This is a genomic window from Blastococcus sp. OS1-29 (genome assembly GCF_057628075.1).
In genome coordinates this window covers 1-95,742 of the sequence record NZ_JBXXJK010000011.1, presented here as the reverse complement: position 1 = coordinate 95,742, position 95,742 = coordinate 1, and the positions used below count along the sequence as shown (strand labels likewise).

Below are 95,742 nucleotides of genomic sequence, written 5' to 3'. Positions count from 1 at the left end.
GTCGGCAGCCCCTCAGCGATCAGCCTCCAGAACCTGCGCTCGATCTCCTTCGGCAGCCGCAGACGCGCCATCGACACCACCCCAAATCACCGGGGTGTTGCATCGACCCCTTGAACCCGAGCGGCTGATCACCACGAGTTCGTATGACTCGGGGATCCGGTTCGGCCGGTGGGTCGTCGTCCGGTGGGTCGTCCTCCTCCGGTGAGCTGTCGTCGGAGTCCGGGTCGTCGGGCGCGGCGTGGGCGGGCTCCCGGTCGTCGTCGGCCGGGTCGGCAGTCCGGTCGTCGTCGTCGCGCTTCGCGTGCCGGCCGCGCTCGTGCTCACCCGCATTCGGTTCGGTCGTCGTCACCGGATCCGTCCCTGGGCCGTATGTGGAACTTCGGGACACAGGATGCCCGGTCGCGGGGCACATTGGCTGGCCGGGCGGGCGCCGGGACCGCCGTGTACGAATGCAGGAATGCGTTACCGGAAGCTGGGCCGCACCGGCCTCGACGTCTCACCCGTGTGCCTGGGCTGCATGAGCTTCGGCGACCCTAACCGGGGCAACCACCCGTGGTCGCTGGACGAGGAGGCGAGCCGGCCGCTGATCCGCCGGGCGCTGGAGGCCGGGATCAACTTCTTCGACACGGCGAACGTGTACTCGGCCGGGTCGAGCGAGGAGATCGTCGGCCGGGCGCTGAAGGAGTTCGCCGACCGCGACGGGGTGGTCATCGCGACGAAGGTGCACGGGCAGATGCGGCCCGGCGCGAACGGCCGCGGGCTGTCGCGCAAGGCGATCATGACCGAGATCGATCACAGCCTGCGGCGGCTGGGCACCGACTACGTCGACCTGTACCAGATCCACCGGTGGGACCCGCACACGCCGATCGAGGAGACGCTCGAGGCGCTCCACGACGTGGTGAAGGCGGGCAAGGCGCGCTACATCGGGGCGTCGTCCATGTACGCGTGGCAGTTCAGCAAGGCGCTACACACCTCCGAGCGCAACGGCTGGACGCGGTTCGTGAGCATGCAGGACCACTACAACCTGCTCAACCGCGAGGAGGAGCGGGAGATGCTGCCGCTCTGCGCCGACCAGTCGATCGCGGTGCTGCCGTGGAGTCCGCTGGCGCGCGGCCGGCTCACGCGCGACTGGGACGAGACGACGTCGCGGTCGGAGACCGACGAGTTCGGCAAGAGCCTGTACGACCCGGCGTCGGACAGGACGATCGTCGAGCGGGTGGCGTCGATCGCCGAGTCGCGCGGCGCGCCGCGGGCGCAGGTCGCGCTGGCCTGGCTGCTGTCGAAGTCGGTCGTGACCTCGCCGATCGTGGGGGTCACGAAGATGACGCACCTGGACGACGCGATCGCCGCCGTGGACGTCGCGCTCACCGCGGACGAGATCGCGTCCCTGGAGGAGCCGTACACCCCGCACCCGGTGGTCGGCTTCTGAGGTCCACGGCCCGGCGGGTCAGGCCGTCTCGGGCACCCGCAGCTCGGACACGACGAGCTCGAACTCCGCGACCTCGGTGATGGTGCGGTGCATGTTCTCCATGAAAGCGGTCCGGAACTCGGCGGCCCGGTCGCGCGCCGCGCGCATGTCCTGCGGGCTGTCGTAGGTGACGGTGACCGCGCTGCCGCCGCTGCTGCGGTCGATCAGGACGCTGACGCTGCAGCAGCCGGGCAGTTCCTCCAGCTGGGGCAGCACCGTCATCCGGAACGTGTCGATCATCCGGTCGAGGTCCGCCGGGTCGCCGTCATGCCAGATGACCCGGTCGCAGGCGCCGTGGTGGGCGGCGTGCAGCCGGTGCATGAGCGCGATTTCCCACTCGTGCACGTCCGCCGGGCCACCCATGAGCTCGGCGGCGCGCTGCTGCATGGCAGTCGCCTCCGCGGCGCTGTTCTCGATCGACTGGCGGTCGGCCCAGGAGGTCGTGACGATGCCGCGACCCGTCGCACGCTCCGCGAGCATCGACAGGCCGATGCAGCCGTCCGTGCGCTGGACCGCGGGCATGACCTCGGTACGGACGTAGGCGATTCCCGCGTCCATGCCCTCAGGGGTGCCTCGGACGGTGGTGGAACGGGCGTACATGCCACCACTCCTCTCGTGCGCCGGCGAGCCCCTGGCGGCGTCGCCGCTTCCTCCAAGATCCTCGCCGCGACCGTCGAAGGCAACGGTCGGATCGCGTCCGCACACGCTGAGTGCGCGCGTGACGACTCGGCGGCGGAGTACGTCCGGTGGGGCTTCGTCGTCGCGCCAGGGCTTCCGCTCGGCTGACGAACCCGACCGGGAGCGCACCGTGGACCGTGCGTCGAGGCGGCTGCCCGGGCGCGCGTTACGTTGGCCGCCATGAGACGGATCGCCCTGCTCGGAACGCTCCTCGTCATGCTCGCGGGATGTGCAGGTCCGGCCGCCAATTCGACTGAAGCCGCATCGCAGACGTCCGAGTCGGCCGCCCCGCCCGCCGAGCCGACCGAGGCCGACGCCAAGAAGTCCGAGAACCCGGGCGTCCTGACGGTCGAGAAGAACCCGGAACTGGCCGCTCTCCTGGGCGGCCCCGCCATCGGCGACACCGTGAACGCCTTCTCCGAGAAGTACCGCCTCAAGGTCGTCCAGTTCGACGGCTTCGTGGCAGACGTCTACACCAACCCGCGCGAGCACAACGGCAAGTCGACGATCAACGTCATGGCCGGTGATGCGGGTGCCCCCACGCACGACGGGCCCGTGTTCCAGCTGAGTTGGTACGGCCACGAGAGCCCCCTCGAGGACTTCTCCACGGGAGACAACGTTCGTGTGAACGCCATGGTCGGCGAGGTCTACGGGTACGACGCGCATCAGTTCTTCCTGGTGGCTGACGAAGGAGAGCCCGCCCTGACACGGAGGTAGCACCGGGCGAAGAACGCCGACAGCCGCCTTCAGCCCGTCCGGCTGCGTACGGGCTAGATCGAGCCGCCTGCCTGCACGAACCCGGTCTCGTAGGCGAAGACCACCGCTTGGGCCCGATCGCGCAGGTCGAGTTTCGTGAGCACACGGGTGACGTGCGTCTTCACCGTCGAATGGCCGATCACGAGCCGGTCGGCGATCTCCGCATTCGACAGTCCCGCCGCCAGCAGCCGCAGCACCTCGGCCTCGCGGTCGGTGAGCACGCCCGGCGGCGGTTGCGGCCGCCCCACCGGCCGCCGGGCGACGAACTGCTCGATCAGCCGCCGGGTGATCGACGGAGCCAGCAGGGCCTCGCCGGCGGCGACCGTGCGGATGGCGTCGGTGAGCTGCCCGGCGCGCACGTCCTTCAGGAGGAAGCCGCTCGCCCCGGCCCGCAGAGCGTCGTAGACCCATTCGTTGCGGTCGAACGTGGTGAGCACCAGGACACGTGGCGGCTGGGGGAGCGCGAGCACCCGCGCCGTCGCGGTCAGGCCGTCGATGTGCGGCATGCGGATGTCCATGAGGACGACGTCCGGTCGGTGCCGGCGGGTCAGCGCGATGGCCTCCACGCCGTCGGGCGCCTCCGCGACCACCCGCATGTCGGGCTCGCGGTCGATCAGTGCGCGAAAGCCGTCGCGGACGAGGGTCTGGTCGTCGGCCAGCAGGACGTCGATGACGCCGTCCTCGCTCAGCACCGCGGCACCGCGGAGGCCGGCACGTCGTCCAGGGGGAACGTCGCGGTGACGCGGAACCCGCCGTCCGTGCGCCCTGCGGTGAAGTGACCGCCGTAGAGCTCCGCGCGCTGGCGCATGCCGATCAGGCCGTGGCCGGCGCCGGGCGCTGGGCCAGGACGGCGGCTGTCGTCGTCGTTGGTCACCGTGACCGAGGCTTCGGCGCCGTCGATCCGGACGGCGAGGGCGACGTCCGACCCGGGAGCGTGCTTCACGACGTTGGTCAGCGCCTCCTGGACGACGCGGTAGACCGACAACCCCCGGCCGCCGGGCAGGTCGGCGTCCTGCGGCAGCTCGACGGAGACGAAGTGCAGGCCGGCCGCGGCGGCCCGGTCCACGAGCTGGGTGAGGGAGTGCACCCCGGGGCTGGGTTCGGCCGGTTCGGCCAGGTCGTCGCCGTGCAGCAGGCCGAGCATCCGGCGCATCTCACCCAGAGCCTCGCGGGCGGTCGATTCGACGGCGTCCAGATGCCGGTCGACGTCCGCGGGATCGCCGGTGTCGGCGAGCGCGGCGCGGGCGGCGAGCGTCTGGAGGACGACGACGGAGAGCCCGTGGCTGACGATGTCGTGCAACTCGCGGGCGATGTGCGCGCGCTCGTCCTCGACCGCGCGCCGGGCCTGCTCCTGCCGGTCGCGCTCGGCCAGTTCCGCGCGCAGCTCCGCGGCAGTCGCGGCACGGGTGCGCCGGGAGACCAGCAGCCCAGCACCCCACATCGCGGTGCCGAAGGCGAGGGAGAGCACGAAATCGCCCGCGCCGCCGCCGAAGGGGTCGACCCAGGAGGCGTAGGCGAGCATCCCGGCGCCGGCGAGCCAGCCGACGACAGCCTCGCGCTCCCGGTTGACCGCGCCGGTGAGCGCGAAGGTGGCGAGGGTGCCGAAGAACTGGGCGGTCGTCGAGTGCGGCATGACGGCGACCGACAGTGTCAGCGCGGCGAAGGCGGTGATGCTCGCGGCCAGTGGCTGCCACCGCCGGCCGAGGAAGACCAGCGCCGACAGCGCCGACAGTGCCGCTGCGGCCGTCCGGTTCGGGCCGTGGCCGCCCAGCACGGTGGCGACCTCGACGCCTGCGAGCAGGACGAGAAAGACGTCCACCCACGGTGCGCGCAGCCGGTTCATGGCGCAGACAGTAGGGATTCCGGCGTCCCGTGCGCGTCCATCGCGCGATGGATCCCGTCGGGTGAAGACCCATCCGGCGGTGGATGGAATGCGCCCGCGCCGTTCCTACGGTCGGCGGCACCTCGACGACCCGCCGGGGTCTCCCGATCGCGAAGGACGACCCATGTCCACCACCGCACGCCTCGCCCCGCTGTCCGGTCTCGCCGGCATCGTCCTGTTCGATGTCGGCTGGTTCTGGGATCCCGCGGCCCCGTTCGACTCCGACAGCCGCATCGCCGCCTGGTACTCGACTCACCCCGACGGGCCCTGGCTCGCCGCGGGCGCGCTCACGATGCTCGCCGCGCCGTTCTTCCTCGTCTTCGCCGGCGCGGTGCGGGACCGCCTGGCTGCCGGGGGTGCCTCCCTCCGGGTCCAGTGCCTGGTGCACGGCGCCGGCAGGGGCTTCGGGATCGCCGTGCTGGTGTTCGGGGCCGTCTACATGGCGATTCCCGCCGCCCGGACGTTCACCTCGGTCGGCGCGCCGAGCGGCGACGTCAGCCGGTTCGCGGGGAGCGCGGAGTTCAGCGTGTGGATGTTGCTGAGCACCGCGCTGATGGGCACCTTCGCGGTGGGTCTCGCGGCATCGGCCTTCGCCTCGCGGGCGGTGCCCCGCTGGCTCGGCGTCGCTGTCCTCGTGCTGCTGGTGCCGGTGCTGGGCAACCCGGTGCTGCCCATGGCCGGCATCACGCTGCTGGTCGTGCTGGTGAGCATCACGCTGACGGTGCGTCCACTCCGGAGCGTCGAGGTCGGCGAGCGCGTCGCCTCACGGGACCCGGTCGCGGTCGGCTGACGCTCCTCCCGCTGTCGGGGTCTCGGGAACCGGGACCCTGACAGCGGCATGATCGGGGCATGAGCGCCGACAGCCACGGGCACACCCATCGCCTGGATCTGGCCGATTCCACCGTGCGCGAGTGGGACGCCACCGTGATCGCGGCCGACCCGGAGCAGGGGATCGTCCTCGACCGCTCGGCCTTCTACCCCGGCGGGGGCGGCCAGCCGCCGGACGAGGGCGTGCTGCTGTGGGGCGGAGTCCGCACCCGCATCGCCGGGACGCGCAAGGGCGACGAGCTGTACCTGATCCCGGTGGAGGGCGACCCGGTTCCACCGCCGGGGACGGCGGTGCGCGGTGCGCTGGACGACGACCGGCGGACGGCGCTGATGCGCACGCACTCCGGACTGCACGTGCTGACCGGCGTGGTGTTCCGGGACTTCGGCGCACTGGTGACCGGCGGCAACATGGAGCCGCTCACCGCGCGGATGGACTTCGACCTGGCCGAGGTGCCGGCCGACTTCAAGGAGCGGGTCGCGTCTGCGGTCAACGACGAGATCGCGGCGGACCGGCCGATCGAGATCAAGACCCTGCCGGCCGCCGAGGCGTTCGCGATTCCCGACATCATCCGGACGGCGACCAACCTGCTGCCGCCGGACATCGAGCAGGTGCGGATCGTCGACATCGTCGGACTGGACACGCAAGCGGACGGCGGCACGCACGTCGCGTCGACCTCGATGGTCGGGCGGGTCGAGGTCGTGAAGATGGAGAACAAGGGCCGCGGGTTCCGCCGGCTGCGCATCCGGATCGTCTGATGCGCGGTGCGTTCGCGGGCCGGCTGCTGGCGGGACTCTCGGCGGTCGTCGTCCTCGCGGGGTGCACGTCGGCCAGCGGGTCGGCTGCCGACGCGCCCCACAGTTCGGCCACGGCCGCACCGACCAGCTCTGCGGCTCGCGGTAGTTATCTGGCGCTGGGGGACTCGGTGCCGTTCGGCTTCCGCGGCAACTCGTCGACCGAGTACCGGGATGCGACCAACTTCGTGGGCTATCCCGAGCTGGTCGGCAAGGACCTCGGCCTCGACGTCATCAACGCGAGCTGCCCGGGCGAGACGACGGCGAGCTTCCTGGATGCGAACGCCGACAGCAACGGCTGTGAGAACCGGCCGGATTCGGACACCGGGTTCCGCGACAGCTTCCCCCTGCATGTCACCTACGACTCGCCGGACCAGTCGCAGCTGCAGTTCGCGCTGGAGACGCTGCGACGTAGCCGGGACATCCGGCTGATCACTGTGCAGGTCGGCGCGAACGACGGGTTCATCTGCAAGTCGGCGACGGCCGACCGCTGCCAGGACCCGGCGGAGATCCAGGCGGTGGGGCAGACGATCCGGACGAACCTCGCCCAGATCCTGTCGCGGCTCCGGGGCGAGGGGCACTACGGCGGCCAGATCGTGGTCGTGAACTACTACGCCCTCGACTACAGCTCACCGCTGGCGACGGCCTCGAACCTGATGAACGGGGTGATCGCGGCCGTCGCGGCGGCCAACGAGGCGACCGTCGCCGATGCGTTCGCGGCCTTCCAGAAGGCGGCGGCCGCCTCGAACGGCGATGCCGTCACGGCCGGCTTGGTGCTGCCGCACGACGTGCACCCGACGGGCAAGGGCCAACGACTGCTCGCCGACACCGTGGAGTCGGTCGCTGGCTGATTCAGTCGTACGGGTTCGTGAGGACGGCGCGCGCCTGGAGGACGTCGAAGGTGACCGGCGGGCCGTCGGTGGTCGTCGTGCCGGCGACGTCATCGGGCGGCCCGCCGTTGACGGTGAACGTCGCGCCCCAGGTGACCGTGAGAAAGGCCGTGTAGGTGCCCGACCTGTACGGGTGCTCGATCGTCTGGTGCGGGTAGGCGTGGCCGGGCTCGGTGCTGGTGACCACCGGAATGCGTGGGTCGCCGGTGTGCCAGGTGTAGCGCTGCGCGACCGCCTTGATGACGACGGAGAAGCCGCGGATGTCGACCGTGAAGGTCTGCGTGGTGGGGGAGTCGGTGTAGAAGATCACCGGTAGTCCGCTCAGCCCGTTGCCGGGCGGCTGGTGCTGCGTGGCCAGCGTCGGGAGCGGCAGCCGCTGGAAGTAGCTGAACACCTCCGCCGGCGACGGCGGCGGGTTCAGGGGCGTGATGTCGAAACAGCCTTCGCTGGCGCGGCTCCAGTTACCGATCGGCTGCCCAGGCTCGAAACCGGCGGGAGCAGGGGCGGTTTCCTCGGTTCCCGGCTCGACCCTCACCCTGAGGTCCGGTCGCACGACGGGCCGGTACTGAGCCACTAGGTAGGTGATGACGCGGTTCGGTACCTGGGGGCATTGGCGTATGTCCGTGGGTGAGCAGTAGTCACGTGTCTCGGCAGAGCTCAGGCAGTTGTCGATCAGCCGCCACGCAAACTCGGTTACTTGCGAGCCCTTAGCCCCGGCGATCTCAGCGACCTCGGCGCCTTCATGGCTGACGGTTGCCGCTCCATCGCCGAGCTGGGCAGTAGGGGTGCAGCCCTCGATGCGTGGGCACGCCGCGGCAACGGTAGTGGCGAACAAGACCGCGCCTGAACTGAGGACAAGCACCGCAGACAGGCGTCCAAGCAACTTGGTCATCCGATGGTCATGCCGATCACGAGCCAGGTGTTGACGTCCGCGGACCATCTCAGCGTTATGCCGGACCCGGCATTGCGATTGAGGTCTCCAACACCGTCCGGGACCGGGGTGCCGGCGGAATCGCGAACGACGACGGGCTCGACACGAGTCCCGAAGTTGATAGAAGCCGAGTCGTCAACGAGCCGAGGATCCGTCACGTCGTTGAGGCTCAGTTGTCCACCTTCGTACGTCTCGCCCGCCGCCGCCGCATCGTCGAACGCCTTCGCAATGCGAAGGCACTCCTGGCAGTCCGGGCCGAGGTCACGAATAGGTCCCCCGTCGGGAACCGCTTGCTGCCGGTTCAGCAAGTCGATCCAGTAGCGCAGAAAGGCCTCGGCGCCCGCCGCGTCCTTGGTGCGGGCCTCGGCCGGGACCGGGAAGTCGGCCGGTCCCATCGGCGGGAGCGCGTCGGTCGTCTCCGCGGCGCTGGTCGAAGGCAGCGTGTCGTTGGCCTCGACCTTGTCCGCGCAGCCGCTGAGCAGCGTCGTCCCGACGATCAAACCGGCAACTGCCCAACGAAGATCACGCACAGCGGCAGGGTACGCAAAGGCGAGGCGCCGCCGTCCCGGAACTGTGGGCAACTGGTCCCCCTTCGCCGCATCGAGTGACCCGAGGCGAAGGTCAGTCGAGGAAGCCATGTCCCAAGCTCAGACCGCCGTCGCAGACCCGGATCTGGTTGTTCTTCATGAGAAGAGGCACCTCACCGCTGAGGGACCAGCCTCGCCGCTCGGATGACGTGACGGTGGCGGTCACCGAGACGAACGAGTCGAACCCCTCTGCGGGGTGGATGTCGCCGGAAATCGCCACCGCGACGTGCGGGGGAAGTGCCAAGTATTCGTCCCAGGTGGCGGCACCCTCGGCAAACCGCGATTGATTCCCGATCAGCAAGTGGGTCGTGGCGCACTGCATGGCCCAGGCCGTGTCCCAGTCGCCTGCGTATCGCGCCTCGAGGTAGGTCGTGGCCACCTCGGCGGGCGTGTCCAGGGAATGCAGGGTGGAAAGAGCCACCGCCGACCCGGCCGCGACACAGGCACTCGTGACGAGCGCGCCGAGCACGATGGACGGCCGCCGTGGGCCGCGCACCACGGGCGCCGGCGGGGGCACGGGATCGAGGGTCACGACCGGAGTCCAACGAGGGGAATGACGGAACCACCGGCAGCGAGATGCAGGCTCCAGGTGCCGTCGATCTGGCCGTCGTCCAGGCGGTCGTGCAGCGCCTCGGCCCACTCGTCGTCGTCCTCGGTGATGGCCGCAGGCCCAGGTCGGCACAGTGCCATCGCGAGGTGTCCCTCGCCGGCCAGGTGCTCGGCGGCGACGACGTCGTGCAGGTCGAGCAAGCCGCCCAGCATGTCGCGGTCAGGGACCGGCCGGATGCCGTCGACCGGAATCACCAACGGCAGCATCAGGCCGTCGTCGTCGATCCACATCAGCCACAGACTTCGTGCGCCGAACACGGGCGGGTCGAGCAACACCGTCCAGCGGGTGGTCAACTCGTCGGCGGAACGAATGGGGACCTCGGCGAGGGATGGCGTCGTCATGCCGCTCACCGAATCAAATTCGGCCGTCCGACGACGGAGTTGTCCACAGGCCGGTCAGCGGTGCGGAATGCCTCCTGCTCCGTGATCAGGCGCCACTTCCTCGCCAGGAGCCACCGGCCCGGGCGGCGTCCCGTCACCGAACGGCGACCCGCCGAGCTCCTCGCGGCCGTGCGGCGTCAGCCAGACAGAGGTGTCCGGACCGTCCGGGATGATCTGCGTCGGATTGATGTCCTTGTGGACGACGTAGTAGTGCTCCTTGATCTGCGGGAAGTCGATCGTGTCGCCGAACCCGGGTGTCTGGAACAGGTCGCGTGCATACGCCCACAGCGCCCGGAACTCGGTCAGCTTCTGCCGGTTGCACTTGAAGTGGCCGTGGTAGACGGCGTCGAAGCGGGCCAGCGTCGTGAACAGCCGGACGTCGGCCTCGGTGATCGTCTCGCCCACGAGATAGCGCTGCGACGACAGCCGATCCTCGAGCCAGTCCATCGCGGTGAACAGCCGCTCGAACGACTTGTCGTACGCCCGCTGCGAGCCGGAGAAGCCGCACCGGTACACGCCGTTGTTGACCTCGACGTAGACCCGCTGCATCACCTCGTCCATCTCGTCGCGCAGCTTCTCCGGATACAGGTCGGGCGCACCGGGACGGTGGTACTCCGTCCATTCGGTCGAGAAGTCCAGCGTGATCTGCGGGAAGTCGTTCGTGACGACGGCCTTCGTCGGGACGTCGACCATCGCCGGCACCGTGATGCCCTTCGGGTACTCCGGATCGCGGGCGAAGTATGCCTCCTGCAGCCGCTCGTACCCGAGCACCGGGTCGCGGCCGTCGGGGTCGAGGTCGAAGGTCCAGCTGCGCTCGTCGTGGGTCGGCCCGCACAACCCCATCGAGATCACCGACTCCAGCCCGAGCAGCCGGCGCACGATGATCGCCCGGTTCGCCCACGGGCACGCCCGCGCCGCGATCAGCCGGTAGCGGCCGGGCTCGACCGGCCACCCGTCGCGGCCGTCGGCGGTGATCCGGTCCGGGATGTAACTGGAGTCGCGCTTGAACTCCTTCTCGACATAACCCTGGTCGCTCACGGACCCCACTCTTCCCGAGCACCGCCCGCGGCGCCCACCCGAGGGGCGAGCGCAGAATGCGGAACGTGCACAGCCCCTTCGACAGCAGCGGCATCGAGACCGGCGCGGACGGCGTCAAGCGGTACGCCGGGCTCCCGCGCAACGTCGTCCGCATGCTCCGGGCGACCGTCGAGCAGCACGGCGAGCGGACGGCGGTCGTCGAGCTCGGTGGGCCTTCGGCGACGTACGCCGAGCTGTGGGAGCGCGCCGGACGGGTGGCCGGGGGGCTGCGGGCACAGGGCGTCCACCCGGGCGATCGGGTCGCGCTGCAGATCGGCAACGGGCTCGACTGGGCGCTGGCCTTCTGGGGCGCGCACCTCGCCGGCGCCGTCGTCGTCCCCCTGAACACGCGGTTGTCCCAGGTCGAGGCCGACTACGTGCTGAGCGATTGCGCGGCGGAGTACGTCGTCCGTCCCGGCGAGCCGCTGCCCGACGGTGAGCCGGTCGACCTGCCCGACCCCGAGCACTCCGACGTCGCCGCGCTCTTCTACACGAGCGGCACCACCGGCCGGCCCAAGGGCGCGATGGTCACGCACGAGAACTTCCTGTCCTCGCTGGAGGGAGCGATCCGCTGCCGGGAGCTGCCGCGCGAGCCCGGGCAGGCGACGCTGATCTCGGTGCCGCTGTTCCACGTCACCGGCTGCTGCTCGCAGTTCATGACCCAGGCGTCGCTCGGCGGGACGTCGGTGATCATGCCGCGGTTCGCCCCGGCCGATTTTCTCGCCGCGATCCCGCGGTACGGCATCACCCAGCTCACCAGCGTGCCGACGATCTACGAGCTGGTGCTGCGGCACCCCGACTTCGCGACGACGGACGTCTCGAGCGTGCGCACGCTGAGCTACGGCGGCGCCCCGATCGCGCCCGAGCTCGTGCACCGGCTGATGGCGGCGTTCCCGACCGCGCGCCTCGGCAACGGCTTCGGCCTGTCCGAGACCACCGCGCTGGCCACCTTCCTCCCGCACGAGTACGCCGCCGAGCACGCCGACGCGGTCGGCTTCCCGACGCCGGTCAACGACGTGCGCATCGACGCTCCCGACCTCGGCGAGCTGCTGATCCGCGGGCCGAACGTGGTGGCCGGCTACTGGGGCGACCCGGAGCGGACGGCGGAGACGTTCGTTGACGGGTGGCTGCACACCGGTGACGTCGCCCGCATCGACGACGGCATCGTGCGGATCGTCGACCGTGCTAAGGACATGATCAACCGCGGCGGGGAGAACGTGTACTCCGTCGAGGTCGAGAACGCGCTGTGCGCCCACCCGGACGTGATCGAGGTGGCCGTGGTCGGCGTCCCGGACCCGGTGATGGGGGAGAAGGTGGGCGCCGTCGTCCTGCCGCAGCCGGGGGTGACCGCGGAGACGCTGGTGCCCTCGCTGATCGCCTACGCCCGCGAGCAGCTGGCCGACTTCAAGGTGCCGCAGTTCGTGCGGGTGCTCGACGGGCCGCTGCCGCGCAACGCCGGCGGCAAGGTGCTCAAGGCGCCGCTGCGCGGGTCGGACGACTGGATCGCCGTCCCGCGGCGCTGAGGCCGACGGTGGGTGGGGCAGCGACAAAAGGGACGCGTCTCTACGGCCGAGGTCAGCTGCGCGACAGGCTCTCAGTCCCGGTGCCTGATCTTCGCTCGGTCAGTCCACCTCACCCACCGTCGACGGAGGAACGCTAGGGCCGACGGAGGCCTGGAGGGAAGTGCTTCCCGAATCAGGCCGCCGGAGGAGCGCCGCGCAGCCGGACGACGGCCGCGTGGAAGTCGCGCCGTCCGAAGACCCGCCAGGCCGTGCGCGCCGCCGGGGACAGGCCGGCGAGCAGGCGGGCCCGGTCGATCGCCGAGGCGTCCTCCAGCGCGAGGCCGAGCACCAACATCTGCTCCCGCCCGGACAGCGCCGTGCACGCGGCGCGGGTGATCGCCGTCCACTCGCTGTCCGGCAGGTACGCCGACAGCAGCGGCAGCAGGTCGCGCTCCTCGGCCGCGGTGGCCGCGTCGACGTCGTCCGCCAGCCGGGTGCAGGCGCGAACGAACGCGTCGCGCGCGGGCGCGGTCTGTGCGACCGCCCACTGCCGCGCCACCGTCGACAGGTCGCGCAGGTGGTGGTCGAGCAGCGCGGTGCGCGACGTCCACCCGGTGACGGCGTCCCGGGAGGCCTCGGGGTCAGGGAGGCTCCGGAACAGCGCCGGCCAGAGCAGCTCGCGCTCGGTGGCGTGGTGCTGCAGCAGGACGCGGGCGATCAGGTCGGCGTGCCGGGTGATCTCGGCCGTCCGGACGGCGTCGTCGACCGGCGCCCACGAGGCCAGGCCGGCCAGCAGGCGGAACTCGCGGCGCACGGTCTGGTGCAGCACCCGCTGGTAGGCGACCGCGGGCGTGCTGCGGGTGACCGGTTCGAGGGGCAGCCGCGGCGTCGGGATGCGCAGCTGGGTCGGTCGCGGGAGCACGGCGGTCATCGGGCACCTCGTCCAGATCGGTTGCACGGCACGCTGGGTAGAGGCGCGTCCCGGCGGATAGGTACAGCTGTCCCGGACAACCGGGACATTCTTCCGGATCGCAGACTTACACCGTCTCGGGAACCCTCAGGTGCGCGATCACGAGATCGAACTCGGCGACCTCGTCGATCTCCCACCCCAAGACGTCGATCGACTCCCGGCGTAGCGCAGCCGCGCGATCGTTGGCCTGCCGCATGGCGTCCGCGCTGTCGTAGGTGACGGCCAATGCCATGGCGCCGCTGCCGCGGTTGACCATCAGGTTGCTGCTCGCGGAGCCGGGCACCTCGTCCATCTTGGGCATCATCGTCATGCGGAAGGTGCTGAGGAGGTCGTCCAGGTGGCCGGGGTCGGTGTGGCTCCAGATGACCCGGGTCCGCGCGCCCTCGCCGGTGTCGTGCAGCCGGTGCATGACCGCGATCTCCCACTCGGCCACCTCGGGCTGCGCGCCGAAGATCTGCCCCGCTCGTTGCCGGCTGGCCCGGACTCCTTCCGCACTCGCGTGCATCGCCTCCTCGGTTCGCCAGGCCGTCGTCGCGATGCACCGGCCGGAGCTGCGGTCGGCGAGCATCGACATCCCGATGAACCCCTCCATCCCCTGGACCAGAGGCATCACCTCGTCGCGGACGTTCGCGATGCCGGCGTCGATCGCCTGCGGGTCGGCCATGAATGTGTTGGTCCGGGCGTACATGCCACCACTCCTTCGACGGGAGGGCGTGGCCCCAGCGGCCACGCCGCCGTAGCTCACGCTCGTCGCCCATGCGGCCCGGCGCAAGGGCCCCATGTCGTGCGCTCACCGCTCGCCCAGGAAGGCCAGCACCGCCGCGACCCGCCGGTGGTGCGTGCGCTCCTCGGTCAGGCCGAGCTTGGTGAAGATCGCGGTGATGTTCTTCTCGACGGCCGAGACACTGAGGAACAGGGTCTCCCCGATCGCCGGGTTCGAGCGGCCGGTCGCCATCTGCTCCAGCACGTCGCGCTCGCGGGGGGTGAGCCGGTCCAGCACCGAGGAGTCCTTCGACCGGCGGCGCAGCATCGTCTCCACGACCAGCGGATCGATGACGCTCTCGCCCGCGGCCACCGCCCGGATGGCACGCAGCAGCTCCGACCGGTCGCCGACGCGGTCCTTCAGCAGGTACGCCAGCCCCGCGGTGCCGTCGCGGAACAGCTCGAGCGCGTAGGCCTCCTCGGCATGCGCGGACAGGACGACGACACCCACCCCCGGGTACTGGGCGCGCACCTCGTGGGCCGCCTCGATGCCCTCCAGGTGATGGCCCGGCGGCATCCGGATGTCGGTGAGGACGACGTCGACCGGCTGCTTCCCGACGGCGTCGAGCAGCTCCACCGCCGTCCCCACGCCGGCCACGACCGAGACCTCGCCGCCCAGCTCCAGCAGCTGCCGGACGCCCTCGCGCACGAGGTAGTGATCGTCGGCCACGATCACCCGCAGCGGCCGCTCAGCCATGCAGCACCGCCGCGTGGTCGACCGGGAACTCCGCGACGACCGTCGTCCCGACGTCGGGGACGGCGACCAGCCGGAACGCGCCGCCCAGGGCCTCCACCCGATCCCGCAGCCCGGCGAGGCCGCTGCCGGCGGAGTTCGCGGCGCCGCTGCCCTCGTCGCTGACGGCCACCCGCAGCCCGTGCGGGGGCAGTGGCGACAGCACCACCCGGGCCGTGTTCGACCCCGAGTGCTTCAGCACGTTCGCCAGCGCCTCGCAGACGACGAAGAAGGCGGCGCTCTCGATCTCGGCGGGGAACCGGCCGTCGGCCACCCGCGGGTCCGCGTCGACGGTCACTGCGATCGGCAGCAGGTCGGCGCGTGCGCCCACCGCCGCGGTGAGTCCCTTGTCGCCGAGCAGCGCGGGGTGCAGGCCGGCGACCAGTGCCCGGAGGTCCCGCAGGCACCGGCCGGCCAGCTCGTGCGCGGTCTCCAGCGCGGCGAGCGTCGGCGGGTCGGACACCGACGCCCGCGCGATCGCCAGCCGGGCGAGCAGGGCGACGAGCAGCTGCTGGGCGCCGTCGTGCAGGTCTCGCTCGACCTGCCGGCGCACGGCCTGCTCCACCTGCACCAGCCGCGCGCGGGAGGCGGTCAGCTCGTCGACCCGCCCGGCCAGCTCGCGGGACAGCTCCCGCTCGTGCAGCGCCAGCGCCGCGGGGGTGGCCAGCGACTCCAGCCGGGCCAGCTCCGACCGCCCCCAGCCGCCCCGGCGAGGTCCGCACTCGAGCGCGCCGACGTCCGTCGCCCCGACCCGGAGGGGGACGACGACCTCTGCCGCGCCGTCCGGACCCGCCCGCACCGCACCGTGCACCACCACCCGGGTCCAGGCGACGTCGAGGCCCCCGGACACCATCCGGCAGATCCGCTCGGCCAGGTCGTCGGCACTGCCCGGCAGGGCCGCGACCAGCTGGTCGAGCAGGCCGCGGCGGGCGACGCGACCGCCGGTCAGCCAGCGGTCGGCCACCGACTCCACCCGCCGCAGCACCGGGCCGCCGGTCAGCGCCGCGAGCACGGTCAGCCCGACGGCGGCCGCGACGAACCCGGCCTCGCCGAGCAGCGCGGTGGCCCCGGCGTAGGCGGCGAGCACGACCAGCGCCACGGCTCCGCGGCCGACCGTGCGCACGAGGTAGAGGTCGACCTGCAGCAGCCGGTAGCGCACCAGCCCGCCGAGCAGCACGAACGGGACGGCGCTGACCACGGTCACGAAGGCGACCGACCAGACCGTGTCGGGCAGGACGACGGCCGCGAGCGGGGTGGCCGCCAGCATCAGGGCCATCACGCCCCCGGCGAGCGACGCCCAGCCCAGCGCGCCGCGCTCGTCGCCGGACAACCGCCGGGCCCGGACGACGAGGACGACGACGCCGGCGACCACCAGCGCCGGCACCGCGCCGACCAGCGAGAGCCCGACGTCGGCGAGGGGCAGCGGCGGGGGAGCGGGGACGGCGGCCAGACCCGCGTCGACCGCCAGCCCGAGGCGCGGGTGCAGCAGCGCCTCGACGAGCAGGGCGACCGTCGCGGTCACCACGCAGACGGCCGCGAACCACCGCAGCCCGCGGCTCGACAGCCGGCCGGTCGGATAGGTGGCCACCAGCAGCGCCAGCAGCACGAACCCGGCGAGATAGAGGCCGTCGCCGAGCAGCGCGACCAGCCACGGGACCCAGCCGGTCGGCCGGGTGACACCGAGCAGCAGCGTGAGCGCGAAGGCTGCGAGGTGGGCGGTCCCGACGGCGAGCAGCAGTTGCAGGCCGCGGTGATCGGGACGCGCCCGCGCACCGACCGCCCCGGCGACCAGGAACGCGGCCGCCAGCGCGGAGGGCAGCAGCGGATCGGGGTCGCCGGTGCGCGCCACCAGTGTCAGCAGTCCGACGACCGACAGCCCGCCGAGCACGGTGAGCACCGCGGCGATTCGGCGTCCGGCGCTGGTCATGACGGCATTCTGGGGTCCGGAAGGGCCGCGCAGGGTGGGGTTGACCGCACATTCCATCGGAGGAGTACCCGCCGGTTCCGGTGGCCGGCTCGACAGCCGGTGCGCCCCGCCCGTTCCTAGCGTCGCCGTGCCGGGCTGCTCGACGGGAGCCGCCCGCCGGACACGAGGAGACGAACATGGTCGAGACGCTGGACACCGAGGCGCGAGTGCGGCTGGCCGGCAGCGCCGTGGAGCGGAAAGGGTGGGTGCTGGTCGCCCTGCTGGCCGCGGTGATGGTGGTCTTCGGTTTCCAGGCGTACTTCTCCGCCGAGAGCCCGAGCACGCCGATCGTCGGCTCGCTGTGCTGCACCGGGCAGCGGTTCAGCGAGGCACCGGGATGGACCTTCGACTACGCGGGCGAACTGGCGAAGTACATGGCCACCTACATGGTCGGCACCGGGCTGTTCGCGCTCGCGGTGCTGATCGGCGGCGTCCGCACGGGCCGGCGGGGCGCCTGGTACGTGGCGTGGGTCGTGCCCGCCATCTTCGCCGTGCACGCGTTCGCGCTGGGCGCGATGCCCTTCGACCTGATCACCTGCCTGATCGCCGTCGCCGGGCAGCTGCTGATGATCCGCCCGGTGTTCGGGGCGCGCTCACAGGCGTGACGTCGTCCCGGCCGGTGCCCGGACGCCCCGGGGCGCCGGCCGGATCGCGTCTCAGACGGTCTCGGGGACCCTCAGGTGCGCGAGAACGAGATCGAACTCGGCGACCTCGTCGAGCTCCATCCCCATCGCGGCGGACGCCTCGCGACGCAGGGCCGTCGCGCGGTCGTTGGCCTGCTGCATGGTCGCCGGCCGGTCGTAGTTGACGGCCAGCGCCATCTGGCCGGTGCCCCGGTTGATCATCAGATTGCAGCTGGCGAAGCCGGGCAGCTCTTCCATCTGTGGCATGACGCTGGTACGGAAGACGGTCAGCAGATCGTCCAGGTGGCCGGGCGCGGTGTGCCCCCAGATGACCCGCGTCCGGGCTCCGTCACCGGTCTCGTGCATCCGGTGCATGACGGCGATCTCCCACTCGGCGACTGCCGGCATCTCGCCGAACACCTGCGCGGCCCGCTCGCGGCTGGCGCGGATGCCTTCCTCGCTCGCGTGCATCGCTTCCTCGGTCCGCCAGGCCGTCGTCACGATGCACCGGCCGGAGTCCAGGTCGGCGAGCATCGACAGCCCGATGCAGCCGTCCATCCCCATCACCAGGGGCATCACCTCGTCGCGGACGTTCGCGATGCCCTCGTCGATGGTCTGCGGGTCTGTCTGAACGGTGTTGGTGCGGGCGTACATGGCACCTCCCTCGGGAGCGGCGACGCCGGGGCGGCCTCGCCGCCCGGCCCACGCTCCTCGCCCCGGGGTGGTGGAGGCAACCGTCCCGGGCGCGCTCAGAGACGGCTCGTCGTCCCCACGTCCTCGGCGCCGTCGAAGTAGTGGTCGAGCACCTGCCGGAACACCGGCTCGTCCGGCACGGCGCGGGCGAACAGGGTCATCGACGACTGGAGCTTCTGGGCGTCGACCGAGCCGAAGACGGCGACCGGGTCGGCGGTGTCGAGGTCGGTGAGCGCCCGGGCCGACTCGACCAGCCGCCGGCCCAGCGTCGGGTGCGCGGCGTAGGCGCGGGCCTCGGCCAGGCCGGAGATCGCGAACCGCTGCGTCATGCCGCTGCGGCCCAGCCCGGCGATCTGCGGGAAGACGAACCACATCCAGTGGGTGCGCTTCGCGCCGGCGCGCAGCTCGGACAGCGCCTGCTCGTACGTCTGGGCCTGGGCGTCGACGAACCGCTGGAGGTCGAAGGGATCGCTCATCCGGGAAGTATCTGATGAGCTGGAGCCCCGCACCGGGAGGACCGATGACGACCGACCTTGCACCCACCGCCGCCGCGGTCGCGGAGGTGATCAGTGCCGTGCGCGACGACCAGCTCGCCGGTCCGACGCCGTGCACCGGCACCTCGGTCGCCGGGATGCTCGACCATTTCGTGGGGCTGACGGTGGCGTTCCGGCTGGGTGCGGAGAAGCAACCGCAGCAGGGGGCGCCGCGGGCGGACGCCGACCAGCTGCCGGCCGACTGGCGGGAGCGGCTGCCCCGGCAGCTCGACGCACTGGTAGCCGCGTGGCGGCAGCCCGCCGCGTGGGAGGGGATCACCGAGGTCGGCGGGGCGAAGCTGCCGGCCGCCGCGATGGGCGTGATCGCGCTCAACGAGGTGCTGGTGCACGGGTGGGATCTCGCGGTCGCCACCGGCCGGCGCTACGAGGTCGACGATGCCGCTGCGCAGCGGTGTCTCGAGTTCGCGCGCGAGCTCGCCGCCGGCGCGCCGGAGGTGCGCAACGGGATGTACGGCCCCGAGGTGCCGGTCGGCGACGACGCGAGCGCCTTCGATCGGCTGCTCGGTGCCACCGGCCGCGACCCGGGGTGGCGGCCTTAGACCGTCTCGGGCACCCGCAGGTGCGCGAGGACGACCTCGAACTCGGCGACCTCGGTGATCTCACCGCCCACCGAGCGGGTGAACTCCTCGCGCAGCGGCACCGCCGTGGCGGCCGCCGAGGCCATGGCGTCGCGGCTCTCGTACACCGACGACGACACGGAGCGGCCGGACTCGGGGTCGACCAGCATGCTCACGCTGCAGAAGCCGGGCAGCTCCGCGAGGCGGGGGAGCACCGCGAGCCGGAAGGTGTCGAGCGCCGTCTGCCGGTTGGCGGACCCGCCGCGGGTCCACACGACGCGGGCGCAGGCGCCGGGCGGGGTGTGCCGGGCGCGGTGCACCACGGCGATCTCCCACTCCTGCACCTCCGGGCGCCCGCCGAGGATCTCGCCGAACCGCCCGCGCAGCGCGTGCAACGGCGACTCGCTGTCGTGCATGGCCTCCTCGGTCGCCCAGGACGTCGTCGCGATGCAGCGGCCGCTGCCGCGGTCGGCCAGCATCGACAGGCCCACGTAGCCGTCCAGGCCCTGCACGGCGGGCATCACCTTGTCGCGCAGGTAGGCGGCGGCCCGGTCGATGGTCTGCGGGCCGCCCTGCACGGTGGCGGATCGGGCGTACATGGCACGACTCCTGTCCGGATTCCCCCGTCGCGGGTGCCCACTGTGCCCGAGGCGAGCGTCGGGTGGAACGGGTTCGTGCGTTACCGCGCGGCGACGGATTCCCGACCCAGCGTCACCGCGTGCGTCAGTCGCAGCGTGCTGCTGAGCCACAACAGCACGTCGTGCACACGCAGCGCGCTCAGCTCGATGCCGCTGTCGGCCAGCGCGGCGCAGAGCACCGAGAACGCGTCGGCGTTGGCGCGCAGCTCGCGGTGGACGACCGCCTCGACCCCGCTGTCGCCCTCGCGGACGTGGGGGAGCAGCTGCCAGCGGGTGGCGCGCACGGTCAGCGGCACCAGCTCGGGACGGCGGTGGTGCAGCGCGGCGGTCACGTGCTTGTCGGTGCCGATCGCCCGCAGCAGCGCGCCGACCGTCCCAGGTTCGGCGAGCACGGAGAACTCGTCGTCCGCAAGGTCCGCGAACCGCCGTCCGTCCGCCCGGTCGACCAGCGCCTCGAACAGGGGCCGGACGTCGTCCAGGCGGTGCTTCGTCGCAGCCCAGGCGGCGGGGTCGAGCCGGCCGTGCAGGCCCTCGGCGACCAGGATGTCGGCCTCGCCGAGCGGGCCGTCCGCCCGCGCGCGGACGTCGAACCGCTCGTAGCCGAAGGCAGGGATCTGCACCCAGCGGCCGGCCGGGGCGCTGGGGGAGCGGAAGTACAGCGGGCGCCGGCCGTGCGCGTAGCCGAGGACGGCGGCCAGCGCGGTGTCGGCCGGGATCGGCTCCGGGCCGACACTCGGCAGCACGATCGCGTCGCTCACCGCCTCATCCTCCCCATCCCTCTCAGGGGTGCGCAGGCCTCGCACATCGGGGCCCCGACGGCCTATGTTGCGCGCCATGGACGTCGAGCCCGTCGGATCCGTGCCCGCCCCGCGCGTCGCCGTGCCGACCGGGATCACCGCGGACATCGCCGCCGCCCGCAAACGAGTCCGCGAGGTCGCGCCGGCCGACTCGTGGGAGGGCGTGCTCGCCGAGGTGCAGCGCCTGCAGACCATCGAGCACATGTCGCCGCTGGAGGCGCTGCAGGCGGTCTACGCCAAGCTCGCCTCCGGCTGGCTGCCGCCGGTCTCCCGCCGTCCCTAGTCGCGCGAGAGCGCCGGGCGGGTCTTGGCCCAGGCGAGGAACTGCGTCGCGTGCTGCAGGTCGGGGATGTCGTTGCCGACCAGTGAGCGCAGCAGGTCGTTGCTCCAGACGACCAGCCGGCCGATCGTCCAGGCCACCTTCTCGGCGTGCGGCAGATCGAGGTCGAAGACCAGCTTGACGATCACCTTCTTGCCGTCGGTCGGCGCCGAGTAGCGCAGCACCGGCAGGAACCGCTCCGGCTCGACGACGCACAGCACCTTGGTGAGCAGCGGCTCCTTGTTGAACGACGGGAAGCCGACCTTCTTGCCGTCGATCAGCTGGGTCAGCCGGTCCTCGAGGCGGATGCTGTCCGGGCCGCGCAGCAGGTACTCGATCGTTTCGCGGACCTTCTGCCCGCCCTTGTCCGGCCCCTGCGTCTTCCACGCCCGGTTGAAGCCGGACATGTTGCCCGCGCTCGCGATCGTGTCGGAGTTCGCAAACTCGTAGAGCTGCTCGGGCGGCGCGGCGGCCAGGCCGTCGGCGCTGAAGAGCTCCTGGTACCGGGTGCGGAACTTCTCGGCCTCGGCGTCGGGCTCGCGACGCTCGAGCAGGAAGTCGGCCTTCAGCGCGTCCACCCGCTCGCGGACGTCGGGGCGGACGTCGTGCGGCGTCGGGAACGAGGAGTGCAGCGACTCGAAGGTCTGGACCGCAGGTCGGGCCGGGTCGCGGCGGGCCTCGCCGCGCAGCCACTCGTGGCCGCAGTCGTTGCAGTGGATCAGCAGCCGGCTGTCCGGCTGCGCGGTGCCGTTGATGTCTTCGCTGTTGCAGGTGGGGCAGGCGATCAAAGGCATGTGGTTTCCCCGTCCGTCGGTGGATCCGTGCACGGCCGGGACGGCGAGCCAGCCTCGTCGGCGTCGGTCAGATGCGTCCAGCTTCCCACGCCGGTGCGCGGGCGATGTCGCTCACGGTCGGACGGTCCGCCGGTCCTGCCGATAAGGACACGTGAGGACGGCGGCTCATCCACGACCCCCGTCGTTCGGGGGTGCACTGCATGAGGTTCCGACGAGGGCGGATCGGCAACGGCATGGCCGTCCTGGCGGGAGCCCGCCCCGACGTGCTGGCCGCGGCGCCGGGCGCCCGCGCGAAGTTCGTGGCGCTGGGCGGCGTGCTGCTCAGCACCGGTGGGCTCGCCGCCGTCTCGGCCGCGTTCGCGGTGCACATGGCGCTGGGCGTGTGGTGGCCGTTCGCGCTGCTGATCGGCCTCGGCTGGGGTGCGGTGATCGTCAACCTCGACCGGATGGTGCTGGTCGGGATGGGCCACGACGCGTCGTGGAAGCGGAATCTGGTCCTCGCCGTCCCGCGGGTCGGGCTGGCGCTGATCCTCGGCATCGTCGTGGCGACGCCGCTGACGCTGCAGGTCTTCCACAAGGAGATCGACGCCGAGATCGTGCAGATGCAGACCGAGCGCTCCGACGCCTACCGGACCGGGCTGGATTCCGACGCCCGCTTCGCCGATCTCCCGGCGCTTCGCTCGAGGATTTCCACGGCCGAGTCGGTGGTGGCCTCCGGCGGGCAGACCGACGCCGGCCTCGCGGTGGTGCAGGGTTCGGTGGCCGCTCGCCAGGCGGAGCTGGACGCGGCGCTGGCCACGGCGCAGACGCTCGAGGCGAAGGCGCAGTGCGAGCTGGACGGCACGTGTGGGACCGGGGAGCGCGGAGCGGGGACGGCCTACCAGCAGGCGCGGGCGGCGGCCGACGCGCAGGGCGCGGTGGTCTCTGCGGCCCGCTCGGCCCTCGCTGATGCGACGTCTGCCGCCTCGGCGGCCCAGTCGCGGAGTGCGCAGCTGGCCGGCTCGTCGCTGGCCGACGACCAGGCCACGCTCACCCGGCTGACCGCGGAGCAGGACCGGCTGCAGGCCGCGTTCGACGCGACCAACGACGGCTCCGGCGGCATCCTGATGCGCCTGGAGGCGCTGGACCGGCTGGGCAACGAGAACGGGACGCTCGCCGCCGCGCAGTTCATGCTCTCGCTGCTGTTCATGAGCGTGGAGATCCTGCCGGTGCTGATGAAGCTGCTGCTGAACTTCAGCCCGCCGTCGGCCTACGACCGGCTCGCGCAGCTCCGCGACACCGGCGACGTCGAGATCGAGGAGCTGGCGCAGGAGTCGCGGCTGACCGTGGCCAAGGCCAAGGAAGAGCTGCTGGTGATGGCCGAGCAGGAGCGGGTCGACCGGCAGAAGCAGGCCGTCATGGCTCGTCGTCGCGCGGCGCTGGCGGACGTCGTCGCGGGCCGTCCGGTGGCCGCGGAGGAGCCGGCGTCCGAGCCGTCGCGGATGTGGGACACCGGGCCGATCCGCGAGCTGGCCCGCAACGCCGCCGTCCGGACGGTGCGTTCGGTCCGCCGCCGCCCGGCCGACCGCGAAGCCGCCGCCGTCTGAGAGCGCGACGGCTCCGCGAGGCGGTCGACGGCCCGTGGCGAGTTGCTTTGCGTTGCGCACGGTAGCCGTCAGTCGATGCTGCCTACCGCGGCGGCCTTCACCGAGACGGTAGGTATATGGAATGGACAGCGATGTTGACGAAGTCGTTCGGCTCGCTGCCTACTGCCGCGAGACGCTGGGGGACCCGGCTGCCTGGAAGGCCATGGCGGGCTACCCGGAGAGCCTCGCCCTGTGCGTGATCGACAGCCTGCAGTCGACCGGGCCGCACTATTCGAGCGTCGTCAACGTCGTGCAGAGGTACCGCAGGTACCGGCGCGATCAGGGGGCAAGGGCTGACGCTGATGGGGTGCGAGCCTTGCTCGCTTCGTTCGAAGAGCTTGGTGGAGCCGTCGGATGGGCCGAGCGCATCGGTAACCTGAACCGGACCTACGCCAGAAAGCACGCGCCTCTGAAGGCGCAGGCCATCCTGCAGGCCGCCGAGCGACTGGAAGCGCTTCACATCGACTCTGTGAGCGACCTGCGCACCGCCCTGGCTGACGGACGGGCGGCGGAGGTCGAACGCGCTTGGCGCGGAGTGGTCAGCCAGTCATCGGGGATCACCTGGTCGTACTTCCTCATGCTGGCCGGCCACGACGGGGTCAAGGTCGACCGCATGATCCTTCGGTACGTGTCGAGGGCGGTCGGCGCGGACGGGGCGACGTTGTCCCCGGAGCGGGCCCGAGCCCTGGTTACAGATGTCGCGGCACAGTTCGCCATCCGGGCAAGCACTCTGGACCACGCGGTTTGGCGCTTTGAGTCCGGACGGGACCAGTGAGGAGCTCGAGTGCCGGACCTCGCTCCCGAACGTCCCACCGAGCCAGGAAGTCATGACGACATGGCACTGACCGCGCATGACCAGTTGCGCCAGTGGCTTGTCGCTGCCCTGGGCGACATGGGGGGAGCGGCGACACGGCAGCAGGCGCTCACGAAGATTCGGGACGACTTCGGCGACCTGTTCACCGCGGAAGACCGGCGCTCGCCTCCGACACGTCCATTCGAGGAGAAATGGAAGAACCGTGTGTCGTTCGAGCGGCAGTACATGGTCGATGAAGGTCTACTCGAGCCGTTTGTCCAACGAGGAGATCCCTGGACGCTGACGCCGGCGGGCTGGGCCGCGTATCGCGACCTGGTCCGCGAGGACGGCGGAGACCTTCTGGCCAACTTCAAGCCCAAGGACAGCAGTGACTACCGGGCCCACGAGGAGGGCCGGTCCCTGCTCAAGACACGATCGCACGAAGCGCTGATCGCCGAATTCGGTCTCTGGGCGGCCACTCGAGGTTTCACGCCAGTCACCACAGTGCACCCGCGCGATCTCGTGCTGCGCTCGGGGGGCGAGGAGTGGCTCGTCGAAGCGAAGGTGCTCTACAACGGGAACGCGACGGACGCCGTTCGAGAAGCTGTGGGGCAACTGTTCTCGTATGCGCATTTCCTCTACCGGAAGCGACCAACGCTTCTCGCTCTCTTCTCCGAGTCGATCGGCGATGCGTACGTCGATTTCCTCGAATCCCTTCACATTCACGTGGTGTGGCGCGCCGAGTCCGGATGGAAGGGGTCGGCTTCGGCCACCACCGCCGGGCTGCTGTAGTCACCCACCCGAGGACGACGGGAAATACCGCTGCAGCTCGCCACCCGGTGTGACAAGGGCACCGTGGAGGCGACAGCCATTGAGTTCAGGCGTCGCCGTCCGGCTTCGTCCTGGAGCGACAGACGCACAAGCAGTTTCAACGCGCCCCTCCTGCACGTAGCGCCCCGTGCATGGCACGGTCGCTGTCATGTCGACGCCTGTCACCCCGCCCAGCTCCACGCTCACCGCCGGCGCCCGTGCCGGACTCGCATCGCGTCCTGAGATCGCGCAGGTCCACCCCGGATCCCTAGCCGCCCGTGCGGTCCCGCCGCTGCTCGAGGACGTCTGGGTGGAGGCACCGTGACGTCCCCGCTTGGCCCGACCCTCGAGCACCGGGTGAGCCGCGCGACCCGATACATCGAGCAGCAGCTGGACAGCGTGGGTACCGCCGATTGGGAGGACTCCCGGGAGCACCTCGCGAAGACCCTCAACATCGCGCAGTCGCTCACCATCGAGCCCGTCCTGCGGGCCGTGATCGACCTCGAGTCGACTGGCGCGCTCGCGCACGACCTTGCAACAGGGAGATACCGGCGCCCTCAACCGACCGACCCGCAGGCGGCGCCGCTCGCCGAGGTCGCCGAGGCCGTGCTTGCCCTCGGCTGGCCGACCAAGGCCGACGGTGGGCACCGGACGATCCATCAGACCTTCCTGGCGCTCGGCGGCAGTTATCGGCACGCCGACGTCTACCGGGCGATGCATGAGCGGCTCAAGGGGCGCGAGCTCGAGCTGTACGCCATGAAGTGCTGGCGCGCCCGCGGCGAACTGGCGCTGGCAGCCACACGGCTCGCGGACCCGAGCACCACGGTTGCGCAAGCGCTCGCCGACGAGAAAAAGCTCGAGGCCCACCTCGTCGCCTCCTACGTCGCGACGCTCGGCTACAAGCCGAGGCTCGAGCACCCGATCGGGAGGGATGGGAGCACGGACCTCTTCGCGGACATCTACGACGAGCGTCGCCGCCTCATCGTCGAGGCGAAGGCCACCGTCAACGGACTGTTCCCGGCAATCGGGCAGGTGCACCGGTACCGCTACCTCGTGAACCTCGCCGCCGACCGGACTCTCGTCGACCGGGTAGCCGTACTGCTACCGGGCCAACCGAGCCGAGATGACCTCTCGTGCGCCGCGTCGATGTACCTAGACCTCGACGTGATCTGGCAGGACGGCGAAGGCTTCGAGCACCGAGTGCTCACGTGACGGACGGCGGCACGGTCATCGTTGCCGGGTGGAACCTCGGGGACGACTGCTGACCGAGGTTCCACCCGGCTTTTCTTGCCCGGCTGCCGGACCACCGAGCTGCGGCAGCCGCGGCAAGCCGACGGCCAACATGAACGACTACTCCGAGCGCCACGACGCCTCGTACTGCTCTCCCATCACTTCCTCCCGGTGCTGGGGCTGAGAGCGCCGAGGTGACGACTGGCTTGACCCCATCCACTCGCGCCGAGGCCCGCGGGGACTGGTGAGGCAGCTGGTATCAGCATTCCGCAGGGCGAATGCGGAGGCGGTCACAGCTCAGTGCGCGGCGCGTTCCTGGCCCTCCCAGTACGGCTTGCGCAGCTCCCGCTTGAGCACCTTGCCGGCGGCCGACAACGGCAGGGCCTCGACGATCTCCATCGACCGTGGCGTCTTGTAGCCGGCGATGCGCTCGCGGCAGAACGTGGTCAGCTCCTCGATGGTGAGTACGCCACCCGCCACCGGGACGACGACGGCGTGCACCCGCTCGCCCCACGTCTCGTCCGGGACGCCGATGACCGCGCAGGTGGCCACAGCCGGGTGCTGGGCGAGGGTGTTCTCGACCTCGACGGAGTACACGTTCTCGCCGCCGGTGATGATCATGTCCTTGATGCGGTCGGCGATGTAGACGTAGCCGTCGTCGGACATGTAGCCGCCGTCGCCGGTGTGCATCCAGCCGCCGCGCAGCGCCTGCGCGGTCTCGTCGGGGCGGTTCCAGTAGCCGAGCATGACGTGGCCGCCGCTGGCGCAGATCTCGCCGACCGTGCCGCGGGGCACCTCGACGTCGTCCGGACCGAGGATCCGCACCTCGCCGTGCAGCACCGCGCGCCCGGCGGACCGGCGGTGCACCGGGTGCTCGTGGTCCTCGGGTAGCAGCAGCGTGGCGCAGGGGGAGAGCTCGGTCATGCCGTAGGCCTGGGTGAACGTGGCGTTGGGCAGCGCCTTGACCGCGCGGTTCAGCACGCCCTCGGACATGGGGGAGGCGCCGTAGATGATCCGCCGCAGGCTGCTGAGGTCGAACTCGTCGATGCGCGGGTGGTCGACCAGCAGCTGGATCATGGTCGGCACGAGGAGCACGTCGGTGATGCCCTGCTCGGCGATCGCGGTCATGACGGCGATCGGCTCGAACATCGGGATCATGACGTGGGTGCCGCCGCGGACGAGCTGGCCGGTCCAGGCGGCGAGGTCGGCGAGGTGGAACATCGGCGCGGCGTGCAGGTAGGTGCCGTCGGGGGTGAGCCAGTGCTCGCTGGCCAGGGTGCCGAGCGCCGAGGTGAGCAGGTTGGCGTGGCTGAGCATGACGCCCTTGGACCGGCCGGTCGTGCCGCCGGTGTAGAAGACGGCGGCCAGCTCGTCACCGCCGCGGCGGACGTCGTCCATCGGCTCGGTGTCGGCGATCAGCTGCTCGAAGGCGACGGCGCGGTCGGGGGTCGGGCCGTCGCCGGCGTGGATCACCTGCTCGAGCCGCGGGTGGGCCTCGAAGATGCCCGGGACGTGGCCGGCGAAGGCGTCGTCGACCACGAGGACGCGGGCGTCGACCTCCGACAGCGACTCGGCGATCTCGGCGACGCTCCAGCGCAGGTTCACCGGGACGACGACGCCGCCCGCCCACAGCGTCGCCGCGAGGAACTCGTGGTACCGGTCGGAGTTGAGGCTCAGGATCGCGGCGCGCTCGCCGTCCTCGATGCCGCAGTTGGTGAGCGCCGCCGCCAGGCGGGCGATGCGGTCGACCGACTCGGCGTGGGTCCGCGTGCGGCCCGCGCAGACCGTGGCGATGCCGTCGGGATTCTGCTGCACGGCGCGGTGCAGGCCCTGGGTGAGATTCACGCTCGCGTCCTCCGGCGGAACGAGCGCGGTCCCTGCGTCCCCCGGACCGCGGCGGTGGATGTGATGACCGTCACCTGATCGCAGGGCTGTCGGCGCGCGCAAGGGTGTCGTGCGCGGTGCGAGTGGTTCCGACCAGCGCCAACGGTTAGACAGTGCTCATGACCGAGCTGACGACGGCGACAGGCGGGGGCATGCTCTCCCGCGAGGAGATGGACGCGGCGCGGGAGCGGCTGCCCATCGTCTACGTCGACGTGGTGCCGGTGCGGGTGGATGGGCAGGGCACGGTGATCGCCGTCGGGCTGCTGCTGCGGGCCGGCGAGGACGGGCAGATCAAGCGGGCGCTCGTGTCGGGCCGTGTGCTGTACCACGAGCGAGTGCGTGCGGCGCTGCTCCGGCACATCGAGAAGGACCTCGGCCCGCTGGCGCTGCCGCGGATCCCGCCCGCGCCGCAGCCGTTCACCGTCGCCGAGTACTTCCCGACGCCGGGGGTGACGCCCTTCCATGACCCGCGGCAGCACGCGGTGTCGCTGGCCTACGTCGTGCCGGTCGAGGGCGACTGCGCGCCGCAGCAGGACGCGCTCGAGCTGACCTGGTTCACGCCGCTCGAGGCGCGGGACCCGGCCGTGCTCGCCGAGTTCGAGCACGGGCAGAGCACGCTGCTGCTCCAGGCCTTGGCGCACCTCGGCGTCTGAGAGAAGCCGTAGGTCTCCGCGCTCCTGAAAGGCGGCAGTAGACGGACATGTCAGCGCTCAAAGTGGCGCAAGTGACGCGTTAGCTCATCGGTGCGTGGCGCTACCGGACGTCCGAGCGGATACACGGCGGATCGTTACTGTCGGGCATCCGATGAATTGAGCAAAGGAAGCAACCCGGGATGCCCGAAGAGAGTTGGCACGAGGCGCGACTAATTCCCACGTCGGGCATCAACGGAGCCGAAGAGCAAGAGCGGCGGGCTACCTCTGCGCTTCTCGCGGTGGTGACCGCTGTGCGCGAGTTTGGCCGCGGATTGACCCAGCCGCTCGGCGCTCCGACGGGCAACATTCAGGCCTTCATTGAGGTGCCCTTCATGCTCGGGGAGAAGCGGTGTTACCCCGACGGCCTCATCAGGGTGTCGCGGGGCCAGCGCAGTTGGACGGCCCTCGTCGAGGTGAAGACCGGCACGAACGAGCTGGCCGCGGAGCAGCTAGAGAACTATCTCGACATCGCCCGGGAGAACGGCTTCGATGCGCTGATCACGATCAGCAACGAGATCCCTCCGTCCGCTGGCCAGCATCCGACCAAGGTCGACAAGCGCAAGCTGCGCAAGGTCGCCATGCACCACCTTCCGTGGAGTCAGATCTTGGCGGAAGCGGTTGTGCAAAAGGAGCATCGTGGCGTCGCCGACCCGGATCAGGCCTGGATCCTCGGGGAACTCATTCGGTACTTGGAGCATCCCCGGTCAGGCGCACTCGAGTTCGAGGACATGGGGCCGTCGTGGGTTCCGGTTCGCGATGCAGTGACCGCTGGAACGCTCCGCGCTTCCGATAAGGGCGTAGCCGATGTCGCGGCCCGCTTCGATGCTCTGCTGCGGTATGCGTCCCTGCGGCTCGGACGTGCGCTCGGCACGGAGGTTGTGCCGGCGGTAAGTCGCCGGGAAGCAGCCGAGCCGGCACTCCGGACTGCAGCGCTCGTTGACGGGTTAGTAAAGGAGGGGCGCCTTACGGGTGCCATCCGTATTCCTCACGCGGTCGCTCCGCTGAACGTCGAGCTTGACCTGCGCGCTAACCGCGTCACTCTTCACGTAGACGTCGACGCGCCGCGGGAGGGTCGTCCCACCACCCGCGTCAACTGGCTGGTGCGTCAGCTGAAGGCAGCGCCGGACTCATTGCGGCTTGAGGCGTTCGCGATGCACACCCGCGGACCCGGGGCGGCTGACCTGCTCAAGTCAATTCGTGAGGACGCCGGGCTCCTGATTCAGGACCCGAAGAAGGAGCTTCGTTCGTTCCGGATCGCCTCGACGAGCCCCTTGGGGAGTAAGAGAGGCCGCGGCCGGGGCGCCGCCATCGATTCCGTGCTGGACGCAATCGACGCCTTCTATGGAGACGTCTTGCAGCACCTCAAAGCGTGGACGGCGGCCCCGCCGAGAATGCGTGAGGTCGCCGAGGCGTCTGAGGCTTCGAGGGGGCCCCTCGCAAGCACCGCGCTGTCCTCACAGGACGGCGTAGAGCAGGTGGAGGACTTCGACGCCATCGAGTCTCTTCCCGAGGAGCCAGCCGATTCCCCGTCGCTCGAGGAGGCGGCGCTGCCCTGACTGGAGCCAAGGCCGAGCTCGTGACTGCCCGTGAGACCAAGCTGCAGCACGCTGAACATCGCGGTCACAAGGCGAGTGGCCAAGTTTCTCCAGCAGGAGCGCTGCCTATCGCGGGACCGTTCGCCGCTGCTCCGGCACCAGGAAGGACTCCGGCCCGCTGTCGCTGCCGCGGATCCCGCCCGCGTCGCAGCCGTTCACCGTGGCTGACGTACCTGGGGGTCTGACGACGGCCCGCCCGATGTTCGTCAGACGTCGTCCTCTGCCTCCAACTGCTGGACGGCCGCGAGGAAGTCACCGGAGACCTTGTCGACGGCGGCCAGCGCGGCGGCGGTGAGCACCGGCTGCAAACCGCGCTCCGCGTGCCCGTAGCGGATCAGGTCACGGAGCAGGTCGGGCGCCCGGTCGAGAGACGGCGTGAGGTAGCCCAGGAATGGAAGCCGAGGATCGAGCAGCTTGCGGACGTTGTCCGGGCTCCAGACGAGCGGATCGCCGATGCCATTGCTGCTGCCGGCCGCGACTACCTCGTCGACCAGCGGCCGGAGTGTGAAGCCCGTCCACGCCGGACCGAAGGGGCTCGCGAGGAAGCGTTCGGCGATCTCGTCGAGGTCGTCGTCGGACAAATCGTTCAGCACGTCGCCGTCACCACCCTCGGGCAGCAGCGTGAGCATCCATTCGACCAGCGGTCGGGAGGCGGCCCAGCTCTCGTAGCCACCGCTTCCCGGGCCGAGATCCAGCTCGCGGAGCGCTACTTCGATACGAGCACGCCCGTCGGCGGTCGAAATGTCCCGTACGCGCACGGCTGGGTCGGCGTCCTCCACGAGCAGCGGGATCGCGTCCTCGATCGGCGTCTGCAGGACGAAGCCCTCGGCGGCGAAACCGCCCGGCTCGTTGTCCACGAGGACGACCGCGGTGAGCGGGTGGCCGCCGGGCACCATGACGCCCACGAGCAGCTGATCGGCGTCCCGGTACACCGTGCTGATCTCGACGGCGCGGTCCACACGTTCGGTGCGGTCCAGCTCGGCCAGCCACCGGGGCAGCACCTGTCCGCGTTCGCCGAACTCGCGGCGGACCCGCCGCCGCAGCTCGGCATCGCCGGTGAGGGCCGCGATCGCGAGGACGGCGGCCGACGCCTCTGGCCGATCCTGGCCGGACAGACCTTCCACCAGCTCCACAAGAGTTTCGGCGGGGTCGTCGGCGCCTGCGGTGATGCCGAGAATCATGCCGGCGACGGCGAGCATCGCGCCCGGAGTCTCGCTGTCGAACCCCTCGCGGAGAGCAGCTGCGAACTCCGCATGGGGCAGGCTGCGCCGCTGATCCGGACGACGCCGCTGAGGGCGCCTCTTCTTGTTCTTCGGCATGGTCGGCAGACCGTACTGCTCCCCGCTGACGACACACCTCGGCTGTGCACAGGCACCGATGCCGCCCTCGAATCGCGCCGCCCGCGCTTCTTCTGCTGGCGTACCTCCGCGTCTGACCACGGGGCGGGCGTCGGCTGTCAGCGCTCCCAGCGACCCGATTCCGCGTGGTGGCCCGCGAGGTCCCGGCCGATCGTGCGCAGCAGCGGCTCGGCCCCCGCGATGCAGAGCTCCAGGTCGGGCTCGCGTTCGCGAAGCGTGCGGACGTCGAGCAGCCCCGCCTTGCCGATCTCCGCAGGGCTGAGGTCGCACGACCCGGTGACCCCGATGACCGGCACCCCGTGCCGGAGCGCGGCTTCCAGGACGCCGGCGGGCGCCTTTCCGCTGAGCGTCTGCGCGTCGAGCCGCCCCTCGCCGGTGATCACAAGATCCGCCCGCGCCAGGACGGCGTCCGCCCCGACGAGTTCCAGCACCAGCTCGATGCCGGGCCGGCGGGTGGCCCCCAGCACCGTCAGGGCGGCGAACCCGACGCCGCCGGCCGCCCCCGCGCCGGGGGCGTCGGCGTGTTCGAGGACGACGTCCCCGAGGACGGCGGCCAGCACCGACGTCAGCTGCCGGAGGCCGGCGTCGAGCTGATCAACCTGCGCGGGGTCGGCGCCCTTCTGCGGGCCGTACACGGCCGCCGCGCCGTCGGGCCCCAGCAGCGGGTTCGTCACGTCGCTGGCGAGCGTCACCGGGATGCCGGCCACCCGCTCGTCCAGCCCGGTCAGGTCGGCCGACGCGATCGCCTGCAAGCCCGCACCTCCCGGCGGGACGGGACGGCCGGAGGCGTCCAGGAAACGGGCGCCCAGCGCGGTCAGCATTCCCGTCCCGCCGTCGGTGCAGGCGCTGCCGCCCACGGCGAGGACCACCTCGGTCGCGCCCAGGTCGAGTGCGGCCCGGATCAGCTCACCCGTGCCGGCACTGTCGGCGTCCATCGGCGCCGGCCGACCGGCCGGCAGACGCACGAGGCCGCTGGCCTGGGCCAGCTCGACCACCGCCGTCGTGCCGAGCATCGCGAACTCGGCGGTCACCGGCTCACCGGTAGGTCCCGCGACCACATGCGTGTGGGACGTCGCACCCGCGGCGACCGCGGCGGCGACCGTGCCCTCCCCGCCGTCGGCCACCGGCAGCGCCGTGAGCTCGAGCGTCGGATCGCCGTCCCGCAGGCCGGCGAGGAGCGCCCGCGCGACCTCGGGCGCGGAGAGCGAGCCCTTGAACTTGTCCGGGGCCACCACGACGTGCGGCACGGTCAGGAGACGGGGGTGATGGGCGGGCGGCCGGCCAGCACCGCCGCGGCGTTGGCGACCGACAGCCGGCACATGTCGCTGCGCGTCGTGCTCGCGGCGCTGCCCAGGTGCGGGGTGAGCAGCACCTGCTCCATCGTCAGCAGGCGGGGGTCGACGTCCGGTTCGCCCTCGAAGACGTCCAGCGCCGCGCCGCCGATCCGGCCGCCCTCCAGGGCGGCGACGAGGGCGTCGGTGTCGACGACCGGGCCGCGGGCGGTGTTCACCAGCAGCGCGCCCGGCTTCATCAGCTCCAGCGTCTCGGGGCCGATCAGGTGGTGCGTCTGCGGCGTCAGCGGGCAGTGCAGCGAGACGACGTCGCTGACCCGCAGCAGCTCCGGGAGCTCGACGAACTCGGTGCTCGCCCGCTCGTCGTCGGTCAGCTCCGCCCGGGTGGGCGTCGCCACGATGCGCATGTCGAACGCCCGTGCGCGCCGCGCCACCGCGCGCCCGATCCGGCCGAAGCCCACGATGCCGAGCGTCGCCCCCGCCGAGAGGTCGAGGCCGACCATCATCCGCGGCCCCCAGATCCACGGGGTCTTGGCCCGGAGGAAGCGGTCCCCCTCGGAGATCCGGCGGGCCAGGGCCAGGATCAGTCCCACAGCGAAGTCCGCGGTCGCCCGGTCCAGCACGCCCGGGGTGTTGGTGACCAGCACCCCGCGCTCGCGGGCCGCCGCCACGTCGATGTTGTCGTAGCCGACCGCGGTGTTGGCCACGATCCGCAGCCCCGGCCCGGCGGCGTCGAGCACCCCGGCGTCGATGCGCTCGGTCAGCGTGCACACGAGCGCCGCCGCCCCGGCGATGCCGCGCATCAGCTCGTCGCGGGTCGGTGGTTGCTCCGCGCCGACAACCAGGGGGCGGCCGAGCGCGGCCAGCTCGTCCATGGCGTCGTCGGTCAGCAGCCGGGGGACGTAGATGTGGCCGGTCATGAGGGGCTCCCCGCGAGCAGGTCCGCCGCCGTGAGCGGGCCGGTTGTCGGATCGGGCAGGTCGACCGGGAACGGGCGACCGACGACCGTCGTCCATTGCCGGGCGAAGCGTCGCCACCGCCGGGCGATGGTCGCCGCCCAATCCGGCCGGGGTTCCACCAGCCGCGCGGCCGGCGGGGGCAGCGCGACGCCGTCGACGGCCGCGGCCGCCATGGCCACCGCCCCCAGGGCCGGCAGATGGGACTCCACCACCAGCCGGACGGGACGGCCGAGGGTGTCGGCGACGATCTGCGGATAGGCGTCGCCGGTGGCGAACGCGCCGGCCAGGAACACCGGCTCACCGGGGGCGAGCCGGCCCTCGGTGCACATCTCGAGGACGAGCCGCGAGGCGAACGCGACGCCCTCGGTGATGCCCCAGGCGGCGGAAGCGGCGGACGTGTGGGGGAGCAGCCCGAGCAGCGCGGTGTGCGGCTCGCCGAGCCACAACGGTCCCCGCTCCGCGGCGGTGTGCGGGATGAAGACCGGTGCCCCCTCGGCGTCCTCGGGCAGCGCGCCACCGGCGGTCGCCGTCATCCGCCGGACGGCGTCCCCACCGGACCCGTGGCCGAGCAGCCGCGCCCCGAGCGCCAGGGCGTCGCCGCCGTTCACCGCGCCGTGCGCGAGCCAGCGGCCCGGCACCACGTGGGTGCGGGACAGCGCGAGGGGAACCGGTTCCGGCTCGGTGCGGCACGAGGTGATCACGTGCGTCGTCCCGACCGTGTACATCGGGGGACCGCCGTCCTCCAGCTGCATCAGATAGGCGGCCGAGGCGGTGTCGGCCGCGCCGACCACCACGGGGATGCCGGCCGGGAGGCCGAGGGCCTCGGCGGCCTTGCCCAGCAGCGGGCCGAGCACCGCCAGCGACGGCCGGATGGCCGGCAGGGTGGCAGGCGGCACGCCGTACCGTTCCGCGAGCTCGGGCAGCCAGCGGGGATCGCCGTCCGTCGCCGCCATGATGCCCAGGTAGGAGGCCTGGGTCGGGTCGATGGCCGCCTGCCCGGTGAGGAACTGGCCCAGCCAGGTGCCCACGAGCCCGAAGGTCGCGCACCGCTCCGACAGCTCGGGGGAGGTCTGCGCGGCGACGGGCCAGGCGAGTGCCATGGCGGTCGCGGGCTCCGTGCGGTTGGCGACCAGCCGGGCCTCCTCCGCCGTCCGCAAGCCCGCCGACGCGGCGCACAGGGGGCCCAGGGCGGGGTGCTCCCACCGGACGCCGGGGCACAGCGGAGCCCCGTCGCCGTCGAGGAAGAGCGCCACCGGCGAGTGCACCGCCACGCTCAGCGCCGTCACCCGGGCCCGGGCGGGTCCCAGCCCGGCGCAGGCCTCCGCCAGGCTGCGCATCCAGGGGGTGGGGTCGACGCGGCCGGCCCCGATGGTGCGGGCGTCCGGGTGGGCGGCGGCGCCGCGCGCCAACACCAGCCCGTCCGCCCGCACCAGCACGGTCTTGGTCGCCGACGTGCCGAGGTCGATGCCGAGGTACAGCTCATCCATGGCCGCGCGTCGTCTCTCCTGGTCGAACGATGGGTTCAGGCGTCCTCAGTCCAGCAGCTTCGCGGCGATCTCCGGCCGCTCGCCGTCGTGGACGACGGCCTTGAGCGCCGTGACCATCTTCCCCGGGTCGACGGCGCCCCAGACGTTGCGCCCGGTGGTGACCCCGTGGCCCCCGGCCTCGATGACCGACGCGGCCTGGCGCAGCACGTCCAGGGGACTGTCGGCCGGCGGACCGCCGGCGGCCACCACGATGGCGGGCACACCCTCGACCACCTTGGCGAACTCGGCGGTGGAGCCGGTGTACCAGGTCTTGACGATGTCGGTGCCCATCTCCGCGGCCGCCCGGGCGGCGTAGAGGACGGCCTCGGTGCTGCCCTTCTTGTCCGCGGCCCAGAGCTCACCGCTCGGGTAGGCGTGGCAGATCACGGGCATGCCGACCTCGGCCGCCCGCTTGGTGACGGCAGCCAGCTCGGAGAAGCCCTCCACCTGGTGGGAAGAGCCCGCGCTGATCCCGACGGCGACGGCGTCGGCCCCCAGGCGCAGGGCCTCGTCGACGGTGCCGACGACGGCCTCCTGCGTCAGGTGGAAGTCCACCGAGAAGGTCGACGCCTTCATGACGAACGGCACCGGCGTGGCGTTGTGCGCGAGCACGGCGGCGGCCAGGCCCTTGAACATGGTGACCGCGTCGGGGCGTGCGGCCGCGATGCCGGCGTAGGTCGGGGCGATGTCGGCCAGCCGCGGCGCGACGCCGCGCGGCACGGCCTGGTCCAGCGCGACGGTGACGGTGCGGCCGCTGGGGCCGAAGATGCGGCGCAGGCGGATGGCCCGGCCGAGGGCCGCGGTGGTGCCGTAGGGGGTGATCTGCAGCGCGGCGTGCGGCAGCGCGGTCTCGGGCAGGGCGGCGTTCAGGGTGGCGGTCACGATGTCCTTTCGAGGGGTCTTCCGGGGGCGAGGTGGGATCAGGCCCAGGGGGCGACGCCGACACGCATGTCGCGTCCCGAGGCGGCCAGCTGGATCGCGTCGACGACGTCGTCGATCGGGACCTGGGTGCCGACGAGGTCGTCGACCTGGAGGGCGCCGGAGCGCACCAGCTCGGCGACGGCGCGGAAGTCGTCCAGCCGGCAGGAGGAGGCGCCGACCACGGTCCATTCGTTGTAGTGGATGTCGTTGGCCGGGATCTCCAGCGCCGTGCCCTCGCCGCTGAAGCCGGCGAACACGCTGATCCGGGCACCGGGCGCGAGCGCGCCGAGGTAGGGGTCCAGCGCGTCGGTGCGGCCGACGGCCATCACGAGGACGTCGATGCCGGCGCCTTCTGTGAACTCGAGGATCTGCGTAGCAGTGTCGGCCCCCGGGGCGAGGGTGAGATCGGCGCCCGAGGCCGCCGCGGCGGCTCGCCGCTCGGCGATGGGGTCGACACCGACGATGCGGCCGACGCCGAGCTGCCGGGCCAGCCGGATGTGCATGAGGCCGAGGGGGCCGCAGCCGCTGACCAGCATGGTGGGCGCCGAGGCCGCCGACGCCAGGCGCTGGGCGTTGTAGGCGCAGGCGAGCGGCTCGACGATCGCGGCCGCGCCGGGCGAGACGCCGCCGATGGGGACGATGTTGCCGGCCTGCACGGCGGCCGCCGGCACGCGGACGTACTGCGAGAACCCGCCCGGCAGCTGGTAGCCGAACGCGATGCGGTTGCGGCAGAGGTTCGGGTGGTTGCGCGTGCAGGCCACGCAGGAGCCACACGGCAGCAGCGGGTAGACGCAGACCAGGTCGCCCTGGGCGAGGCCGTCCGGCAGGGGGCCGGCGGAGTCGGCGACCGTCGCGGAGAACTCGTGGCCCATCACGGTGGGGTAGGTGACGTTGCGCTTCTTGCGTCCCTCGTAGATGCGGATGTCGGTGCCGCAGACCAGCGCGCTCTCCACGCGCAGCAGCACGTCGCCGGGCTCGAGGGCGGGGATCTCGTTGTCCTCGACCTTGAGGTCGAGGGGGGCGTGCAGGACGGCCTGCTTCATGGGACGGAACAACTCCTGTCGGGACGGCGCGAGCGGGGTGCGGAGTGGCGGTGCCGGTCAGCCGGTCGCGGCTGCCTCGACGGGGACCGGGCAGGTGATCACCTGGAGTCGGGGGTCGGCGGCGCGGAAGGACTCGATGAGCTCGGGGTCGGCGCCGTCGTCGGTCAGCAGCGTCCAGGGACGGTCCATGGGGGACCAGTAGGAGGTCCAGGCCGCCGAGAGCTTGCTGGAGTCGGCGAGGACGAAGACCTGGCGGGCCGACTGCGCCATGAGGGTCTTCAGCCCGCTCTGTTCCAGGGTCCGTGAGGCGACGCCGCGGGCCGGGTCGACGGCGTCCGCGCCGATGAACGCGACGTCGGCGTACAGGCCGCGCACCGTGTCCTTGGCGGCGGCGCCGGTGATGGTCTGGTTGATCCGGCGCACCCGGCCGCCGAGCACGACGATCTCGGTGTCGCCGTACTCGAGCAGGGTGTTCAGGGCGGCGACCCCGTTGGTGAACACGGTGAGGCCGGGGATCGCCCGCAGCTGCCGGGCCAGGCGCTCGGTCGTGCTGCCCGCGTCCAGGATGACGACCTGGTCGGGCTCGACGAACTCGACGGCCGTGCGTGCGATGGCGTCCTTCTGGGCGCCGTTGCTCAGTTCCCGCTGCCGCACGGAGACCTCGGCGGAGGCCGTGCCCAGTGCGGCGCCGCCGTAGGTGCGCGTGATCCGGCCCTCGGTGTGCAGGTGCGCGAGGTCGCGGCGGACCGTCGCTGGCGAGACGCCGAGTGCCGGCGCGAGCTCCTCGACGGGCAGCGAGCCGGCGCCCCGCTGCACCAGCAGCTCGACGATGCGCTCACGCCGCACATGGGCCGGGATGCGGCCGTCCAGTTGGGGATCCATGTCTCACCTCCGTGCGCAAACTGCGCAGTGAATGAGTACACCGCGCAGGGTCGATGGGTCAAGACCCACCTGCTCGAAACGCGCACATCCTGCGCAACTCTGATCATCACGTGCGCGGAGTGGGCGAGAAACCCGGTAAAGAGTGGCACTTGACAGATAGGGCTGCGCACGATGAGCATGACGCCGTCACGTGTGACGGGAGCCATAGCACGACCGAGACGACTCAGCGCCTGATCAGTTCGCGCAAATGAGGCAGCGGGGTCGGGCAGCGCAGAGACACCCGCATACAGCAGTCGTCGACCTGAGGGAGTAACAGAGTGAAGAACGTCCGCACCGTCGCGGTGGCAGCCGTCGCCGCCCTGTCAGTGGTGTCGCTGGCCGCCTGTGGATCCGGCGCCGGCGCGAAGGCGGCGGGCGGTGGAGACCCCGAGGTCCGCTTCACGCTGTCGATCCCCGACCCGATCGACTCCTCGGTGGGCGTCACGGCCAAGCACTTCGCCGACGAGGTGGCCAAGGACTCCGACAACAGCATCAAGGTGACCGTGGTTCCCAACGGGACCAGCTTCGGCGGCGACCAGAAGGCCGCGATCACGCGCGTCACCCAGGGTTCCCTGGACGCGACCATCCTGTCGACGTCGGTGTACGCCGGCTCGATCAAGCAGATGAACGCGCTGAGCCTGCCGTTCCTGTTCAAGGACACCGCGCAGCTCGCCGACTACCTGGCCGGCCAGCCGGGCAAGGACCTCGCCGGGCTGCTGGAGTCGCAGGCGAAGACCCACGCGGTGGCGTTCCTGACCCGCACGCCGCGCGAGATCACCAACTCGCAGCGGCCGATCACGTCGCCGTCGGACCTGGACGGCCTCAAGCTGCGCGTCCCGGGCAACCCGCTGTGGACGGAGTTCTTCAGCAGCCTGGGCGCCAGCCCCACCCCGATGGACTTCTCCGAGGTCTTCACCGCGCTGCAGACCGGAACGATCGACGGTCAGGAGAACCCGGTGGAGGTGCCGGTGGCCAACAAGTTCTACCAGGTGCAGAAGTACCTCTCCCTGACCAACCACATGAGTGACGCCTTCGTCCTGGCGCTGTCCGACGCGAAGTGGGACTCGCTGACCAAGAAGCAGCAGGACGCCATGGAGAAGGCCGGCGAGGAGACCGGGTCGTTCAAGACGAAGTACGACGCCGACCAGAGCACCAAGCAGATCGCGGAGCTGAAGGACCAGGGGATGAAGGTCAACAAGCTCTCCGACTCGGCGGTCGGCCAGTTCCGCGACAAGGCCCGCGCCCTGTACCCGCAGTTCCGCGACCTCATCGGCGGCGATTTCATGGACGAGACCACCGCCTTCATCGACGCCAAGTAGCTCGACCGAGTCCAGGGAGCCGTCCTCGTGAACAAGGTGCTTGATCACATGGAAGCGCAGTCGAACAGCGTCGACGCGTCGACGCCGCCGATCACGGCGGAGCAGGGTGTGGAGAACCTCCGGACCCGGTTCCGGCGCGACGGCTCCCTGGACCGTGGGTGGAGCGGGGCGGTCTGGCTCGACCACGTCCTGGAAGGGATCGTCGGAGCCGCCATCCTCGGTGAGCTGCTCGTCGTCCTCATCAACGTCGCCTCGCGGCTGGTGACCGGCGACTCCATCCTGTGGACGCAGGAGGTCTCCCAGATCGCGTTGCTGACGGTGGCCTTCGTGGGCGGCGCCATCGCCTACCCCAAGGGCGCCCACATGTCGGTGCGCGCGCTGGTCGACCGGCTGCCGGCCGGCTGGCGGCCGCACCAGGAGGCGATGGTGGACTGGCTGGTCCTCGCCATGGCCGGGGCGAGCCTGGTGCTCTTCCAGCCGGTGCTGGCCGACCGCTGGAACTCGCGGACGCCGATCATGCACGTCCGCGAGTTCTGGCTGTCGCTGCCCATGGCCGTGGGCATGGCGCTCATCTGCTACTTCGCGCTCTACCGGCTGGCCCTGCGCGGTGCGCGGGCCGTGGCCGGCGGCCTCGTCGGCGCGCTGGTCATCAGCGGCGCGGCCCTGCTGCTGGGGGAGTGGGCGCGCGATTCGTCCACCCACGCCCTGCTGGCGATCGTGCTGGTGGCGCTGTTCGTCCTGCTGTTCCTGGGTGTGCCGATCGCCTTCGTCCTGGCGCTGATCTCGGGCGCCTACATCTACTGGGGTGACTTCTCCGACGTCTCCGCCGTCCCGATCGGCATGGAATCGGGCGCCAAGGGCTTCCTGCTGCTGGCCATCCCGTTCTTCATCCTGGCCGGCGCGATCATGAACTCGGCGCGGTTGATGGCGCCGCTGGCCCGCGTCTGCGAGACGTTCATCGGGCACATCCGGGGCGGGCTGCTCCAGGTCATCCTGCCGACGATGTACATCTTCTCGGGCATCTCCGGGTCGAAGGTCGCCGACGTCGCCGCGGTCGGTACCTCGATGCGCGACATGCTCGACGAGCGGGAGTACCCGCGCGGCGAGGTCGTCGCCGTGCTCTCCGCGTCGGCGATCATGGGCGAGACGATCCCGCCGAGCCTGGTCCTGCTCGTGCTCGGCTCGATCACCTCGCTGTCCACGGTCGCGCTGTTCGCGGCCGGCGTGCTGCCGGCGGCCTTCCTGGCCGTGTGCGTGAGCGCCCTCATCTACTTCCGGGCCGGCAAGCTCAAGGCGATCTCCAGCCCGAAGGAGTCGTGGCGGGTGCGGGGGGCGTCGCTCGTCGCGGCCATCCCGGTGCTCATCCTGCCGGTCGGGCTGGTTCTCGGGATCGTGTCCGGCGTCGCGACGCCGACCGAGGTCTCCGGCCTCGCCGCGGCCTACGGGCTGCTCATCGTGTTCGCGTACCGGCGGGCCTCGGGGCGGGTCTTCTGGGAGGCGTTCCGCGACACCTCGACGTCGGCCGGGATGATCCTGTTCATCATCGCCGCGGCGGCGCCGTTCGCGCAGGCGCTGGCCATCGGCGGCGCATCCGACCAGATCGCCACCCTGATGAGCGGCCTCGGCGGGTCGAAGATCCTGTTCTTCGCCGTCAGCATCCTGCTGCTCATCATCATGGGCCAGATCCTCGAGGGCCTGCCGGCCATCCTGATCTTCGCGCCGCTGCTGCTGCCGCCCGCGCTGGAGCTCGGGATCAACCCCATCCAGTACTGCATGGTCCTCATTGTGGCCATGGGCATCGGGTCGTTCGCGCCGCCGGCGGGGATCGGCTTCTACGTCGCCTCGGCCATCGGCCGCGAGACGATCGAGAAGAGCCTGCGGCACTTCGTCCCGTACCTGCTGACGCTGATCGTCGGGATCGCCGTCCTGGCCGCGATCCCGTGGATCAGCACGGCGCTGCCCGACGCCCTCGGACTCGGGTGAGCTCGGCTGGTCGCTGACGACCGGCGGGCCGCGGCACGTGCGGCGGCCCGCCGGTCGATCGACGTTCCGGGGCGGGCGCCGGCACACCTCGGCGTCTGCGCCTGCCGGCGCGGGCTCGGTGCCCGCGCCGGCCGTCGTCCTCAGGCCATCTCGGGGACGCGCAGGTGGTGGAGCACCAGCTCCATCTCCGCCATGTCGGTGACCTCCAGGCCCGACTGCTGGGCGAACTGGTCGCGCATCTCCCGCACCGAGGCGGCGGAGGCTTCCAGCGAGCTCCGGTCGTCGTAGGTGGCGGTGATGACGCTCATGCCGGTCTGCCGGTCTCCCATCACGCTGACGCTGCAGAAGCCGGGGATGTCGTCCAGCCGGGGCATGATGCCGGTTCGGAAGGTCTCGGTCATCTCGTCCATGCGGGCGGGCTCACCACGGGTCCAGGTGACGCGGCAGCAGGCGCCCTCGGGTGCCTGGTGGGCGCGGTGCAGGACGGCGATCTCCCATTCCTGCACCTCGAACTGGCCACCCATGACATCGCTCGACTGGTCGCGCATGGCGCGCACCGCCTCCCTGCTGGCGCTCATCGACTCCTCGGAGTCCCAGCTGGTCGTCACGATGCACCGCCCGGACTGGCGGTCGCACAGCATGGACAGGCCCATGCAGCCGGGCATGCTCTGCACCGCGGGCATGATCCGGTCGCGGACGTCGGCGATGCCCGCGTCGATGCGCTGCGGGTCGGCGTGGACGGTGTTGGATCGGGCGTACATGCCGCCCTCCTCTCGGGATGGCGGGCGACGCCCCGGCGGCGTCGCCGCGAGGGAGATGCTGCTCGCCCCGGCGCTCGACGACCAGTCCGCTGCGCGCGCCACGCGCATCCGCCGGCCGCCACCCTGCGCCTTCCGTCGTGGCGGCAGAGGCTCACCTCCGCAGGACGTGTGGGAGCTGTTGTCTCCCTCCTGCTGCAGGCAATGACCGCTCTTCGGCGGCTGAGGCAGGGCGGTGTTCTACGACGTCGGCAGGACCGGCCCGCAGGGCCGGTGAGCGGACGGGCGGATCGTGCCTGCGAGTCGATCAGCGCAGTTCGGGAAGGTCCTCGAGGTCGAACGCCGCGTGCAGTGCAGCGGTGAGTGCCGGCTCCTGCTCGGGCAGGAGCCTCCCGATCTGGCGGCCGAGCGCCGCTGACGGGATGGTCACGACGTTATCGCAGCTGACGACGCTCGGCTGGTCCAACCCGTTCCGCGAACCGACCGGAACCTCCGTCGACAGCCCCCGGGCGGTGCAAGTGATCGGGGCGACGGTCACCCGGGTCAGGTGAGGCCGAACCAACTCCCGGGTGAGCACCAGTACAAGTCGGCTCTTGTCCAGCGCGGCCAGATGGATCGGCCGCATCAGAGGAGGTCGTCGATCGGAATGCGTGCGGCGTGCTCGGCGAGGTCGTCCATGTCGTCGTCGGGGGCGCTGTCGGCGGCGAGGATGGCCGCATCGCGCGCCGCGACCTCCCGTCGCAGCTCTAGCGGAGCGCGCGGCTGACGACGGCGGCGCGCGACGGTGCCCGTCCGTCGGACACCCGTCGGTCGACGAACTCAACCAGCTGGGATGCAATCTGATACCAGTGGTTTCGAGCCACTGGCGGCATCCCCCGGCTGTGGACGGCGGCGGGACGAGGGTCTCGGCGTCGATAGCCTCGTGCGGTGATCGAGGAGCTGCGCCCCTGGCTCGCCGATCCCGTCGTCCGCCGATCGGTCGGGGACGACGCGTGGCGGCGGGGTGCCGCGTACGCGCGCGAGGGCCGGGTCTCGGACATCTCCTACTCGGGCTCGACCGGCGAGATCGGTGCCGTGGTCGTCGGCAGCCAAGGGCGTATCTACCAGACCGTGGCGGTGTTCGACCGTAGGGACGGCCGGTGGTGGGGAGAGTGCAGCTGCCCGGTCGGCGAGGACTGCAAGCACGCCGCCGCGCTGCTCGTCGCTGCCCGACAGGCGTTCCGGGGTCCGTCCGCGCCACCCCGCGCGCCCGAGTGGCAGCTCGCCCTCGCCGACCTGGTGCCGACCCCCGAGGAGTCGCGGGCTCTGACGCCAGTGGCCCTGCAGTTCGATGTCGAGGGAGCGACCGCACGGTCTCCTGCCGAGATGTCGGTGCGGCTGCGCCCGGTCGTGCCCGGTGCCAAGGGGCGGTGGGTGCGCAGCGGGGTGTCGTGGCGGAACCTGCCCTACGACTACGCCGGGCAGCGCGATCCGGCGCACGTCGCGGCGCTGCTCATGCTTGCCGGGGCGCACCGGGCCGCCGAGGCGAGCTCCGGCTACTACTACGGCTCCGGTGACGCGCCCGTTCGGCTCGAGGAGTTCGGCCCCGCGCTGTGGCCGGCCCTGCGCCAGGCGGTGGACGACGGGGTTCGCCTGGTGACCACGAAGGGCGCGCCGGTCCGGCTGGCGGAGAAGCCGGGGGCGCTCGCCGTGGAGGTGCGCGGGGACGAGCACGGCGACCTGCGGGTTCAGGCGGTGGTCGAGCTGGGCGACGATCGACTCCCGGCCGAGTCGATGCTGCTGCTCGGCAGTCCGCCCCACGGCGTCGCGCTGGTGCCCGGCACCACCGGCCTGGCGCCGGGTCGGGGGGACGGGCTGGTACTCGTTCCCCTGCAGCGGGTGCCGCGGTCCGTCGAGCGGCTGGTGAGTGGCGGGCCGGTGCGCGTGCCGGCGTCCGACCGCTCCCGATTCCTCACCGGCTTCTACCCGGCGCTACAGCGCGCCCTGCCGGTGCGCTCGCCGGACGGGTCGGTGGAGCTGCCCGAGGTCCTGCCGCCGCAGCTCGCCCTGCGTGTCGAGCACCTGCCCGGGCATCGGGCGCGGCTGGACTGGTCGGTGTTGTACCGGACGGGGGACGACGTCCGCCGGGTGCCGCTGGCGCGCCAGGGCACCTCTGCCTCCGACGCGGAGCGCGACCTCGCGGAGGAGGACCGGCTGCTGCGTGCGCTGCCCGCCCCGCCGGAGAGGCTGCAGCGGATATGGCACGTCGGTCCGGACCCACGGCCGATCGCGACCGCGGAGGTGTCAGGGCTGGCCGCCGCCGTCCTGGTCACCGAGATGCTGCCCCGGCTCGCCGACGCGGACGTCCTCGTGGAGGAGATCGGGGACGCGCCGGAGTACCGGCGGTCCGACGCTGCCCCGGTCGTCGGGGTGTCGGCCACCGACAGCGGGGACACCGACTGGTTCGACCTCGGCGTCACGGTCACCGTCGACGGCGAGGACATCCCCTTCGCGCCGCTGTTCGCCGCACTGGCCGCGGGGGATTCACACCTGCTGCTGGACAGCGGCCTGTGGTTCGACGTCCGCCGTCCGGAGTTCGACCAGCTGCGCCGGCTGATCGACGAGGCGCGGGCGCTGCAGGACGCCGACGGAGAGGGTCTGCGGATCAGCCGCTACCAGGCGGGCCTGTGGGAGGAGCTCGTCGAGCTGGGTGTGGTGGCCGAGCAGAGCGAGCGATGGTCCCGCGACGTGCGGGCGCTGCTGGACGTCGACTCGGTCGCTGCGCCGCCGTCGCCGGCCGGCCTCGAGGCGCAGCTGCGGCCCTACCAGGTGGAGGGCTACCAGTGGCTGTCGGTGCTGTGGGACGCCGGGCTCGGCGGCGTCCTCGCCGACGACATGGGGCTGGGCAAGACGCTGCAGACGCTGGCGCTGCTCTGCCGGGCGAAGGCGGCCGGTGAGCTGACCGCGCCGGTGCTTGTGGTGGCTCCGACGAGCGTCGTGTCGAACTGGGCGCGGGAGGCCGAGCGGTTCGCGAGCGGTCTCGTCGTCCGCACGATCGGGGCGACGGGCCGCAAGCTGGGCGTCCCCCTGGCCGAGGCGGTGGCCGGCGCGGACATGGTGGTCACCTCCTACACGTTGCTGCGGCTGGGCGAGGAGGACTACCGGGCACTGCCGTGGAGCGGGCTGGTGCTCGACGAGGCGCAGTTCGTGAAGAACTACGCCGCCAGGACGTACGCGGCAGCCCGGCGGGTGCCCGCCCGGTTCAAGCTGGCGATCACCGGTACCCCGGTCGAGAACAACCTCATGGACCTGTGGGCGATGCTCTCGATCGTCGCGCCGGGGCTGTTCCCGAGCCCGCAGCGGTTCAGCGAGCACTACCGGATCCCGATCGAGCGCGGCGGCGACCCGGAGGTGCTGGCCGCGCTGCGGCGGCGCATCCGGCCGTTGATGCGCCGCCGCACCAAGGAGCAGGTGGCCGCCGAGCTGCCACCCAAGCAGGAGCAGGTGCTCGAGGTGGTGCTCAACCCGAAGCACCGCAAGGTCTACGACACCCACCTGCAGCGGGAGCGCCGCAAGGTGCTCGGTCTGGTCGACGACCTGCAGCAGCACCGGTTCACCATCTTCCGGTCGCTCACGCTGCTGCGGCAGCTGGCGCTCGACGCCTCGCTGGTCGACGAGGCGTACCGGGCCATTCCGTCGAGCAAGGCCGCCGCCTTCCTCGAGCACCTGCAGGAGGTGGTCGCCGAGGGCCACCGCGCGCTGGTGTTCAGCTCGTTCACCGGATTCCTGGGCACGGTCCGGAAGCAGCTGGACGACGCGGGCTTGCCCTATGCCTACCTCGACGGGCGCACCCGGGATCGGGAGCGCTGCATCGACGAGTTCCGCAGCGGCCGGGCGCCGGTGTTCCTGATCAGCCTCAAGGCCGGCGGGTCGGGGCTGAACCTGACCGAGGCCGACTACGTCTACGTGCTCGACCCATGGTGGAACCCGGCGGTGGAGGCGCAGGCGGTCGACCGTGCGCACCGGATCGGCCAGGACAAGTCGGTGATGGTCTACCGGCTGGTCGCGGCGGGCACGATCGAGGAGAAGGTGGTGGCCCTTCAGGAACGCAAGCGGGACCTCTTCGCCAGGGTGCTGGACGACGAGGCCGGCGCGCTGTCCGGGGCCCTGACCGCCGAGGACATCCGCGGCCTGTTCGAGTGACCGTCGGGCCGCGGACGTAGCACTTTCGAGCATCGGCCTGATGAGTGCGTCGGGCCCGATCCAGGCTGCGTCCGGTGCCGGACCAATCCCATGTTCCCTGCGCCGTAGCGTTCGACGCGCGATGCGCCGCCCATGAGAGTCCGGGAGTTGTGCGGGTGGACGGCCCAGGCATTCCGGGGCTGGTTCCGGGCGACGTCGATGGGCCGTCAACCACTGAGCGGCTGGTCCTGGACGACCGAGCTCACTCGCGACGGTCGACGACTCACATCACCCAATTCTCCCGTTCCGGCTGATCGACGTGCGACCGCACGTCCGGCTACTCGCGGGGGAGCGGTTCTGCGAGTGGGTAGCCGACGATGATCTCGGTGCCGTCTTGTCGGTGGGTGCGCCAGCGCTTCTCGACGGGGTCCCAGGCGATGGAGAAGCCATGGTGGACCTTCGTGTGGTGGCGCTCGCACAACAACGCCGTGTTCTCAGCCGATGTCTCACCGTGGTCGGCGATCCACTCCTGCACATGATGGGCGTCGCACCACCAGGTCGGAGCCGAGCAGCCGGCGAAGACGCAGCCGCCGTCGCGGGCGTCGGCGGCCTTGCGGATGTGTGCGGGGACCAGGCGCTGCGCGCGGCCGATGTTCAGTGGCATCCCGTCGGCGCCGAAGAACACCCGGGTGATGACGGAGTCGCAGGACAGCTGCCGGGCCACCTCGTTGGACACCTGCTGGCCGGAGCCCAGGCGGGCGGCTCCTGGGATCATGTCCGGGTCGAGCAGGTCCTCGGCCGAGATCGTCGCCGCGACCTGGGCGTGGTTCTTGCGCAGCATCGGGGTGTCAGCGGCGGCCAGGGCGTTGTCGGCCAGCTGGACGAGCGCGTCGCCCATCTGCTGGGCGTGGTTGCGGTCGTCGTCGGCGACCCGGCCTGCCTGCTGGTAGGCGGTGAGCGCGGTGGTCACCTTCTCGAACCCGGCGGCATCGAGGCGGCCGTGGATGGTTCCGCCACCCTCGGCGCCGGCCGAGGGGGTGAGGTGCAGTTCCCGGCGACGGGTCGGGTCGGGCTCGGGCCCGTCGGGGTCGATCCAGTTCAGCATGCGCTCGACCACGGCCGGCAGCGTCTCGGGATGGTCACCGGTCGCGCAGGCCAGCAGTGTTGCGTCGATCCCGTCGTCCCCGTGCAGGTCGACGCCGAGCGCGGTGGCGGCGGCCAGCCGTGCGGGGGTGGCGACCTTGGCCACGACGGCGGTCTGATCGGGGGTGACCCGGCCGGCGCGAGCGGCCTCGGACCACCGCGGCAGTTGCTCCAACGTCCGGCCGGCCCGGGTCATGCGCGCGGCGGTGGCGGTGGACACGTTCAGGTGCCCGGCCATCCAGGTCTTCATCGTCTTGTGCCCGTCGAACTCCGCGGCCTGGGCGCACTCGGCGGCCCGAACGGTCTCGGCCACCGCGGCCTCGATGACGTTCTGCAGCTGGGTCAATCCGCGGATCCGGGCCAGCAGCGCCGGCGCCTGGGCGGCCGGCGAGCCACCGGGGAACTCTGCACCGGCCAGCTCCCGTGCGCCGGTCAGAACGGTGGCGAGGTCCTCGGGCAGTTGCATGGACAGCTGCCGGGCCGCTTCCCGTTCGTCCGCGCGTGCGGCCCTGGCCTCGGCGGCTCGAGCCGAGGCCGACCTCCGCTCGGCCGGGGTGGGCGGAGCAGGCGAGGGGAAGGGGCGGTCGAACCGGAAAGTGCCGGCATCGGGAAAGGGATCGAAGCCGTCGTCCAGACCCATGACACCCCTCCCTCCGACCGCCGCACTGTTCGAACGTATGTTCGAAGTTTACCGCCGTCGTCTCGATACCGCAACCGGAAAGCGCTGGTCAGAGCACACGCTGCTCGAGCGGCCGCACGGCGGACGTCTCCGGGATCTCGACGGCGAAGAAGCTGTCGAACAGCTCCTCGCGGTCCGGCGCAGGTTCGACCCGCGACTCGAAGGAGGGACGGGGCTCGAACATCGCCGGCGTCGACCCTGCCGGCCCCACAGGGGAGCAGCGGCGCACCTGCGGCGACGTCGTCCATCAGTCCGGTGGGCGGCGACCCGGCGTCGGGCCGGATCGCCCGGGCCGCCCTCCGGCCCGGGCCGGGCGTTGCCTGTGGGCCAGCGCGCCGCGCGCCTTCCCACGACGGGAGCGCTTGGACAGGGCGGCCACGCTACGGAGCGACCACGCTCCGGGAGCTGCCACCGAGCGCGCTCGCGGTGGGCGGGAAGTGCTCAGGCGTCGACGAGCTCCGGGGTCGGCTCGATCGGCTGCCGAGCCGGCGCCCGGTGGGCGACGCCGGCGGCGACGACGAGACCGGCAGCGAGGGCGGGAAGCATCAGCGCCGTCTCCGCTCCCAGCCGGTCGACGACCGCGCCGGTGACGGCGGAGGCGACCGCCTGGCCGACGACGACGGCGGAGCCGAGCATTGTCATGGTGGTCGCCGAGCGGCCGGCGGGGCTGAGCGTCGCGGCGAGGCTGTAGAGCGCGACCAGCGTCGGTCCGACGCCGAACCCGAGGACGGCGAGGGCGACGAGCAGGCCGGACTCCGAGCGCGAGGTGCCGTAGCCGAGGGCCGCGGCCAGCAGCAGCGAGCCGAACACGAGCCAGCGGGCCCGCGGGGTGAACCGCTGGGGGAGCGCCGCCGAGCCGAGGGCGAGCGCCGCGGAGCCGATGCCCATGGCGCCGTAGAGCAGGCCGGCGCGGTCGCCGTCGCCGGTCGCGGCGAGGAAGCCGGTGAGGCTGGTGAGGGTGGTGCCGAAGAAGATGCCGACGCCGAGCGCGCCGGCGACGACGGTGATCAGCCGGGCGGTCGCCAGCTCGCGGATCGGCGCCTGTGCGTCGGCGGTCTCGTGCGTCGGCTGGAGACGGCCGGTCGGGTGCAGGGCGAACGCGGTCACGAAGACGGAGGTGAGGACGGCGGCGCCCGCGATGGCGACCCACGGCGCGATCGCGGTGGCCAGCAGACCCACGAGGAACGGGCCGACGATGAAGACCATCTCGTCGGCGGCGGACTCGTAGGCCATGGTGCCGTTGAGGAGCTTCTCGCGGCGGTCGGGCCTCGTTCGTCGCTTGATGATGGCGACCAGGCGGGTGCGGGAGAGCGGTGCGACCTGCGGCGCGCTGGCGCCGATGAGCACCGACAGCGCCAGGACGGCGAGGTCGGGGGCGCTGCTGCCGACGACGAGCACGAAGGCGCCGAGGAGGACGGCGTTGAGCAGCCCGAGTGGGACGAGCACACGGCGCTGGCCGAGCCGGTCGGCGGCGGCGCCCAGCAGCGGGCCGGCGAGCGCCGTGCCGATGCCGGCGACCGCGGCGTTGAGCCCGCCGAGGGCCACCGAATCGCGCTCGGCGACGACCAGGGTGAGCAGACCGACGACCATCATCGCGAACGGGAGGCGCGCGACGAAGGCGATCGGGAAGTAGGAGACGCCGGCGTGCCGGACGAGCGGGGACTCGGTGAGTCGGGGGAGTGTCATGACCTCGGTGCATCTGCGGATCGGGCGTGCCGCCTTGATCCACCGGCGGGGCCGGCCTACAGGTAGTTGCACACGAGCGTGGGGGAACAGAACTGATTCTATCGCGGACACCCTGAGGCCCGAGGCCCGAGTCCCGACGGGCACGGGAGTGCGCGGCACGCGCTGGCGGCTGAACGCGTGGAGCTCGAGACGTTCACCAACGCCGATGGTTCACGCCGCTCGAGGCGCGCGACCCCGCCGTACTCGCCGAGGTTGGGAACGGACAGAGTGCGCTGCTGCTCCAAGCCCTGGCGCACCGCGGCGTCTGACCGGCCCATTTGCCACTTGCAGCCACCTCATCTGCCTCCCGGGCCACGCACGGACCGGCAGTCTCTCCGGGCCCCCTGCACGGACTCGCATAGCGATACGTTCGCGTCTCACTACGGGGATGGAGCGCGACATGTGGGGTTGGACCGCCAAGCCGGCTGCGCCGGTGCCAGTGCAGGCAGAGCCGGACAAGAAGCGGGAGCAGTTTCTCCGCTGGGGCATTCCTGCGCTGGCTCTGGTGATCGGCATCGTCGTCGGTGGTGCTCTTACCGAATCCGACGTCGAGGCTTCTCCCGCCTACACGACGCTGCAGAGCAAGCTGGCCAGCTCACAGCAGGAGGCTGACTCGCTCGCGGACGACGTCGCAGAGGCCAAGGCGGCGATTCGCCAGGCGACCGAAGAGGGCGAAGCCCGGCTCGCACAACGGACGGCCGAGATGGACGCCCGGAGTACCGCGCTCGACCAGCGCGAGCAGGAGTTGGTGGCGCGTGAGGCTGCGGCTGTGCAAGCCCCGCAAGCCGTCACGAGGCCGGCGCCTGCTGTCTCAGTGCCGGAGGCGCCGGCCCCCTCGAGTACGTACTACAAGAACTGCGACGCAGCACGGGCCGCGGGCGCCGCTCCTGTCCGCATCGGGGACCCTGGATACGGCGGGCACCTCGACCGCGACGGGGACGGCGTCGGTTGCGAGTAGCGAGACGCTGAACCCCGAGGCCGTCACGCATCGCTGGTCCGGCGCTCCTCGGACGGGTGATATCTGGTCGACTGTCAGGTCGGCCGTCGGGTTCGTGTCGGTGGCGTCCGGTACTCCGTTGTCCGGCCAGGCCGATCAGCCGGCTTTCGGACGACGGTGAGCGGAAGGTGCGCAAGCAGTGCAGCGACTCGATGGGCAGCTGGTGCTCAGCCCGACCGACCTCACTCACCACCAGGAGTGCGCCCACCTGACCCGGCTCGACCTCGGCGTCGCGACGGGGGAGTGGGCGGCGCCGGACGAGGTCGTGTCGCCCGAGCTGCAGCTCGTCTTCGATCGTGGCCTCGAGCACGAGCGGAAGTACCTGGAGTCCCTGAAGGCCGAGGGGAAGACGGTCGAGAAGATCGAGACGGTCTTCGACGCCGACGGACGACGTCGCGCGGAGGCGGCGACCGTCGAGGCGATGCGCCGCGGAGTCGACGTCGTCTACCAGGGCACGTTCTTCGATGGCGCCTGGGGCGGGCAGGCCGACTTTCTGCTCCGGGTGGAGAAGCCGTCCCCGGTGTTCGGCGGCTGGTCCTACGAGATCGCCGACACCAAGCTCGCCCGCAAGCTCAAGGTGGCCGCGCTGCTGCAAATGGCCACCTACGCCGAGCGGCTCACCGTGCTGCAGGGCGTGGCGCCGGAGTTCATCCACGTCGTCACCGGCGACGGCGAGTCGCGACCCTGGCGGTTGATCGACGTTGCCGCGTACGCCCGCCGCGCGCGGGCCCGGCTGGAGGCCTTCGTGGCCGATCCGCCGGCGACCGGTCCCTCGCAGATCGGCTACTGCGAGCAGTGCCGTTGGGCAACGCGCTGCACCACCGAGCTGCGGCAGGCCGACGAAATCGGCCTGGTGGCGCAGATGCGCGGCGACCAGCGGGACGCGCTGCGGGCGGTAGGCGTCGCGACGCTGGCCGACCTGGCGAACGCGTCGCCGCAGGTGCTCAAGTCGTCGGGCATCGGCGTTGACGCGCGCACGCGGCTGCAGCAGCAGGCGGCCGAACAGCTGAAGGAACGGACGACCGGCCAGCCGTCGCGCACGCTGCTCGCCCCGGTGTCGGGCCTCGGTCTGCTGCGCCTCCCGCCGCCGAGCGCTGGCGACCTCTACCTCGACTTCGAGGGCGATCCCTGGTTCGAGGACGGCGCGGGTATCGAGTACCTGGCTGGGCTGGGCGACCGGGCCGGTGGCTTCTCCGCGCTGTGGGCGCACGACCGGCCGGCCGAGAAGCGGATGGTCGCCGATCTGATCGACCGCCTGGTGTCGGCCGCGCAGGCCGACCCGGGGATGCACGTCTACCACTACGCGGCCTACGAGGTCACGGCGCTGAAGCGGCTGACCGCGAGCTACGGCGTCCGGGAGGCGGAGCTCGACCAGCTGCTGCGCGAGGAGCGCTTCGTCGACCTTTATCCCGTCGTCCGGCAGTCAATGCGGATCAGCAAGGAGTCGTACTCGATCAAGAAAGTCGAGGAGTTCTACGGCCGGTCTCACGGCGGCGCGGTGACGAACGCGCTGGGCAGCGTGCTGATGTACGAGCAGTGGCTGGCCGACGGCGACCAGCAGAAGCTCGACGACATCGAGTCCTACAACAAGGACGACGTCGACTCGACCCGCGAGCTGCACGACTGGCTGGAGCAGCAGCGCGCCGAGCTGGAGGGCGTGCACGGCCCGCTGCCGCGCTCGTCGGTCGTCGTGGTCGAGCCCGACGCGAAGGTGACGGCTGTCCAGGCGATCGAGCAGGAACTGACCGAGCGGCTGCAGTCGGCCGGGCACGAGCTGCTCGGCGACCTGGTGGGGTGGCACCGCCGCGAGGACCGGCCGGCCTGGTGGGAGGTCTACCGGCTGCAGGACCTGGACGCCGAGGAGCTCGAGCGTGATGGCTCCGCGCTCGGCGGGCTGACCTTCGTCCGCTATCTGGGGCCGGAGAAGAAGAGCCACCTGTACGAGTACTCGTTCCCGGTGCAGGACACGAAGGTGTCCGCGGGCGAGGACGCCCTCGACGTGGACACCGCGAAGAAGGCGGGCACGGTCTTCGAGCTGGACGTCACGGCCGGTCGACTGGTGTTGAAGACGACGGCCGCCGAGGCACCGCGCCCCCGCGGGCTGGGGCCGGGCGGGCCACTGAACACGAAGAGCCTGCGCGAGGCGATCCAGGCGACGGGGGAGGACGTGCTGGCCGGGCGTGACTGCCTGGGGCAGGCGCTGGTCGAGCGGCGCATTCCCGCGGGAACGCGGCTCCGCGAGGGGGAGTCGACGACCGACGCGATCGTGCGGCTCGGACTCGCGCTGGACGGCGAGGTTCTGGCGATCCAGGGCCCGCCGGGGAGTGGCAAGACGACCGCGGCGGCCCGGCTGATCCGGGAGCTGCTCGACGCGGGCAAGAAGGTCGGCGTCACGGCCACCTCCCACGCCGTGATCGGCAACGTGTTGAAGGCGGTCGGACGACCGGCGCTGCAGAAGTGCGACGAGAGCCAGCACTGCGGCGCGAACGGGGTGGCCTGGTCGAACGACAACGCGGTGGTCACCAAGAAGCTGCTGGACGGGGACGTGAACCTGGTCGGCGGGACGGCGTGGTTCTGGACGCGGGCGGACGTAGCGCAGGCGGTCGACGTGCTGGTGGTCGACGAGGCGGGCCAGTTCTCCCTGGCCAACGCGGTGGCGGTGGCGCGGGGTGCGAAGTCGATGGTGCTGCTCGGGGATCCGCAGCAGCTAGCCCAGCCGAGCCAAGCGGTGCATCCGGGGGACTCCGGCGCCTCGGCGCTCGAGCACCTGCTCGACGGCCACGCGACCATCCCGCCGGAGCGTGGGGTGTTCCTCGACCGGTCTTACCGGATGCATCCGGACCTGACCGCGTTCGTGTCGGATCTAGCGTATGAGGGCCGGCTGGAGGCAGCCGACGGCCGCGTGCAGATTGCAGTGCTGGGGGAGGGGCCGCTGGCGGGCAGCGGATTGCGAGTGGTGCCGGTCGACCACGTGATGACGTGCGCGGACAAGAGCCAGCAGGAGGCCGACGTCGTCGGGCAGCTGTGGTACTCGGTGCAGGGCTCGACATGGAGGAACCACGAGGGCATGGAGTCGGTGATCGGCCCGCGGCAGGTGCTGGTGGTGGCGCCCTACAACGCCCAGGTCGCACTGATCAAGGCGACGTTGCCAGCGGGGGCCCGTGTCGGAACGGTGGACAAGTTCCAGGGCCAGGAGGCCCCGGTGGTCATCTACTCGATGACCAGCACCAGCGCCGACGAGGCACCCCGCGGCGTCTCGTTCCTCTACGACCTCAACCGGCTGAACGTGGCGGTGTCGCGAGCGCAGGCGCTGGCGGCGGTCGTGCTGAGCCCGCTGCTGCTGGATGCGCCGGTGCGGACGCCGAAGCAGTTGCGACGGGTGAACGCGCTGTGCCGATTGGTGGAGTTGTCGGCCGCCACCTCGTAAACCTATTGCGGAGCGCGGGGTACGGGCTTGCAGCCATTCTCTTCCGGAGGTGGTGCCAGAACTGCGACGTTGCACCCGGAGACGGGCTTGGACGACGCAACGACAAGCCCGAGGTCGTCCCCTTATTGATCTCCCAGTTTAACGGCTCCCCGGACGCCGTTTCGGGTGTCCGGCCTGACGCCGGGCACTGTCGAGCTGCCATTCGGTGGAAAAAGGCGGTAGGAGATGGCGCCAGCGGAAGGAGTGGTGCCAGCGTACTCGGGGGAGAACGCCGCCCGAATCTGACTAATCGTCAGGAAGTCCCCCGGCGAGCGGTCCGCGAAGGCGTGTTGGATGTGTGCGCCGATGTCGCGGCGACCGCCAGAGCTCCGTTCACTCTTGATGCGCGTCGGTGGGGTAGGCGCAGCTTGATTGTCGCGGTCAGGGCGTAGGTCCCGCTCGCTCGCGGGGGCGAAGAGTTCAGCGTCCGTCAATAGGGCTGGCCGCGGCCACAGTTGGGTCGCAATCTGCGCAAGCTGGGCGCTTCTTTCGGAAATAGCGGTCTCATCCCAGCGCTCGGGCAGCGAGCGATTGAGTGTGAGTGCCGAGTGCTCGAGAAGATGCCTCCGTTTCGTCTCCCAAGGCCCATTGCTGATTGTGCTGTTCAGCGACCCGGTGATGAGGGTCAGATTCCCGATCGTGTGCAGCAGCTCCGAGCGCTGATCGCTGACGACCTCCGCCACCGCGGGGTCGCTTGGCAAGGGCCAGTGGTCTTCCCAGCTTTGGGGGAGGAGGTGTTCCACCGATAGTTTGCGCTGCGCGGCGATCGGTTCGGAGAGGGCCCTGGTCGCCTTCGCCTCGAGTGCGAGAAGGACTCGCTGAAGTCGATCACGCTTCAGCAGCCGGTACAGGGGGAGGCGGCGGAGCGAGTGCTCGACCTCGGCGTCCGATGGCCACATGCCAGAGTCGGAACCCTGCCCCGCCAGGTAGCTCGGCACGATCTCCCCTGCGGGCCCTTCGCCACTGCCGAGGCGGCGAAGGAGCTCGAGGAACAGCCGGTTGTAGTTCTTGGTAGTCAGCCGGCAGAGGCTGCGTCGCACTACGTAGGACTCGAGCGCGAGGAGCGCGTTGCGCCGGTCGGAGCCGGAGGTGTTTGCGAAGAGCCAGAGGAGAAGGGGAGTCATCGTCGTCGTATCGACGATCTGCATACGCGCGAGAGAAGCGCGTTCCAAGGCGTCGTCTGACTGTCCAGCCTCCAACCGCTCGTAGACCTCTGCGTAGCGCGACGCTTCCTCGAGCAACTCCATTGCTCGATCGGCGTCCTGGCCGACGAAGGCTCGGGCAGTGGGGAAGAGCTGGTGCGCCTGTACTTCACGCTGCATCAGGATGACGAGGAAGTACCCCATGAAGGCATCGAGGCGAGGTCGAATCAACCGTCCCTGGCGCACCTCGTGCTGCCAGGACTCTCCTTCGAGGGGGCGCCAGTGCTTTTCGTAGAGGCTCTCGATCGGTCCTCCGGCCTCTTGAAGCGTCCGGAAGAGCAGATTCTTGATGAGGTCCGAGGCGCGCAGAGCGGTCCCTCGTGCGTTCAGCGTCTCGAAGATGACCTGGGCGTTATCAGCCGGGCCGAGGTCGATGACCACTACTTCGAGACGCTCGAACACCACCTCCGCCAAGCCCTCAAGTGCGGTTTCCGCCTCGGCTTCGCTGGAACTGGCCAAGCTGGCGGCGATGGCATCGCGGAACCACGCGTATGCACCGGGAATGCGAGGGAGACTGGGTGCGTAGGACGTGTCGCGGTACTCCCCGGTCATCACAGCGCGGTATGCGGCGCGGTCTCGGTTCGTGGGCCAGAGTTTGTGGCGCTCCTCGGGCAAATCGACGAGGTCGCGGTCGTTTTCCAGCAGCTTGGTGAGCCGCTTGACCATGACCGCGGAGGGGAAGCGCTCACGGTAGGCGTCGCGTATCGCCGCTATGAGCAGCTGCAAGGTCGTCAGCCGCTGCTGCCCATCGATGACCTCCCGAGTTTCCAGGCTGCCGTGGGCGCCGGGCTTGTACTCCAGAACGATGGCTCCCAGGAAGTGCGGGACCGTGTCACCGTTGGCCCCACGCTCGCGTGTCGCTTGCACGTCCTCCCATAGGGGCTGCCATTGAGTTGCCGCATCCCACACGTATGGGCGCTGAAAGAGCGGAACCGTCAAGCGGATATCGCTGCGGAATACGGTCCGCAAGGTGCGAGGATGGGCCTCCACTTAGAACTCCTCTTTGATTCTGAAACGCCAGACTCAGGCCGCCGTGTTGTCGGCGTGCTTGCGCCGAGCGGCTTTCCATGTCTCCGTGCTGATGATCTGCTGAACGGCATCGGCGAACGTCTCGTTCTCCAGGAGGGCTTTCAACAGCTTGTTGGAGCTTTCCTGATTCTGGAACAGCGCGCCGGCGATGTCGTCCTTCTTGATGGTCAGGGAGAACTGCTCCTCCGTGTTGTCCGCGGCGCGCTGCTGGACGTCCTCGTCGTCAGAGAGATGGCTCGGGACGCCGATGTAGATGAGCAGGCTCTCGGCCTGGCTGAGATCGATGCCGTGCGCTGCGTTGAAGGTCTGGATCAGCTCCGACAGCTTCACCATCAGCGCTTCCTCGATGGAGCTGCCGCGGCCCTCGCCGGTGTACGTCTCGATCTCTCCGCTGCTCTCACCCGGGGTGTTGCTGCCGCTGGTCTCGATGCCGGCTTGGTGGCCGACGAACGCCAGTGCGGTGCCGCCGAGGTCGATGGCACCGGACTCCGTCGGTGCGTCCTTGAGCTTGGACAGCAGAAGCTTCCCGTAGACGTACAGGCTCTCCAGTTCCTCGTCGGTGAACTTCATGACCTGACCGAGGAAGGCGTAGGCGCGGACGAACGCCTTGAGGGCGTCTCGCAGGTCGGCGAGTTCGTGCTCGGGGAGGTTGCCCGCCCGGAGGACGGCGGGGTCGACGTTGGCCGACACGGTCGCGTGGGCGGCGTCGTGCCCGAGCAGGAACGCCGCCACCGCAGCCTGCTGCTCGGCGGGATCGATGACGTGGTGGTCCTCGATGCGGGTCTGCAGGTTGTAGAGCAGGTTGGGGTCGGTCTCCTCCGTCCAACTCGATTCGTAGAACGGCGCGAACTGCTCGCGCATCTCCTCGGCGGTGTTGCGGAAGTCGAGGACGAACGTGTCCTCCTTGCCCGGGTGGATGCGGTTGAGCCGGGAGAGCGTCTGTACCGCCTTGACTCCCTCCAGCTTCTTGTCCACGTACATCGTGTGCAGCAGCGGCTCGTCGAACCCCGTCTGGTACTTCTCCGCGACGATCAGCAGCTGCCCTTCGTCGTGGAAGCGCTGCTTGGTCTGGGTCTCGGGAAAGCCGTTGAGCCCGCTCTCCGTCACCGGATCACCGGCGACGTCCGGGTCGACGAGGCTGCCGGAGAAGGCGACCATCGCGCGGATCCCGGTGAGCTGCTTCTTCTGGAGGTAGCGCTCGACAGCCGCGAGATAGCGGACGGCGTGCAGCCGGCTGCCGGTCACCACCATCGCCTTGGCCCGGCCGCCGATCTTGCCGGCGGTGACCGTGCGGAAGTGCTCGACGATGATCTCCGCGCGCTGGTCGAGGTTCGAGGGGTGCAGGTCGACGAACCGGGCCAGCGCGACGGCGGCCTTGTCCTTCTCGACCTCGGGGTCCTCGCTGGTGAGCCCGTTGGCCAGCCGGTAGTAGCGCTTGTAGGTCACGTAGTTGGCCAGGACGTCGAGGATGAAGCCCTCCTCGATGGCCTGGCGCATCGAGTAGAGGTGGAACGGCTCGTAGACCGTCGTCCCGGCCTCGTCGCGCGGCGTGCCGAACAGCTGGAGCGTCTTGCCTTTCGGCGTCGCGGTGAAGGCGAAGAACGACAGGTTCGGGCTGCGTCCCCGCGACGCCGCGGCCGCAGCCACGGTGGAGACCAGCAGGTCCTGGTCGTCGCCCTGGGACGCCTCGGCGTCCGCAGCCTCGGCCTCGGCGGCGGCGAGCGGATCGGCGGCGCCGAGCACCTTCTTCAGCTTCTGCGCGGCGTCGCCGGTCTGCGAGGAGTGCGCCTCGTCGACGATGACGGCGACCCGCTTGCCGACGACGGCGGCGTCCTGGGCGATGACCGGGAACTTCTGCAGCGTGGTGATGATGATCTTCGTGCTGGTGTCGGCCAGCGCGGCTTTGAGCTGTTGGGAGTCCAGGTCGATCCGCTGCAGCAGGCCCTGGACGTGCTCGAAGCCGGAGATCGTGGCCTGCAGCTGCGCGTCGAGCACCCGCCGGTCGGTGATGACGACGACCTTGTCGAAGACCAGCTCGTCGGTGCCGAGCTTCGCGCCGGTGCCGAGCAAGGCGGGATCGCTTGGGGAGTGCAGGTCGGCGAGGCGGTGGGCCAGCCAGGCGATCGAGTTGGACTTGCCCGAGCCGGCGGAGTGCTGCAGCAGGTAGTTCTGCCCGGAGCCGTGGACGGCGGCGTGCGCGGTCAGCCGCTCGACGACGTCCCACTGGTGGTAGCGGGGGAACAGGACCGAGCGGCCGCCCTGCTTCGGCACCTCCTCCTGCACGTAGCGGTGCAGCAGGTCGAGCCAGGTGTCGCGGGCCCACACCTGCTCCCACAGGTAGGCGGTGCGGTGGCCCTTTGGGTTGCCCGGGTTGCCCTTGCCGCCCTTGCGGCCGGGGCCGGCCGAGCCCTGGTTGAACGGCAAGAAGACGGTCTTTGACCCGGCCAGCTTCGTCGTCATGAAGACGACGTCGGGGTCGACGGCGAAGTGCGCCAGCGCGCGGCGGGCGAAGATCCGGTCGGCCGGATTGCGCTGTGCCTTGTCGCGGTACTGCGCCTTGGCGTGCTCGACCGTCTGGCCGGTGAAGTGGTTCTTCAGCTCGGCGGTGGCCACCGGGATGCCGTTGACCGCGAGCATCAGGTCGAGCGACTGGTGCGGCGACGACTCGCTGTGGTGCAGCTGCCGGTAGACCAGCAGCCGGTTGCCCGCGTACTGGCTCTGCAGCTCCGGGGTGAGCCCGGACGTGGGTCGGAAGAAGGCGAGCTGGATGCGCTGACCGGAGTCCTTGACGCCACGACGCAGCACCTGGACGACGCCCTGCGCGTCGATCTCCTCGGCGATGCGCTTGAGCACCTTGGGGACGACGCCGGATCCGTGGCGCTCGGCCAGCTTCGCCCACGTCTTCGGCTGGGTCTCCTGGAGGAATGCGATCAACTGGACCGGGTCGAGCCCAAGACCGACGTCGTAGTCGGTGGGGGAGCCGGGCCGCCAGCCGTGGGCGAGGAGATGAGCCTCGATCGCGGCCTCGAAGTCGGACTCGGTGTGCCCCGCCATCACGCCACCGCCCGAGCCGTCGTGACGTCGAAATGCCCGGTGACTGCAGCGGTGATCAACGCTTGCTGCCGCTCCTCAAGGAGAGCCACGGAGCGACTCAGTACCTCCTGAGCTTGCCTGACCTGGTCATCGAGTGACCGTACTTCAGCTGCCACAGTCAACTGATACTCGAATGGGGCTGCCGGGATATGTAGCCCACGAACAGCGTCACTCGGAAGATTGTTCGCCATGCCCTCGGCTCCACTCGTTCCAAGCTTGATCGCTTCCCGTACCGGACGACTACGGAGCATCAAAGCGATGTACGTCGGATCCGTATGGCGGTCGAGGCGCAGCCGGTAGATCTTGTCGCAGAGCAGAATGTTCTCGGGAGCGGCCGGCGGGACAACGGCGGCGCTTCCAATCAGGTCGAGCGAACCACTTGCTCGTGACATGAGCAGGTCACCGGGCCGGATCAGGTACTCCAGCCTGGGCGGCAGATCCGAAGGTAGCGCCTTGTGCTCCCTCGGCCGGAACGTTCCACCGTTCACGGCACCGGCCTTCAACACCCCATACTCAGCAGCTGTCGCCAGTCGGTCCTGGCACTGGGGCGACCAGCCTTGTTCCAAGCCGCCGAGGAGCAAGCCGAGTCTGACCGCGCCGAAGAGTTCGGACGCCTTGGTGTAGTAGCCCGTCAACTGGGCGTTGGCCGACTCAGCAACCACGTCGGCTTGCCGCCTTCGCAGTGCAATGGCGCGGTCGAGGCGGGCGACCTGGTCGTCGAGGAAATCCGCGATCCGCCGCTGCTCATCGTCGGGAGGGAGCGGAACCGGCATCTGGTGAAAGTCTTCCTTCGATACGCGACGATCGAAGGTGCTCTCGGCGCGCGTATATAGCCGGTACTGCCTTCGGTACTCGACGCTACGCAGAAGGTGATGCATGTACTGCGGACGGACACCTGGAACGAACCGATACACGCGGTAGTCCGGGCTCACAGATCCGGCGATTCTTGTGACTGCAATGCCCCCGCCAATGAGCCACATGGGATTGACGATCAGGTCACCAGGCCGAGCCACCCACCCGTTGCGGATCGTCGCATCCGAGGAGGCCTGCCGTCCGTCACCGTCTCGCTCACTGACGGAACCGTTCGATGACAGCGACAGTGGAGGCGCCGTCGCATCGGTATTGCGATCGACGACCAGCGCTGCGGTGCGCCTGAAGGGCACTGCAGGCCAACACGCTCGACTGGCGAGTGCTGCTGCAGCAAGGTGCGCGCTCATCGCTTCAGCCCAGCAAACACTTGCTGAATCTCCGCCTCGACGGTTTTGAGTTCGGCGTCGATCTCGGCGAGGGGCCGCGGCGGGACGTACTTGTAGAAGAACCTCGTGAACGGGATCTCGTAGCCGATCTTGGTTTTGGTGTGGTCAACCCAGGCGTCCGGCACGTGGGGAAGGACCTCCCGGGCGACGTAGGCGTCGACGTCCTCGGTGAGGGGCACGTTCTCGTTGTCGCGGAGGTCGGGGTCGGGGAGCGGATCGCCCTTTTTGTCGGTGACGATCGGCGCGTCCGGGTCGGCCACCGCCGCCGCCGAGAGCACCGCCTTCTTGAGCGTCGGCGGCAGGCCGACCTGGCCGCGGGCGGTGCAGGCGTTGAGCAGACGCTTGGTGAACGCCTTCTCGTCCTCCTCGGACGCGCCCAGCAGGTCGATCAGCGCGCCCAGTACCGCCTCATGGGTCTTCCGCGCGTCGTCGTCCCCAAGGGAGAGGGCGACCACCGGCTTGGCCGAGCGGACCGCCTCGATGGTCTCCTCGGTGATAGTCCAGCGGCGGCGAAGCGGCCGCTCGACGGTGATCCGGCGGAAGCCGAAGGTGTCGTTGTCGAACACCTTCACCCGCTCGTCGTCGTCCGCCAGTTGCGGGGCGTCGTGGTAGAGCCGGGTGACCTCGGCGATGTGCGCGTCGTCCAGGTACTTGCGCTTGTCGCCGAGGCTCTTGCGGATCTTCGACCACTCGCCGCGGGCGTCGATCAGCGCGACCTTGCCCTGGCGCTCGGGACGCTTGCGGTTGGTGACGATCCAGACGTAGGTGCTGATCCCGGTGTTGTAGAAGAGCTGATCGGGCAGCGCGACGATGCCCTCGAGCCAGTCGTTCTCGATGACCCAGCGGCGAATGTTGCTCTCGCCCGACTCGGCCGCGCCGGCGAACAGCGGGCTGCCGGAGAAGACGATCGCGATGCGGCTGCCGCCGTCCTCGGCGGGCTTCATCCGGGCGATCATCTGGAGCAGGAAGAGCAGCGACCCGTCGGAGACGCGGGGGAGACCCGCGTTGAAGCGGCCGCCCGGCTGCTTCGACTCGGCGACGATTGCGTCCTTCGACTTGTTCCAGTCCACGCCGAACGGCGGGTTGGCCAGCAGGTAGTCGAAGCGCTTGTCGGCGTGCCCGTCGGCGGTGAGCGTGTTGCCCAGCACGATCCGCTCCGGGTCCTGGCCCTGGATCAGCAGGTCGGACCGCGCGATCGCCCACGTCTCGGGGTTGAGCTCCTGGCCGAACATCTCCAGCCGGGCCTTCGTGTTCAGTCGGGTCAGCCACTGGTCGGCAATGTTCAGCATGCCGCCGGTGCCGCAGGCGGGGTCGTAGATCGAGCGCACCGGGGCGGTGCCCGTGAGCACGTCCGAGTCCTCGCCGAACAGCAGGTTGACGATGAGCCGGATGACTTCCCGCGGGGTGAAGTGCTCACCGGCCGTCTCGTTGGAGAGCTCGGAGAACCTCCGCAGCAGCTCCTCGAAGATGTAGCCCATCGCGTGGTTGGGCACGACCTCCGGCCGCAGATCGAGGTCGGCGAACTTGCCGAGCACCAGGTAGAGCAGCCCCGCGTCGTCCAGGCGGCTGATCTGCTCGTCGAACCGGTACTTCTCCAGCACCTGAGCGGCACCGGGCGAGAAGGCCCCGATGTAGGCGCGCAGTTGCTGGGCGAGGTTGTTGGGGGAGTCGAGCAGCTTCGTGAATGTCAGCGGGCTGACGTTGTAGAACGGCACGCCCGCGGCGTCGCGCAGCAGGACGTCCGGGTTGTCGGTGACGCCCTTGAGCTGCTCGGCGCGAGCCAGCACCGCGGCCTTGGTCTCTTCGAGCACGGCATCCAGCCGCCGCAGCACCAGCAGGGGGAGGATCACCCCGCGGTACTCCGCCGGCTTGTAGTCGCCGCGCAGCAGGTCGGCGACCTGCCACACGAATTGAACCTTGCCTTCGAACCCTTGCACGCCGATGCGTCCCCATCCCTTGTGCCATGTACCGCCAAGCCGGCACGGTGGTGTCTCGGAAATTCTTACCTGAGGTGAGCGCGCCGTGGTGGGACAGTCGTGGCGCGCCGCCGGAGCGACGCCATCGGGCCGTCCGGACCTCCGTCAAGATGGGAGTCCCTTGGACGCGATCGACATCGTCACACCGCTGGCGCCGTGGTCGCCATGGGGAGCTCTGGCAGACGCGGCACTAAAAGCGCCCAAGCTTCCCGGCGTCTATCTTGCCCGCCGCGGTGCCGCCGGGGAGTTGCTCTACGTCGGCCATGCCGGTGAACGAGCCGCGAGCCAGCCGGGGCTGCGCGGCAGGCTCGGCATCTACGCGCGTGGTCGCGGAGCGGTCAGTGGCCTGGGCGAGGCCGCCTTGGACCGTGCGCTGGCCGACCGAACCTTTGTCAGACAGCGCCTGCATTTGCTTGAACAAGGGTTCGAGGAGCGGACCAAGGACTGGGCGCGGGCGGCATTGGCGTGGGCCAACATTCACGTCGCGTGGACGACCACCGCGGACAAGGGAAGTGCCATCGTGCTGGAGGACCGTGTCCTTCAGGCTCTCGAGGAGCATGAGTTGTGGAACCGACTACGCCCACGGCATCGTCAGCTGCCGCCGACGTGAGGATTCGATCTTGGGTGGTCGATTGATCTCGGGCGGTTGCAGCGCTGCCGTCCACGGCCTCGTCGGTACTGGCGCTGCGGTGCTTGAAGAACCGATTCGCGAACGGCTTCCGGATGGCAACCACCATCACTTTGACGCCCTGATCAGCCAGAGCCTGGCCGTACCACGCCACGCCCGCCGGTTGAGAAGGGTTTGGCTTCCTGGTCGTTGGCCGAGCAGAGGGTGAGGCGCGGCCGCCCGGCAATGTTGTTGGCGATCCACGTGACGAGTTAGCTGGCTGCCAGGAATTCTTGGTAGCGCCGGTCGAGCTTGTCTCGGTCGGGCTGTGCGGCTCGCTGACGGGGGACGGTCAGTCGAACGTCTTCCATCGCCTGGATGCCGTGCTGCAGCATAGGTCCGTCGACTTCCCGCAGCACGTCTCGGCGAACCTTGATGATCAGGTCCGGCGTCACTCCGAGGATGTTCCGGTCGTACGCAGCATGGTGGATCTTGCACAAGGAAAGGCCGTTCGGAACTACAGGAAGACCTCCCTCATCCACATCTCGGATGATGTGGGCGGCATCGAGAAGATCCGGATGCCGGAGCTGGCAGATTGCGCAGCGCGTTTCGTAAGCCTGAAGAACCCGCGCCCGGAACACCGGCTGATGAAGGCGCTGACGGACGAGCCGCTCCAGATACGAGCGCCGATCCGGAGTAAGAGCGGCGACCAGTGCGGGGTCTACAAGGCGCTGTGCCTCATCTACCGCGATGAGGAAGGCGTGGTTCTCCGGCTCCTCGCCGACCACGTAAACCGGAAACTGGGCCTGGTACACGCTCTTCGCTACGCCGATGAAGTAGGCGAGCGGAAGTTCCTCGCGCATCGCGGTCCGAAGGGCCCGGTTGTCTGAGTGGCTGCTGTCGGTACCTCTGTAGGCATACTTGACTAGTCCGCCAGCGGAGATGTCGTCCTCGTAAGGGGGCAACTGGTTGGGCGCCGTATAAGTCGTTCTGATGGTCAAGGCGCCGTCGAGCTCGGCGGGCTTCCAAATACCTGGTTGCACGACGAGCTTGAGTGGGCGACCGGCGATAACGAACGTATTGAGTTGGGACGAAGGAAGGCCCTCGGGGTGGCGAGCCGTGAGATCGCGCAGGAAGTCAAACATCGCTGTGCGGACTTGTGAGTCGTTCAGCGCCATCGCCACGGGTTGTCTCTACCACCCTGGCTGGCCACCGGCGCTGCACGCCACGGTCAATGGGCACGTCGTCGCTGCAGGGCGGCGTTGAAGCTGGCGTTCCAGAGGCCTAAGTGTGGCCAGTGGTCGGCGATCCGCGCAGTCGCTTCGTCTACCGGCATCCCCCTCGCGCGCATCAGCCACGCGCGGAGGACGAGGCCGGTGCGGGAGGCGCCGCCGTGGCAGTGCACCAGAAGGCGGTGGCCCTCTGCGCGGAGTGCCTCCATGTCATTAAGGATGTCGTCCAGCACGGTGTCGATGTCCGCGTTGTAGTCGTTGTCCGCGATGTAGGCCATCCGGTGCACCTGGTGTGGAAACGGATCGCCGAGCCGACACAGCGAGATCACTGCGAAGTCCTCGTCGCTGTATCGCGCGCCGTCGAGGTTCCCCGCCCAGATGCCCGGTAGCACTTCCTTCGGGCCGATCCGCGGGATCACGCCGGGGGAGTAGTGCTGCAGCGGCTTGCCGTCCAGTGCCGCCGCCAGCTCCTGCAGGTCCGCCAAACCCCACCGCCGGTCGCCGAGCTCCTGAACCTGTCCGTGCACCGCCGACGACCAGCGCATCGGGATGCCACCCATTCCGGACATCGCTCCCGCCAACCCACCGGCCAGGCTCGCCACCGCGGAGGTGTCGCCCGCCAGGTCGATCGCCAGCCGCATCACCTCGGCGAAGTCGCGACCCTCGCGCAGTGCCCACACCGCCCGGCCAAGCGTCGCCCTGGCCGAACCCTCCGCCTCAGGCACCTGATCCGGCGTCCAATCCGGCGCGAGCACTGTCGTCGCCCGGTCTCGCTCTTCGTAGGCGACCAGCGACAGAGCCGCAGGGATCGCCTCGAGAACATCGCCACCGTCCAGCGCCACGCGCATCAGCTCGGCGAACACCGCACCGGCCTCACCGGACGCGGGATCGCCGCCGGTCACCGCAGCGAAACGCCGGGCGCCCTCAACGGATGCCTCGCGGCCGAAGCGGGAGAACCAGATGGCCGCCGGTGTCTGCCAGCCGCTGGTGCTCTGCGGGGGTCGGTGGGTCACGTCGGCCTCGACCAGCCCGCCGCGATCCACGAGGGACGACGCCACCTGCAGCGTTGTCTGCGTGATGGCCGTGAACTCGCCGGGGGAGGAGCCACACATCTCCGTCTTTGCACCGCGCGCCGGCGCCGGGAAGCGCCGCGAGAACTCGCCCCCCGGCGCACCCTCGAACGGTGCGCCAAGCGTGTCGCCGACAGCCGCGCCCACCAGCGCTCCGGCCACCCGGTGCGAGCGGTGCATGGTCAGGCTCACGCTGTCTCTCCCAGAGCTCCGTGAATACTTGAAAGGACATCGACCCGAGGAGCCGAGCATGCCCGCACCCGGAACGCGGTTGGAGAAGCTCGGCTTCCTCACCATCGGCCTCTTCGACGCGAATGATCCCCGCCCCGGTCACGAGACCACCCTCGACGTCATCGCGCTCGGCGAGCAGCTCGGCTTCGACAGCGCCTTCGTGCGGAACCGGCACCTCCAGTACGGCATCTCGTCGCCGATCGCCGTCCTCGCGGCCGCGACGCAGCGGACGACGAGGATTCAGCTCGGCACCGCGGTCATCCCGCTCGGCTGGGAGAACCCGCTGCGCCTCGCCGAGGACCTCGCCACCGTCGACATCCTCTCCGGCGGCCGGCTGAACCCCGGCGTCAGCGTCGGGCCGCCGATGCACTGGGACGACGTCAAGGCCGCCCTCTACCCCGACACCGCCGACGTCGAGGACTTCAGCTACGAGCGCGTCGAGCGGCTGCTGCGGTTCATCCGCGGCGAGCAGGCCGGCACCTTCCGCGGCATCGAGGGGATCGAGGAGTGGTCCGACCGGGTCGAGCCGCACTCGCCAGGCCTGCAGCACCGCCTCTGGTACGGCGGCGGCAGCACCCGCTCGGCGCAGTGGGCCGGCGCGCACGGCATGAACTTCCTGACCAGCAACGTGGTCAAGGCCGAGGACTCGACCGACTTCGCCGAGATCCAGGCCGGCCACATCCGCGCCTTCCGCGAGGCCGCACCCGACACCGCCCGCGTCTCCCAGGGCCTCGTCGTCATCCCCACCGACTCGGCCACCTCCGAGCAGCGCGCCAAGTACGCCGCCTACGTCAAGAATCGTGAAGCCCGCATCGGCATCCCGCAGGGTCCCGGCAAGCTGCTCTTCGCCAGGGACCTGGTCGGCACCTCCGAGCAGATCGCCGAGGCCCTCTACGCGCACGCCGGCTTCCGCGAAGTCCGCGAGGTCGTCTTCGCGCTGCCATTCAGCTTCGAGCACGAGGACTACGTGCAGCTACTCACCGACATCGCAGCTCATCTGGGCCCCGCGCTCGGGTGGAAAGACGCGGGAGGGTGAAACGTCACTCTTAGTGAGTGTCGCAGCCCGTTTTCGTTAATTCGGACGCCTCCGTCTCGTAGCGTGGCCCAGCTTGGATCTGCTGTGGGAAACGGAGTCGATGGTGAAGGCACTGCTCGCCCTTGCGGGTGCGCACAAGGCCGTGACGGCGGTCGCCGTGGTGGCGGTCGTTGGCGGGGGAGGCGTCGTTCACGCCGCCATGGCCAACACGCCGTCAACGGCGACGGTGACCAAGGTGGTCGACGGCGACACCATCGACGTTCGATACGCCGGCGACACGCACCGCATCCGGCTGCTCAACGTCAACACTCCCGAGTCGGTCGACCCGAACAAGCCCGTGGAGTGCCTCGGCCCCGAGGCCTCTGACTGGCTCAAGGATCGCCTTCCGCTGGGTGCGGAAGTCCGCCTTGAGCGGGACAAGGAGACTTACGACCGCTACGACCGCGAGCTGGCCGCGGTGTTTGTCGGCAACGAGCTGATCAACGCCGAAATCGCCCGCGCCGGCTACGGCGTCGCCATGTCGGTCGGGTCCAACACCAAGTACCTGTCGCGCGTCGAGGCAGCGCAGGCCGAGGCGCAGAGCGCCGGTCGTGGCCTCCACTCGACGACGCTCGACTGCACTATTCCGGCGAAGGTAGAGCAGCTTCAGGCTGCGGCGACCGAGACCATGGGCCAGGCACCCGCTCAGGCCGCCACCCTCAGCGAATTCGACGCATACACGGCCGACCTCGTCGCCGTGTTGGCGGCGGCGAAGACCCTTCAGCGTGTCCTCGATGGTGACGTCCACGCCTTCCCCCTGGTCGCCTATGAGGGCCGGGTGAGCGCCTTCAAGTACCAGGTGGAGAGCGCTCAGCACGAGCTAAGCGCGGCGAAGGCCGAGAACGGCACTGCCCGGGCGGCACGAAAGCAGCAGCTCGACGCCGAGGCGCGCGCGGCAGAGGAGGCCGCACGGCTGGCCGCCGAGGAAGCTCAACGCCAGGCGGAGGCGGCGGCCGCGGCAGCTGCGGCGCAAGCCGCGCGGCGGTCGTCCCCTCCCTCGAGCGGGGGCTCGTCTCGCTCCTCCACCGCCTCTCGGACGGCATCACCTACAAAGGCGCCCACCAACAGCGGGTCCGGTAACCCGACCGGCTACACCGGCTGCCGCAGTTATGCCCCAGGCGGCAAAACCTGGACGCCTATCCCTTGCTAAACCGCCCAGGGTCCGGATGTGCGGAACGGCAGATTTGTTGAGGTGCCGGCGAGTGCCGCGTCTCGCGATGTCGAGTGCGCCCTGCCGTTCAGCTTCGAGCACGCGGACTACGTGCAGCTACTCACCGACATTGCCACTCACCTCGGCCCCGCGCTCGGCTGGCGTCCCGCGGGCTGAGGGAGACGGCGAGATCAGTCCCCGGGGACGACGACGGCGCGGCCGCGGATCGCCCCGTCGTGCAGCCTGCGGTAGGCCTCGGGCGCCTGATCGAGGCCGAACCGCTCCACCTCGACGTGGATCGCGCCGGCGCGCGCCAGGTCGAGCACCTCCATCAGCTCCGACCGCGTGCCCCAGTACGGCGCGCGCACCGAGGCGCCCATCGGCGTGGAGAAGAAGCCGGTGGGCATCAGCCCGCCACCGATCCCGACGATCTGGATGACGCCGTTCAGCGCGACCGCCTGCCGCGCCGTCTCCAGGGTCGGCGGGGCTCCGACGAAGTCGAACACCGCCTGCGCTCCCACCCCGCGGGTCAGCGCCCGGATCTCGCCGGCCGCCGAGGCGTCGGAGAGCAGCACGTGGTGGGCGCCGACGTCCCGCGCGAGCGACAGCTTCTCCTCGTTCACGTCCAGCGCGACGACGGTGGCGCCGGTGATCGCCCGCAGGATCTGGATGCCCACGTGCCCGAGCCCGCCGGCGCCGATCACCACGGCGGTGCTTCCCGCCGGCAGCGCGCCGAGGCTGGACGCGATCGCGTGGTACGGGGTCAGCCCCGCATCGGTCAGGGAGACGGTGGCGACCGGGTCGAGGTCGCCGAGCGGGACGAGGTGCCGGACGTCGTCCACGATCATGTACTCGGCCAGCGCGCCGGGAGCGCCCAGCCCCGGCGGCGCGATGCCCAGCTCCGCGGCCCGAGGGCAGTAGTTCTCCGCGCCGCGCGCGCACGCGTGGCACAGCCCGCAGCCCCACGGCCCGTAGACCGCCACCGGCTCGCCCACGTCGACGCCGGTGGCGCCGTCACCCAGCGCGTCGACGACACCCGCCCCCTCGTGCCCGAGGGTGAGCGGCAGCCCGTAGACGTACTGCTCCTCCGGCAGGCCCATGACGAACGAGTCGGAATGGCACAGCCCGGCCGCGGTGACCCGCAGCCGGATCTGTCCGGGGCCGGGCTCCGGGGTGGGGACGTCGACCACCTCGGGCTCGCCGCCGATCGTCCGGTACTGCACCGCGCGCATGCCCGCTCCTCTGTCGCCGGGAGGCCGTGCCGCCGACCCTAGGGTTCGCCGCGGATCGGCGGAGGGTCTATCGGCGGCGGGCTGCCGTCACTTGCGCCAGAACACGTGGTGGATCACGCCGCTCGGGCTGGGGACGACCTCCAGGTGGAAGCGGTCGCGCAGCTCGTCCGGCGACTCCCAGAGCCGCACGCCGGCTCCGATCGTCACCCCCGGGTTGACCGCCACGTGCATCGTGTCGACGAGGTCGGCGTCGAGGAACTCGCGGACGGTGGTCACCCCGCCGCCGAGCCGGACGTCCTTGCCCTCGGCGGCCGCTCGCGCCTGCTCGAGCACCGCGGCCGGCTCGCCGTCGACGAAGTGGAACGTGGTGTCCGACAGCGTGAACGACGGCCGCGGGTGGTGGGTCAGCACGAACACCGGGGTGTGGAACGGCGGCTCGTCGCCCCACCAGCCGTGCCACTCGAGGTCGTGCGGCCCGCGGTAGGGGCTGAACTTGTTGCGGCCCATGATCTCGGCACCGATGTTGTGCGAGAAGTCGCGGATGAAGTAGTCGTCGAGCCCGCGGCTGCCACCCGGCTCGGTGCGGTTGGGCCAGCTCGCCGTCGTGAAGGCCCAGCCGCCCAGTTCCATGGGATTGGCCGTGCCGAACGGCGTCTCCAGGCTCTGGCCCTCCCCAGCTCCGAAACCGTCGCTCGACAGGAACAAGTTCTGCACTTTCAACAACTGCTGCACGGGTCTCCTCCGGGATGGTCGTCGAGGGTCCGACCGCCGCAGGAAGCAGAACTCATCGGCGGGCTAGTGTCCACATCGATCCCCGGCCTGAACTGTCCTGGAGCGCCCGTGCCCCCGTTCGACCGCCGTCCTGACGGGAGCCGGCCGCTCACCCGCGCTGCCCGTCTCGCCGCAGACGCGCTCGGCCGACGGTGGAAGCTGCCGGCGCCCTCGTCGGCGGTCACCGTGCTGCACGACCTCGACGTCCCCATGCGCGACGGCGCCACCCTGCGGGCCGACGTCTACCTGCCCGCGTCGGCCGGTCCGCATCCGACGGTGCTGCTGCGCTCCCCGTACGGCCGCGGCGCGGGGGCCGCTGTGACCATGGCGGTGCCCTACGCCGAGCGCGGCTACGCGGTGGTGCTGCAGAGCGTGCGTGGCACCTTCGGCTCCGGCGGTGAGTTCACCCCGGTCATCAACGAGGAGCACGACGGCCAGGACACCGTCGCCTGGCTGCGCGACCAGCCCTGGTTCGACGGCCGGCTCGCCACGCTCGGCCCCAGCTACCTCGGCTACACGCAGTGGGCCCTGGCGCTCGCCCCGCCACCGGAGCTGAAGGCCATGGTGCTGCACATCGGCCCCCACGACCTCGCCCAGGCCGGGATGATCGACGGCGTCTTCCAGCTCACCAACCTCTCCATCTGGACCGACATCGTCGCCCATCAAGAGCGGGTCAGCTTCCTGCGTGGGGTCGTCCGGCTGGCGATGGCGGAGCGGCGGCTGGCCCCGCACCTGGCGGAACTGCCGCTGCAGGGGCTGGCCGAGCGCTTCGGCGGCACGCCGGCCCCTTGGTTCGACGAGTGGCTGGACCACCCCGACCTCTCCGACCCGTACTGGGACCGCTACCGGGCCACGCCCGCCGTGCACTCGAGCACCGTCCCGACCCTGCTCATCGGCGGCTGGCAGGACTGGTTCGTCGAGCAGACGCTGTACCAGTACGCCGCCCAGCGCGACCGCGGCGTCGACGTCGGCCTCACCGTCGGCCCGTGGGCGCACCTGGGCATCGACCCAGCGGTGACGACGCCCGAGAGCCTGGCCTGGCTGAACACCCACCTCCCGGTGGACGGCGCACCGCCCGCCCCGCCGCGGACGAGCCGGGTGCGCGTCTTCGTCACCGGCGCGCGCACGTGGCGGACCATGCCCGACTGGCCGCCGGTCACCGCCGACCGCACCTGGTACCTCGCCTCGGATGGCCGGCTGACCGACGAGGCGCTGGCCGAGACGAGCGAGCCGACGACCTTCCGCTACGACCCGACGGACCCGACGCCGTCGGTCGGCGGCCGGATCCTGGGCTACAGCGCGGGACAGCGCGACAACACCGAGCTCGAGGCGCGCGACGACGTCCGCACCTTCACCACCGGGCCGCTGCGGACGCCGGTGGAGCTGCAAGGCGGGGCGCGCGTCCGGCTGTTCCTCGAGTCGGACAACCCCTACGCAGACGTGTTCCTGCGGCTGTGCGACGTCGCGCCGAACGGCCGGTCGGTCAACATCACAGACCGGCTGGTCCGGCTCGACCCCGCGCCGGGGGAGGAGCCGGTGACCGGCGTGCGGACGGTCGAGACGACGCTGCCCGACACCGCGCACCGCTTCCGGGCCGGTCACCGCATCCGGCTGCAGGTCTCCGGCGGCGCCCATCCGCGCTACGCCCGCAACCTCGGCACCGGGGAGCCGCTCGGCGCCGCAACCCAGGGCGTGCCGGTGACCCACCGGATCTGTCACGGCAGCGCCACGCCGTCCGCCATCACCCTGCCGGCGGCCTGACCCTGGACACGTGGCGACCTGTCGAGAAGTCGACTTCTCGACCCCATCCGCCCCGCGCGCACCACCCGCCCGGAACGCCTCGCCGGGTCCCGCACCGACGGCGTTCCGCTTCGTACGGTGGCGTCGTGGCCAAGCACTATGTCGATGAGACCGCCGAATTCAGGATGCCCGTGTCCGGACGACACTCCGCTGCCGACAGCCGCGAGCTGGAGATGACCCAGCGGTTCGACCCCGGCTTCTCGCGCCGCCGCCCCGCCGTGCCGGCCGTTCCACCGCGCGACGACCAGACCCGCTGATCCACGACTCAACCCGCTGCACGGGGGAGGCGCATCACCGACAGGCATACTTGCCGGCCGAGCGCGAGGAGGCTGGTTGAACCCGATCCTGTCCCGCCATCTCGCCGGAATGAGTTGGCCGGCCGGCCGGCAGCGTCGAATGGTCGACGGGCTCCGACTCCTGCAGGCCCTCGCCCGCACCGGGGAGCGGCCGGTCACCTACGGGGAATTCGCGGAGCAGGTGCAGCCGGGCCTGGCGCCGCTCGCCGCGTCGCGGGTCCTGGCGGACATCGGACAGTTCTGCGCCGTCGCCGGCTGGCCGAACGTCACGTGCTTCGTCGTCTCCGCGACCACGGGGGAGTGCTCCCCGGGATGCCGCTGGATCGGGGAGGAGGGGCCCGCCGTAGCCCGGGAGCGGGCCTGGCTGGCCTACGGCGTCCGCCGGGACGCCCCGTTGGCGGATCAGGTGACTGCCGTCGCCGAGACACCGAACAGTTGACCTGCCGCGCTCGACCGGGCGCCCAACGGCGATCAGTCAGGGCGCCGGCTCCCTGAGCCGGCGCTCGGACTCCTCGATGTCGGCGCCGTCGTGCTCGACCTGCTCGGCGTACAGCCGCTGCCCCGCGATCCGCCCGTCGTCGGTCAGCTCCGCGATCGTGACGGCGCGCATCTCGAATGGCGAGCCGTCCGGGTAGTGGCCGTGCCAGAACCACTCCGCCCAGGCGGTCGAGCCGTGGTCGGCCGACGACAGCAGCTCGCACTCCATGTCGGCGACTTGCTCGAACAATTGGCCCCAGATGGATGCCAACGTGTCCCGGCCGGTGTACTCACGGGCCGGGTGGGCCGGCTGCTGACTGTGATAGTCCGGCGCGAAGAGTGAGGCCATGCGCTCGGCGTCGTGCGCGTTCATCGCGTCGAGCAGGTTCGACAGGGTTGCGTTCATGGACGCCTCCGTCGTCGTCCCCCCGCGCCCATAGCGACCCACCAACAGCCGACGGCGTCAACACCCTCCCGCACGCCGTCCACGTCAGCCGCCCGACCAGCAGCGACGTCGCCCGGGCCGCTGACATCTGAGGTTCGCCGAGCAGCATCCACACCCCACCCGAGCCGGGCTCACCTAGCCTCCCGCGCATGGCACGGGGATTCGAGAGGCCACCGCGGTTGGCGGTGCTCATCATGGTCGTCGGTGCGGCGTGGCTGATCGGTGGCGGCGCGTACGCCGCGACTCGCACGCAGACCGACCCACTGACCCCCGCAGAGCAGTCGGACCTCGCCCGGCGAGCGGCGGCGGCGTCGGGGGCATCGGCATCGGCTGGCGCACCCCAGCGCGTCCTGTTCCTCGGGGACTCGTACTCGGCCGGCGCGGGGGCGAGCACACGAGCGATGCGTTGGACGACGCTCGTCGCGCAGTCACAGCACTGGCTGGAAGACAACCGCGCCTTCGGTGGTACCGGCTACGTCACCGCGCTTTCGGGCGCCGAAGCGCAGCGAGGCTGTGGGCGACCTTCGTGCCCCAGCTACGAGCAGGCGATCCCGCGGGGTTCGAGCGCCAAGCCGGTGTTGATCGTGGTCAGCGGAGGCCGGAACGATCTGTCCTCACTCGGTCCGGACTACCCGGCTGCGGTCGCCAGGTTCTTCGCCGACCTGCACGCGGCGTTCCCTGACGCCGGGATCGCCGCCACCTCCCCGCTCTGGGACGACGGGCCAGCCCCGGCGAAGTTGGCAGACGCCGGACAGGCAGTGCTGGAGGGGGTGGGATGGGTCGGTGGCACCTACCTGGACATCGGGCAGCCACTAGCCGGGCACCCGGACCTCGTCGCATCGGACGGGATACATCCGAACGATGCCGGCCATGCGGCCATCGCGCAGGCCGTCGAGGCGGCGATGACCGCGGCCGGCGTGCGCCTCTGACAGGACCACGATTGCCGCGACCTGCTGCGCTGATCACACCCCCTCTGGGACGCATGCTCAGGTGAGCGCATGTAGGTCGTCCGTACTCCTGACGCGCCGGGAAACCGGGACGTCGTCGTATCGACGTCCCTCATCGCACACTGGTCCCCATGTCCGTTCCGCAGCCGCAGGTGCTCCTGCCCAGGAGGCCCACGACGTTCCAGCGGCTGCGGGCGGGCGGGTGGTACTACGCCGTCACGATCTGCTCGTTCGGGTTCCTGGCCGCGATCCCGTTCTGGCACGCGGCCGGCCGGGTCGCCCGCCGCGACGTCCGCCGCCTGGCGCTGGCGTACGCAGTGGCCGGGGTCTACCTCGTCGTCCTCATGGCGCTCACGCCGCACCGGCCGGACGGGACGTCGGCGAACGAGACGCTCAGCACGATCGGCGGCCTGAGCGCCCTCTTCGTCGTGATCGCCGGGTGCGTGCAGCTGCGCCCGCTGCGCCGGGAGGTGTACGGCGGCGGGGGAGTGGTGGCCGCGCACAGCGACCCGGCCGTCGCCCGTGCACTCCAGGCGCGCGCCCGCCGGGAGGAGACGCGGCGGCTTCTCGCCGAGGACCCCGGGCTGCGCCAGGAACTCGGCATCGGCCGTCCCGACCTCGGGCGCGGCTACGACGACGGCGGCCTGATCGACCTGAACACGGCGCCCGCCGCGGTCATCGCGCACGTCTGCGGCATCGACCCGGTGCACGCCGAGGCGATCGTGGCCGACCGTTCGGCCCGCGGCGGCACCTTCTTCAACCTCGACGAGCTGTTCGTCGAGGTGTCCCTGCCGCCGTACGTCGCCGACCAGCTACGCGAGCGGGCGATCCTCTGCACGCCGACCGCAATGATCGGGGACGACGATGACGCAGCCGTTCTACCGGCAGTCGTGGTTCGTCGTCGTGGGCGGACTCGCGGCCATCGGCGTGCTCGGCACCGTGATCGGCGGGGCGGGGTCGCAGCCGGACGACGTCGTCAGCGCGCCCGGTCCGTCCACGTCGGCGTCCGCTCCTCCGACGACCACCTCACCGCCCAAGACCGCACAGCCGACGACGTCCGCACCGACGACGTCCGCACCGTCGGCGGCCGCGAAGACGGGGGTCGACTTCGCGATGCCCGACCTCGTCGGCATGGACCTGCAGTCGGCGCAGGACCTCGTCCAGACGTACGGGGTCTTCCTCAGCGTCTCCCACGACCTGCGCGGCAGCCGGAACCAGGTGCTGGACTCGAACTGGCTGGTGTGCGACCAGAACGTCCCGCCCGGGCAGCAGGTCACCGGCGATGCGGAAGGGCGCATCGACCTCGGGGTGGTGAAGCGCGGCGAGTCCTGCCCCTGACCGGGCCGGACGCCGGGCTAGCCGTCGTACCCGGGTAGCCAGCGCCGGACCTCGCCGTCGACCGGAACCGTCGCCTCCAGCGAGCAGAGCACCCCGACCAGGCCGCTGGCCACGCGCAGCAGCAGGAGATGGCGCGGCGGGACGGTCAGCCGGCGCTGGGTGCGAGCCACGGCGCCGAACGGGTCGGAGGCGCGCCAGGTCTGCTGCTGCAGCCAGGCGCGGGTGAACCGGTAGGTGGGCGTGCGCAGCGGCTCCAGATAGGGGTCGAGCAGCCCGAGCAGGTCGGCCGCGGTCACCTCCTCCGGCCGCAGCAGCCCGGCGGAGGCGGCGATGCGGTGCAGCTCCGCCGCGTCACCGTCCCGGCCGGCGGCGAGCAGCGGCCCCAGCCGGGCCGGCCAGCCGTCCGGCGTCGGCTCGGTGGAGCCGAAGTCGAGGACGGCGAGGCGTCCGTCGTCCAGCACTCGGAAGTTGCCCGGATGCGGGTCGCCGTGGAGTCGCCGGGCGCGGACCGGGGCCGACGCGAGCAGCCGCACCAGCAGCAGCCCGGCGCGGTCCCGCTGCCCCTGGCTGCCCGAGGCGATCACCCGCGACAGCGGTGTGCCGTCGACCCAGCGCATGATCAGCACCTGGCCCGCGACCGCCAGGACCTCGGGCACGAACAGGTCCGGGTCGTCGCGGTAGGCGTCGGCGAACGCCGTCTGGGCTTCGGCCTCCTGCGTGTAGTCGACCTCCTCGGCCAGGTGCGCCCGCAGCACCGCGACGAGCTGCCGGCTGTCGAGGCCGGGCGCGGCCACGCGCATCACCGGCGTGAGCGCCTTCATCGTGTCCACGTCGGCGAGCAGCGCCGCACCGGCGCCGGGGTACTGCACCTTCACAGCGACGGGCGTGCCGTCGTGCCACGTGGCCCGGTGCACCTGGCCGATGCTCGCCGCGGCGACCGGCCGTGCGTCGAACGCGCGGAACAGCCCGCGCCACCCGCCGGGGAACGACCGGTCGAGCTGCTCCTGCACCATCGACGCGGGCATGGCCGGCGCCGCCTCCTGCAGCCGCACCAGCGCCTCGCGGTACGGGCCGACCAGCTGGTCGGGCAGCGCCGCCTCCATCGCCGACATCGCCTGGCCGACCTTCATCGCCCCGCCCTTGAGTTCCCCGAGCGTGGCGAACAGCTGCTCCGCGGTGCGTCGCTGCACCTCCGCGGCGACCAGCTCGGCCGGGCGGCCGCCGATCCGCTTGCCCAGCCCCACGGCCGAACGACCGAGGTGTGCCGCGGGCAGTGCGGCCAGCCGGGCGACGCGGCCCAGCCGTCCCCGCGGCGGCCGACCGCTGCCGGGTGGGCCCGCATCCACGCCGGGAAGGTAGCGCCTCCGTGGGGGCGTCGGTCGCGGACGGGTCAGCCCTCCTGACCGCCCCCGCCGGTCTCCTGCTGGCCGACGTGCTCGTCGGCCATGTCCCGGACCTTGTCGATCTGCTCGTCGTGCTGACCGCCGGTCTTCTGTTCGGCGAACTGCTCGGCCTTGTCCAGCGCCTGATCGCTGCGCTTCTCTCCCTGCTCGCTGTCCAGGGCGTTCTTGGCCTTGTCGGCCATGTCGCCGAGGTTCATGATCCGCTCCTCACGGGTGGTTGCCGGGGCCCGAGGCCGTACCCACCCGCCCGGCTCGGAACCGGCGGCGCGTCGCCGGTCGCCGTTCGTTTGCCCTGACCGGCCGAGCGGGCAAGGACGGCGCATGGAGATGCGCACGCTCGGTCGTACCGGCGTCAAGGTCAGCCCGCTCTGCCTCGGCGCGATGATGTTCGGCCAGTGGGGCAATCCCGACCACGACGACTCGATCCGCATCATCCATGCCGCGCTGGACGCCGGCATCAACTTCGTCGACACCGCCGACGTGTACTCGCAGGGCGAGTCCGAGGAGATCGTCGGCAAGGCGCTGGCCGGCGGACGGCGGGACGACGTCGTCCTCGCGACGAAGGCGCACGGCTCGATGGGGGAGGACCCCAACTCCCAGGGCAACAACCGCCGCTGGCTGGTGCGCGAGGTCGAGAACAGCCTGCGCCGGCTGCAGACCGACCACATCGACCTCTACCAGATCCACCGCCCGTCGGAGGACACCGACATCGAGGAGACCCTCGACGCGCTCACCGACCTGCAGCGCGCGGGCAAGATCCGCTACTTCGGCTCCTCCACCTTCCCGCCGTCCCACATCGTGCAGGCGCAGTGGGCGGCCGAGAGGCGGCACAGCGGGCGGTTCGTCACCGAGCAGCCGCCGTACTCGATGCTCGTGCGCGGCATCGAGACCGAGGTGCTCCCGGTCTGCCGGCAGTACGGCATGGGCACGCTGGTGTGGAGCCCGCTGGCCGGCGGGTGGCTCTCGGGCAAGTGGCGCAAGGGCCAGGACGCGCCCGAGACGAACCGGGCGACGGCGATGGGCGGCCGGTTCGCCGGCCGCTACGACCTGTCCGACCCGGTCAACCAGCGCAAGCTCGACGCCGCCGACGCGCTGGCCCGGCTCGCCGAGGACAACGGCATGACCCTGGTGGAGCTCGCGATTGCCTTTACCCTCGCCCATCCCGGCGTCACCTCGGCGATCATCGGCCCGCGGACGATGGACCAGCTGACCAGCCAGCTACCGGCGGCCGACGTCGTCCTCTCGGGCGACCTGCTCAACGCGATCGACGCGATCGTGCCCCCGGGCACGAACATCCGGGCCGACGACGCCGGTTACCTGCCGCCGTCGCTGACCGACGCCTCGCTCCGGCGGCGCTGACACCATCGCGACGTCAGAGCCACGCCTCGATCTGATCGAGGTGCTCGTGCGTCAGCCCGGTGAACAGGTCGGGGGCCACGACCAGCACGTGCGGATTCGCGTCCAGCCACTCGACGACGTCGTCCGCCTGGTCGGCGAGGTCGTCGTCGATCCACACGATCCGCCGTCCCGGCTCGGACGACACCAGCGCACGGGCGGCGTCGAGCTTCCACCAGCCCGCCGCGCCCCGCAGCCGGCCGGCGAAGCCGGTGGACGCGACACCTTCCCGGCCGTGCACCCGTAGCCCGCGCGGAAGACCCATCGGCTCGGCGAGGAGCTGATCGGCCTTGTCGGTCCACGTGGTCAGCCATTGGATCTCCACCCGGCCGGCCTCGTGCAGCGCGCGCAACCGGGCCGTGACCGTCGGGTCCCAGGACAACAGGAAACCGTTGTACGTCCCGCGCCGCCAGCCCTCGGGCAGGTCGAGCAGGGCGGCGTTCAGGACGCCGTCGACGTCGAGCAGCAGGATCGGCGGGGGAGAGGCCACGACGGCGGCCTACCCATGATCGGCCGGTTCCACGGACCGGAACGGCGTCGTATGTCCACGGCCCGGTCGCGGGTGAGGGTGGGAGCACACCACCGGCAATGACGAGGACACGATGACCCGATCGACCGTTCCACCGGACGTCGCCCCGAGCAGGACGGCGGCCGCCTCCGCTGCCGTCGATCGCCTGGAGCGGGCCGCCCACACGCGCGTGCCCTGCGAGCCCGTCCGCGACCTCATCGGCGCCGACGACATCAACCTCGCCTACGCCGTGCAGCGGCAGCTCACCGATCGGCGGCTGGCCGAGGGCGCCCGGGTCGTGGGCCGGAAGATCGGTCTGACCTCGCCGGCGGTGCAGAAGCAGCTCGGGGTCGACCGTCCCGACTTCGGCGTGCTGTTCGCCGACATGGACGTGTCCGATCTGCCGGAGGTGCCGTCGCGGCGGCTGCTGCAGGCCAAGACCGAGGCGGAGGTCGCCTTCGTCCTGCGCGAGGACCTCACCGACGGCCCGCTGGACGGGGCGCAGGTGCGCGCCGCCGTGGCGTACGCGACCGCCGCCCTGGAGATCGTGGACAGCCGGATCGCCGGCTGGGACATCACCTTCGGCGACACCGTCGCCGACAACGCTTCCAGCGGCCTGTTCGTCCTCGGCGAGACGCGGCTGACGCTGGATGACTTCGAGCCCGTCGAGGTCGAGATGACCCTTCAGCTGGACGGCGAGCAGGTGTCCACCGGCAACGGCGCCGCGTGCCTGGGCGACCCGCTGATCGCGCTGTCCTGGCTCGCGCAGACCGCCCGCGACCTCGGCGACCCGCTGCGCGCGGGGCAGGTCGTGCTGTCCGGCGCGCTCGGCCCGATGGTCGCCACGCCGCCCGGCTCCGTCGTCGTCGCCGACCTGGGCCCGCTGGGCACCGTGTCGGCCACCTTCTCCGTAGAGGACCGCTCATGAACAAGACCAAGGTCGCGATCATCGGCTCGGGCAACATCGGCACCGACCTGATGATCAAGGTCATCCGCAACTCCGACGTCCTCGAGATGGGCGCGATGGTCGGCATCGACCCCGACTCCGACGGCCTGGCCCGCGCCCGCCGGATGAAAGTGCCGACGACGTCCGACGGCGTCGACGGGCTCATCGCCATGGAGGGGTTCGCCGACATCGAGATCGTCTTCGACGCGACCTCGGCCAAGGCGCACATCGCCAACGCCGGCAAGCTCGCCCCGTACGGCAAGAAGCTGGTCGACCTCACGCCGGCGGCGATCGGCCCCTACGTGGTGCCGCCGGTGAACCTCGACCAGCACCTCGCCGAGGACGCCACCAACCTGAACATGGTGACCTGCGGCGGACAGGCGACCATCCCGATGGTCGCCGCCATCTCCCGGGTCACCCCGGTGCCCTACGCCGAGATCGTCGCCTCGATCGCGTCGAAGTCGGCCGGCCCCGGCACCCGCGCCAACATCGACGAGTTCACCGAGACCACCGCGCACGCCATCGAGGCGGTCGGCGGCGCCGGCCGCGGCAAGGCGATCATCGTGCTCAACCCGGCCGAGCCGCCGCTGATCATGCGCGACACCGTGCTCTGCCTCATCGGCGACGCCGATCACGACGCCATCCGCGCCTCGGTCGACGAGATGGCGAAGACCGTCGCCGAGTACGTGCCCGGCTACCGGCTGAAGCAGGAGGTGCAGTTCACCCCGATCCCGGACGGCGAACCGGTGCACACCCTGCTGCCCGAGGGCGCCGGCCCGGTGACCACCAAGGTGACCGTCTTCCTGGAGGTGGAGGGCGCCGCGCACTACCTGCCCGCGTACGCCGGCAACCTCGACATCATGACCTCGGCGGCCCTGCGGGTCGGCGAGAGCCTGGCCACGAAGGAGCAGGTGACGGCATGAGCCCCCGCCTCTACGTCCAGGACGTCACGCTGCGGGACGGCATGCACGCCGTCCGGCACCGCATCACCCCCACCGACGTCGGCCGCATCGTCACCGCCCTGGACGCCGCCGGTGTCGACGCGATCGAGGTCGCCCACGGCGACGGCCTCGCCGGCGGCAGCCTCAACTACGGGCCGGGCAGCAACACCGACTGGGAGTGGATCGAGGCCGCCGCGGAGAACCTCCAGCGGGCCGTGCTCACCACCCTGCTGCTGCCCGGCATCGGCACGATCGCCGAGCTCAAGCACGCCTACTCCCTCGGGGTGCGCTCGGTGCGGGTCGCGACGCACTGCACCGAGGCCGACGTCGCCGCCCAGCACATCGCCACCGCCCGCGACCTCGGCATGGACGTGTCCGGGTTCCTGATGATGAGCCACATGGCGCCCGCGGCCGAGCTCGCCCGGCAGGCCGCGCTGATGGAGTCCTACGGCGCGCACTGCGTGTACGTCACCGACTCCGGGGGCCGGCTCACGATGGACGGCGTCCGCGAGCGGGTGCGCGCCTACCGCGACGTGCTGCGCCCGGACACCCAGCTCGGCATCCACGCCCACCAGAACCTGTCGCTGGCGGTGGCCAACTCCGTCGTCGCCGTCGAGGAGGGCGTCACCCGCGTCGACGCCTCCCTCGCCGGGCACGGCGCGGGTGCGGGCAACTGCCCGATCGAGCCGTTCGTCGCCGTCGCGAGCCTGCAGGGCTGGGAGCACGGTTGCGACCTGTTCGCGCTGCAGGACGCCGCCGACGACCTCGTCCGCCCGCTGCAGGACCGTCCGGTGCAGGTCGACCGGGAGACCCTCACCCTCGGCTACGCCGGCGTGTACTCCAGCTTCCTGCGGCACGCCGAGACCGCGTCGAAGCAGTACGGCGTCGACGTCCGCGACATCCTGCTCGAGGTCGGCGAGCGGCGGCTGGTCGGCGGCCAGGAGGACATGATCGTCGACATCACCCTCGACCTGCTCGCGGCCCGGGCCGCCGTGGGCTGATGCCCGCGCCCGATGTCGAGCGCGTGGTGGCTCAGCTGCCCAAGGTGGCGTTGGTCGGGATCTCCGGACGGGCCTCGCGCTCGTCCTCCGGTTGGGTGGCGGGCACCGTGACCATGATCGAGATGAGCGCGATCAGGCACATCAGGACGTTGAAGAGCAGGGCGAGTCCGCCGCCGAAACGCAGCGAGACGTTCTTCTGCGTTCCCCAGAAGATGTGCGGGACCAGGTCGGCGGGGATGTGCGTGCCTGCGGTGTAGATCGCGGCAGAGAGGGCGACCCCGAACGCCGATCCCAGCGAGGAAGCCATCTTGTACAGGCCGGCGGCCGCGCCCACCTGCTCGGCCGGCACGTTGGACATGGCAGCGTCGGTGGACGGGGTCGCGTAGAAGCCGAGTCCGACGCCGAACAGTGTGAAGCCGATGAACGCCAGGACGGCGTACTGGTCGATGAGCACGAAGGTCATCGACGTGAGCACGATGCCGATCGTGGTGATCGCCGATCCCCACAGCATGGGCTTCTTCGGGCCGAAGCGTTGCAGGAGCCGCTCACCCACCCGGATGGTGGCGAGGATGGCGACCAGGTAGCCGAGGGTGAGCAGACCCGATTGCAGCGACGTCCATCCGGCCGCCCGCTGGACCAGTCCGAGGGACACTACGAGGGTGCCCGCTGCGCCGTTGAGCAGGAAGTTCGACAGGGTGGCGCCGCTGAACGTGGCGTTGCCGAACATGGTCAGGTCGATGAAGGGGCTGCTGCGGTTCGTCTCGAGATGGAAGAACCAGAGGATCGTGATGACGAAGACGACCAGCAGGCCCAGCGAGCCGTAGGAGAACCAGCCGATCCTGGGCCCCTGGCTGATGAACACGTTGATCGCGAGCATCGCGGCGATGAAGGTGATGAGGCCGCCCCAGTCGAACCGCCCGGTCGTCCCGGCGCGCTCCGCCCGCGACTCGGGGGTGGCGCGGACCAGGAAGAGGGCCAGCACCGACAGGGCGATGGAGATCCAGAAGATGGACCTCCAGCCGAGCACGGAGACGGCCATCAATCCGCCGAACAACGAGCAGAAACCTGAACCGCCCCAGGAGCCGATCGACCAGAACGACAGCGCCCGCTGGCGTGCTTTGCCGTCGTAGAACGTCTTGATCAGCGCCATCGTCGAGGGCATCACGCACGCCGCCGAGAGCCCCTGCACGATCCGGCCGGCCATGATCGTGGTCGCGGTCAGGGCACCGTGCTGACCCGGGGTGAGCACGATCAGCAGTGAGCCGACGATCGACAGCCAGATGCCGATCTTCATGACCAGGCCGCGGCCGAGCCGGTCGGCCAGGCCGCCGAACACCACGATGAACAACCCGGACATGAGGGCGGTGATCGAGACCGCCAGGTTGGCGACCGTGGTGTCCAGCCCGAGGGACTTCTGGATGCCGGGGATGACGTTGAGCAGGGTCTGGGCGAACAGCCAGAAGTTGATGACGGCGAGCACGACCCCGAGCAGCCACGCGTCGCTCGGGCGCCAGGCGGTGGACTCCGGACCGTCTGAGGCTGCCGGACTCGTAGCCCTCGTGGTCACGACGGCCGCTCGCGGATCGGTTGCGTCCACCCGGCCGAGGGTCAGCCGGTTTCTTCCTCGTCGTGCTCGTCGTAGTGGCCGGCGTGCTCGGCGTGCCGGTGACCGTCGTGGACGTAATCGACGTGGTCGCCGTGCTGCACCGTCTCGTGTCGGCAGTCCTGGCCGCCGTGCACGTGTGCGTGGTCGCCGGTGTGTTGCCGGTGCTCCATGCCTGTCGTCATGATCGGGCCTCCTTCGACGGTTGTGCGGTCAGGCGGTTCGGGGCAGCACGGTCAGCACCCGCACGACGTGGTCGTGGAATTCCTGCATGTAGTCCTTCAGGACGGTGGCCAGCGAATCGTCCATGACCTCGCCGTCGTCGTGGAACGCCTCCGGTCGGTACTGGATGTAGGCCTCGGGTGAGGTCATCTGCCGGGCGTTGCAGAAGGCGAGCACCGCGCGCAGGCTCTGCTGGGCGACGGCGGTGCCGATCGAGCCGATGGATGCGCCGATGATCCCCGCCGGGATGTGATGGAAGGAGTTCCGGCCCCACGGACGGGAGGCCCAGTCGATGGCGTTCTTGAGGGCACCAGGGATGGAGCGGTTGTACTCCGGCGTCACGAAGAGGACGGCGTCCGACCGGGCGATCGCCTCCTTGAGCTGGATCGCCTCGGGTGGGTAGTCGGGGTCGTAGTCGGGGCTGTACAGCGGCAGGTTGTCGATCGGGATCTCGGTGAACTGCAAGTCGTCCGGAGCGAGGCGGATCAACGCGCGCGACAGGACGCGATTGATCGAGGTGGACGAGAGGCTTCCCACGAAGTAGCCGACGGTGTAACTCGTCGCGGTCTCTGTCATGTGCACCTCCACCGGCGCCGGCCGGCGTCGCCGATCGGCGTGCTGGGCGACCTCTGCTCGGACCGGCGAGGTCGAACTCAGGATGAACCGCTTTCGGTGCGCGTGCCAGGGCTGCTGGCCGGGCGGCGGCGGCGAGCTGAGCGCCAGCGGTCGCGCCCCTACGCTGCGGGCGTGGCCGCTGATCGGCAGGCGCGGGTCGAGGACGTGCACGAGCTCGCGCTCGGGATGCCGCACGTGACGGTCGTCCACGGGTCGGGCGGCAACCCCGTGTACCAGGTGGGCGGCAGGTCCTTCATCTTCTTCCGTACCCCGCGGCCGGACGCCCTCGACCCCGACACCGGGCAACGACTCGACGACGTGATCGTCTTCTGGGTGGAAACGGACGCCGACAAGCAGGCCCTCGTCCAGGATCCGCGGACGCCGTTCTTCACCACCCCCCACTTCGACGGGCACGACTCGGTGCTGGTGCAGGCGAGCCGGCTCGGCGAGATCTCCCGGCAGGAGCTGGCCGAGCTGGTGCAGGACGCCTGGCTCGCGCGGGCCTCCGCACGCCGGAGGGGCGCCTGGCTCTCGGCCCAGGGAACGGACGAGACGGATCAGCTCGTGCCGAGCAGCTCCGCGGACGCGCCGGCGAGCCGGTTGCCGATGATCCAGCCGAAGCCGAACGCGGTCAGCAGTCCGTTGCCCGAGGAGTAGCCGTCGGACGACGGACCGGCCAGCCCGCAGGCGGTGCCGCCACCGGCGAACAGGCCCGGGATGGGCACGCCGGAACCGTCCAGCACCCGACCGTCGGGATCGACGACGACCCCGCCCTGGGTGGTGAGCACGCCATGCGTCACCCACGCCAGGTGGAACGGCGCGACGAGGGCCCGCCGTCCGGGCAGCGGCGCGAGCGCCCGGGCGGCGTCCGCTTCGGACAGCCCCAGCGCGCCGGCGACGGCGGCCAGGTCGGGCAGGTCGCGGATCGCGCTGGCCGCCAGGCAGTCGCGCATCATCTCCGACTCGCGGGTCACGGCCATCGCCTCGGCGTCCCACACCATGGCGGCCCGCTCACCGGGCTGCGCGCGCAGCACCCCCGCCATCGACGAGTACCCGTGCGCCGCCTCGTCGACGAACCGCTCGCCGTCGGTGTTCACCAGCACCGCGCCGTTGAACTGCAGCGCCGGGGAGACCCGGGTGCCGTGACCGACGACCACGAGCCCGCTGCGCAGGCAGGCGCCCATGTTCCGGAAGCCGGCGCCGACCCGCTCCAGCCACGCGACCGCGTCGCCGGTGCTGGTCGACACGCCCCCGTAGAACGGGTCCCCGAGCTCGCCGCAGAACCGCGCCATCAGCGCCGGCGACGCCGCGAACCCGTCGGTGGCGAGGACGACGGTGCGCGCCCGCACGACCTGCCGGCCGCCGTTCTGCTCGATCACCAGCCCCGTGACCGCGCCGTCCGACACCACCAGGTCGACCACCGGCGCCTCGTCGACGAACGCGACGTTCGGCAGCTCCTCCAGCGCCGCGCGCAGATGCCGCATCAGCCGGCCACCGCCCAGCCGGCCGACGTCGGTGTGCAGCCGCGGCACGGACATACCGGCGCGCGGCATGTCCGTCCCGATCTCGATCGGGTAGCCGAGCTCGTCGGCGAGCCACTCCACGATCTCCGGGGCGGCCGAGCACAGGGCCTGCACCACCGGCGCCCAGTCGAGATCACCGCTCGCGGCGAGGATGTCCTCGGCATGCCGGGAAGGGGAGTCGACGATGCCGGCCTCCCGCTGGAACCGGGTGCCACCCGCAGCCAGGCTGCCGCTGGAGATCGCCGCGTTGCAGCCCTCGCGCGAGGACTTCTCGAACACCGCGATCACCAGGTCCGGGTTCCGCGCGGCCCGCAGGGCCGTCAGAACCCCGCACGCCCCGCCGCCGGCGACGGCGACGTCCACCTCCAGGTCAGCGGTCATCCCAGCGCCGCCGGCACCCCGTAGAACGCCCGGGCCGCGTCGACGAGCGGCCGCGGGGGCTGCGCGCCGTAGAAGCCGCCCCGCGCCGGGTGCAGCCCGGTCGCCGCGTGCTGGGCGGCGCGCAGCTCGGCCATCCGCACGCAGGTGCCCAGCGAGTCCAGCACCGGGACGTCGTCCACCCGGCTCACGCCCTGGTCGGCGAGGAAGACGTTCAACGGTGCCTCGCCGGGCACGATCACGTTCGCGCCGTCTGCGATCGCCCGCCGGGCCGCCACGGTGAACGCCTCGAGCAACGGGCCCGGGTCGGCGTAGGCGGCCATCACGTCGGTGAACTGCGCGTCCACCTGCACGATCGGGCCGACCAGCGAGTCGAGCCGGTAGTTGCGCAGGTTGCGGCGCAGCTGCGGCTCCAGCGCGGCGATGAAGTTGACGATGCCGACCCGGTCGCCCAGCATCGCCGCGACCAGCACCGAGGTCTGGCCGAACGCGATCACCGGGATGTCGACGAGCGTGCGCACCTCCTCGTACCCGGTGTCCGGGATCGTCGCGATGAAGAAGGCGTCGTAGCCCTCGTCCTGGGCCTGCAGCGCGGCCTGCACGAACTGCTCGCGGTGCAGCCCTGACAGGTAGGCGTAGCCGATGTGCGTGCCCGGGTAGGCCGACGGATAGGTGCCCGCCTTCATCCCGTGCAGCGATACCTTCGTACCGGGCGCCGCCTGGGACGACAGGTGTCGCTGCAACGTGTCGCGGTAGTGCGGCACGTCGTCGAGCACGGTGAAGCTCTGGTGCCAGATCCTCATGCGCCGGCCGCCGCACGTCCCGCGATCCGGCCGAACGTCGCCCCGCGCAGCACCGACGTCGAGCCGGTGTAGTTCGAGTAGTACAGCCCGGTCATCTCGCCGGCCGCCCACAACCCCGGGATCGGGACGCCGTCGCGGTCGACGACCTCGGCGCCCGGCGTCGTCTTCAGGCCACCGAAGGTGAACACGTTCGCCGCCATGATCGGGTAGGCCTCGAACGGGCCGTCCGACAGCGGCCGCGCCCAGTTCGACTTCGGCGGCATGACGCCGCGGGTGGCGAGCCCGTCGGGGGCGCGGTGGTCGAAATCGCCGTCCGGACATGCCGCGTTGTAGATCGCCACGGTCGCCTCGAGCCGTTCGGCGGGCACGCCGATCCGCCCGGCCAGTTCCGCGATCGTCGCGCCGGTCACCGGCGGCTTGTCGGTGCGGATGCCCGACCGCACGTTCGGGATGGCGAGCGACTGCTGGTCCATCACCACCCACGCGAAGCCCTGCGTCTGCGCCTGGATGTCGCGGGTCGTGCGCTCGTACCAGGCGTCGACCGGGCCGCGCGCCTCGTCGACGAACCGGTCGCCCTCGGCGTTGACGAGGATCCCGTAGGGGAAGCAGAAGATCGCCGCCTCCGGCTCGCCGGAGCGCGGGTCGACCGGCTCGGCGTGGAAGAGCGAGAAGTTGCCGGCGGTGGCGGCCCCGACGGCCAGGGCCATCTCGATGCCCTCGCCCTTGTTGTAGTTGCCGCCCTTGGCCACCGGGCGCGCGGTCAGGCCGCGCGGACCGTGGTAGCGCGCCATCATCTCGGCGTTGCCCTGGTAACCGCCCGACGCCAGGACGACGCGGCCGCGGAACTCCACCGGCCCGGACGGTGTCCGTGTCTCGACCCCGACGACCGAGCCGCCGTCGGTCACCAGCGACCGTGCCGTCGTCTCGAAGTGGAACTCGACCCCGAGACCGCGGGCGGCCTTGCCCATCGTCTCCACGATCGCCAGCCCGCCACCGACTGGCGCCATCCGCGTGGTCGAGGTGGTGAGGAAGGGCGTGGGCAGGAAGTCGAAGCGCAGCCCGTGCCCACCCATCCAGGCCAGCGTGGCCGGCGCCTCGGCGGCGAGCTCGCCGACGTACTCGGGGTCGATGAGGTGCGAGGCCCGGTACAGCGGCGAGCGCTGGGCCGGCGCCTTGACCGCGTCGCCGACGACGCTCGGATCGGGGTGACCCATGAAGTCGTCGACGAGGGTGTCCTCCAGCCCCTCGGCGGTCTCCTCGAGCGAGCGCATGCGCAGGAACGCCTCGGTGTAGCGGGTGTTGCCGCCGCTCTCGGCCTCCGTCGCGCGGTCGATCAGCGCGACCCGGGCGCCGGACTCGGCCGCCGAGCAGGCGGCGGACAGCCCGGCGACCCCGCCGCCGACCACGACGACGTCGTACTCGTGCACGGTCATGCCCCGGCCCCCAGCAGTGCGTCGGCGGACGTGACGGTGCCGAACAGCGGCAGCATGTTCTGCACCGAGAACTCGTGGAAGTCGGGCCGGAAGGAGGCGCACATGTCCTCGACCACGGTCACCTGCAGGCCGGCGTCGCTGGCGTGCCGGGCGGCCGACTCGACGACGAGGTTGGTCGCCACCCCGCCGAGCACGACCTCGCCGACGCCCTCCGCGGCGAGTACCTGCAGCAGCGGCGTCCCGACGAACGGGTCGACGCAGCCCTTGTCGACCACCGGCTCGCCGTCGACCGGAGCCACAGCCTTGACGATCTGCGCCTCGGGGGAGTCGGCCAGCATCGCGCGCTGGTCGGGGTAGGCGTCGAACCGGGCGAGCCGGTTGGTGCGCAGGGTGTAGGTCGGGTCGAACGCCAGTCGCACGTGCACGACGAGCCACCCGGCCGTCCGGGCGTGCTCGAGCACGCGGGCCGCGGTGGCGAGCACGTTCCGCTCGGCGACCTGGGCGGCCAGCGGCGGCATCCGCAGGTGCGGGCCCTCCTCGCACAGCGCGACCTGGTAGTCCAGCAGCAGCAGGGCCTTGCGTCGGTCGTTCATCGGGTTCCTTCGTTCGGTGTGAGCAGGGGGAAGGGGGGTCACCAGGCGGACCAGCCGCCGTCGACGTAGACCACCTGTCCGGTGACGTACGACGAGGCCGGCGAGGCCAGCAGCAGGAGGGGGCCGGCGAAGTCGCGGTCCGGGTCGCCGAGGCGGCCGAGCATCGTGCGCCCGGCGAACCAGTTGAGGCGCTCGGGGTCCGAGCCCAGCGCGGCCGTCATCTTGGTCGGGTAGAAGACGCCCGGCGCCAGGCAGTTCACGGTGACCCCGCGCGGCCCGAGCTCGGCGGCCAGCGCGCGGGTCACGTTCACCACGCCGGCCTTCGAGGCGTAGTACGCCGACTCCGGCACCGGTCCGACCCGCTCGGCGTAGACGGTGGTGAGGTTGACGATCCGGCCGCCGCCCGCGGCGGACAGAACCTTGCCGGCCTCACGGCCGACCAGCCACGTGCCGGTCAGGTTGACGCGGACGACGTGCTCGAACTCCTCGAGGGTCGTCTCGTCGTAGGGCTTGCGGAGCATCACCCCGGCCGCGTTGACGACGACGTCCAGGCGGCAGTGCTCGGCGACGATCCCGCTCAGGAGCGCCGCCACCGAGGCCTCGTCGGTGACGTCCACCTTCCGGTCGGCCCCGGACAGGTCCGCGGTCACGACGGTCGCGGCCTGTCCGGCCAGCGCCGTCGCCGCCCGCTCGCCGAGGCCGCCGGGCCCGGCGCCGATCACGACCGCCACCTGGCCGGTGAGGTCGAAGGGGTTCACCACGTCAGCTCGCTCTCCTCGGTCGCGGCGTGCGTGCCGGCGAGCCGGCCGAAGATGCCGGCCTTGCCGATCGACGTCCCGGTCATGTAGCCGCCGCCGTGGAAGCCGCCGATCACCTCGCCGGCCGCGTACAGCCGCTCGATGGGCTCGCCGAACACGTCCAGCACGCGCAGCCGGGTGTCGACGGTCAGGCCGCAGTACGTCGCCAGGACGACGGTGCCGGTGGGGTGCGCGTAGAACGGCGGCTGCGCCAGCGGGAACGGCGTCCCGACCCCGCCGGACAGGTGCGTGCGACCCAGGGCGTCATCGGTGCCGATCCGGGTGTTGTAGTCCTCGATGGTCGCCACCAGCGACCCCTCGGGCAGCCCGATGCGCGCCTCCAGCTCGGCGACGGTGTCGCCCTTCAGCAGCATCCCGGCGTTGAGCCGGCCGGCGAAGTCGTAGATCGGGACCTCGTCGTTGCTGGCCGCGAGCACGCGGGAGTCGAAGACCTGCCAGGTGGTCACGCCGGGCTGGGCCAGCGCCGCGTCGCCGATCTCCTTGTAGGGCAGCGACTCGTCGACGAACCGGCGGCCCTCGCGGTTGACCGCGATGGCGCCCTTGTAGACGGCGAGGATGCCGGTGCCGTCCTCGTTCGGGTGCGGCTGCGGGTAGATGCCGTAGGTCCCCTTGACGTAGGGCGTGTCCACGACGCCGGCGCCGAGCTGCCAGGCCATCAGCATCCCGTCGCCGGTGCAGCCGGGGCCGCCGGCCCGCAGCGCGTGCTCCATCTGCGGGGCGAAGCGGGCGAGCAGCTCGGGGTTCCGCGAGAAGCCCCCGGTGGCGACGACGACGGCGTCGGCCAGGATGCGCCGCGGACCGTCGGGCGTCCCGACGTCGACGCCGACCACCCGGCCGCCCTCGCGGACCAGCCGGTGCGCGGTCACGTCCAGCGCGAGGCGGGCGCCGAGCCGGCCGGCCGCCTTGAGCAGCCGCACCAGCATCCCGGTGGTGTCGGTCGGGTGCGAGCGGGGCGCCGACTGGCCCGAGGCCGCGTGCACCTCCCCGTACTCGACGCCGTGGCCGCGCAGCCAGCGGTACGTGTCGAGCTGGTGCGCGCAGTAGAGGTCGACCAGCGCCTCGTCGTTGCGGTGCTTGCCGGTCTCCAGGAGGTCCTTGCGCAGCAGCTCGACGGAGTCGGCGATGCCCTGGACGACCTGCTCGTCGGTGCCGGCGTAGGCCGAGAGCCCGGCGGAGCGGACCGTCGAGCCGCCGATCTCCCCGGTCTTCTCCAGCAGCAGGGCGTGCTGCCCGGCCTCGGCGGCGGCCAGCAGCGCCGCGCAGCCGGCGAGCCCGGAGCCGAGCACGAGGACGCCGACCCGGTCGGGCAGCTCGGTCTCGTAGGGGAGGGCGGGGATCATGCGCCGTCCCACGGCCGGTCGTAGTGGGCCTCCGCCGCGCTGAACTCCGGGAGGTGGAACAGTCCCTGCCGCTCCTGCCAGGTGGCCATCCGGTCGGCCCGCGACGCGGTCTCGCCGTGCGCCGCCAGGTGGGCCAGCGCCTCGCGGCCGGCGGCCATCATCGAGCGCATCAGGTAGTTGGCGTAGAGGACGACGCCGAACCCGAGGTCGGCGTACTCCTTCAGGTCCAGCTGCGGCGTCTTGCCGCCCTCGACCACGTTGACCACCAGCGGGACGCCGGCCAGCTCCCGGCCCACGCGGGCCAGCTCCTCGACGGTGCGGGGCGCCTCCACGAACAGCACGTCGGCGCCGGCCTCGACGTAGGCGTGGCCGCGGGCGATGGCGGCGTCGATGCCCTCCACGCTCCGGGCGTCGGTGCGGGCGATGACCACCAGCGCGTCGTCCGTCCGCGCCTCGAGAGCCGCGGCGATCTTCGTCTGCATGTGCTCGGCCGGGATCAGCCGGTGCTCGTCGAAGTGCCCGCACCGCTTGGGCATCTCCTGGTCCTCGAACTGCAGTGCCGCGGCACCGGCGCGCTCGAGCTGTCGGACCGTGCGCATCGTCGCGAGCGGCCCGCCGTAGCCGGTGTCGGCGTCGACGACGACCGGCAGTGCGGTGGCCTCGGTGAGCCGGGCGACGTGGTCGACCACCTCGCCGAGCGAGATCAGCCCGAGGTCGGGGACGCCGTACTGGGCGTTCGCCAATCCGGCGCCCGTGGCGTAGGCGGCGGCGAAGCCGGCCTGCTCGACCAGCCGGGCGCCGAGCGCGTCGGTGACGCCGGGCAGCACCAGCGGGCCGTCACCGGCGAGCGCCGCGCGCAGCGCGAGCCGTCGGTCGGAGGCCGACGGCATGGGGCCGACGCCGGTCAGCGAGTCGAGCCAGGGGCGGTTCTCGGAAGGCATGCCGAGAGGCTGACACCGGCGATGCCCCGGTACCTCGGAGCGCGTCCCGCTCCGTGGCACGCAGGACTCCGAGCCGGGGCGGGGTCTGGGGTTCAGTCCGATGTACAGGCCGCGCCCCGGTGCGGCAGGGACGACGTGGCAGGAGCAGAACAATGAGTGAGCTGACCGACGAGGGCACCAGCCGGTACGTGCAGACGAAGAGCTGGAAGCTGCACTACAGCGAGGCCGGCAGCGGCCACCCGGTGATCCTGCTGCACGGCAGCGGCGCCGGTGCGACGGGCTGGAGCAACTTCCGGCCCAACATCGGCCCGCTGTCGGAGCGCTTCCGGGCGATCGCCTGGGACGCCCCCGGGTGGGGACGGTCGGACTCGGCGCCGTCGGACGCCTACGACCACCCCGCGGCCGTCATCGAGATGATGGATGAGCTCGGCATCGAGAAGGCCGCGCTGGTCGGCAACTCGATGGGCGGCATGATCGGCCTCGCCGTGGCCGCGCGGCACCCCGAGCGGGTCTCGCACCTGATCACGATGGGCCCCGGCAGCTTCCTCGAGCTGCCCACCCTGTTCGGCCCCGGCGACGGCCCCAGCGAGGGCCTCAAGATCCTCTTCGAGGGCTACAAGAACCCCACGCCGGAGGTCATGAAGAAGCTCGTCGACGTCATGACGTACTCCGACGAGTTCGCCACCGACGAGCTGGCCAAGCTCCGCTCGGACGCCGCGCTTGCGCGCCCCGACCACCTGGAGAACTTCATCAAGGGCATGCGCGCCGGCCGTGGCCCGGTCTCCGCGCCCGCGACGCCCGCCGAGGTGCGCAGCATCACCGCGCCCAGCCTGCTCATCCACGGCCGGGACGACCGCGTCGTCCACTTCGAGCACTCGCTGCGGCTGGTGTCGATGATCGCGAACTCCCGGCTGGTGCTGCTCAACCGTTGCGGCCACTGGGCGCAGATCGAGCACGCCGCCGAGTTCAACCGGCTCGTGACCGACTTCGTCGAGAACAACTGATGGCGGCCGCCAAGCACCAGGTGATGCAGCGGGTCGAGGAGTCCGCCGAGGTCTTCCGGGCCAGCGCCCCGGAGAGCGAGAAGCTCGGCCGGCTCAGCGACGTGGCGGCCAAGCAGCTGCGCGAGACCGGGGTGATGCGGCTGCTGCAGCCGAAGGAGTACGGCGGCTACGAGGCGCACCCGGTCGAGTTCTTCGAGACCGTGCTGAAGATCGGCGCCCTGTGCGGCTCGACCGGCTGGGTGTCCGGCGTCGTCGGCATCCACCCGTGGCAGCTCGGCCAGTGGGACAAGCGGCTGCAGCAGGAGCTGTGGGGCGAGGACCCGGACACCTGGATCGCCTCGCCCTACGCGCCGATCGGGCGGGCCCGCAAGGTCGAGGGCGGCTACCGGTTCAGCGGCCGGTGGCCGTTCTCCTCCGGCACCGACCACTGCGACTGGATCATCCTGGGCGGTCTGCTGGTCGACGACGAGGGGAAGGTGCTCGACCCCGAGGCGCACAACTTCGTGCTGCCCCGGTCGGACTACACGATCCACCACGACTCGTGGGACGTCCTGGGGCTGCGCGGGTCCGGCAGCAAGGACGTGTCGGTGGCCGACGCCTTCATCCCGGACTACCGGGTGAACAAGCCGGCGAACTTCGTCGACGGGTACCAGGCCGAGCTCGTCGGCCGCGACGCCGCGCTGTACCGGCTGCCGTTCGGCACGATCTTCCCGGCGGCGATCAACAGCGCCACGCTGGCGATGGCGGAGGGTGCGCTCGGCGCGTTCATCGCCTTCACCGGGAACCGGGTCACCCGCATGGGCGGCCGGGCGGCGTCCGACCCGGTGCAGACGGTCGCCCTCGGCGAGGCCGCGGCGGACATCGCGGCGAGCCACGTGCAGTTCATGGACGACTGGAACCGGCTCTACGACGTCGTCGACGCCGGCGGCACGGTCACCCGGGAGCAGCGGATCGTCGTCCGCCGCAACGGGGTCCGTGCCGTGCGCCGGGCCGTGGACGCCGTCGACCGGCTGTTCATGAACGCCGGGGGAGCGGCGCTGCAGCAGCGCGAGCCGCTGCAGCGGTTCTGGCGTGATCTGCACGCCGGGATGAACCACATGTGCAACGTCGCCCACCCGATGTACCAGGCCTACGGCGCCGACCTGTTCGGCCTGGAGGTCGACCCCTTCGGCTGGTGAACCGGCCCCGCAACGACAGCGGGCCCGCACCCCTCGGGGGGGGGGCCCGCTGTCGTTGCGGGTCAGCCGCGGTAGTCGAGCGAGATGGCGGCCGCCGTCCGCCGGACCTCGGTGCCGACCGTCTTCGGGTCGAAGCGCAGGGCCTGGCTGGACACCGAGCCGGCGGCCACGGCGCGGCCGTCGGGGCCGAGCACCGGCGCGGCCGCGCAGACCAGCCCGAGCTGCACCTCCTCGCGGTCGAAGGCGACGCCCTCGGCGCGGATCCGCGACAGCTGCCGCAGGAACTGCGCCGGGTCGGCGACCGAGTAGCGGGTGCGGCGGATCAGGCCGGCGCGCAGCACGCGGTCGATGGTCGGCCGGTCGCTGTAGGCGAGCATGACCTTGCCCAGCGACGAGCAGGCGGCGGGCATCCGGCCCCCGACGCGGGTGTCCACCTGCACCGTGTTGGGGCCGTGGATCTTGTCCAGGTACACGACCTCGGTGCCCTCGAGGACGGCGAGGTGCACGACCTTCTGCACCCGGGTGAACAGCTGCCCGAGATGGGGCGCCGCGACGGCGAGCAGCCCCTGCGGCCGGCACAGCGGCACGCTGTTGCCGAGCTCGAACAGGTGGCGGCCCAGGCAGTAGTCGCGGCCGGAGCGCTCCACGTACCCGCTCTGCTCCAGGTGGGTCAGCAGCCGGAACGCGGTCGACTTGGGCACCCCCGCCCGGCGGGCGATCTCGCTGACCCCGAGCGTGGGACCGGCGCCCCGGAACGCGTCGAGCAGCTGAAGCGCCTTCATCACCGACGGCGTGGCCTGCCGGTCCTCCACGGTGTCGCGGACGTCGTCGTCCTGGCTGATGACCTCGGGGGCGAAGGCAATGCTCAAGGGGACCTCCCGATCCGACGACGCGTGACCGTCATCCTCGATGTGCTGGTCGTCACTGTAACGGTCACTACGGGGAAGGCAAGCCCTCTGCGGCAACTTTCACGGAACGCGCAGGAAAATCGGACGACGGATGTAACGCCCGTTCCAGAACAGCGTCGTCCGTAAGCCCGGACCCGCAGACGCGAGTCATACGAACTCGTGGCCATCAGGGGCTCGGGTTCAAGGGGTCGATGCAACACCCCGGTGATTTGGGGTGGTGTCGATGGCGCGTCTGCGGCTGCCGAAGGAGATCGAGCGCAGGTTCTGGAGGCTGATCGCTGAGGGGCTGCCGACC

General features: G+C 71.1%; 89 protein-coding genes and 1 pseudogene. 37 read left to right on the top strand and 53 right to left on the bottom strand.

What is annotated here, in order from left to right; translation table 11 throughout:
* Positions 1-457 precede the first annotated feature (457 nt).
* Complete coding sequence (locus AC2H4J_RS23140; protein WP_487467275.1) at positions 458-1,429, top strand: aldo/keto reductase; 972 nt, start codon at positions 458-460, stop codon at positions 1,427-1,429.
* Positions 1,430-1,447: 18 nt separating this feature from the next.
* On the opposite strand, the gene AC2H4J_RS23135 is transcribed toward AC2H4J_RS23140, so the two are convergent.
* Entirely contained in the window at positions 1,448-2,068 is a 621-nt protein-coding gene (locus AC2H4J_RS23135) for a hypothetical protein (protein ID WP_487467274.1), read from the bottom strand.
* Between the two features lie 258 nt (positions 2,069-2,326).
* Between AC2H4J_RS23135 and AC2H4J_RS23130 the strand changes: the two genes are divergently transcribed.
* Positions 2,327-2,863, top strand: coding sequence for a DUF4839 domain-containing protein (locus tag AC2H4J_RS23130; protein ID WP_487467273.1), 537 nt, complete (start codon positions 2,327-2,329; stop codon positions 2,861-2,863).
* Positions 2,864-2,916: 53 nt separating this feature from the next.
* Here AC2H4J_RS23130 and AC2H4J_RS23125 read toward each other — a convergent pair whose 3' ends face one another.
* On the bottom strand, positions 2,917-3,594 hold the full coding sequence (locus AC2H4J_RS23125) for a response regulator (protein WP_487467272.1): 678 nt from the start codon (positions 3,592-3,594) through the stop codon (positions 2,917-2,919).
* Positions 3,588-4,745, bottom strand: coding sequence for a sensor histidine kinase (locus AC2H4J_RS23120; protein WP_487467271.1), 1,158 nt, complete (start codon positions 4,743-4,745; stop codon positions 3,588-3,590). Before AC2H4J_RS23120 ends, AC2H4J_RS23125 begins: the two co-directional genes overlap by 7 nt.
* Positions 4,746-4,908: 163 nt before the next feature.
* On the opposite strand from AC2H4J_RS23120, the gene AC2H4J_RS23115 reads away from it, so the two are divergent.
* Genes AC2H4J_RS23115 through AC2H4J_RS23105 form a run of 3 tightly spaced genes read left to right on the top strand, consistent with a single transcriptional unit; the run spans position 4,909 to position 7,255 of the window.
* A complete protein-coding gene (locus AC2H4J_RS23115; RefSeq protein WP_487467270.1) occupies positions 4,909-5,574 on the top strand; it encodes a hypothetical protein in 666 nt (221 codons plus the stop codon).
* A gap of 59 nt (positions 5,575-5,633) precedes the next feature.
* Entirely contained in the window at positions 5,634-6,368 is a 735-nt protein-coding gene (locus tag AC2H4J_RS23110; RefSeq protein ID WP_487467269.1) for an alanyl-tRNA editing protein, read from the top strand.
* Positions 6,368-7,255, top strand: coding sequence for an SGNH/GDSL hydrolase family protein (locus AC2H4J_RS23105; RefSeq protein ID WP_487467268.1), 888 nt, complete (start codon positions 6,368-6,370; stop codon positions 7,253-7,255). The genes AC2H4J_RS23110 and AC2H4J_RS23105 overlap by 1 nt, the downstream gene beginning before the upstream one ends.
* Before the next feature lies 1 nt (position 7,256).
* On the opposite strand, the gene AC2H4J_RS23100 is transcribed toward AC2H4J_RS23105, so the two are convergent.
* The 5 genes from AC2H4J_RS23100 to AC2H4J_RS23080 all read right to left on the bottom strand — a co-directional run bounded on the left by AC2H4J_RS23100 (position 7,257) and on the right by AC2H4J_RS23080 (position 10,840).
* A complete protein-coding gene (locus AC2H4J_RS23100; protein ID WP_487467267.1) occupies positions 7,257-8,186 on the bottom strand; it encodes a hypothetical protein in 930 nt (309 codons plus the stop codon).
* Positions 8,183-8,755, bottom strand: coding sequence for a hypothetical protein (locus tag AC2H4J_RS23095; RefSeq protein ID WP_487467266.1), 573 nt, complete (start codon positions 8,753-8,755; stop codon positions 8,183-8,185). Before AC2H4J_RS23095 ends, AC2H4J_RS23100 begins: the two co-directional genes overlap by 4 nt.
* 91 nt (positions 8,756-8,846) lie before the next feature.
* Complete coding sequence (locus tag AC2H4J_RS23090; protein WP_487467265.1) at positions 8,847-9,344, bottom strand: hypothetical protein; 498 nt, start codon at positions 9,342-9,344, stop codon at positions 8,847-8,849.
* A complete protein-coding gene (locus tag AC2H4J_RS23085) occupies positions 9,341-9,763 on the bottom strand; it encodes a hypothetical protein (protein WP_487467264.1) in 423 nt (140 codons plus the stop codon). Before AC2H4J_RS23085 ends, AC2H4J_RS23090 begins: the two co-directional genes overlap by 4 nt.
* A 54-nt stretch (positions 9,764-9,817) precedes the next feature.
* On the bottom strand, positions 9,818-10,840 hold the full coding sequence (locus AC2H4J_RS23080) for a glutathione S-transferase family protein (RefSeq protein WP_487467263.1): 1,023 nt from the start codon (positions 10,838-10,840) through the stop codon (positions 9,818-9,820).
* Positions 10,841-10,896: 56 nt separating this feature from the next.
* On the opposite strand from AC2H4J_RS23080, the gene AC2H4J_RS23075 reads away from it, so the two are divergent.
* Positions 10,897-12,402 carry a class I adenylate-forming enzyme family protein gene (locus AC2H4J_RS23075; protein WP_487467262.1) on the top strand — a complete coding sequence of 502 codons (1,506 nt, stop codon included), beginning with the start codon at positions 10,897-10,899 and terminating at the stop codon, positions 12,400-12,402.
* 172 nt (positions 12,403-12,574) lie between these two features.
* On the opposite strand, the gene AC2H4J_RS23070 is transcribed toward AC2H4J_RS23075, so the two are convergent.
* From AC2H4J_RS23070 to AC2H4J_RS23055, 4 genes are all read right to left on the bottom strand, one after another.
* A complete protein-coding gene (locus tag AC2H4J_RS23070; RefSeq protein WP_487467261.1) occupies positions 12,575-13,312 on the bottom strand; it encodes a hemerythrin domain-containing protein in 738 nt (245 codons plus the stop codon).
* Between the two features lie 106 nt (positions 13,313-13,418).
* The gene (locus AC2H4J_RS23065) at positions 13,419-14,039 is read right to left on the bottom strand and encodes an antibiotic biosynthesis monooxygenase (protein WP_487467260.1); all 621 of its coding nucleotides are present in this window, start codon (positions 14,037-14,039) and stop codon (positions 13,419-13,421) included.
* A 102-nt stretch (positions 14,040-14,141) separates the two neighbouring features.
* The gene (locus AC2H4J_RS23060) at positions 14,142-14,810 is read right to left on the bottom strand and encodes a response regulator transcription factor (RefSeq protein WP_487467259.1); all 669 of its coding nucleotides are present in this window, start codon (positions 14,808-14,810) and stop codon (positions 14,142-14,144) included.
* A complete protein-coding gene (locus tag AC2H4J_RS23055; protein ID WP_487467258.1) occupies positions 14,803-16,773 on the bottom strand; it encodes a histidine kinase in 1,971 nt (656 codons plus the stop codon). Before AC2H4J_RS23055 ends, AC2H4J_RS23060 begins: the two co-directional genes overlap by 8 nt.
* A 176-nt stretch (positions 16,774-16,949) precedes the next feature.
* Between AC2H4J_RS23055 and AC2H4J_RS23050 the strand changes: the two genes are divergently transcribed.
* A complete protein-coding gene (locus AC2H4J_RS23050; protein WP_487467257.1) occupies positions 16,950-17,417 on the top strand; it encodes a hypothetical protein in 468 nt (155 codons plus the stop codon).
* Between the two features lie 51 nt (positions 17,418-17,468).
* Here AC2H4J_RS23050 and AC2H4J_RS23045 read toward each other — a convergent pair whose 3' ends face one another.
* Complete coding sequence (locus AC2H4J_RS23045; protein WP_487467256.1) at positions 17,469-18,089, bottom strand: antibiotic biosynthesis monooxygenase family protein; 621 nt, start codon at positions 18,087-18,089, stop codon at positions 17,469-17,471.
* A gap of 95 nt (positions 18,090-18,184) precedes the next feature.
* Entirely contained in the window at positions 18,185-18,604 is a 420-nt protein-coding gene (locus AC2H4J_RS23040; protein ID WP_487467255.1) for a DUF1810 domain-containing protein, read from the bottom strand.
* 44 nt (positions 18,605-18,648) lie between these two features.
* Between AC2H4J_RS23040 and AC2H4J_RS23035 the strand changes: the two genes are divergently transcribed.
* Positions 18,649-19,221: a TIGR03086 family metal-binding protein gene (locus AC2H4J_RS23035; RefSeq protein ID WP_487467254.1), complete on the top strand. Its 573-nt coding sequence runs from the start codon at positions 18,649-18,651 to the stop codon at positions 19,219-19,221.
* On the opposite strand, the gene AC2H4J_RS23030 is transcribed toward AC2H4J_RS23035, so the two are convergent.
* Positions 19,218-19,838, bottom strand: coding sequence for a hypothetical protein (locus tag AC2H4J_RS23030; RefSeq protein ID WP_487467253.1), 621 nt, complete (start codon positions 19,836-19,838; stop codon positions 19,218-19,220). The genes AC2H4J_RS23035 and AC2H4J_RS23030 overlap by 4 nt on opposite strands.
* An 80-nt stretch (positions 19,839-19,918) precedes the next feature.
* Complete coding sequence (locus AC2H4J_RS23025) at positions 19,919-20,635, bottom strand: DUF6308 family protein (protein ID WP_487467252.1); 717 nt, start codon at positions 20,633-20,635, stop codon at positions 19,919-19,921.
* Positions 20,636-20,711: 76 nt separating this feature from the next.
* Here AC2H4J_RS23025 and AC2H4J_RS23020 point away from each other — a divergent pair, with 76 nt between their 5' ends.
* A complete protein-coding gene (locus tag AC2H4J_RS23020; RefSeq protein WP_487467251.1) occupies positions 20,712-20,957 on the top strand; it encodes a hypothetical protein in 246 nt (81 codons plus the stop codon).
* Here the strand turns inward: AC2H4J_RS23020 and AC2H4J_RS23015 are convergent.
* Positions 20,954-21,787: a hypothetical protein gene (locus AC2H4J_RS23015; RefSeq protein ID WP_487467250.1), complete on the bottom strand. Its 834-nt coding sequence runs from the start codon at positions 21,785-21,787 to the stop codon at positions 20,954-20,956. The two genes, AC2H4J_RS23020 and AC2H4J_RS23015, sit on opposite strands and share 4 nt — an antisense overlap.
* A gap of 200 nt (positions 21,788-21,987) precedes the next feature.
* Here AC2H4J_RS23015 and AC2H4J_RS23010 point away from each other — a divergent pair, with 200 nt between their 5' ends.
* From AC2H4J_RS23010 to AC2H4J_RS22990, 5 genes are all read left to right on the top strand, one after another.
* Positions 21,988-23,373 carry a DUF4407 domain-containing protein gene (locus AC2H4J_RS23010; RefSeq protein WP_487467249.1) on the top strand — a complete coding sequence of 462 codons (1,386 nt, stop codon included), beginning with the start codon at positions 21,988-21,990 and terminating at the stop codon, positions 23,371-23,373.
* A 121-nt stretch (positions 23,374-23,494) separates the two neighbouring features.
* On the top strand, positions 23,495-24,187 hold the full coding sequence (locus tag AC2H4J_RS23005) for a hypothetical protein (protein ID WP_487467248.1): 693 nt from the start codon (positions 23,495-23,497) through the stop codon (positions 24,185-24,187).
* A 9-nt stretch (positions 24,188-24,196) separates the two neighbouring features.
* Positions 24,197-24,997, top strand: a complete 801-nt coding sequence (locus AC2H4J_RS23000) for a hypothetical protein (protein ID WP_487467247.1) — start codon at positions 24,197-24,199, stop codon at positions 24,995-24,997.
* Between the two features lie 187 nt (positions 24,998-25,184).
* Complete coding sequence (locus tag AC2H4J_RS22995; RefSeq protein ID WP_487467246.1) at positions 25,185-25,340, top strand: hypothetical protein; 156 nt, start codon at positions 25,185-25,187, stop codon at positions 25,338-25,340.
* Positions 25,341-25,372: 32 nt separating this feature from the next.
* Entirely contained in the window at positions 25,373-26,227 is an 855-nt protein-coding gene (locus AC2H4J_RS22990; protein ID WP_487467245.1) for a hypothetical protein, read from the top strand.
* A gap of 315 nt (positions 26,228-26,542) precedes the next feature.
* Here the strand turns inward: AC2H4J_RS22990 and AC2H4J_RS22985 are convergent, their stop codons facing one another.
* Positions 26,543-28,090 carry an acyl-CoA synthetase gene (locus tag AC2H4J_RS22985; protein ID WP_487467244.1) on the bottom strand — a complete coding sequence of 516 codons (1,548 nt, stop codon included), beginning with the start codon at positions 28,088-28,090 and terminating at the stop codon, positions 26,543-26,545.
* A 158-nt stretch (positions 28,091-28,248) separates the two neighbouring features.
* On the opposite strand from AC2H4J_RS22985, the gene AC2H4J_RS22980 reads away from it, so the two are divergent.
* Both AC2H4J_RS22980 and AC2H4J_RS22975 read left to right on the top strand, forming a co-directional pair.
* A complete protein-coding gene (locus tag AC2H4J_RS22980) occupies positions 28,249-28,782 on the top strand; it encodes a DUF4916 domain-containing protein (protein WP_487467243.1) in 534 nt (177 codons plus the stop codon).
* Between the two features lie 278 nt (positions 28,783-29,060).
* A complete protein-coding gene (locus AC2H4J_RS22975) occupies positions 29,061-30,377 on the top strand; it encodes a hypothetical protein (protein WP_487467242.1) in 1,317 nt (438 codons plus the stop codon).
* A 245-nt stretch (positions 30,378-30,622) separates the two neighbouring features.
* On the opposite strand, the gene AC2H4J_RS22970 is transcribed toward AC2H4J_RS22975, so the two are convergent.
* The 7 genes from AC2H4J_RS22970 to AC2H4J_RS22940 all read right to left on the bottom strand — a co-directional run bounded on the left by AC2H4J_RS22970 (position 30,623) and on the right by AC2H4J_RS22940 (position 38,397).
* Positions 30,623-31,735 carry a hypothetical protein gene (locus AC2H4J_RS22970; RefSeq protein ID WP_487467241.1) on the bottom strand — a complete coding sequence of 371 codons (1,113 nt, stop codon included), beginning with the start codon at positions 31,733-31,735 and terminating at the stop codon, positions 30,623-30,625.
* A 137-nt stretch (positions 31,736-31,872) separates the two neighbouring features.
* On the bottom strand, positions 31,873-33,021 hold the full coding sequence (locus tag AC2H4J_RS22965; protein ID WP_487467240.1) for a glycerate kinase: 1,149 nt from the start codon (positions 33,019-33,021) through the stop codon (positions 31,873-31,875).
* Positions 33,022-33,023: 2 nt separating this feature from the next.
* Positions 33,024-33,986 (bottom strand): 2-hydroxyacid dehydrogenase, encoded by a 963-nt coding sequence (locus AC2H4J_RS22960; protein ID WP_487467239.1) that lies wholly within the window; start codon positions 33,984-33,986, stop codon positions 33,024-33,026.
* Entirely contained in the window at positions 33,983-35,512 is a 1,530-nt protein-coding gene (locus AC2H4J_RS22955; RefSeq protein ID WP_487467238.1) for an FGGY-family carbohydrate kinase, read from the bottom strand. The genes AC2H4J_RS22960 and AC2H4J_RS22955 overlap by 4 nt, the downstream gene beginning before the upstream one ends.
* A gap of 45 nt (positions 35,513-35,557) precedes the next feature.
* A complete protein-coding gene (locus AC2H4J_RS22950; protein ID WP_487467237.1) occupies positions 35,558-36,433 on the bottom strand; it encodes a class I fructose-bisphosphate aldolase in 876 nt (291 codons plus the stop codon).
* 38 nt (positions 36,434-36,471) lie between these two features.
* The gene (locus tag AC2H4J_RS22945; RefSeq protein WP_487467236.1) at positions 36,472-37,515 is read right to left on the bottom strand and encodes an alcohol dehydrogenase catalytic domain-containing protein; all 1,044 of its coding nucleotides are present in this window, start codon (positions 37,513-37,515) and stop codon (positions 36,472-36,474) included.
* Between the two features lie 57 nt (positions 37,516-37,572).
* On the bottom strand, positions 37,573-38,397 hold the full coding sequence (locus tag AC2H4J_RS22940) for a DeoR/GlpR family DNA-binding transcription regulator (RefSeq protein WP_487467235.1): 825 nt from the start codon (positions 38,395-38,397) through the stop codon (positions 37,573-37,575).
* A 317-nt stretch (positions 38,398-38,714) separates the two neighbouring features.
* Here AC2H4J_RS22940 and AC2H4J_RS22935 point away from each other — a divergent pair, with 317 nt between their 5' ends.
* Both AC2H4J_RS22935 and AC2H4J_RS22930 read left to right on the top strand, forming a co-directional pair.
* Entirely contained in the window at positions 38,715-39,755 is a 1,041-nt protein-coding gene (locus AC2H4J_RS22935; protein WP_487467234.1) for a DctP family TRAP transporter solute-binding subunit, read from the top strand.
* A gap of 48 nt (positions 39,756-39,803) precedes the next feature.
* Positions 39,804-41,738 (top strand): TRAP transporter large permease, encoded by a 1,935-nt coding sequence (locus tag AC2H4J_RS22930; RefSeq protein WP_487467233.1) that lies wholly within the window; start codon positions 39,804-39,806, stop codon positions 41,736-41,738.
* Positions 41,739-41,878: 140 nt separating this feature from the next.
* On the opposite strand, the gene AC2H4J_RS22925 is transcribed toward AC2H4J_RS22930, so the two are convergent.
* Positions 41,879-42,499: an antibiotic biosynthesis monooxygenase gene (locus AC2H4J_RS22925; RefSeq protein ID WP_487467232.1), complete on the bottom strand. Its 621-nt coding sequence runs from the start codon at positions 42,497-42,499 to the stop codon at positions 41,879-41,881.
* Between the two features lie 304 nt (positions 42,500-42,803).
* On the bottom strand, positions 42,804-43,121 hold the full coding sequence (locus AC2H4J_RS22920) for a type II toxin-antitoxin system PemK/MazF family toxin (protein WP_487467231.1): 318 nt from the start codon (positions 43,119-43,121) through the stop codon (positions 42,804-42,806).
* 302 nt (positions 43,122-43,423) lie between these two features.
* Here AC2H4J_RS22920 and AC2H4J_RS22915 point away from each other — a divergent pair, with 302 nt between their 5' ends.
* Positions 43,424-46,678, top strand: coding sequence for a DEAD/DEAH box helicase (locus AC2H4J_RS22915; protein WP_487467230.1), 3,255 nt, complete (start codon positions 43,424-43,426; stop codon positions 46,676-46,678).
* 316 nt (positions 46,679-46,994) lie between these two features.
* Here AC2H4J_RS22915 and AC2H4J_RS22910 read toward each other — a convergent pair whose 3' ends face one another.
* The 3 genes from AC2H4J_RS22910 to AC2H4J_RS22900 all read right to left on the bottom strand — a co-directional run bounded on the left by AC2H4J_RS22910 (position 46,995) and on the right by AC2H4J_RS22900 (position 50,165).
* Complete coding sequence (locus AC2H4J_RS22910) at positions 46,995-48,440, bottom strand: HNH endonuclease signature motif containing protein (protein ID WP_487467229.1); 1,446 nt, start codon at positions 48,438-48,440, stop codon at positions 46,995-46,997.
* 88 nt (positions 48,441-48,528) lie between these two features.
* Entirely contained in the window at positions 48,529-48,663 is a 135-nt protein-coding gene (locus AC2H4J_RS22905) for a hypothetical protein (protein WP_487467228.1), read from the bottom strand.
* A gap of 257 nt (positions 48,664-48,920) precedes the next feature.
* Positions 48,921-50,165 (bottom strand): MFS transporter, encoded by a 1,245-nt coding sequence (locus AC2H4J_RS22900; protein ID WP_487467227.1) that lies wholly within the window; start codon positions 50,163-50,165, stop codon positions 48,921-48,923.
* A 427-nt stretch (positions 50,166-50,592) separates the two neighbouring features.
* Between AC2H4J_RS22900 and AC2H4J_RS22895 the strand changes: the two genes are divergently transcribed.
* Together AC2H4J_RS22895 and AC2H4J_RS22890 are read left to right on the top strand one after the other, a co-directional pair.
* Positions 50,593-51,162 carry an excalibur calcium-binding domain-containing protein gene (locus AC2H4J_RS22895; protein ID WP_487467226.1) on the top strand — a complete coding sequence of 190 codons (570 nt, stop codon included), beginning with the start codon at positions 50,593-50,595 and terminating at the stop codon, positions 51,160-51,162.
* 178 nt (positions 51,163-51,340) lie between these two features.
* A complete protein-coding gene (locus tag AC2H4J_RS22890) occupies positions 51,341-54,628 on the top strand; it encodes a TM0106 family RecB-like putative nuclease (protein WP_487467225.1) in 3,288 nt (1,095 codons plus the stop codon).
* 122 nt (positions 54,629-54,750) lie between these two features.
* On the opposite strand, the gene AC2H4J_RS22885 is transcribed toward AC2H4J_RS22890, so the two are convergent.
* From AC2H4J_RS22885 to AC2H4J_RS22870, 4 genes are read right to left on the bottom strand one after another with little or no spacing between them, the layout of a single operon-like run.
* A complete protein-coding gene (locus tag AC2H4J_RS22885; protein ID WP_487467224.1) occupies positions 54,751-56,859 on the bottom strand; it encodes a DUF262 domain-containing protein in 2,109 nt (702 codons plus the stop codon).
* 33 nt (positions 56,860-56,892) lie between these two features.
* Entirely contained in the window at positions 56,893-59,952 is a 3,060-nt protein-coding gene (locus tag AC2H4J_RS22880; RefSeq protein WP_487467223.1) for a type I restriction endonuclease subunit R, read from the bottom strand.
* A complete protein-coding gene (locus AC2H4J_RS22875; protein ID WP_487467222.1) occupies positions 59,952-61,208 on the bottom strand; it encodes a restriction endonuclease subunit S domain-containing protein in 1,257 nt (418 codons plus the stop codon). The genes AC2H4J_RS22880 and AC2H4J_RS22875 overlap by 1 nt, the downstream gene beginning before the upstream one ends.
* On the bottom strand, positions 61,205-63,154 hold the full coding sequence (locus AC2H4J_RS22870; protein WP_487467221.1) for a type I restriction-modification system subunit M: 1,950 nt from the start codon (positions 63,152-63,154) through the stop codon (positions 61,205-61,207). Before AC2H4J_RS22870 ends, AC2H4J_RS22875 begins: the two co-directional genes overlap by 4 nt.
* A 190-nt stretch (positions 63,155-63,344) precedes the next feature.
* On the opposite strand from AC2H4J_RS22870, the gene AC2H4J_RS22865 reads away from it, so the two are divergent.
* Positions 63,345-63,833 (top strand): hypothetical protein, encoded by a 489-nt coding sequence (locus tag AC2H4J_RS22865; RefSeq protein WP_487467220.1) that lies wholly within the window; start codon positions 63,345-63,347, stop codon positions 63,831-63,833.
* 269 nt (positions 63,834-64,102) lie between these two features.
* Here the strand turns inward: AC2H4J_RS22865 and AC2H4J_RS22860 are convergent, their stop codons facing one another.
* Together AC2H4J_RS22860 and AC2H4J_RS22855 are read right to left on the bottom strand one after the other, a co-directional pair.
* Entirely contained in the window at positions 64,103-65,008 is a 906-nt protein-coding gene (locus AC2H4J_RS22860) for an HNH endonuclease (protein ID WP_487467276.1), read from the bottom strand.
* 53 nt (positions 65,009-65,061) lie between these two features.
* Complete coding sequence (locus tag AC2H4J_RS22855; protein WP_487467219.1) at positions 65,062-66,324, bottom strand: ADP-ribosylglycohydrolase family protein; 1,263 nt, start codon at positions 66,322-66,324, stop codon at positions 65,062-65,064.
* A gap of 58 nt (positions 66,325-66,382) precedes the next feature.
* Here AC2H4J_RS22855 and AC2H4J_RS22850 point away from each other — a divergent pair, with 58 nt between their 5' ends.
* Both AC2H4J_RS22850 and AC2H4J_RS22845 read left to right on the top strand, forming a co-directional pair.
* Positions 66,383-67,399, top strand: coding sequence for an LLM class flavin-dependent oxidoreductase (locus AC2H4J_RS22850; RefSeq protein WP_487467218.1), 1,017 nt, complete (start codon positions 66,383-66,385; stop codon positions 67,397-67,399).
* A 73-nt stretch (positions 67,400-67,472) separates the two neighbouring features.
* On the top strand, positions 67,473-68,588 hold the full coding sequence (locus AC2H4J_RS22845) for a thermonuclease family protein (protein WP_487467217.1): 1,116 nt from the start codon (positions 67,473-67,475) through the stop codon (positions 68,586-68,588).
* Positions 68,589-68,779: 191 nt separating this feature from the next.
* Here AC2H4J_RS22845 and AC2H4J_RS22840 read toward each other — a convergent pair whose 3' ends face one another.
* Both AC2H4J_RS22840 and AC2H4J_RS22835 read right to left on the bottom strand, forming a co-directional pair.
* The gene (locus tag AC2H4J_RS22840; protein ID WP_487467216.1) at positions 68,780-69,820 is read right to left on the bottom strand and encodes an NAD(P)-dependent alcohol dehydrogenase; all 1,041 of its coding nucleotides are present in this window, start codon (positions 69,818-69,820) and stop codon (positions 68,780-68,782) included.
* Positions 69,821-69,907: 87 nt separating this feature from the next.
* Positions 69,908-70,552: a dihydrofolate reductase family protein gene (locus AC2H4J_RS22835; protein ID WP_487467215.1), complete on the bottom strand. Its 645-nt coding sequence runs from the start codon at positions 70,550-70,552 to the stop codon at positions 69,908-69,910.
* Positions 70,553-70,660: 108 nt separating this feature from the next.
* Here AC2H4J_RS22835 and AC2H4J_RS22830 point away from each other — a divergent pair, with 108 nt between their 5' ends.
* The 3 genes from AC2H4J_RS22830 to AC2H4J_RS22820 all read left to right on the top strand — a co-directional run bounded on the left by AC2H4J_RS22830 (position 70,661) and on the right by AC2H4J_RS22820 (position 73,126).
* Positions 70,661-72,352, top strand: coding sequence for a CocE/NonD family hydrolase (locus tag AC2H4J_RS22830; protein ID WP_487467214.1), 1,692 nt, complete (start codon positions 70,661-70,663; stop codon positions 72,350-72,352).
* 125 nt (positions 72,353-72,477) lie between these two features.
* Entirely contained in the window at positions 72,478-72,648 is a 171-nt protein-coding gene (locus tag AC2H4J_RS22825; RefSeq protein ID WP_487467213.1) for a hypothetical protein, read from the top strand.
* A 76-nt stretch (positions 72,649-72,724) separates the two neighbouring features.
* Positions 72,725-73,126 (top strand): hypothetical protein, encoded by a 402-nt coding sequence (locus AC2H4J_RS22820; RefSeq protein WP_487467212.1) that lies wholly within the window; start codon positions 72,725-72,727, stop codon positions 73,124-73,126.
* A gap of 36 nt (positions 73,127-73,162) precedes the next feature.
* On the opposite strand, the gene AC2H4J_RS22815 is transcribed toward AC2H4J_RS22820, so the two are convergent.
* Complete coding sequence (locus AC2H4J_RS22815; RefSeq protein ID WP_487467211.1) at positions 73,163-73,570, bottom strand: nuclear transport factor 2 family protein; 408 nt, start codon at positions 73,568-73,570, stop codon at positions 73,163-73,165.
* A gap of 188 nt (positions 73,571-73,758) precedes the next feature.
* On the opposite strand from AC2H4J_RS22815, the gene AC2H4J_RS22810 reads away from it, so the two are divergent.
* From AC2H4J_RS22810 to AC2H4J_RS22800, 3 genes and pseudogenes are all read left to right on the top strand, one after another.
* Positions 73,759-74,538, top strand: coding sequence for an SGNH/GDSL hydrolase family protein (locus AC2H4J_RS22810; protein WP_487467210.1), 780 nt, complete (start codon positions 73,759-73,761; stop codon positions 74,536-74,538).
* Between the two features lie 149 nt (positions 74,539-74,687).
* A pseudogene (locus tag AC2H4J_RS22805) lies at positions 74,688-75,356 on the top strand (ComEA family DNA-binding protein); the annotation flags it as partial.
* Positions 75,357-75,420: 64 nt separating this feature from the next.
* Entirely contained in the window at positions 75,421-75,894 is a 474-nt protein-coding gene (locus AC2H4J_RS22800; protein ID WP_487467277.1) for a hypothetical protein, read from the top strand.
* A gap of 17 nt (positions 75,895-75,911) precedes the next feature.
* Here AC2H4J_RS22800 and AC2H4J_RS22795 read toward each other — a convergent pair whose 3' ends face one another.
* Together AC2H4J_RS22795 and AC2H4J_RS22790 are read right to left on the bottom strand one after the other, a co-directional pair.
* Positions 75,912-77,240, bottom strand: coding sequence for an ABC1 kinase family protein (locus AC2H4J_RS22795; protein ID WP_487467209.1), 1,329 nt, complete (start codon positions 77,238-77,240; stop codon positions 75,912-75,914).
* Positions 77,241-77,284: 44 nt separating this feature from the next.
* Positions 77,285-77,494: an antitoxin gene (locus AC2H4J_RS22790; RefSeq protein WP_487467208.1), complete on the bottom strand. Its 210-nt coding sequence runs from the start codon at positions 77,492-77,494 to the stop codon at positions 77,285-77,287.
* Between the two features lie 124 nt (positions 77,495-77,618).
* Here AC2H4J_RS22790 and AC2H4J_RS22785 point away from each other — a divergent pair, with 124 nt between their 5' ends.
* A complete protein-coding gene (locus AC2H4J_RS22785; protein WP_487467207.1) occupies positions 77,619-78,656 on the top strand; it encodes an aldo/keto reductase in 1,038 nt (345 codons plus the stop codon).
* A gap of 13 nt (positions 78,657-78,669) precedes the next feature.
* On the opposite strand, the gene AC2H4J_RS22780 is transcribed toward AC2H4J_RS22785, so the two are convergent.
* On the bottom strand, positions 78,670-79,182 hold the full coding sequence (locus AC2H4J_RS22780) for an HAD domain-containing protein (protein WP_487467206.1): 513 nt from the start codon (positions 79,180-79,182) through the stop codon (positions 78,670-78,672).
* 112 nt (positions 79,183-79,294) lie between these two features.
* Between AC2H4J_RS22780 and AC2H4J_RS22775 the strand changes: the two genes are divergently transcribed.
* Genes AC2H4J_RS22775 through dmpG form a run of 3 tightly spaced genes read left to right on the top strand, consistent with a single transcriptional unit; the run spans position 79,295 to position 82,088 of the window.
* On the top strand, positions 79,295-80,128 hold the full coding sequence (locus AC2H4J_RS22775) for a 2-keto-4-pentenoate hydratase (protein WP_487467205.1): 834 nt from the start codon (positions 79,295-79,297) through the stop codon (positions 80,126-80,128).
* On the top strand, positions 80,125-81,069 hold the full coding sequence (locus AC2H4J_RS22770; protein WP_487467204.1) for an acetaldehyde dehydrogenase (acetylating): 945 nt from the start codon (positions 80,125-80,127) through the stop codon (positions 81,067-81,069). Before AC2H4J_RS22775 ends, AC2H4J_RS22770 begins: the two co-directional genes overlap by 4 nt.
* Positions 81,066-82,088 carry a 4-hydroxy-2-oxovalerate aldolase gene (dmpG, locus tag AC2H4J_RS22765; protein WP_487467203.1) on the top strand — a complete coding sequence of 341 codons (1,023 nt, stop codon included), beginning with the start codon at positions 81,066-81,068 and terminating at the stop codon, positions 82,086-82,088. The genes AC2H4J_RS22770 and dmpG overlap by 4 nt, the downstream gene beginning before the upstream one ends.
* A gap of 31 nt (positions 82,089-82,119) precedes the next feature.
* On the opposite strand, the gene AC2H4J_RS22760 is transcribed toward dmpG, so the two are convergent.
* Genes AC2H4J_RS22760 through AC2H4J_RS22750 form a run of 3 tightly spaced genes read right to left on the bottom strand, consistent with a single transcriptional unit; the run spans position 82,120 to position 84,489 of the window.
* Positions 82,120-83,685 carry an MFS transporter gene (locus tag AC2H4J_RS22760; protein ID WP_487467202.1) on the bottom strand — a complete coding sequence of 522 codons (1,566 nt, stop codon included), beginning with the start codon at positions 83,683-83,685 and terminating at the stop codon, positions 82,120-82,122.
* 11 nt (positions 83,686-83,696) lie between these two features.
* Positions 83,697-83,876: a hypothetical protein gene (locus AC2H4J_RS22755; protein ID WP_487467201.1), complete on the bottom strand. Its 180-nt coding sequence runs from the start codon at positions 83,874-83,876 to the stop codon at positions 83,697-83,699.
* 28 nt (positions 83,877-83,904) lie between these two features.
* The gene (locus AC2H4J_RS22750; protein WP_487467200.1) at positions 83,905-84,489 is read right to left on the bottom strand and encodes an NADPH-dependent FMN reductase; all 585 of its coding nucleotides are present in this window, start codon (positions 84,487-84,489) and stop codon (positions 83,905-83,907) included.
* A gap of 171 nt (positions 84,490-84,660) precedes the next feature.
* Here AC2H4J_RS22750 and AC2H4J_RS22745 point away from each other — a divergent pair, with 171 nt between their 5' ends.
* On the top strand, positions 84,661-85,185 hold the full coding sequence (locus AC2H4J_RS22745) for an MmcQ/YjbR family DNA-binding protein (protein ID WP_487467199.1): 525 nt from the start codon (positions 84,661-84,663) through the stop codon (positions 85,183-85,185).
* On the opposite strand, the gene AC2H4J_RS22740 is transcribed toward AC2H4J_RS22745, so the two are convergent.
* From AC2H4J_RS22740 to AC2H4J_RS22710, 7 genes are read right to left on the bottom strand one after another with little or no spacing between them, the layout of a single operon-like run.
* Positions 85,086-86,432, bottom strand: coding sequence for an FAD-dependent oxidoreductase (locus AC2H4J_RS22740; protein WP_487467198.1), 1,347 nt, complete (start codon positions 86,430-86,432; stop codon positions 85,086-85,088). The two genes, AC2H4J_RS22745 and AC2H4J_RS22740, sit on opposite strands and share 100 nt — an antisense overlap.
* Positions 86,429-87,232 (bottom strand): aspartate/glutamate racemase family protein, encoded by an 804-nt coding sequence (locus AC2H4J_RS22735; RefSeq protein WP_487467197.1) that lies wholly within the window; start codon positions 87,230-87,232, stop codon positions 86,429-86,431. The genes AC2H4J_RS22740 and AC2H4J_RS22735 overlap by 4 nt, the downstream gene beginning before the upstream one ends.
* A complete protein-coding gene (locus AC2H4J_RS22730; protein ID WP_487467196.1) occupies positions 87,229-88,665 on the bottom strand; it encodes an FAD-dependent oxidoreductase in 1,437 nt (478 codons plus the stop codon). Before AC2H4J_RS22730 ends, AC2H4J_RS22735 begins: the two co-directional genes overlap by 4 nt.
* A complete protein-coding gene (locus AC2H4J_RS22725; protein WP_487467195.1) occupies positions 88,662-89,258 on the bottom strand; it encodes a cysteine hydrolase family protein in 597 nt (198 codons plus the stop codon). The genes AC2H4J_RS22730 and AC2H4J_RS22725 overlap by 4 nt, the downstream gene beginning before the upstream one ends.
* Positions 89,259-89,296: 38 nt before the next feature.
* Positions 89,297-90,019 (bottom strand): SDR family NAD(P)-dependent oxidoreductase, encoded by a 723-nt coding sequence (locus tag AC2H4J_RS22720; RefSeq protein ID WP_487467194.1) that lies wholly within the window; start codon positions 90,017-90,019, stop codon positions 89,297-89,299.
* Entirely contained in the window at positions 90,013-91,416 is a 1,404-nt protein-coding gene (locus AC2H4J_RS22715) for an FAD-dependent oxidoreductase (protein ID WP_487467193.1), read from the bottom strand. The genes AC2H4J_RS22720 and AC2H4J_RS22715 overlap by 7 nt, the downstream gene beginning before the upstream one ends.
* Positions 91,413-92,357, bottom strand: a complete 945-nt coding sequence (locus AC2H4J_RS22710) for an isocitrate lyase/PEP mutase family protein (RefSeq protein WP_487467192.1) — start codon at positions 92,355-92,357, stop codon at positions 91,413-91,415. The genes AC2H4J_RS22715 and AC2H4J_RS22710 overlap by 4 nt, the downstream gene beginning before the upstream one ends.
* 152 nt (positions 92,358-92,509) lie before the next feature.
* On the opposite strand from AC2H4J_RS22710, the gene AC2H4J_RS22705 reads away from it, so the two are divergent.
* Both AC2H4J_RS22705 and AC2H4J_RS22700 read left to right on the top strand, forming a co-directional pair.
* Complete coding sequence (locus tag AC2H4J_RS22705) at positions 92,510-93,361, top strand: alpha/beta fold hydrolase (RefSeq protein ID WP_487467191.1); 852 nt, start codon at positions 92,510-92,512, stop codon at positions 93,359-93,361.
* Positions 93,361-94,539: an acyl-CoA dehydrogenase family protein gene (locus tag AC2H4J_RS22700; protein WP_487467190.1), complete on the top strand. Its 1,179-nt coding sequence runs from the start codon at positions 93,361-93,363 to the stop codon at positions 94,537-94,539. Before AC2H4J_RS22705 ends, AC2H4J_RS22700 begins: the two co-directional genes overlap by 1 nt.
* 62 nt (positions 94,540-94,601) lie before the next feature.
* Here AC2H4J_RS22700 and AC2H4J_RS22695 read toward each other — a convergent pair whose 3' ends face one another.
* A complete protein-coding gene (locus tag AC2H4J_RS22695; protein ID WP_487467189.1) occupies positions 94,602-95,408 on the bottom strand; it encodes an IclR family transcriptional regulator in 807 nt (268 codons plus the stop codon).
* Between the last annotated feature and the right edge of the window lie 334 nt (positions 95,409-95,742).

Coding starts and splice junctions, on each gene's coding strand:
- AC2H4J_RS23140 (WP_487467275.1), top strand. CDS start 458: ATGCGTTACCGGAAGCTGGGCCGCACCGGCCTCGACGTCTCACCCGTG.
- AC2H4J_RS23135 (WP_487467274.1), bottom strand. CDS start 2,068: ATGTACGCCCGTTCCACCACCGTCCGAGGCACCCCTGAGGGCATGGAC.
- AC2H4J_RS23130 (WP_487467273.1), top strand. CDS start 2,327: ATGAGACGGATCGCCCTGCTCGGAACGCTCCTCGTCATGCTCGCGGGA.
- AC2H4J_RS23120 (WP_487467271.1), bottom strand. CDS start 4,745: ATGAACCGGCTGCGCGCACCGTGGGTGGACGTCTTTCTCGTCCTGCTC.
- AC2H4J_RS23115 (WP_487467270.1), top strand. CDS start 4,909: ATGTCCACCACCGCACGCCTCGCCCCGCTGTCCGGTCTCGCCGGCATC.
- AC2H4J_RS23110 (WP_487467269.1), top strand. CDS start 5,634: ATGAGCGCCGACAGCCACGGGCACACCCATCGCCTGGATCTGGCCGAT.
- AC2H4J_RS23105 (WP_487467268.1), top strand. CDS start 6,368: ATGCGCGGTGCGTTCGCGGGCCGGCTGCTGGCGGGACTCTCGGCGGTC.
- AC2H4J_RS23100 (WP_487467267.1), bottom strand. CDS start 8,186: ATGACCAAGTTGCTTGGACGCCTGTCTGCGGTGCTTGTCCTCAGTTCA.
- AC2H4J_RS23085 (WP_487467264.1), bottom strand. CDS start 9,763: ATGACGACGCCATCCCTCGCCGAGGTCCCCATTCGTTCCGCCGACGAG.
- AC2H4J_RS23075 (WP_487467262.1), top strand. CDS start 10,897: ATGCGGAACGTGCACAGCCCCTTCGACAGCAGCGGCATCGAGACCGGC.
- AC2H4J_RS23070 (WP_487467261.1), bottom strand. CDS start 13,312: ATGACCGCCGTGCTCCCGCGACCGACCCAGCTGCGCATCCCGACGCCG.
- AC2H4J_RS23065 (WP_487467260.1), bottom strand. CDS start 14,039: ATGTACGCCCGGACCAACACATTCATGGCCGACCCGCAGGCGATCGAC.
- AC2H4J_RS23060 (WP_487467259.1), bottom strand. CDS start 14,810: ATGGCTGAGCGGCCGCTGCGGGTGATCGTGGCCGACGATCACTACCTC.
- AC2H4J_RS23055 (WP_487467258.1), bottom strand. CDS start 16,773: ATGACCAGCGCCGGACGCCGAATCGCCGCGGTGCTCACCGTGCTCGGC.
- AC2H4J_RS23050 (WP_487467257.1), top strand. CDS start 16,950: ATGGTCGAGACGCTGGACACCGAGGCGCGAGTGCGGCTGGCCGGCAGC.
- AC2H4J_RS23045 (WP_487467256.1), bottom strand. CDS start 18,089: ATGTACGCCCGCACCAACACCGTTCAGACAGACCCGCAGACCATCGAC.
- AC2H4J_RS23040 (WP_487467255.1), bottom strand. CDS start 18,604: ATGAGCGATCCCTTCGACCTCCAGCGGTTCGTCGACGCCCAGGCCCAG.
- AC2H4J_RS23035 (WP_487467254.1), top strand. CDS start 18,649: ATGACGACCGACCTTGCACCCACCGCCGCCGCGGTCGCGGAGGTGATC.
- AC2H4J_RS23030 (WP_487467253.1), bottom strand. CDS start 19,838: ATGTACGCCCGATCCGCCACCGTGCAGGGCGGCCCGCAGACCATCGAC.
- AC2H4J_RS23020 (WP_487467251.1), top strand. CDS start 20,712: ATGGACGTCGAGCCCGTCGGATCCGTGCCCGCCCCGCGCGTCGCCGTG.
- AC2H4J_RS23015 (WP_487467250.1), bottom strand. CDS start 21,787: ATGCCTTTGATCGCCTGCCCCACCTGCAACAGCGAAGACATCAACGGC.
- AC2H4J_RS23010 (WP_487467249.1), top strand. CDS start 21,988: ATGAGGTTCCGACGAGGGCGGATCGGCAACGGCATGGCCGTCCTGGCG.
- AC2H4J_RS23005 (WP_487467248.1), top strand. CDS start 23,495: ATGGACAGCGATGTTGACGAAGTCGTTCGGCTCGCTGCCTACTGCCGC.
- AC2H4J_RS22995 (WP_487467246.1), top strand. CDS start 25,185: ATGTCGACGCCTGTCACCCCGCCCAGCTCCACGCTCACCGCCGGCGCC.
- AC2H4J_RS22980 (WP_487467243.1), top strand. CDS start 28,249: ATGACCGAGCTGACGACGGCGACAGGCGGGGGCATGCTCTCCCGCGAG.
- AC2H4J_RS22970 (WP_487467241.1), bottom strand. CDS start 31,735: ATGCCGAAGAACAAGAAGAGGCGCCCTCAGCGGCGTCGTCCGGATCAG.
- AC2H4J_RS22960 (WP_487467239.1), bottom strand. CDS start 33,986: ATGACCGGCCACATCTACGTCCCCCGGCTGCTGACCGACGACGCCATG.
- AC2H4J_RS22955 (WP_487467238.1), bottom strand. CDS start 35,512: ATGGATGAGCTGTACCTCGGCATCGACCTCGGCACGTCGGCGACCAAG.
- AC2H4J_RS22945 (WP_487467236.1), bottom strand. CDS start 37,515: ATGAAGCAGGCCGTCCTGCACGCCCCCCTCGACCTCAAGGTCGAGGAC.
- AC2H4J_RS22940 (WP_487467235.1), bottom strand. CDS start 38,397: ATGGATCCCCAACTGGACGGCCGCATCCCGGCCCATGTGCGGCGTGAG.
- AC2H4J_RS22930 (WP_487467233.1), top strand. CDS start 39,804: ATGGAAGCGCAGTCGAACAGCGTCGACGCGTCGACGCCGCCGATCACG.
- AC2H4J_RS22925 (WP_487467232.1), bottom strand. CDS start 42,499: ATGTACGCCCGATCCAACACCGTCCACGCCGACCCGCAGCGCATCGAC.
- AC2H4J_RS22920 (WP_487467231.1), bottom strand. CDS start 43,121: ATGCGGCCGATCCATCTGGCCGCGCTGGACAAGAGCCGACTTGTACTG.
- AC2H4J_RS22910 (WP_487467229.1), bottom strand. CDS start 48,440: ATGGGTCTGGACGACGGCTTCGATCCCTTTCCCGATGCCGGCACTTTC.
- AC2H4J_RS22905 (WP_487467228.1), bottom strand. CDS start 48,663: ATGTTCGAGCCCCGTCCCTCCTTCGAGTCGCGGGTCGAACCTGCGCCG.
- AC2H4J_RS22900 (WP_487467227.1), bottom strand. CDS start 50,165: ATGACACTCCCCCGACTCACCGAGTCCCCGCTCGTCCGGCACGCCGGC.
- AC2H4J_RS22895 (WP_487467226.1), top strand. CDS start 50,593: ATGGAGCGCGACATGTGGGGTTGGACCGCCAAGCCGGCTGCGCCGGTG.
- AC2H4J_RS22880 (WP_487467223.1), bottom strand. CDS start 59,952: ATGGCGGGGCACACCGAGTCCGACTTCGAGGCCGCGATCGAGGCTCAT.
- AC2H4J_RS22875 (WP_487467222.1), bottom strand. CDS start 61,208: ATGAGCGCGCACCTTGCTGCAGCAGCACTCGCCAGTCGAGCGTGTTGG.
- AC2H4J_RS22860 (WP_487467276.1), bottom strand. CDS start 65,008: ATGGCGCTGAACGACTCACAAGTCCGCACAGCGATGTTTGACTTCCTG.
- AC2H4J_RS22850 (WP_487467218.1), top strand. CDS start 66,383: ATGCCCGCACCCGGAACGCGGTTGGAGAAGCTCGGCTTCCTCACCATC.
- AC2H4J_RS22840 (WP_487467216.1), bottom strand. CDS start 69,820: ATGCGCGCGGTGCAGTACCGGACGATCGGCGGCGAGCCCGAGGTGGTC.
- AC2H4J_RS22815 (WP_487467211.1), bottom strand. CDS start 73,570: ATGAACGCAACCCTGTCGAACCTGCTCGACGCGATGAACGCGCACGAC.
- AC2H4J_RS22810 (WP_487467210.1), top strand. CDS start 73,759: ATGGCACGGGGATTCGAGAGGCCACCGCGGTTGGCGGTGCTCATCATG.
- AC2H4J_RS22800 (WP_487467277.1), top strand. CDS start 75,421: ATGACGCAGCCGTTCTACCGGCAGTCGTGGTTCGTCGTCGTGGGCGGA.
- AC2H4J_RS22790 (WP_487467208.1), bottom strand. CDS start 77,494: ATGAACCTCGGCGACATGGCCGACAAGGCCAAGAACGCCCTGGACAGC.
- AC2H4J_RS22785 (WP_487467207.1), top strand. CDS start 77,619: ATGGAGATGCGCACGCTCGGTCGTACCGGCGTCAAGGTCAGCCCGCTC.
- AC2H4J_RS22775 (WP_487467205.1), top strand. CDS start 79,295: ATGACCCGATCGACCGTTCCACCGGACGTCGCCCCGAGCAGGACGGCG.
- AC2H4J_RS22770 (WP_487467204.1), top strand. CDS start 80,125: ATGAACAAGACCAAGGTCGCGATCATCGGCTCGGGCAACATCGGCACC.
- dmpG (WP_487467203.1), top strand. CDS start 81,066: ATGAGCCCCCGCCTCTACGTCCAGGACGTCACGCTGCGGGACGGCATG.
- AC2H4J_RS22755 (WP_487467201.1), bottom strand. CDS start 83,876: ATGACGACAGGCATGGAGCACCGGCAACACACCGGCGACCACGCACAC.
- AC2H4J_RS22750 (WP_487467200.1), bottom strand. CDS start 84,489: ATGACAGAGACCGCGACGAGTTACACCGTCGGCTACTTCGTGGGAAGC.
- AC2H4J_RS22740 (WP_487467198.1), bottom strand. CDS start 86,432: ATGACCGCTGACCTGGAGGTGGACGTCGCCGTCGCCGGCGGCGGGGCG.
- AC2H4J_RS22735 (WP_487467197.1), bottom strand. CDS start 87,232: ATGAGGATCTGGCACCAGAGCTTCACCGTGCTCGACGACGTGCCGCAC.
- AC2H4J_RS22730 (WP_487467196.1), bottom strand. CDS start 88,665: ATGACCGTGCACGAGTACGACGTCGTCGTGGTCGGCGGCGGGGTCGCC.
- AC2H4J_RS22725 (WP_487467195.1), bottom strand. CDS start 89,258: ATGAACGACCGACGCAAGGCCCTGCTGCTGCTGGACTACCAGGTCGCG.
- AC2H4J_RS22715 (WP_487467193.1), bottom strand. CDS start 91,416: ATGATCCCCGCCCTCCCCTACGAGACCGAGCTGCCCGACCGGGTCGGC.
- AC2H4J_RS22710 (WP_487467192.1), bottom strand. CDS start 92,357: ATGCCTTCCGAGAACCGCCCCTGGCTCGACTCGCTGACCGGCGTCGGC.
- AC2H4J_RS22705 (WP_487467191.1), top strand. CDS start 92,510: ATGAGTGAGCTGACCGACGAGGGCACCAGCCGGTACGTGCAGACGAAG.
- AC2H4J_RS22700 (WP_487467190.1), top strand. CDS start 93,361: ATGGCGGCCGCCAAGCACCAGGTGATGCAGCGGGTCGAGGAGTCCGCC.